This is a genomic window from Herbiconiux liukaitaii (genome assembly GCF_041927495.1).
Taxonomy (GTDB): Bacteria; Actinomycetota; Actinomycetes; order Actinomycetales; family Microbacteriaceae; genus Herbiconiux; species Herbiconiux liukaitaii.
In genome coordinates this window covers 280241-391805 of record NZ_JBHFHG010000008.1, presented here as the reverse complement: position 1 = coordinate 391805, position 111565 = coordinate 280241, and the positions used below count along the sequence as shown (strand labels likewise).

Below are 111565 nucleotides of genomic sequence, written 5' to 3'. Positions count from 1 at the left end.
AAGGACCTCGCACCGCGCGACATCGTCGCCCGCTGCATGGTGCAGGAGGTGGCCGAGGGCCGCGGCGCAGGCCCGCACAAGGACTACGTGCTGCTCGACTGCACCCACCTGGGTGCCGAGGTGCTCGAGACCAAGCTCCCCGACATCACCGAGTTCGCGCGCACCTACTTGGGTGTCGACCCGGTGGTCGAGCCCGTTCCCGTCATGCCGACCGCGCACTACGCGATGGGCGGCATCCCCACCAACATCAAGGCCGAGGTGCTCTCGGACAACGACACCGTGGTGCCCGGCCTCTACGCCGCCGGCGAGTGCGCGTGCGTCTCGGTGCACGGCTCCAACCGTCTCGGCACCAACTCGCTGCTCGACATCAACGTGTTCGGCAAGCGCAGCGGCAACTACGCCGCGGAGTACGTGCAGACCGTCGACTTCACTCCCCTGCCGCCCGACCCCGCGAAGGCGATCGTCGACCTCGTCGCGTCGCTCCGCTCCGGCACGGGCACCGAGCGGATCGCCCTGATCCGCAAGGAGCTGCAAGACGAGATGGACAAGAACGCTCAGGTGTTCCGCACCGACGAGTCGCTCGAGTCCGTGACCCACACCATCCACCGCCTCCGCGACCGGTACCGCAACATCCAGGTGCAGGACAAGGGCAAGCGGTTCAACACCGACCTGCTGGAGGCGATCGAGCTGGGCTTCCTGCTCGACCTCGCCGAGGTGGTCGTGTACTCGGCGCGCAACCGCCAGGAGAGCCGCGGCGGTCACATGCGTGACGACTACCCCAAGCGCGACGACGACCAGTACATGAAGCACACCATGGCGTATCTCTCGGGCGACCCCCTCTCGAGCGATGCCGACGATCACATCCGGCTCGACTGGAAGCCCGTGGTGATCACGCGCTACCAGCCGATGGAGAGGAAGTACTGATGACGCTAGTTGTCGACGAGGCGCCCGCGGGCGGCCCCGCACCCGAGGCACCCATCGAGGCGTTCACCGTGACGCTCATCATCCGTCGCTTCGACCCCGACGCCGACGACGAGCCGCGCTGGCAGGACTTCGACGTGCAGATGTTCGCGACCGACCGCATCCTCGATGCGCTGCACAAGATCAAGTGGGAGCAGGACGGGTCGCTGACCTTCCGTCGCTCCTGCGCGCACGGCATCTGCGGCTCGGATGCGATGCGCATCAACGGCCGCAACCGCCTGGCCTGCAAGACGCTCATCAAGGACCTCGACATCACGAAGCCCATCTACGTGGAGGCCATCAAGGGTCTTCCGCTGGAGAAGGACCTCATCGTCGACATGGAGCCGTTCTACGCCTCCTACCGCGACGTGCAGCCGTTCCTGCAGTCGTCGACGCCCCCGCCCAAGGACAAGGAGCGCATCCAGTCGGTCGCCGACCGCGCCCGCTTCGACGACACCACGAAGTGCATCCTGTGCGCCGCGTGCACCTCGTCGTGCCCCGTGTTCTGGACCGATGGGCAGTACTTCGGCCCCGCCGCCATCGTCAACGCGCACCGCTTCATCTTCGACTCGCGCGACGAGGCGGCGCAGACCCGCCTCGACATCCTCAACGACAAAGAGGGCGTGTGGCGCTGCCGCACCACCTTCAACTGCACGGATGCGTGCCCCCGCGGCATCCAGGTGACCCAGGCCATCGCCGAGGTCAAGCAGGCCATCATGCGCGGCAAGCCGTAACCTCTCCCGCACGGCGGTATCGACGGAGCCTCAGCCCTCACGAGGGCTGAGGCTCCGTCGTCTCCTCCGTGGTGCGGCACGGGGCGGGCGCGGGCGGGGTGTCCGTGTCAGGCTGGGGGGATGAGCGAGGTGCGCAAGGAGACCGGGGTTCCCAGGGGGAACAGCGCGGTGCAGGACGACAAGGCCACCACGAAGACATCGGCCGGTTCGCCGCCCGCCGTCGAGATCGAGACGAAGCACGACGGGCCGGAGAAGCCGCCCACGGGCATCGCCAAGCTCATCGCGTGGGTCATGGAGCTCAAGCCCGTGCGGGTGTTCCTGCGCTTCGGCGGCAGCGGCGGCGAGATCATGGCCTCCGGCATGTCGTTCCAGGCTGTGTTCGCCATCTTCGCGGGCATCTGGGTGGGCTTCTCGATCTTCGGGATCGTGCTGGCCGGCAACCCGGCGCTGCTCGACTCGATCGTGGCGCAGCTCGGCAGCGCCATCCCCGGCCTCATCGGCGAGGAGGGTGCCATCGATCCCTCGGCCCTCACCGAGGCGCGCATCTTCGGCTGGACCGGGGCGATCGCCCTCGTGGGATTGATCCTCACGGCCATCGGCTGGCTCGCGTCGACCCGCGACTCGATCCGCCGCCTGTTCGGGCTCCAGCCGCCTACCACGCTCTTCCTGCTGCTCAAGGTGAAGGATCTGGGGCTCGCGATCGCCTTCGGTCTGGCGATCGTGCTCTCCTCCACGGTGAGCCTGCTCAGCAACCAGGGCCTCTCGCTCGTGTTCACGCTCTTCGGCATCGACACCAGGTCGCCGTTCGCGCTGTTCGTGGCGTGGCTGCTCGGTGTGGCCGTGGTGTTCGTGTTCGACACGCTCGTGCTGGCCGGGGCCTTCCGGGTGCTCTCGGGAGTCAAGATCCCGCGGCGACGGCTCCTCGCCGGTGCCGCCATCGGCGGTGCGGCGCTCGGGGTGCTCAAGATCCTCGGCGCGCAGCTGCTCGGCGGGGCCACGAGCAACCCGCTGCTCGCCTCGTTCGCCGTGATCATCGGCATCATGATCTTCCTCAACCTGGTGTGCCGGGTCATCCTCATCGCGGCCACGTGGATCGCGGTGGGCATGGACGACGCGGGGATCGATCCGCGCTCGCTCAGCCCCGAGGAGATGGAGGCCGAGCGCGAGCGCCGGGTCGCCGAGGCGCGCGACGTGCTGGTCTCGGCCGAGCGCGAGCGCCTGGAGGAGCAGATGTCGGCCGCCCACGGGCTGGAGCGCCGCCGGTTGCGCAAGAAGCTGGAGAAGCTGGATGCGCTCGACGAGGCCAAGAAGGTCGAGCTCGCGAAGAAGCGCTGACCGGAGCGTGTCGGTGGCCCCCGGTAAGCTTCTCGACATGCCAGGCAAGCCCCTCAGAGTCGCATCCGTCAACGTCAACGGCGTGCGCGCCGCCTTCCGCAAGGGCATGGGCGAGTGGCTCGAGGGCCGCGACGTCGACATCCTCGCGATGCAGGAGGTGCGCGCCTCCACCGAAGACCTCGAGGGTCTGCTCGGCCCCGACTGGAACATCCTGCACGACCCGGCCACGGCCAAGGGCCGCGCGGGTGTGGCTATCGCGAGCCGCGACAAGGCGGCCATCCACCGCGTGGTGCTCGGCCCCGACGACTTCGACAGCGCCGGGCGCTGGCTCGAGGCCGACTACGAGTGGGAGGGCAAGGTGGTGACGGTCGTCTCCACCTACGTGCACTCCGGCGAGGTGGGCACTCCCAAGCAGGTCGAGAAGGTCAAGTTCCTCGACGCGATGCTCGAGCGCCTGCCCCTCCTGCACGAGCACACCCCGCTCGCGCTCGTGGTGGGCGACCTCAACGTGGGCCACCGCACGCTCGACATCAAGAACTGGCGCGGCAACCAGAAGAAGGCCGGGTTCCTGCCCGAGGAGCGCGCCTACTTCGACAGGTTCGTGGGTGCCGAGGGCGACGACGACTACAACGCAGGTGCCGGCCTCGGCTGGGTCGACGTGGGCCGCCGGTTCGCCGGCGAGGTCGAGGGCCCGTACACGTGGTGGTCGCAGCGCGGCAAGGCGTTCGACACCGACACCGGGTGGCGGATCGACTACCACCTCGCCACCTCCGAGCTCGCCGCCACGGCCACCTCGTACACCATCGACAAGGCCGATGCGTGGGACACGAGGTGGAGCGATCACGCCCCCGTCGTGGTCGACTACGCCCTCTGACGCCACCGGACCTCGGGCCCACGACTCCCCTCGAACTAGGACGCACCGCATCATGAACGAACAGAAGCCCCGCCTGCTCTCCGGCATGCAGCCCTCCGCCGACTCGCTGCACCTCGGCAACTACATCGGCGCCCTGCTGAGCTGGAAGGAGCTGCAGCAGACCCACGACGCGTTCTTCTTCCTGGCCGACCTGCACGCCATCACGGTGCCGCAGGAGCCGGGCGCCCTCCGCGCCAACACGCGCCGCACGGCCGCCCAGTACATCGCGGCGGGCATCGATCCCTCCGCCTCCACCCTGTTCGTGCAGTCGCACGTGCCCGCCCACGCCGAGCTGGCCTGGGTGCTCAACACCCTCACCGGTTTCGGCGAGGCGGCGCGCATGACCCAGTTCAAGGACAAGTCGGCCAAGCAGGGCCAGGACTCGGCGTCGGTGGGCCTCTTCACCTACCCCATCCTGCAGGCCGCCGACATCCTGCTCTACCAGCCGCACGAGGTGCCGGTGGGTGAGGACCAGCGGCAGCACATCGAGCTCACGCGCGACCTGGCTGGCCGCTTCAACTCGCGCTTCGGCGAGACCTTCCGGGTGCCGCGGCCGTACATCCTCAAGGAGACCGCCAAGATCTTCGACCTGCAGAACCCCACGGCCAAGATGTCGAAGTCGGCGGAGTCGACCGCGGGCATCGTCTGGCTGCTCGACGAGCCCGCGGTGAGCGCGAAGAAGATCATGCGCGCGGTCACGGATGCCGACGGCGAGGTGCGCTTCGACCGCGAGGCCAAGCCGGGGCTCGCCAACCTGCTCACGATCTTCGCGATGCTCGCCGGCCGCTCGGTCGACGACGTCGTGGCCGAGTTCACCGGCGGCGGCTACGGCACGCTCAAGAAGGCCCTCGCCGAGGTCGTGAGCGAGACGCTCGGGCCCATCCGCGCCCGCACGCTCGAGCTGCTCGACGACCCGGCCGAGCTCGACCGGCTGCTCGCCGTGAACGCCGATCGCGCCAACGAGGTGGCCGAGGCCACCCTCGCCTCGGTCTACGACCGCGTGGGCCTGCTCCCCCGCCGCCGCTGACGGCGAGGAGGTCAGTGCAGGTCGCCGCTGGCGCCCACGATCTCCTCGCGCACCCGGCGCAGATCCTCGAGCAGTGAACCGATGAGGATCCAGTGGGTGGGGTGCGGCAGGATGGCCCGGAGCGGCGCCGTGAGCACGGGCTCGTCCTCCCCGAGGTCGTCGGTCTCCTCGAGCGGCAGGTGCGAGTGCTGCATCACGAGCCGCAGGTCGTGCGCAGCCCGCCGCAGCTCCTCGCCGATCGCGCGGGCGGTGGGCTCGCGGTGCAGCGTGTCGTCGAAGCGGTCGTTGAGCGCCCTCGCCATGCCGAGCACACGCGTGACCACGATCGTGAGCATGGCGAGCAGCTGCGCATCCGCCGCGATCTGCTCGCGCTGGGCGTTGCGCCGCGGGTTGAAGCGCAGTCCGTCCTCCGCGGCGGTGATGGCCGCCTCCGCCTTCTTCTGCATGGGCCGCAGCAGTCGCGCCTCCACCAGGAGCCCGGTGCGGTACGCCTCGTCGGTCGGGGAGCTCAGGATGGCGGCGAGCCCGTCCATGGTCGCGGCGACCTCCCGCCCGAGTGCCCCCACCGCCTCGTTGGCCGGCTTGAGGGCGATCGGCGGCACGATGAGCCAGTTCACGAACACCCCGATGACCGCGCCGATGACGGTCTCGATGATCCGCTCCACGGCGTAGCCGGGGGTGGCCGCGCCGATGGCGAGCACGAGCATGGCGCTGATCGGGATCTGCACGGTCGAGGACTGGGGGAACCGCAGCGCCCACCCCACGAGCAGCGAGACCGCGATGGCCACGAGGATGACCCAGCTGGGGGTGCCGAACACGAGCGCGGCGAGGTAGGCGATGAGCACACCCACGATCACGCCGATCGAGCGCTCGATGCCGCGGCTGAGCGACTGGTTGACACTCGGCTGCACCACGATGATGGCCGCGATCGCACCGAAGATCGGCACCTGCTCCGGCGCCACGAACGAGCACACGATCCACGCGAGCACGGCGGCGGCGGCCGTCTTGAGCACCTGCAGCAGCGGCGTGCGGGAGCTGGTCTGGAAAGCCCTCGCCGGGGCCAGCGTGCGCCGGGCGAACGAGGTGAGGCGCGCCCGAGCGCCGGCCGGGGCCGGTGGCACGGGGGTGCTCGAGTTGTCGCTCACCCCTTCACCGTACGCCTGGACGCACGGCCGGACGGTCCGCCGGGCGGGCGTCCCTCCGTCGGCTCAGGTGACCGACGGCGCCTTGCCCGCGGTCTCGACCTCGACGGCGCCCTTGCTGTGCTGCCGGTGGTCGCCGAACACCCACACCCGGTACAGCACGAACCGGAAGGCCGCGCCGAGGGCGAGCCCCACCACGTTGCCGGAGATGTTGTCGGCCAGGAGCGAGGTGTAGCCCAGCACGTAGTGCGAGAACCACAGGCAGGCGAGCCCGATCCCCATGCCCACGATGCTCACGGCGAAGAACTCGAGGCTCTCGCGCAGCACGTCGTGCCGCCGCCGCTCGCGGAACGTCCAGAACCGGTTGCCGAGCCAGTTGACCACGATGGCGAGGCCCGTGGAGATGAGCTTCGCCACCACCGGGCCCTCGTGCATGACCTCGGGGCTCATCACCGTGAGCCGCAGCAGGTTGAAGACGCCCACGTCGACCACGAAGCCGACACCGCCGACCAGGCCGAACCGGATGAACTCGGAGAGGAGGATACGCCACCGCGACCGGGGAGCCGGGGCACTGCTCATGGAGGTTCTGCCGTTCTGGATGATGAGGAGGAAGCGAACATTGAGTATCTTCCAGGTCAATGCTGAGCGTATCGGGCAAGAATGAACGGAAAGCATCACTACGCTTTCGAGCGCAGACAGCAAGTCCTGATCGATTGAGGAACACGTGGCGAAGACCCTGGTCGTGATACCGACCTACAACGAGATCGACTCCGTGGGCGGCGTCATCGCTCGCGTGCTGGAGACGGTGCCCACCGCCCACGTGCTCGTGGTCGACGATGGCTCCCCCGACGGCACCGGGCCGCTGGCCGACGGGCTCGCCGCGGCCGATGCGCGCATCCACGTGATGCACCGCACCGAGAAGAACGGTCTGGGCGCCGCCTACGGTGCCGGCTTCCGCTGGGCCCTGCAGCGCGACTACGACTTCGTGGTGGAGATGGACGCCGACGGGTCGCACCAGCCCGAGGAGCTCCCCCGCCTCATCGCGCTGCTCGAGAGCGGCCACGACATGGCGATCGGCACGAGGTGGATCCCGGGCGGCGTGATCGTCAACTGGCCCGGCTACCGCAAGTTGATCTCGCGCACCGGCACCGCCTACGCACGGGTGCTGCTGCAGTCGCGCCTGCACGACCTCACGAGCGGCTACCGCGGCTTCCGCGCCGACTCCCTGCGCACCATCGACCTCGCCACGCTCAACTCGCAGGGCTACTGCTTCCAGATCGAGATGGCCTGGCTCTTCGAGCGCAGCGGCGCCCGCATCGGCGAGTTCCCCATCACGTTCATCGAGCGCGCAGAGGGCACCTCGAAGATGTCGACCGGCATCGTGGTGGAGGCCCTCGCGAAGGTCACCGGCTGGGGCCTCTCGGGCTTGATGGGCCGCGCTCCCGAGCGTCTCGCCCTGCCGGCCACCGGCACCGCCTCGCGCTGAGCCACGCGCCACCCGCCGCTCGTCACCGCTCGTCACCGGCCATCCGGGAATACCAGAGGCCCTCAGATGTTGAGGTGTACGATATTCGATACGTGCTCCGGGGTCAGTGAGATTCTGAACCGGCGGTGATAGTCCGCGAGCCAAGGTCGAGGGTTGCGTCGAGAGACGCAGCACGAGACCGCGGCTGACCTGGTGGAACTCCAGGACCGACGGTAATGGTGAGGCTCCGGCCTCCCTCAGTCCGGATGAGAGGCGCACGGGCGGTTCGGCGTTCAGTCGACCGTCGGCGCTTCCGCGCACCCCCGGGGCTCGTCCGACGACGAGGAACCCGGATGACGAGAGCTGTAGAGACCGAGGCCATGCGCCGGTCCCTGGCGCTCGCGGCGCGAGGCCCACGCCACGGCGTCAACCCGCAGGTCGGCTGCGTGCTGCTCTCGCCCACGGGCGAGGTCCTGGCCGAGGGCTGGCACCGCGGAGCCGGCACCCCGCACGCCGAAGTGGCCGCCCTCGCGGCGCTCGCGCATCCGGAGCTCGCCCACGGCGCCACCGCCGTGGTCTCCCTGGAACCGTGCAACCACCACGGCCGCACGGGCCCGTGCAGCGTCGCGCTCATCGAGGCGGGCATCTCCCGCGTGGTCTTCGCCGTTGCCGACCCCGGTGGTCGCTCCCGAGGCGGCGCCGCGCGGCTGCGCGAGGCCGGGCTCGACGTGGAGGAGGGCCTGCTGGCCGCTGAGGCGGAGGAGGCAATCCGTCCCTGGCTCACGGCCACCCGGCTCGGCCGGCCGTTCGTGACCGTCAAGTGGGCCTCGAGCCTCGACGGCCGCGCGGCTGCCGCCGACGGCTCGAGCCGCTGGATCACGGGCCCCGTGGCCCGCGCCGACGTGCACCGCCGACGGGCCGAGGCGGATGCCATCGTGGTGGGCACGGGCACCCTGCTGGCCGACGACCCCGCCCTCACCGCCCGCGACGAGAACGGCCTGCTGCCGCACCAGCCCGCCCCCGTGGTGGTGGGCCGCCGCGAGGTGCCGGCCACGGCGCGCGCCCACGCGCATCCGCTGCCCCTCACGGTGTTCGATCACCACGACCTGACCGCCGTGCTGCGCTCCCTCTACGACGACGAGGTGCGCGCGGTCTTCGTGGAGGGCGGGCCCACCCTCGCGAGCGCCTTCCTGGCCGAGGGCCTCGTCGACGAGGTGCTCGTCTACCTGGCCCCCACGCTGCTCGGCGGCCCCGTGACCGCGCTCGGCGACCTCGGAGTGACCACGATCGACGAGCAGCGCCGCCTGCGCATCACGGCGATCGAACGACTTGGCGACGACCTCCTGCTCGTCGCACGACCGGACGCCTCGGCGCCCACGAAGGAGTAGACGGTGTTCACCGGAATCATCGAAGAGCTCGGCGAGGTGCTGGCAGTCGAGCGCACCGCCGACGCGGCCATCATCACCGTGCGCGCCCCCCTGGCCGTGAGCGACGCCCACCACGGCGACTCGATCGCCGTCTCCGGCGTGTGCCTCACGGTCGTCGACCAGACCGCCGACACGTTCCGCGCCGACGTGATGGCCCAGACGCTCAGCATGTCGACCATCGGATCGCTCGCCGTGGGCGACCCCGTCAACCTCGAGCGCGCCGCCCGGGTGGGCGACCGGCTCGGCGGGCACATCGTGCAGGGGCACGTCGACGGCACCTCCACGGTGCTCGCGGTCACCCCCGGCGAGGCCTGGAGCGTGCTGAGGTTCACCCTCGACGACACCCTGGCACCCCTCGTGGTGGACAAGGGATCAATCTCGGTCTCGGGCGTCTCGCTCACGGTCTCCTCCGTGGGCCACGACGAGGGTGGGCCCCACGCAGGCGGGCACTGGTTCGAGGTCTCCCTCATCCCCGAGACGCTCACCGCCACCACCCTCGGCGCCCTTGCAGCCGGGGATCGGGTGAACATCGAGACCGATGTGCTGGCCCGCCACGTGGAGCGGCTCGTCTCGTTCAACCGCGGCGCCGGGAGCGCATCATGAAGCTCTCCCCCATGCCCGAGGTGCTCGAGGCGCTGCGGGCCGGAAAGCCCGTGCTCGTCTCCGATGCGGCCGACCGCGAGAACGAGGGCGACGCCATCATCTCGGCCGCCCTCGCCTCCACCGAGTGGATCGCCTGGATGGTGCGCTGGACCTCGGGGTACCTGTGCGCTCCCATGTCGGGCGAGCGGGCCGACGAGCTCGCGCTGCCGCCCATGGTGGTCAACAGCGAGGACACGAAGCACACGGCCTACACGATCACGGTCGACGCGGCCGAGGGCGTGACGACCGGCATCAGCGCGCACGACCGCGCCCTCACCCTGCGTGTGCTCGGCGACCCCGCCTCCACGCCGTCGAGCCTCATCCGCCCCGGCCACATCGTGCCGCTCCGGGCTGTGCCCGGGGGTGTGCGCGAGCGCGCCGGTCACACCGAGGCGGCCGTCGACCTGCTGAAGGCCGCAGGGCTCGAGCCCGTGGGGGCCATCGGCGAGATGATCTCGGACGACGGATCCGCCATGCTCATGGACGAGCTCGTCGCCACCGGCGAGCGCTTCGGCCTGCCGGTCACCACGATCGAGCTGCTCATCGCGTACCTGGACGAGCAGGACGGCGAGCCGAGCGCACACGAGTCGGCCGCGCTCGAGCCGGCCGGGCTCGAGCTCGCCGAGCCGGCCCGCGTCTCCGAAGCGCTGCCCGGCTCGGACTCCGGGCGCGTGCAGTTCGAGGTCGAGACCCTCGTGCCCACCGTGCACGGTCCGCTGCGCATGCGCGCCTACCGCGATCTCGAGACGGGTGCCGACCACGTGGCCATCGTCTCGGGCGAGCTCGGCCTGTCGGCCGACGGCGAGCTGCCGCTCGTGCGGGTGCACTCGGAGTGCCTCACGGGCGAGGCGTTCGGCTCGCTCAAGTGCGAGTGCGGGCCGCAGCTCGACACCGCACTCGACCTCATCGCCGAGCACGGCGGCGTGGTGGTCTACCTGCGCGGCCACGAGGGGCGGGGAATCGGCCTCGTCAACAAGCTCAGGGCCTACCGCCTGCAGGAGGACGGCCTCGACACGCTCGACGCCAACGTGGCGCTCGGGCTGCCGGCCGACGCCCGCGACTACGGGGCCGCGGTGGCGATCCTCGACGATCTGGGCGCTCAGCGCATCCGTCTGCTCACCAACAACCCCGAGAAGGTGAGCCAGCTCGAGGCCCGCGGCATCGAGGTGGTCGAACGCATGCCCCTCATCGTGGGCGAGACCGACGACAACCGCGGCTACCTCGACACCAAGCGCGACCGCATGGGGCACGTGCTGCCCGCCGCGCTCTGATCCCCCTCGATCACCCTCACCGACCCTCCCATCGAAAGGACCCTCCCATGAGTGGAGCAGGAGCCCCCCGCCTCGACGTCGTCGACGGCACCGGCCTGAACATCACGATCGTGGCCGGCACCTGGCACGACGTCATCACCGACGGCCTCATCGCGGGCGCGCAGGCCGCGCTCGACGAGGCGCACGTCACGAGCACGCTCGTGCGGGTCGCCGGGAGCTTCGAGCTGCCCGTGGTCTCGAAGGCCGCGCTCGAGGCGGGCGCCGACGCCGTGGTGGCGCTCGGCGTCATCATCCGCGGCGGCACCCCGCACTTCGAGTACGTCTCGGATGCGGCGACGTCGGGGCTCACGCAGGTGAGCATCCTCACCGGCAAGCCCGTGGGCTTCGGCGTGCTCACGCTCGACACCGAGCAGCAGGGCCTCGACCGGGCGGGACTGCCCGGCTCGAAGGAGGACAAGGGTCGCGAAGCGGCCGAGGCCGCGGTCGCCACCGCGATCACGCTGCGAGCGATCCGGGCCTGAGCCCGGACTCACGCCCGCCGGGTCAGGGCTGGGCGCCCTGCCACGAGACCGAGAGCGCGGCGGCCGTGGAGGCGGCCTGCATCGCATCGGCCTCTGTCGACCCCGCGGCGAGCGCCGCCGCGAGCGTGCCGCAGTAGCAGTCCCCGGCGCCGGTGGTGTCGACCACGGTGGAGACCGCTCCGGCCGGCACCTCGAGGTCGCCCCACCGCGAGCCCCGCGATCCGAGGGTCACGAGCACCGAGGGCGGCACCGCGCCCCCACCGTTGAGGCCTGCGAGCATGAGCTCGTTCTCGTGCTCGTTCACCACCACCGGACGCGCCAGCCCCAGCACCTCGGCCGGCAGCGCGGCGTACGGTGCGAGGTTGAGCACCACACGCGCACCCCGCCCGGCCGCGATGCGCACCGCCTCGGCCACCACGGCCGGCTCCACCTCGAGCGAGGCGAGCAGCACGTCGCCCTCGGCGAGCGAGTGCAGCGGCGCGAGGTCGCCCACCGTCACCCTGCCGTTGGCGCCGGGCGACACGATGATCGTGTTCTCGCCGTCGGCGGCCACCGCGATGGCCGCGTGACCCGTGGCGACGCCCGCGGTGCGCGCGATGTGGGTGGTGTCGATGCCGTACTGCGCGAGCCGTCGCAGGTAGGCGTCGCCGTCGGCGTCGTCGCCCACCCGGCCCACGAAACCGACCCTGGCCCCCGCTCGAGCCGCGGCGATGGCCTGGTTGGCCCCCTTGCCGCCGAAGTGCTTCACGAGGTCGCCCCCGAGCAGCGTCTCCCCGGGCGAGGGGTGCCGCTCCACCTCCACCACCGAATCGATGTTCAGCGAACCCAGCACCACGACCGTACCCACACGGACCTCCTCGAAACGTCTCCCAGCATCCTAAACGGCGGGTAAACTGAGATTTTTCTCCGAAAGCCGACCATGACCTCACCTGTGCTCGACGCGCCCGGATCCTCCGGCGCCTCGCCCGTCGCCCCCGCCAACACCCGCTCGCGTGTGATCGTCGCCAGCCTCATCGGCACCTCGATCGAGTTCTACGACTTCTACGTCTACGCCACCGCGGCGGTGCTGGTCTTCCCCACGCTCTTCTTCGCGAACAGCGACCCCACCATCTCGCTGCTGCAGTCGTTCGCGGCGTTCGGTGTGGCGTTCATCGCCCGCCCCATCGGCTCGATCGTGTTCGGCCACTTCGGAGACCGGATCGGGCGCAAGCGCACCCTCGTGGCGTCGCTGCTCACCATGGGTGTCGCCACGGTGCTCATCGGTGCCCTGCCCACGGGTCTCACCCCGGGCTGGGAGATCCTCGCCCCCGGGCTCCTCGTGCTGTTCCGCTTCTGCCAGGGCCTCGGCCTGGGCGGCGAATGGTCGGGTGCGGCGCTCCTCGCCACCGAGAACGCCCCCAAGGGCAAGCGCTCCATCTACGGCACCTTCCCGCAGCTCGGCGCCCCGATCGGCTTCATCATCGCCAACGTCGTGTTCCTCGTGCTGAGCACCACGCTCGACCCGGAGGCCTTCCTCGCCTGGGGCTGGCGCGTGCCCTTCCTCGCGAGCGCCGTGCTCGTGATCGTGGGCCTCTACGTGCGCTTCCGCCTCGTGGAGACCCCGGCCTTCACCAAGGTCGTCGAGAGCGGCGAGGTGGCCAAGCTGCCGGTCGCCCGCGTGTTCAAGACCAGCTGGCGCCCGCTCATCCTCGGCACCTTCATCATGCTGGCCACCTACGTGCTCTTCTACCTGATGACCACGTTCACCCTCACGTTCGGCACCACGGCCACGGATGCGCCGGTGGCGGGTCTCGGCTACCAGCGCAACGAGTTCCTCATCATGCTCGTGGTGGGCTGCGTGTTCTTCGGCATCTTCACGCTCGCCTCGGGCCCCCTCGCCGAGCGCTTCGGCCGTCGCAACATGCTCATCTGGACGACCGTGGCCATCAGCGCCTTCGGTCTCTTCTTCGTGCCGCTCTTCGGCGGCGGCTTCGTGGGCGTGATGAGCCTGCTCATCATCGGGTTCACCCTCATGGGTCTCACCTTCGGGCCGATGGCCTCCGAGCTGCCCGAGCTGTTCCCCGCCAACGTGCGCTACACCGGATCCGCGATCAGCTACAACGTCGCCTCCATCCTCGGTGCCGCCGTGGCACCCTTCATCGCGGTCGGGCTGTGGGCCGCAGCCGACGGCAGCCCCGCGCTCGTGGGCAACTACCTCTCGCTGATGGCGCTCATCACCCTCGGTGCGCTCATCATCAGCAAGGAGAACCGCGACATCGACTACGCCGACAACGTCAGCTGAGCCGGGGAACTCGGCGAGAATAGGGGAATGAGCACCACGCCCTCCTCGCCGAGTTCCGCCACACCCGCCCCACGGTCCCGCAGCCCCTTCGGGCGGGGGCGGGCGGCGGACGAGGGCCCCCGAGCCAAGTTCAGTCAGCTGCTGCCCTTCCTCTTCGAGCACAAGAAGGTGCTCGTGGTGGTCGTGGTGCTCAGCATCCTCGGCGCGGCCGCGAGCCTCGCCCAGCCGCTCCTCGTGAGCCAGGTCATCACGGTCGTGCAGGCGGGCGATCCGCTCGGCATGCTCGTCTGGGCGCTCGTGGTGCTCGTGGTCGTCTCCGGGGTCATCAGCGGCTACCAGCACTACCTGCTGCAGCGCACCGGAACCTCCGTGGTCTACTCGGCGAGGCGCCAGCTGGTGCGCCGCATCCTGCGTCTGCCCATCAGCCAGTTCGACCGCCGGCGCACGGGCGACCTCGTCTCGCGGGTCGGCTCGGACACGACGCTGCTCTACGCCGTCATCACGCAGGGGCTCGTGGATGCGGTGGGCGGCTCCCTGGTGTTCGTCGGCGCGCTCATCGCGATGCTCATCATCGACCCCGTGCTGCTCGGGCTCACGGTGCTCGTCATCGCCGTGGCGGTCGTGACCGTCGTGCTCATCTCGGGCCGGGTGCGCACCGCGAGCCGCAAGCAGCAGGAGAAGGTGGGCGACCTCGCGGCCGCGGTCGAGCGCTCCATCAGCGCCATCCGCACCGTGCGCGCCTCCAACGCCACCGAGCGCGAGACCGTGGCCATCGAGAAGGATGCGCAGGGCGCCTTCGAGATGGGTGTGAAGGTCGCGAAGATCTCGGCCCTCGTGGTGCCCATCGCCGGCATCGCGCTGCAGGTGTCGCTGCTCGTGGTGCTGGGTGTCGGCGGGTTCCGGGTGGCGTCCGGCGCCATCACGATCGCGAGCCTCGTGTCGTTCATCCTGTTCCTGTTCATGATGATCATGCCGCTCGGCCAGGCCTTCGGGGCCATCAACTCGGTCAACCAGGCGCTCGGCGCGTTGGGCCGCATCCAGGAGATCATCGACCTGCCCGAGGAGGGGCAGACGGATCGCGAGCTCGCCGCTCGCGCCTCGTCCGCCGGGGCCGCCGGTGTGGCGGGGGCGGATGCTCCGGCCATCGAGTTCGTCGACGTGCACTTCGCATACGACACACCTCCCCCGGCGGCGGTCGAGGGCACACCGGAGAGCGTGGTCGCGCTGGAGAAGGACGGCGCCGAGATCGCACCCAAGGGTGTGCTGCACGGCGTGAGCTTCACCGCCGGCCGCGGCAAGCGCACCGCGATCGTCGGCCCGTCCGGTGCGGGCAAGAGCACGATCCTCGCCCTCATCGAGCGCTTCTACGACCCCACCTCGGGCTCCGTGCGCTTCGGCGGAGTTGATGTGCGCGAGCTCGACCGCATCGACCTGCGCTCGCAGATCGGCTACGTGGAGCAGGATGCGCCCGTGCTCGCGGGCACGATCCGCCAGAACCTGCTGCTCGCGAGCCCCGATGCCACCGACGAGGAGTGCGTGCGCGTGCTGCACGCCGTGAACCTCGGCGAGGTGCTCGACCGCTCGCCCGAGGGGCTGAGTGCGGCCGTCGGCGAAGACGGCGTGATGCTCTCGGGCGGCGAGCGCCAGCGCCTCGCCATCGCGCGCGCCCTGCTCTCCGCTCCCCCGGTGCTGCTGCTCGACGAGTCGACCTCGTCGCTCGACGGCCTCAACGAGCAGATGCTGCGCGAGGCCATCGACGCCGTGGCCGAGAACCGCTCGCTCATCGTCATCGCCCACCGGCTGTCGACCGTGGTCGACTCCGACCAGATCGTGGTCGTCGACCACGGCCGCGTGGTGGGGGTGGGAACGCACTCGGAGCTGGTGCTCTCGACGCCGCTCTACCGCGACCTCGCCAAGCACCAGCTCCTGGTGTAGCGCGCTCCCCCGCTGGGGCTAGTTCTTCGGGGTGGCTCTGCGGAGGACCGCGTAGCCGAGAAGGGCCGCGAGGGCCGTGGGCACGAGCGACCAGGCGATGGCTCCCGTGGCCCCGTTCACCGCGAACCACTCGCCGAAGGCCGGCCAGTTCTCGCCGAACGTGAGCAGGGCGGCCGCGCCGAGCAACAGCACCGTGAGTGCTCCGAAGAACACGAGCATGCCGTTGACGCGCCAGCGCTGATAGATGGTGGCGATCGCTGCTCCCACGAAGAAGAAGAACAGGAACAGCGCCACGAAGAGCAGCCCGCGCACCCACCACGACACCTCGGTGCCGCCGAAGTACACGGCGGTGAACATGCGCCCGCCCATGCCCCAGCCGTTCGTCGCCTCCTCGAGGCCGGCGAGCAGCGTCATGCCGGCGCCGTAGACCACCGAGAGCAGCACGAAGTGCAGCGAGGTGCCGATCCAGAAGTCGCGGCGGGTGGTGCCGTAGCCGAGGGCGAACGGGAAGGTGAGCGCCACCGCCTGCACCCCGAGCACGAGCATGTACACGAAGATGTAGAACGTGGCCCCCGAGTACTGGAGGCCTGACTGCACCTCCTCGCGGTCGGCGTCGGCCCCCACGGAGCTCATCACGATCCACCAGATGGTGAGATTCACGAGGAAGATGAAGGCCAGGATGGCCCACGGCAGCGCGAACACGCTGAACCGGTTGACCAGGTGGAGCCGCATCACGGCGATGGAGCGGTTCATGACCTCACCTCTGCTTCCTTCATGGGGAGATTCGTCTTCTGCACGATGAGCTGCTGCAGCGAGACCGCCGAGAGCTCGAGGCCGAGTTCAGCGGCCTCCTGACGTTCCGCGGTGCTCAACCGGCCCACGGTCACCGACGCCAGCCCTCCGATGCTGTCGCGGTGGATCACCTCGCGGCCCGACACGAACGAGTCGACGCCCGCCCGGGTGCCCACCACCGTGGTGGCCGAGCCGCGCAGGGTCTCGGCGGGCTCGTCCACGATGATCCGGCCCTCGTCGATCACGAGCACGTGCTCGAGCAGGTTCGAGACCTCGTCGATGAGGTGGGTGGAGAGGATGACGGTGCGCGGATGCTCGCCGTAGTCCTCGAGGAGGCGGTCGTAGAAGATCTGCCTGGCCACCGCATCCAGCCCCAGGTAGGGCTCGTCGAAGAAGGTGAGCGGCGCCCGCGAGGCAAGGCCCACGATGACCCCGATGCTCGAGAGCTGGCCGCGCGAGAGCTTCTTGATGCGGCGCTTGAGCGGCACCCGGAAGTCGTCGATGAGCCGCCCGGCGAGATCCTCGTTCCAGTTCGGGAAGAACCAGGGTGCGCTCCGGAAGACGTGCTCGGGCTTGAAGTCGTCCGGGTACTTCTGGCTCTCCTTGATGAAGCTCGTGCGCTGCAGCACGGCGGCGTTCTCGACCGGCGATTCGCCGAACACCCGCACGTCGCCGCTCGTGGCGAACTCCTGCCCGGTGAGCAGCTGCATGAGCGTGGTCTTGCCGGCGCCGTTGCGGCCGAGCAGCCCGTAGATGGTGTTCTCCTCCACGGTGAAGCTCACCCCGTCGACCGCTGTGGTGCCCTTGAATCTCTTGGTGAGGCCGGTGGCCTCGACGACGGCGCTCATTCGCCGCCCTCCTCTCGGATCATGGCGACCAGCTGGCTGCGATCGATGCCGAGCTTGCCGGCCTCGGTCACGAGCGGTCGCACGTACTCGTTCTGGAACTTCTCCCGGCGTGTGGCGATCAACCGATCGCGCGCCCCCTCGGCCACGAACATCCCGATTCCCCGTCTCTTGTAGAGGATCCCCTGATCCACGAGCAGATTGACACCCTTGCCAGCCGTAGCCGGATTGATCCGGTGGAAGGCGGCGAACTCGTTGGTGGAGGGAACCTGCGTCTCCTCGGGCAGTGCGCCCGAGATGATGTCGTTCTCGATCAGCTCGGCGATCTGAACGAAGATCGGCCGTGACTCATCCACGACGCCGACCCTTGCTTGGTTCATTACTCATGTAACTAACCAACCAGGTCGGGATCGCTGTGTCAAGACCCGATGTGCGCGCCATGTCATCCCGAGGACGGATGTGCATGGTCCTCAGGTCGGACGCCCGGGGATGCGCCGCTCCGTAGCGTCGGAGCATGCAGAACAGCACCACCGACACAGACCTCGTCGCCAGGGTCGAGGGCCTCACGAAGACCTACGGCACGGGAGGCGCCACCGTCACCGCACTCGACGGCGTCACGCTCGGCATCCGCCGCGGCGAGTTCACGGCCATCATGGGGCCGAGCGGCTCGGGCAAGTCGACCCTCATGCACATCGCGGCGGGGCTCGACACGGCGAGCGCCGGGCGGGCTTGGATCGGCGACACCGAGATCACGGCCCTCGGCGACACCGAGCTGACGCTGCTCCGCCGTCGCCGGGTCGGCTTCGTGTTCCAGTCGTTCAACCTCGTGCCGACGCTCGATGTGGAGGGCAACATCCTGCTGCCGTTCGAGCTCGACGGCCGCCGGCCCACCGCAGAGGAGCGACTGCGGGTCGACGCCCTCATCGACTCGCTCGGACTCAGCCCGAGGCTGCGCCACCGCCCGCACGAGCTCTCCGGCGGCCAGCAGCAGCGCGTGGCCATCGTGCGCGCCCTCGGCACGCGGCCCGACCTCGTGTTCGCCGACGAGCCGACGGGCAACCTCGACTCCCGCACCGGCCGCGAAGTGCTCTCGCTGCTCTCCGACTCCACTCGCCTGCACGGGCAGAGCATCGCCATGGTCACGCATGATCCGGTCGCCGCGAGCTTCGCCGACCGCATCGTGGTGCTCGCCGACGGGCGGATCGTGGAGGATCTCGGCCGCTCGACCGCCGCCGAGATCAGCAGCCTCCTGCTCGGCATGGAGGGGGCGGCGTGACCGTGAGCCTCCGCGAGCACGCCCCGAGCGTTCTCGTCGCCACCCTCTCCGCCGCGTTCGGCGTCTCCCTCCTGCAGATCACGGATGCGCTGGCCACCATCGTGGCCGCCGACGAGGTCACCGGATCGAGCGGCCTGGTGCGCCTCGTGCTCGCCCTGCTCGGCGGCGTCTTCATCGCGATCGCCCTCTACGTGGGGGCCGTGGTCACGGCGAACACCTTCGCGACCATCATCGCCGGGCGCACGAGGACGATCGCCCTGCTCCGCCTCATCGGCGCGACCGCCCGCAGTCAGCGTCGGGCCGTCGCGCGCGAGGGTGTGGTGGTGGGTCTCGTCGGCAGCGCCCTCGGTGCCCTCGTGGGCACGGGTGTCTCGGCGGCGCTGCTGGGGGCGGCCGTGGCCGGCGGTCTCGCCCCTGCCCTCCCCTACCCGCTCGTCTCGCCCCTCGCGGCCCTGCCGCTGCTCGCGGTGGTGCTCACCACGTGGCTCGCCTCCTGGGTGGGGTCTCGGCGTGTGCTCGAGGTCTCGCCCGTGCAGGCCACGGGCGCCGCCGTCGAACGCAACCACGACGAGTCGGGGCACCGGCGCGGCCGCAACATCACCGCCGTCGTGCTGCTCGCCCTCGGTGCCGTGCTGCTCGTGGGCGGCATGGCGATCGGATCGGTGAGCCCCATCGGCATCCTGCCCGCCGTGATCGGCGGCATGCTCAGCTTCACCGGGTTCGTGCTCGGCGCGCAGCTCGTCATGCCTCCGGCGCTCCGCGCGGCGGGTCGGCTGTTCGGGGCGCGCGCGGGAGGGGCCCCTGCGCGGCTCGCGGCGGCCAATGCCCTCCGGTACCCCGAGCGCAGCACGCGCACGACCATCGGCCTCGTGATCGGCGTGGCACTCGTCACGATGTTCGCGGTCGCGGCCACCACCTACAGCGACGTGCTGGGCTCTGCCTTCGACACCGACCCCGAGGCCGACGCGCAGATCGGCGCCGTCATCCAGACCACCGTGGTCATCTTCTCGGCTCTGCTCGGTTTCAGTGCGCTCATCGCCGCGGTGGGCCTGGTGAACAACCTCTCGCTGAGCGTGCTGCAGCGCACCCGTGAACTGGGCCTGCTGCGCTCGCTCGGCTTCACCAGGGGCCAGGTGCGGCGCATGATCGCGCTCGAGAGCGCTCAGCTCACCCTCACCGCCGTCTCGGTGGGGCTCGTCATCGGCACCGTCTACGGGTGGGCCGGGGCGCAGTCGCTGCTCGCGTCATTGCCCGGCACTCCTGCGGTGATCGCCCCGAGCATCCCGCTCGGCTTCGTGGGGGGCGTGGCGGTGGTTGCCGCGCTGCTCACGGTCGCGGCCACCATCGCACCCAGCCGGCGCGCCACCCGTGTGTCGCCCGTGCTCGCCCTCGCCGAGTAGTTGACGGGCGCCTGCCGGCCGGCTGATCCCTAGCTGTTCGGGATGAGGGTGTACTTCGTGGAGAGGTACTCGTGGATGCCCTCTGAGCCGCCCTCGCGGCCGAGACCCGACTGCTTGACACCGCCGAAGGGAGCTGCGGCGTTGGAGATGACGCCCACGTTGAGGCCCATCATGCCGGTGTCGAGCTTCTGGATCATGCGCTGACCACGAGCCAGCGACTCGGTGAACACGTACGAGACGAGCCCGTACTCGGTGTCGTTCGCGAGCCGCACCGCCTCGTCCTCGTCGTCGAACTGCACGATCGAGACGACCGGCCCGAAGATCTCCTCGCGCAGGATCTCGCTGCCGAACGGCACGTTCGAGACGACGGTGGGCTCGTAGAAGCTGCCGGGGCCGTCGATGCGCTTGCCGCCGGCCACGAGGGTTGCGCCGCGGGTGACCGCGTCCTGCACGAGCTCGTCGGCCTTGTCGACGGCCTTGTCGTCGATGAGCGGGCCGATCCCCACGCCCTCCTCGGTGCCGCGCCCGATGCGCAGCGATGCGACCTTCGCGGCGATCCTGTCGGCGAACTCCGCCGCCACCGAGGAGTGCACGATGAAGCGGTTAGCGGCCGTGCAGGCCTGCCCGATGTTGCGGAACTTGGCCGCCATCGCGCCCTCCACCGCCTTGTCGAGATCGGCGTCGCCGAACACCACGAACGGAGCGTTGCCGCCGAGCTCCATGGAGGTGCGCAGCACGTTGTCGGCGGCCTGCTTCATGAGCGTGCGGCCCACGGGCGTCGAGCCCGTGAAGCTGAGCTTGCGCAGGCGCGGGTCGGCGATGATCGGCTCCGAGATGGCCCTCGACGAGGTGCTCGTGACGACGTTGACGACACCCTTGGGGAGGCCGGCCTCCTCGAGCAGACGCGCCACGAAGAGTGTGGTGAGCGGCGTGAGCGCGGCGGGCTTGACCACCACGGTGCAGCCGGCCGCGAGAGCGGGCGCGATCTTGCGGGTGGCCATGGCGAGGGGGAAGTTCCACGGCGTGATGAGGTAGCACGGGCCCACCGGGCGCTGCGAGACCACCATCTGGCCGGTGCCCTCGGGGTTCGAGCCGTAGCGGCCCGAGATGCGCACGGCCTCCTCGCCGAACCAGCGCAGGAACTCGCCGCCGTAGGTCACCTCGCCCTGGGCCTCGGCGAGCGGCTTGCCCATCTCGAGCGTCATGAGCAGCGCCATGTCGTCGCGACGCTGCTGCAGCAGGTCGAAGGCGCCGCGCAGGATCTCGCCGCGCTGGCGCGGGGCGGTCGCCGCCCACTCGTCGGCCACCGCTACGGCTGCGTCGAGGGCGCGCATGCCGTCCTCGGGCGTGGCATCGGCGATCGACTTGATCACGAGGCCCGTGGCCGGGTCGATCACGTCGAAGGTCTTGCCGGTGGAGCCTGACACCCAGGATCCGCCGATGAAGAGGCGGTCGGGAACTCCCGCGAGCAGGTCGGTCTCGGTCGATGCGGTCATGTCAGTCCTTCTCGTCTGGAGGGGTTTCGAGCTCAGGGGGATGCGAGCGGGGGCGGAGGGCGGATCAGGGGTAGAGACCGCGCAGGCGATGCGCCTCGGTGACCCGCTGCACGGCCAGAGTGGTGGCCGCGGCCCGCAGGGTCATGCCGCTGTCGCGAGCATACCTGGAGACGCCGTGCCAGGCCGCGATCATGCGCTCGGCGAGACGCTGCTCCACGTCACGCGCATCCCAGCGGTACGACTGGTTAGCCTGCACCCACTCGAAGTACGACACGATCACACCGCCGGCGTTGGCGAGGATGTCGGGCACCACCACGACCCCGCGCGAGCGGAGGATCTCGTCGGCCTCGCGCGTGGTGGGGCCGTTGGCGCCCTCCACCACGAGGCGGGCACGGATGCGGTCGGCGTTGCCGAGGTTGATGACGCCCTCCACGGCGGCCGGCACGAGCAGGTCGACCTCGAGGGTGAGCAGGTCGGCGGGGGGAAGGGGATCGCCGACGACGAAGCCCACGACCGAGCCGGTGGCGTCGACGTGCGCGGCGAGCGCCTCGATGTCGAGACCGCGGGCCGAACCGCCGCCAGACCCTGCGCCCGTGCTGTCGGCGTGGGCGTGCACGGCCCCGTACTGGTCGCTCACCGCCACCACGGCGGCGCCCTCCTGCGCGAGGAAGCGCGCGGCATCCCGACCCACCTTGCCGAAGCCCTGCACGGCCGCTGTCGCGCCGCGCGGGTCGATGCCCTCCGACTCGAGCGCGGCCTTCGCCACGTGCACGACCCCGCGCGACGTGGCGCTGGCGCGTCCCAGCGATCCGCCGAGGCTCAGCGGCTTGCCGGTCACGACGCCGGGCACGGTGTGCCCCTGGGTCACCGAGTAGGTGTCGAGGATCCACGCCATCGTCTGCTCGTCGGTGCCGATGTCGGGGGCAGGGATGTCCTGCTGCGGGCCGATGATCGGCAGGATCTCGCTCGTGAACCGGCGCGTCACCCGCTCGAGCTCGAGCATGCTGTAGCGGCGGGGGTCGATGGCGATGCCGCCCTTCGCGCCGCCGTAGGGCACGTCGAGGAGGGCGCACTTCCAGGTCATCCACATGGCGAGCGCCCGCACCTCGTCGAGGGTCACCGAGGGGGCGTAGCGCAGGCCGCCCTTGGCGGGGCCGCGCGAGATGTTGTGCTGCACGCGGTAGCCCGTGAGCACCTGGGTGCTGCCGTCGTCGCGGCGCAGCGGGATGCTCACGGCGAGCTCGCGGCGGGCGGCGGCGAGCATGGCGTAGGTGCCCTCGTCGTAGCCGAGCACGCCGACGGCATCGGCGAGCTGGGCGCGGGCATCGGCGAGAGCGGAGGCGCCCGCCTCGGTGGCGGCCACCGTGGCGATGGGCGCGGTGACGGGGTGGGCATCGATCCCGGCGGCGGAGTGCATGCGCGTGTCGGCTCCGGCGACGCTGCCGGTGGCCACGGGTGCGGTGGTCACGAGGCGATGAACGCGTCGCGGATGACGTCGAGCCCGTCGGTGATGAGCTCGTCCGAGATCGTCAGCGGGGGCAGGAAACGGATGACGTTGCCGTACGTGCCGCAGGTGAGCAGCACCACGCCGTTCCGGTGCGCGTAGGCGGCGATGCGGGCGGTGAGGGCGGCATCCGGCTCCCCCGTGGCGGGGTCGACGATCTCGATGGCCATCATGGCGCCGCGACCGCGCACGTCGCCGATCCGCGCATCCGCTGCCCTGAGGGCGTTGAGGCGACCACGGAAGAGCGTGCCGATGGCGCGGGCGCGTTCGACGAGGCCGTCCTCCTGGAAGCTGCGGATGGTGGCCACGGCCGCCGCGCACGCGATCGGGTTGCCGCCGTAGGTGCCGCCGAGGCCGCCGGCGTGGGCGGAGTCCATGATCTCGGCGCGACCGGTGACGGCCGAGAGCGGGAGGCCGCCCGCGATGCCCTTGGCGGTCACCATGAGGTCGGGCTCGAGGCCCTCGTGCTCGGAGGCGAAGAGCTGGCCGGTGCGGGCGAAACCGGTCTGCACCTCGTCGGCGATGAAGACGACGCCGTTCTCCTTCGCCCAGGCGGCGAGCGCGGGCAGGAAGCCCTCGGCCGGCTCGATGAAGCCGCCCTCGCCCTGGATGGGCTCGATGATGATGGCGGCGAGGTTGTCGGCGCCGATCTGCTTCTCCATCTGGGTGATCGCACGGCGGGCCGCCTCGGGCCCCGTGAGGCCGTTGTCGCGGAACGGGTACGACATGGGCGCGCGGTAGACCTCGGGGGCGAACGGTCCGAAGCCGCTCTTGTACGGCATCGACTTGGCGGTGAGGGCCATGGTGAGGTTGGTGCGGCCGTGGTAGCCGTGGTCGAAGGCCACGACGGCCTGGCGCTTGGTGAAGTGGCGGGCGATCTTGATGGCGTTCTCCACCGCCTCGGCGCCGGAGTTGAAGAGGGCGCTGCGCTTGTCGAAGCGGCCGGGGGTGAGCTCGTTGAGGGCCTCGGCGACCTCGATGTAGCCCTCGTAGCCGGTGATCGTGAAGCACGTGTGCGTGAACTGCGCCACCTGGGCGGTGACCGCAGCCACGACGGCGGGGGCGGCGTTGCCCACACCCGTCACGGCGATGCCGGAGCCGAAGTCGATGAGGGTGTTGCCGTCGACGTCGACGATCACCCCTCCGCCGGCGGCCTGCACGTAGACGGGGAGCATGACGCCCACGCCGCTCGCGACGGCCGCGTTCTTGCGGGCGTGCAGCTCGGAGGAACGGGGGCCGGGGATGGCGGTCACGAGCGAGCGGCGCTGCTCGAGCGCGGGGCCGCCGACGGTGCTGTCGAGAGTCAGAGTCATGCGCCCCACTGTAGGTGCGGCGGCGGGTTCTGGCTCGTGCCGGATCGGCAGTCTTTGTGCATTTCTGTGCCGGGTCGTCAGGTGCGCACGTAGGCTGTCCTCATGCCGCTCGCTCTCGACCAGATCCGCTCGCAACCGGCCTTCGCCATGGATCTGCTCACGGCGCCCGACGACTACGAGCACCCCGTCGACTGGGCGCACAGCTCCGACCTGGACGACCCGACGCCCTTCCTCGGCGCCGGCCAGCTGCTGCTCACCACGGGGCGCCAGTTCGCCGGTTACGAGGCCGCCGACTATCTTGCGTACGTGCGACGACTGGCGGGGGTGGGCGTCGTGGCGATCGGCTTCGGCACCGAGGTGGTGCGGGAGGGCACTCCCCCCGAGCTCGTGGCGGCCTGCGAGGAGGCGGGGATCCCGCTCGTCGAGATCCCGTACGACACTCCCTTCATCGCGATCTCGCGGTTCATCGCCGAGCACGAGGCGCAAGCGGCGCGGGCGCGGGTGGAGTGGGCGCTGGCGGCGCAGAACGAGATCGCGCAGGCCGCGGTGGGCGGCGGAGGGCTCGGCGGCGCGGTGCGGGCAGCGGCGACGGCTCTGGGGGCCGCGATCTGGGTGTTCGACGCCGATGCGCAGGTGATCGAGCACGCCGGCGGCGGCGCAGGTGGCGCACCGGCCCTGCGCGAGCACGTCGAGCGGCTGCTGGCGCGGACTCCGACGAACGTGGCGGCCTCCGAGCCGCATGCGGAGCCGGAGACCGCCACGTTCGTCGAAGTCCGCGTCGGTGGCGGGGGCGGGGCGCGGTCGCGGGCCGGGTTCGAGGCGGGCGGGCGGGTGTTCACGGCGCAGACGCTCGGGGCGCCCGGGCGCATCCACGGGGTGATCGCGTGGGCGCGGGCCGAGCCGTTCGACGCCGGTGACGAGGCCGTGGCCACGGTGCTCACGGCTCTCGCCGACGTCTCGCTCGAGCACGCGGAGGATCTGCGGGTGAGCCACCGCACCATCATGGAGCAGCTGTTCCAGCTGCTCCGCGACGGCGGGGTCGAGACGGTGCGCCGCGCGGGCGACGCCATCCGCATCGTGCTGCCGGCCGAGCCGCTGCAGGTGATCGCGATCCCGCTGCGGGAGGTCGCCCCCGCTCTGCACGACACCCTCGAGCGCCGGGCCGGGCGGCCCCGCACCGGGTTCTTCACGGTGACGATGGGTGAGCACCTCGTGCTGCTCGTCGACCGGGCGAGGGTGGCGGGCGAGCGGTCGTTCCTGGCCTCGCGCGGCACCACGGCGGGGGTCTCGGAGCCTGCCGCGTGGGACGAGCTGAACGTGGCCCTCACGCAGGCGGTGCGTGCCGCCGAGGGGGCACCAGCAGGGCGCATCGCCGACTTCTCGCAGCTCGTGAGCCAGAGCTTCTTCGGGCTGCTGGCCACGGGATCGGTGGCCGACGTGGCCCGCGCGCGACTCGCGCCGCTGCAGCGCACCGAGTCCGGTCGGGAGTCGCTGCGGCTCGCCGAGGTGTGGCTGCGGCACAACGGGCACTGGGAGCCGGCCGCGCGCGAGGTCGGACTGCACCGCCACAGCCTCCGGCTGCGCATCGACGCCCTGGCCGACGAGCTCGGCCTCTCCCTCGAGACGTTCCAGGGGCGCGCCGAGCTCTGGGCCCTCCTCGCCGCCCTGGAGCTCGCCCGCCCTGCCTAGCGGTCGACGAGGGAGGAGGTCACGAGGTCGGCGCCTGCGCGCGCGAGCTCGGCGATGGCCTCGCGCGAGGCATCCGGAGACACCCCCGCCACGAGGTCGGTGATGATGCGCACCCGGCGACCGTGCTCGATCGCATCGAGGGCCGAGGCGCGCACGCAGTGGTCGGTGGCCAGGCCCGCGATGTCGATGTCGATGATGCCGTTCGCGTCGAGCAGCTCGCGCACGGTGCCGCCCTCCTCCGTGGTGCCCTCGTAGATGGAGTAGGCGGGCTCGCCCTGGCCCTTCCGCACGTGGTGGTCGATGGCGCGGGTCGTGAGCTCGTCGTGGTACTCGGCCCCGTGGGTGCCCGCCACGCAGTGCACGGGCCAGGTGCTCACGAAGTCGGGATCCTCGTCGAGGGCGAAGTGACCGCCGTTGTCGCTCTCGGGGTCGTGCCAGTCGCGGGAGGCGATCACGAACTCGTAGGTATCGGGATGCTCGGCAAGCAGCCGTGAGATCCCCTCCGCCACGGCCGTGCCGCCGGTCACGCCGAGCGCACCGCCCTCGATGAAGTCGTTCTGGACGTCGATGATGAACAGGGCCTTCGCCATGACCCCAGTCTAGGGATGCGCGGAGGCGTCAGAGGTTCGAGAGGTTGTTGCCGCACTCCCACACGCCCGTCGTGAGCTCGTCGAGCGCCGCGCGTGCGCTGTCGTTCACGTCGTCGAGCGCGAAGAAGGCGAAGGTGAGCACGCTGCCGTCCGAGGCGTTGACGATGCCGGAGAGCGTGTAGCCGGTGTCGATCCAGCCGGTCTTGGCGATCACGTTGCCTGCCGCGGGCGATCCGCCGAAGCGGCCCGCGAGGGTGCCGCTCTGGCCCGCGACGGGGAGCCCCGCCGCGATGATCCCGAGGTTGCCTTCGTGCGCGTTGATCTTGATGAACAGGCGGCTGAGGAAGTCGGTGGGCACACCGTTGTCGTCGCTCAACCCGGATCCGTCGGCGATCACGAGGCCGCTCGTGTCGAGGCCGTAGCCCGCGAGCGCCTGGGGAATGGCGGTCTGCAGGGCGGCGAAGTCGTTGCCCACACCGAGCTGCACCGCCACGAGGCGGGCGAGCATCTCGGCCTCGGTGTTGTCGGAGCGCAGCAGCGCCTCCTGCACCATGGTGGAGACGGGAGCCGAGAGCACCTGGCCCAGCTGGGGGGCGCCCGCGGTGGCGAGCCCCTCGGCGAGGGCCGCATCCGGGGTGCCGAGGGCCAGCGCGAAGGCCTGGCCGGCGCGCAGCACGGCGTTGTCGCTGCGGCTCGAGACGTTGGCACCGGGCTCGGCACGGTCGCCGTCGACCTGCAGGCCCGTGACCTCGGAGGAGTAGCCGTCGACCTGCTCCTTGCGTTCCCACGACGGCTGCCAGCGGTCGCCCGAGAACACGCTCGCGTCGAGCACGATCGAGGTGATCGGGGTGCCGGCGGTGCTCGGATCGGCGTTCCACGCGGCGTTGACCTGGGCGGCGAGATCCTGCACGCTCGCAGACCCCTCGTAGACGTTGGAACCGTTGCTCGCGAGGGTGATGTCGCCGCCGCCCACGAGCACGACCTGGCCGGGCTCCGCGCCCTTGACCACGGTGGTGGGCACGCGGTGGTCGGGGCCGAGCACGGCGAGGGCTGCGGCGCTCGAGAGCACCTTCATGACGCTCGCGGTGCGGGCGGGGGTGGATCCGCTGCGGTCGAAGAGCAGCTCGCCGGTGGCGGCGTTGCGCACGCTGCCGTGGAACGTGCCGAGGCGGCCGTCGGCGGCGAGGCCGGCGACCGAGCAGGTGCGCACGGGGGACGCGGCGGCGGCCTGCGGCACCGCGCGGGCTGCGGGGGTGGGGGTCGGTGTGGGAGTGGGGGTGGGCGTCTGGGTGGGGGTGGAGGTGGTGGCGATCGCCGCTGGCGCGCTGCCGGGGTCGCTCGCGCCCACGGCGGTTCCGGCGGCGAACGCGCCGCCGCCGAGCAGCACCACCACGGTGGCGGCCGCCGCAATGGCCCACGCGCGGGGGTTGCGCCGCACCCGCGCCCGAAACCCCCCGCCCCCAGCCCCGGAACCGGAACCGGCCCCATTGCCAGCACCAGCGCCGGGGGTGGGCGCGGCAGCGGTGGCCGGGCTCACGGTGGTGGTCTCAGGAGCCGAGGCGACCGATGAGACGTCGACAGGCGCGGCGGATGCGGCGAGCTGGTCGGTGGCAGTGGCAGGCGGGGTGGCCGTGGCCGCGGCCGGCGCGGCGAGCTGGTCGGTGGTGGCGGCAGGCGGGGTGGGGGCGGCCGCTGGCGGGATGGGGGCGGCGGGGGGCGTGCGGACGACCTGTGAGGGGGCGGTGTCGGCGGTGGCCGAGTCGGAGAAGGGGGCGTCCGAGGGGGCTCCGGCGGTGGGCGGGGCGCTCGCGGCTTCGCGGGCTTGCGCCTCGCGGAGCTCGCGTCGCGTACGAGGAGTCTCAGGATCCGACATCGTGCCCATGGTACCCGCCGCAGCACGACACGCCGTGGCTGGACGCCACCCCGAGGCCACTCGGAGGATCCGCTCCGGGGCGGTCCGGCCCCGCGGCTGCCCGGTCACTCGCCCGGGCACTGGGGGCGGCGCGGTCCCGCGGCTGCGTGGCTACTCGTTCGGGTAGCGGAGGGCGATCTGGGTGCGGACCTCGTCGAGCACTCGCATGATCGCGATCGTCTCGAGGTGCGGCAGCAGGGGGCTCTCGCGCTCGCCCGCGCGGATGACGCGCTCGAGCTCGAACGCCTCGTAGCGCATGCCCTGCTCGCCCGCCGTGGGCGTGAAGGTCTCGAGCACCTCGCCCTCGGGGTCGATCACTCTGAACGTCGACGGCGCGTACCACGTCCGCTCGAGCTCGATGCGGGCCTTCGTGCCCACGACCGCCGCTCGCACGGGCCCGGCCGTGTCGAGTGCGCTGTGCGACACGGACTGCCGACCGCCCTCGTGCTCCAGGATGATCGCCGTCTGCCGGTCGACGCCCGTGGCCGTCATGGTCGCGTGGGCGAGCACACGGGTCGGGATGCCGAGCACGTCGACACCGAACGACACCGGATAGATCGCGAGATCGAGCAGCGCTCCCCCGCCGAGCTCCGGCGCGTTGAGGCGGTGATCGGGATCGGAGGGCAGCAGCTGCTCGTGGTCGGCGAGCACGGTGCGCACGTCGCCGAGGGTACCGGCAGCCACGATCTCGCGCAGTCGCACCATCTGCGGCAGGAACCGCGACCACATGGCCTCCATGAGCGCCACACCCGCATCCGCTGCCGCCGCCACCACACGCTCAGCCTCCGCCGCGTTGAGCGTGAACGGCTTCTCTACCAGCACGTGCTTGCCGTGCGAGATCGCGAGCAGCGCGTTCTCGGCGTGGAAGGGGTGCGGCGTGGCGATGTAGATGACGTCGACCTCGGGGTCGGCCGCGAGCTCCTCGTAGCTGCCGTGGGCCGCCGGGATGCCGAACCGGGCGGCGAACGCCTCGGCGGTCTCGGCCCTGCGGGAGCCGACCGCGGAGACGGTGAGCCCTGCGGCCTGGATGTCGGTCACGAACGATGCGGCGATGCCGCCGGTGCCGAGGATTCCCCAGCGGATTGTCTCAGTCACGGGGCCGCCTCCGGGAATCGAACCCGGGACCTATTCATTACGAGTGAATCGCTCTGCCGACTGAGCTAAGGCGGCCTGGCCGTTCGCTTTCGCGGGCGGCACAGCAACAAAGCATAGCCGATCCCGAGGGTGCCGGCGCACACCCCTGGTGGGGCCGCATGCGCATGGTCGGCACCTGCTCGGTCAGCGGAGCGGCGGTGCTCCCGTGACCTCGCGCAGCCGGGCGTAGGAGCGCAGGAGGAGGTCGCGGAGCGACGTGGTGCCGGGGTGCTCGAGCCACGACGTCCAGGCCGCCCTGGCGACCGTGAGCACGAGCAGGCTCATGAGCCGGGCACGCTCGGCCAGCTCGGCCTCGTCGAGCTCGCCTGCGCCGTCGAGGAGGCCGTCACCGACGCCGACGCCGTCGAGTGGGCCGCTGCCACCGGTGCCGCCGTCGCCGCGAGCGCCCGCGTCTCGGCGCGCCAGCGCATCCGCGGCCAGCCGTCGCTCCACGGAGGCACCGAGGAGCGCCTCGAAGGCGCGCACCCGATCCATCTTCAGGGCCACGATCTGCGGGTACTCGGCCACGAGTCGCCGCCTCAGCTGGTGCAGCTCGGGGTCGACGGCCGCGAAGTCGTCGGCCTGCTCGGCCATGATCGCGATGAGCTCGCCGAGCGGATCGCCGTCCGGCCGCGGGGCCTCGAAGGCCGCGGCGGTCTCGGCGTCGAAGACCATGGGCAGGTCGCCCGCGAGGGAGGCCTCCTTGGTGGGGAAGTAGTTGAAGAAGGTGCGCGGCGAGACGCCGGCGTCGCGGCTGATGTCGTCGACGGTCACCTGGTCGAGACCGTGCTCGGCGGTGAGGCGCAGCACAGCCAGCTGGATGCTGCGGCGCGTGGCACGCCGCTTGAGCTCCCGCAGGCCGGGCTCACCCGAACCCGAACCGAGCTTCAGTTCGTGCACTGGGGATCGGCCGCCGGAACGGTGCCGTTGAGGAAGTACTCGTCGACCACGTCGGAGACGCACGACGATGTGTTGTACGCCGTGTGCCCCTCGCCCACATACGTCACGAGCTGCCCGTTCTCGAGCTGGCCCGCGAGCGCCTCCGCCCATTTGTACGGGGTGGCCGGATCGCCCGTGGTGCCGACGACGAGGATGGGAGCCGACCCCGCCGCGGTCACCGCATCCGGCACCCTGGTCGACGGGTAGGCCCACTGCGAGCACGCGATGTCGCCGTACGTCCAGTACGGGCCGACCGTGGGGGACGCCTCGATGAGCCGCTCGTTCTGGTCGGCGATGACCGCGGGGTCGGTGGTCGCCGGGTAGTCGGCGCAGGAGATGGCGTTGAACGACTCGATCAGGTTGTCGGCGTAGGTGCCGTCTTCGTTGCGACTGTTGTAGGCATCCGCCAGCTGCAGCGCGAAGTCGGCCTGGCCCTGGTCGACGGCGAGGAACATCGTGTCGAGGTACGACCAGTTGGCCTCGTTGTAGAGCGGGTAGAAGATGGCCGTGAGGAGGGTCGACGAGCCGAGCTCACGACCGTCGGTGCCGCGAAGAGGGCTCTCGTCTACCTCGGCCAGCAGATCCTGGATCTTGGCGAGGGCCTCTTCTGTGGTGCCGTCGAACCAGCAGCTCGAACCGCTCGTGCACGAGTCGAGGTAGCTCGTGAGCGCGTTCTCGAAGCCCTCGGCCTGGGAGATCGTGATGTCGAATCCGCTCGAGGCCGGGTCTTCTGCCCCGTCGAGCACCAAGCGGCCGACCTTGTCGGGGAAGGCGTCGGCGTACTCGGCGCCGAGGAGGGTGCCGTAGGAGTAGCCGAGGTAGTTGAGGGCGGGATCGCCCACGAGCGCGCGCAGCATGTCGAGGTCGCGGATGGTGCTCTCGGTGCCGATGTACTCGAGCAGGTCGCCGGTGTTCTGGGCGCACTTGTCGGCGAAGTCCTTGGCCGTGGCCGTGTAGGCCGTGAGCCACTCGTCCGAGCCGCGCTCGCCCGGCACGATGTCGTAGAGCCAGGCGTCGCGCTCGGCGTCGGTGAGGCACGAGACGGCGTCGGAGTGCCCGGTTCCGCGGGGGTCGTAGCCGATGAGGTCGTAGCTGGCCTGCAGCGTGGGCCTGGCGGCGTAGTCGGCCGACTGCTGCACGAAGTCGAAGGCGGAGCCGCCGGGGCCGCCCGGGTTGACGAAGAGGCTGCCCAGGCGGTCGCCGCCGGACGCGGGCTTCTTGATGAGTGCGAGTTCGACGGTGCGGCCGTCCTGCGGGTTGGCCCAGTCGAGCGGTGCAACGGCGGTGCTGCAGAGGAACGTGCTGCCGCACGACTCCCAGGCGAGGGTCTGCGTGTAGAAGGACTGGAGCTCGGGGGCCACGTCTTCACCGGTGGGGGCGGTGGTGCTGGGGGCCGCGGGGGTCTGTGCCGACTGCGGGGGTGCGTAGCTGCCGGTGAACCAGGTCACGCAGCCCGTGAGCAGGAGCGTCGACGCCGTGACGACGGCGAGGGCGGCGGCGAGGCGTCGCGCGCGGCGGGGGCTGCGGGAGTCGGACACGGAGGGCCTTTCGTGGGTGGGGCGGTGCTGGTGGGCGGTGCGGTGGTGCTGGTGGGCGGTGCAGACGGGATCGGCGGTCCGGGCGGGGCGTCGGGTCAGGGGGCGCGCTGGGTGGTGCGGCGGCCCGCCTCGGCGACGGTGATGAGCATGGCCTCGAGCGAGAGCGCCGGAGCCACGTTCGCCGCAATCCTCCGCCTGGCGTCGGCGATCGCATCCATCGCCGCGAGGGTCGATGACGAATCGTTACCCTCGGCGACAGTGAGGATGCGCGATCGGATGGCCTCGTTGACGAGCTCGAGATCCACCACGCGGGCGATCCCCTCCCCCGCATCCCCCTCAGCAGCAACGCCGCCCGGAGTGCGGGGGGCACCGGCGGCGCCGAGCTGCACGAGCAGCACGTCGCGGAAGAGCGACAGCAGGTCGGTGAGGATGCGGTCGATGCCGTCGCGCAGGCTCCGGGTGGCCCGCCGCTTCTGATCCTCCTCGAGCGCCTTGATCTGGCCGCGGAGCGCGAGCGGCACGGCCTGACCGGGCTCGACGCCGAGGGAGCGCAGCGCGGAGGCGCGCTCCTGCGCATCCTTCTCCTCGGTGATGGCCTGGGCGTCGGCCCCCGCGATCTCGAGCAGCCGGGCCGCGCCGCGCACGGCGTCGCCGACCGAGCGCACCCCCAACGCCAGGTCGAGGGTCTCGGCCCGGCGCGCCCGCGCATCGTCGTTGGTGGCCAGCCGGTGAGCCATGCCGATGTGGCTCTGCGACTCGCGGGCGGCGCGCTCCGCCACGGTGGGCTCGACGCCGTCGCGCTTCACGAGCAGCGCGGCCACATCCTCCGTGCTCGGCACCCTCAGGCGCACGGAGCGCACGCGGGATCGGATGGTGGGGAGCAGGTCGGCCTCGCTGGGGGCGCACAGGATCCACACCGTGCGCTCGGGTGGCTCCTCGAGGGCCTTCAGCAGCACGTTGGAGGTGCGCTCCTGCATGCGATCGGCGTCTTCGATCACCACCACGCGGTACCGGGCCACCGACGGGGAGAACTGCGACGAGGAGACGAGGCGCCGCACCTCGTCGATCGAGATGATGACGCGTTCGGTGGCGAGCACGGCGAGGTCGGGATGCGACCGGGCGGCGACCTGGCGGCAGTCTGCGCACACTCCGCACCCGCCGTTGCGGCACAGCAGCGCAGACGCGAAGGCGTACGCGAGGTTCGACCGGCCCGAGCCGGGGGGCCCGGTGATGAGCCAGGAGTGCGTCATCGAGTCGGGCCTGCCTGCCGCAGCAGCGGCCGCGGCCTCGGTCGTCTCCGCGGTGGCCGACCCGCGGGTGGAGCTCTCCGCGGCCGCACGGAACACCTCGATGGCGGCCGACTGGCCGGTGAGGTCATCCCATACGCTCATGCACCCAATCTATCGCCAGCCCCTGACAGGGCCCGCCGCGGCGACCCGATCCCCAGGCGGGAGGCCACCCTAGGGTTGGCAGGGCGATCCGCCCGGTGCATCGGCGGGAGGCCGGCCCGGGGCTGGCCGGCGAGCGGCGCGATGCTCGGGCTTTAGGGTCGGTTGGGGCCTCAGGCGAGGAGGGGCTCGACTCGGGCGCGGATGCGGGCGGCGAGCTCCTCCGGGGGCAGGGCGGCGTCGAGCACGAGGAAGCGCTCCGGCTCGTCGGCCGCGAGACCGAGGAAGGCGGCCCGCACGCGCGCATGGAACTCGCTCTTCTCGGCCTCGAGCCGGTCGAAGCGCTTGTTCGCGTCGTCGAGCCGGGTGCGGGCGACCGTCTCGTCGAGGTCGAGGAGGATCGTGAGGTCGGGCAGCAGCCCCTCGACGGCCCACAGGCTCAGCGAGCGGATCTCGGCCGCGTCGAGCACGCGACCGGCCCCCTGGTAGGCGACCGAGGAGTCGAGGTAGCGATCCTGCACCACGACCTCGCCGCGCTCGAGAGCAGGGCGCACCTTGGTGGCGATGTGCTGCGCCCGGTCGGCGGCGTAGAGCAGCGCTTCGGCCCGCGGGGTGATGTGCCCGCGGCTGTGCAGCACGATCTCGCGCACCTCGAGCCCGAAGTCGGTGCCTCCGGGCTCGCGAGTGCGCACGACGGTGCGACCGGCATCCGTGAGCCAGGCCTCGAGCAGGCTCGCCTGCGTGGTCTTGCCGGAGCCGTCACCACCCTCGAGCGTGATGAAGACCCCGCTCACTGCTGGGGTTCTGCCTTGGCTGCGGGGGCAGTGGTCTTGGCCGCGGTCGTCTTGGCCGCAGTCGTCTTAGCAGCCGTGGACCTGGTCGTCGGGGCCTTGGCGGCGGTGATCTTCGCCGTCGTGGCCTTGGCAGCCGTCGACTTGGCAGCTGTGGTCTTGGCCGCCGTCGACTTCGCTGCGGTGGTCTTCGTCGCCGTCGACTTGGCCGCCGTCGACTTCGCCGCAGGCTTGCGCGCCGCAGGCTTCTTGGCCGGAGCCTTCGCCTTGGGCTTCGCCGGGCCCTTCGCGCGCTTGTCGGCGAGCAGCTGCACCGCCCGCTCGAAGTCGACCTCCTCGACGGTCTCGCCGCGCGGGATCGTGGCGTTGGTCACGCCATCGGTCACGTACGGTCCGAACCGGCCGTCCTTCACCCGGATCGGCTTGCCGCTCTCGGGGTCGGCGTCGAACTCCTTGAGGGCCGACGATGCCTGGCGCCCCCCGTACTTGGGCTGCGCGAACAGCTCGAGGGCGCCGGGGAGGTCGATCTCGAAGATGAGATCCTCGCTCGTGAGGGAGCGGGTGTCGGTGCCCTTCTTGAGGTACGGTCCGAACTTGCCGCCCTGGGCCGTGATCGGCTCGCCCGACTCGGGATCGTCGCCGACCACGCGTGGCAGGTCGAGTAGGCGGAGGGCTGTGTCGAGATCGATGGTCGCGAGATCCATCGACTTGAACAGCGACGCTGTGCGAGGCTTGACGGCCGCGGCCTTCTTGGCGGCAGGCTTCTTGGCGGGAGCCTTCTTGGCACCGGTCGCGGCGGAATCCGCCGGGGCCGCAGCAGCCGCTGCGGGCACCGCCTCAGGAACGACGGGCTCGAGCTCGGTGACGTAGGGGCCGAACCGGCCGTCCTTCGCCACGATCTCCTTGCCGTTCTCGGGGTTCACGCCGATCACGCGGTCGGTCACGACCGGGGCGTCGATGAGCTCGCGCGCCTTCTCGGGGGTGAGCTCGTCGGGAGCGAGCTCCTGCGGCAGGTTGACGCGGCGAGGGGTGGCCTCGAGGTCGCCCGAGGGGTCGAGCACCTCGAGGTAGGGGCCGTACTTGCCGATCCGGAGCGTGATGTCGTCGGCGATCGCCACCGAGTTCACGGCACGGGCATCGATCTCGCCCATGTTGTCGATCACGCTGCGGAGGCCCGGGTGGCCCTCGCTGCCGAAGTAGAAGCCGTTGAGCCAGTCGACGCGGTCCTCTTCGCCATCCGCGATCTTGTCGAGGTCGGCCTCGAGGGCGGCTGTGAAGTCGTAGTCGACGAGCTCGGAGAAGAAGTCCTCGAGCAGGCGGACGACCGAGAAGGCGGTCCAGCTCGGCACGAGCGCTTGGCCGCGGGGCGTGACGTAGCCGCGGTCGATGATGGTCGAGATGATCGACGCGTAGGTGGAGGGGCGGCCGATGCCGAGCTCGTCGAGCGCCTTCACGAGGCTCGCCTCGGTGTAGCGCGGCGGCGGCGTGGTGTCGTGCCCGGCGGCCTCGATGGAGGTGGCCGCAAGGGACTGGCCCTCCTTGAGCGGCGGGAGCTTGGCCTCGGTGGGCTCGGTGCTCGCGTTGCGCTCCTCGTCACGGCCCTCTTCATAGGCGTGCAGGAAGCCGCGGAACGTGATGACCGTTCCGGAGGCCGAGAACTCGGCCGTGGTGGGCCCGCCCAGCTCGGCGACGGCCACGGGGCCGGCCGTGATGGTGACGGATGCGGTGGAGCCCTTCGCGTCGGCCATCTGCGAGGCGACGGTGCGCTTCCAGATCAGGTCGTAGAGCTTGAAGTCGTTGCCGCGGAGCGTCGACGACACCTCGGACGGGGTCTTGAAGACCTCACCGGAGGGGCGGATGGCCTCGTGGGCCTCCTGCGCGTTCTTGCCCTTGCCGCTGTAGAGACGCGGCTTGTCGGGGATGCTGTCGGCGCCGTAGAGCTTGGTGGCCTGGTTGCGCGCCGCCGTGATCGCCTGCTGCGAGAGCGAGGGCGAGTCGGTGCGCATGTAGGTGATGTAGCCGTTCTCGTAGAGCGACTGGGCCACGCTCATGGTCTGGCGCGCCGAGAAACGGAGCTTGCGCGCGGCCTCCTGCTGCAGCGTGGAGGTGGTGAACGGGGCGGCCGGGCGGCGGGTGTACGGCTTCGACTCCACGGCGGAGACGGTGATGTCGACGCCGTCAGCCTCCAGGGCGGTGCGCAGAGCGATGGCGGCGGTCTCGCCGAGGGGGATGGCCTTGCCCTTGAGCTTGCCCTGCTCGTCGTAGTCGCGGCCGCTGGCGACCCGTTCGCCGTTGAGGCGCACGAGGCGGGCTGCGAAGGAGTCCTTCTCGGGAGTGGTCTTGGCGGTCTCGCTCGGGGCGAGGATGGCCGACAGGTCCCAGTAGTTGGCGCTCGTGAAGGCGAGTCGCTCGCGCTCGCGGTCGACCACGAGGCGGGTGGCGGCGCTCTGCACGCGGCCGGCGGAGAGCCCGGGGCCGACCTTGCGCCACAGCACGGGGCTCACTTCGTAGCCGTAGAGGCGGTCGAGGATGCGGCGGGTCTCCTGCGCGTCGACGAGGGCGTCGTCGATCTGGCGGGTGTTGTCGCGCGCGGCCTCGATGGCCTCCTTGGTGATCTCGTGGAAGACCATGCGGCGCACGGGCACCTTGGGCTTGAGCACCTGCAGGAGGTGCCAGGCGATGGCCTCGCCTTCGCGGTCCTCATCAGTGGCGAGGTAGAGCTCGTCGGCACCGGCGAGTGCCCTCTTGAGATCGGCGACGGTCTTCTTCTTCGCGTCGGAGACGACGTAGTAGGGCTCGAAGCGGTTCTCGACGTCGACGGAGAACTTGCCGAGCGAGCCCTTCTTGAGCTCGGCGGGGAGGTTCTTGGGCTCGACGAGGTCTCGGATGTGACCGACCGATGCCATCACGTCGAAGCCCTCGCCCAGGTACTGGGCGATCGACTTCACCTTCGTCGGTGACTCGACGATGACGAGCTTTCTCGGGCTGGCCAACTGTTCTCCTCTTATATAGATGGGACCGCGTGTTCCATCAGGCACACCATACACATACGTTGCCGGGAGCCGCCTAATTCCCAACCGGCCCACCATTGCGGTCCACTGCGGGGGGAGGACAATGGTGGTGACCATCACCGGTTCACACTCAACGAGGAGGAGCTGATCCCTATGGCAGCGATCACCAGCGGTTCGTACACGGCCAAACTCACCGACGGTCCCATGGAGGGCAAGACCATCCGCACCGACTTCACGGATGCGGGTGAACCGCAGGCGCGGATCACCATTCCGGCGGCGTCGAGCACCAAGCACTACCTCTACCGGCGTGCGTCGGGTCTCGAGTTCGCGGACTCGGAGCGCCCGAGTGCGGTGGACTACCGCTACGTGCAGTCCATCGTCGACTGAGCCGCTCACCACCCCTGCGGCCCGCCGCGCGACGACCGGCCCACGCCGCCGGCCGGCCATTGCGCCGACGTGGCCGTGACCGTGGCTTGGCCGTGGCATGTCCGTGGGATGGCCTCGGCCGAGGCCTGGCCGAGCCGTCGAAGGCGAAGTCGCGGTGGAGGTCGAGGTCGAGGTCGAGGTCGAGGTCGAGGTTCACTGTGGTGGGGGTCCGGCTCGCGCCGCGGCGTCGATCGGGATTCCGAGGATCGGTCGCGTGAGCACGACCTCCACCACCCCGGCCTCTGCTGCAGTGCACCGGCTCACTGCGGCGTCGAGCCGCTGAGCGACGGCGGCGACCAGTTCGCACGGCACCCCGGCGATGCGACCCGACGCGGCATCTGCTGCGGCGAGCGCGCCCGCGTCGGCGGCCCCCCGAAGCTGCTCGAGTTCGGCGACGGCGCCTCCGATCACAGCCACCCCGCACAGCAGCACGCTCGCGAACGCCACCACGGCGACCCCGGCCACACTCCCGCTCCCCTCCTCGTCCCCGATCCCGCTCACGGCGCACCCGAGGTGATGCCATCGACTGCGGAACCCCCGACGGTGGTGTCGTCCACGGCGCAGCCCGTGGCTGAGAGCTCGATCGCTACGGCGAGCCCTCCGCCGAGCGACGGGGAGGCGGATGCGGTGACGCACACGAGAGGTCCCTCACGGTCCACCGACATCGACGCTCCGGGATGGGCTGTGGCCACCCGCGCCTCGGCACCACCAGCCTCGCCCCGCCCGATCATGCGGGCGGCGTCGGCGGCAGCGTCGGCCAACCGTACCTGAACGACTCCGCCCTGAGCAGCGACCACACCCACCCCCAGCACGAGCGCCAGCGCAGGCAGCACCATCGCGAACTCCGCCGACACCGACCCCTCCTCGGACCGCACCCCAGCCCGCACGCGCCTGCCCCCGACCCGGGCCCCGACGGCCCCCACACCCCCTCGAATACGCCGCCGCCGCAAAGCCCGAACACCAACCAGTTCCCGACCTAGAACACGAACATGCGCATCCACACGAACACGATGCTGAACACACTCCAAGGCAGGAGCATCCACACCAGCTGAAAGCGCGAACGGCGATGCAGCACGTGGGACGCGTTCGGATGACACGGCGGGTCCTCCTTGGTACAACGGCACGGGCACGGCAACAGGGCTGGGCGTGTGCACGGGCACGGGCACGGGCACGGGCACAGGCATTTTGGCCATTGGCGCGAGCGCGGGGATTGCAATCGTCGCCGCGAGCGCGGACATGTCGGTCATCGGCACAGTCACGGGCACTGTGGTCGTCGGCACGAGCGCGGGCATTTCGGCCATCGGGATGGGGACGGTTCCGGGTTCGGCGGGGTCGGGTTCGGCGGGGTCGGGTTCGGCGGGGGTCGGGTCAGGTCGCGGTGAGTGCACGGCTGACCAGGTCGGTGAGCATGGCGCGCACCTCGTCGCTCCGGAGGATCGCGATGAGGAGCCCGGCCAGGCCCACCGCGCCGAGTGCGACCATCGCGTACTCCGCGGTCGCCGCTCCCGAGTCGTCGCGTAGCACCTCCCCCAGCCTGCGCAGCCCTCGGGGTGGGCGACCGGTGGAAGGTGGACGTTCTCGAGTGGACACGATGATTCCTTTCAGGGGGGGGTGGGAGAGGGAGAGCCGACCGAGAGGGGCCCGATGCGAGGACCAAGAAGAGGAGGGCTCACAGGGGCAGGCCCGCGCGAGGACCGTCGGGAGGATGATCATCGGAGCCGGAGGAAAGAAGGGGCCGGGGGTCGTGGGAGGAAGGGTCATGGGAGGAGCGGTCATGGAAGGAGACCCGGGGTGAGGACGCTGAGGAGGACGGGGGCGACCGCGAGGAGGATGAACGCGGGGAGGGCGCAGAGGCCCAGCGGAAGCATGAGCCAGACGCCGAGGGCCGAGGCCCGTTCTCGGGCGGCACCCACCGCGTCCCGGCGGAGGCGGGCCGCCTCGCTGCGGAGGAGGAGAGCCGGCGGTGCACCCGATCTGGCCGAGAGCGTGAGGACCGCTGTGATCGCGAGGTCGTCTGGGTCTGGCGCCGACCGCGGTCGAAGGTCGAAGCGCTCTGTGGTCGTAAGCACCAGGGCGCGCGCGGCCGCGAGGGAACCCCCACCACCGATGGCCACCGCTATGAGGTCGAGCGAGAGACCGGGCGCCGCTGCGGAGCCGCGCGCTCGGCGGAGCAAGCGCGTGGTCCAGAGCCGACCGAGCAGCATGAGGAGCAGCCCGGCGCCGAGACACAGCAGCCCTGCCGGGGTGCCGAGCAAAGCTCCGAGCGTGTCGAGGCCCATCAGACTCCCGCTCAGCATCGAGACGATCGGGAGCACCATCACGAGACGAGCCGTCGCCGCGGGACCGGCGAGCGCCGCTGCGGTCTCCCGCTCGACTCCCCCCATCGCGTGCAGCGACCCCGCGATGTCGATGAGGCAGCGGCGCATCGGAGCCCCTGCCTCGGTGGCCACGGACCACACAGCCGCGAGCGACCTCCAAGCCGCATCAGCGTCGACGTCGCGCTTCGCTCGCACGGCCCCCGTGCGCCGCTTCCGACCGGAGGAATCAGCCGACTCAGCCGCGATCTGATGCCCACCCGGGCTCGCCCCGAGCGAACGGAGGATGGCATCGGCCACCGGCACACCCCTGATCGCCTCCGCCGCGACCTGCTGCACCAGCTCGTCGTCGCTGACCTCGGCCACGTACCCCCATGCCTGCCCGGGCGCGACTCCCGCCGACACGAGCACTCCGAGCTGCTCCACCACCGCCGCCACACCCTCCACCGCGGGCCGCCCACCCCGGCGCCGGCCACTCCCTCCGCGCCGGAGCGGATGCAGATGCCCTACGGTCGCATGAGTGGGGAGTTCCCCGGCAGACCGCCGCGACCCGAGTCGAGGGGCATCATGCACCGTCACCACACCCCCTCGAAGCGGCATTGGCATCAGCGGGGGCGATGCGGGGGGACGGCGGCGGGGCGGTGGGGGTGAGTTCGCGGACTGCTAGGCGGTCTCGGGCGTTGAGGGTGAGGGTGCCGAAGGATTCGATGGATCGGACGGGGCCCGTGCGGCGTAGGTGGCAGACGAGGCCGATCGCGCTGACCGCCTGACGGGCTAGTGCGACCGCATCGAGCCCCGCCAGGGCGCCTAAGGCCTCGAGGCGGGCGGGGACGTCGTCGAGGGCGTTGGCGTGGAGGGTTCCAGCGCCGCCGTCGTGGCCCGTGTTGAGGGCCAGGAGGAGCTCGCGGATCTCCGCGCCCCGGCACTCCCCCACCACGAGCCGATCGGGGCGCATCCGCAGGGCCTGCCGCACGAGCTCGGCCGCGCCGATGCCACCTGCACCTTCCAGATTGGGCTGCCGGGCCTCGAGGGCCACGACGTGCGGATGCGCGATCCGCAGCTCGGTGACGTCTTCGATGACGATGAGCCTCTCCCGCGGGTCGGCCGCAGCGAGGCACGCCGCGAGGAGCGTGGTCTTGCCGCAGCCGCCGGCGCCCGTGATGAGCAGGTTGGTGCGCGACCGCACCGCACCCTCGAGCACTCGCCGCCTGCGCTCGCCCGGCTCCCCCGTTCCGAACAGCCCGCTGCGGTCGAGCTCGTCTAGGTCGGGGTGCCGTGACCGCGCGACCCGCACCGAGATGCAGGTGCCGCCGACCGCGAGCGGAGGCAGCACCACGTGCACCCGAGCACCCCCGACCCGCACGTCGACCGCCGGCGACGACTCATCGATGTGCCGGCCGCCGCGCGCCACGAGACGCACCGCGAAGTCGCGGAGGTGCTGCTCGCTCGGGCAGCTCCACCCTGCGACCGCCTCGAGACCACCGCCACGATCGATCCACAGCGCATCCGGGCCGTTGACGAAGACATCCGTGACCCGCGGATCGTCGAGGTAGCGGGCGAGCGGGCCGAAGTCGTCGCCCCCGAGCAGCGGGGTCGAGACGGCAGGTGGTGAAGGCATGCGAGCACGCTACGGACCGAGCAGCGCACGCTGCACACGATCGCGTCGAATGTGGAGACGAACCCACCGCACACAGAATGTGGAGGAGACGAACCCACCGCACACAGAATGTGGAGGAGACGAACACACGGCCGGAAACAAAACGACCCAGCACGACGCATCCGCTCACAAGAGCACTCGCGCACATGAGCACGACACGAACGGACGGGAAACGACCGGGGCCCGAGCAACTCTGCTCAACCAAGACCCGCACCGCTTAAAGAAGAAGGGGCGGCACCCAATGGGGGGAAGGGTGCCGCCGCAGCAACGCTGGATTGGGGGGAATCACTAGCGCGTTGCATCCGAACACGAATGCTCGGTAGTGATGAGTTTACCCGCTCGAAACATCCGGTCAAACCAGCCCAGCACATTCTCAGCCCCCGCACGGGGGGTACGCAATGCGATGCAACCGGAGGGCCGGGATCGGGTTCACGGCGTGCTGTATCGTCGAGGAATTCCGAGGGTGTGTCTCGCAAGGGAGCGACAGAACATGACGTCAGACAACATCGACAACCTGATGCACGAATCCCGGCGGTTCCCGCCGAGCGAGGCGTTCGCGGCGCAGGCTGTGGCCACGCAGGACGTCTACACCCAGGCCGGCACCACCCCCGAAGAGCGGCAGGAGTTCTGGGCCACCCAGGCCAGGCAGCTGCACTGGCACAAGCCCTTCACTCGCACCCTCGACTGGTCGAACCCGCCCTTCGCGACCTGGTTCGATGACGGCGAGCTCAACGTGGCCTACAACTGCCTCGACCGCCACGTCGCAGCCGGCCACGGCGACCGCATCGCCCTCAACTGGGAGGGCGAGCCCGGCGACTCGAAGACCTTCACCTACGCCGAGCTCACCGCCGAGGTCAAGAAGGCCGCCAACCTCCTCACCGCGCTCGGCGTGAAGCAGGGCGACCGCGTCGCCATCTACCTCCCCCTCATTCCCGAGGCCGTCATCTCGATGCTCGCCGTGGCCCGCATCGGAGCGGTGCACACAGTGATCTTCGGCGGGTTCAGTGCCGAGAGCATCCGCGACCGCGTGAACGACGCGCAGGCGAAGCTCGTGATCACCGCCGACGGCGGTTACCGCAAGGGCAAGGCGTTCCCCCTCAAGCCCACGGTCGACAAGGCCCTCGAGGCGAATGAGGCCGGGGAGACCACGACCGTCACGAAGGTGCTCGTCGTGCAGCGCACGAAGGACGAGGTCGAGTGGCAGCACGGCCGCGACCTGTGGTGGCACGACGAGATCGCCCAGGTGGATGCCGAGCACACCGCGAAGGCGTTCCCCGCCGAGAATCCGCTGTTCATCCTCTACACCTCCGGCACAACCGGCAAGCCGAAGGGGATTCTCCACACATCCGGCGGCTACCTCACCCAGGTCGCGTTCACGCACAAGAGTGTGTTCGACCTGAAACCGGAGGAGGACGTCTATTGGTCGACAGCAGATGTGGGGTGGATCACCGGCCACTCCTACGTGGTCTACGGGCCTCTCGCCAACGGCGCCACCCAGGTGATCTACGAGGGCACCCCCGACACCCCGCACCCCGGCCGCTGGTGGGAGATCATCCAGAAGCACAAGGTCTCGATCCTCTACGCCGCCCCCACCGCCATCCGCACGTTCATGAAGCTCGGGCGCCAGATCCCCGCCGAGTTCGACCTGAGCAGCCTGCGCCTGCTCGGGAGCGTGGGCGAACCGATCAACCCCGAGGCCTGGGTCTGGTACCGGGATGTCATCGGCGGCGGCACCACCCCGGTCGTCGACACCTGGTGGCAGACTGAGACCGGCGCCATCATGATCTCGGCCCTCCCCGGTGTCACGACCCTCAAGCCCGGCAGCGCCCAGGTGCCGATCCCCGGGGTGGCGATCGACATCGTCGACGAACGGCTGCACTCCACGGGCGCCGACCAGGGCGGCCTGCTCGTGGTCACCGAGCCCTGGCCCAGCATGCTCCGGGGCATCTGGGGCGACCCCGACCGCTACGTCGAGACGTACTGGTCGAAGTTCGGCCCCACCACCTACTTCGCCGGGGATGGCGCACGCCGCGACAAGGACGGCGAGATCTGGCTGCTCGGCCGTGTCGACGACGTCATGAACGTCTCAGGGCACCGCCTCTCGACCGCCGAGATCGAATCGAGCCTCGTCTCGCACCCCATGGTGGCCGAGGCCGCCGTGGTCGGCGCCGCCGACGAGACCACGGGCCAGGCCGTCGTCGCCTTTGTCTGCATCAAGAATTCTCACAAGGTGGAGCCGGATGAACTTGCACCGTCGATCGTCGAGTTGCGCGCATGGGTCACGCAGCAGATCGGTGCGATCGCCCGTCCTCGCGACATCCACATCGTGTCTGAACTGCCGAAAACACGATCCGGGAAGATCATGCGTCGCCTCCTTCGCGATGTTGCGGAGGGGCGCGAGGTCGGCGACACGACGACGTTGGCAGACACGATGGTCATGAGCACGATCAAGGGTCAGGTGCAAAGCACGTAGTCGCGGCGCCGTGCGACATGCCGCGACTCTCGGACCTCCTGCATGCAGCTGGCCAACTTGACGACGATCGAAGGGATTCGCGTGCTCGAGACGGTGAGGGTCGAGATCGAGGAGGCGTTCGGTGACGCGACCGTCCATGCCACCGTGCGCGAGGACTTCGCCGACGACTTGCGCTCTCTCCGCGAAGCGGCGCCACGACGCGTCGACGGTGAAGGTGCTCGACTCCTCTCTGTTCGTTCCTGCCGGCTTCACACGCCCTTCCGGATACCTCGCCGGGGGACACCTGCAGAATTGGCTGGACCTGCCTGCCGAGAAGGCCGAGGAGGCCGGCGCATCACCCGCTTCGTACCACGCGGGAATGATCGCCGACGATATTCCGACCCTCGCCTCGATCTCAGTCTGCGGCGGCTCGTCCACATGGACTCCCGAGCGGATCGACGCACAGGTCGACAGAATCATCGCGGGTCTCTTCGCCGTCCGCGGATATGCTCCCCCTGCACCCTGAGTCATCTCCGTCCGATCGATCTCTGAAGGAGAAACCATGCCTCTCACCGTGGATCCCACCATCGACAACGCCGGTGGCGCATACGTTCCGCCGAACTTCCCGTCCGCCCTCGCGGATGCCGGATACTGCGGTCGGTCGTTCAACCAGGGGCTCATCCGCTTTCACGACGGGTCGAGCGGCCCCGAGTTCACCGAGATGGTCCGCGAGGCGTTCCCGGAGATCGTCGACCCCGACGCCGGCGTCGTGGCGTTCGACTGGATGGGACGCCAGCTGGTGAGCCTCCGGACCCGCGCCGAGGACGGCACCTGGGGAGAGGTGCTCATCCACATCGCCGATCTCGGCACCGGAACCCTGTACGAGGCGGCAACCCCAGCCGAGTTCGGCGGCGCACTCCAGAACCGAGCGATCGAGGAGGCACTCGATGCGCAGACCTTCACCGACTGGCGCGCAGCGAACGGGGTCCCCACCGCCACGCTGGGGTTCGACGAGTGCATCGAATACGACGTCCCCCTGTTCCTGGGCGGCAACGACACCGTCCAGAACATGGGCGTCACCGACACGAGCGTGCTCTGGACCGTCGTCGGCCAAGTGCGCGCGCAGTCTTTGGAACTCCCCGAAGGCTCCGCCGTCGCGGTCACGCCTCCCTCGGAGGGGTAGGCCGGACGGTGACGCCGCTGCCCTTCGAGGCCCGTCTCACCGAATCCTCACTGCCGAAGACCCGCTCGGCAAGATCATGCACCGACTGCTGCGCCAGTCGTGGGCCGCGCTACTCGAATTCGACGATGAGCTCCACTTCAACGGGCGAGTCGAGCGGCAGCACGGCCACGCCCACGGCCGAGCGCGCGTGCACGCCCTGCTCGCCGAAGACCTCGCCGAGCAGTTCCGACGCCCCGTTGATGACGCCGGGCTGCCCGGTGAACGACGGATCCGACGCCACGAAGCCCACGACCTTCACGACGCGGGTCACGCGGTCGAGCGACCCGAGCACGCTCTCCACCGCGGCGAGGGCGTTGATCGCGGCGAGTCGGGCGTAGCCCTTCGCCTCCTCGGGCGAGACGAAGCCAGAACCAGACCCCGTCCCCACCTTCCCGGTCGCCGGCAGCGCACCGTCGACGAACGGCAGCTGCCCCGCCGTGAACACGAGGCTGCCCGAGCTGATGGCCGGAATGTACGCACCGGCCGGAGCCGACACCTCCGGAATCACGATGCCGAGCGAGGCGAGACGATCCGAGACGCGCGACACGCGGCTCACACCCCCGCAGACGGCGCGACGGGCCGCTTGAGGTAGGCCACGAGCCCGCCCTCCGGCCCGGTCACGATCTGCACGAGCTCCCAGCCCTCGGAGCCCCAGGTGTTGAGGATGCCCGTGGTGTTGTGGATCATCAACGGCGTCGTCACGTATTCCCAGGCGGGCGCGGAATTCGGCACAGGCACTCCTTCTCAGCATTTCATAGCTTTGTCACTTACCCTTGATCCTATGTCTGCCCCGAAAGCCTCAGCTAGCGGTGTGGTCGGAGCCATTCTGGGCATCGTCGGTATGAGCGCAATAGCGGGCATCCTCGTCACAGCCATGGTTACGCCCGCACTTGCCGTGACCGGCATTGCCGCCAACAACTCGATCGGCATGTTCGAGAACCTCCCGAGCTACATCAAGCCGGACGCCCTCGCCCAGAAGACCAACATCTACGCCACCAACAGCGACGGCACTCCTCGCCTGCTGGCGTCGGTCTTCGAGCAGGACCGCGAAGAGGTCGGCTGGGACCAGATCTCCCCCTACGTCAAAGACGCGGTGATCGCCACGGAGGATCCCCGCTTCTACACCCACGGTGGCGTCGACATCGCGTCGACCCTGCGTGCCGCCGCGGGCAACGCCCTCGAGACCTCGGGCAGTGGTGCCTCGACGATCTCGATGCAGTACGTGCGCAACATCCAGGTGCAGAAGGCCGAATCCATCCAGGACGAGGCCGAGCGCGACGCGGCCTATGAAGAGGCCACGAAGACCACGATCGACCGCAAGCTCAAGGAGATCAAGCTCGCGATCGGGCTCGAGAAGGAGTACTCGAAAGACGACATCCTGCTCGGCTACCTGAACATCGCCCCCTTCGGCGGTCGGGTCTACGGCATCCAGTCGGCGGCGAAGTACTACTTCGGCGTCAACGCGAGCGACCTCACGGTGGCCCAGGCCGCCAGCCTCGTCGCGATCGTCAACGCGCCGAACGACCTGCGCATCGACATCCCGGCCGAAGAGGGCACGAACATCGCCGACAACCAGGCCCGTCGTGACCTCGACGTACTGCCGGCGATGCTCAAGGAGCACAAGATCACCCAGCAGCAGTACGACGAGGCCATCGCCACCCCGGTGACCCCGAACATCGTGCCGCCCTCGACCGGCTGCCAGACCGCCAACGACATCGCGGCCGGCTTCTTCTGCGACTACGTGACCGCGATCGTGAAGAACGACCCCGCGTTCGGCGACAGCGAAGACGCGCGGTGGACGAACTTCAAGACCGGTGGCTACCAGATCTTCACCACCCTCGACATCGACCTGCAGATCGCGGCGATGGACTCGATGAACGCGAACGTGCCGAAGTCCTACAGCTTCGACATCGGATCGTCGCTCGTCACCGTGCAGCCGGGCACCGGCAAGGTGCTCGCGATGGTGCAGAACAAGGACTACTCGGCCGATCCCGAGGTGACCGCCACCAACCCCGGCGCCAGCGCGGTGAACTACAGCACCGACTTCGCGTACGGCGGATCGACCGGATTCCAGGTGGGATCGACGTACAAGATCTTCACGCTCGCCGACTGGCTGAAGACCGGGCACTCGCTCGGTGACATCATCAACGGCAACGCGGGCACCCTGAACCTCGCCCAGTTCCGCAACAGCTGCACGGGCGGCAACGGCGGCTCGTACGCTGTGAAGAACGACGGCGGATCGAACCCCGGCAACGTCACCGTGCGCCAGGCCACCGCCTCCTCGGTCAACCTCGCCTATCTGCGCATGGCGCAGAAGCTCGACCAGTGCGAGATCAAGCAGACCGCCGAGGCCTTCGGCGTGCACCGCGCCGACGGAACGCCGCTGCAGGACAACCCCGCCGACGTGCTGGGAACCAACGAGATCGCCCCGCTCACCATGGCCGGCGCGTTCGCCGCCGTGGCCAACGAGGGCGTCTACTGCACCCCCGTGGCCATCGAACGGATCCTCGACGCCCAGGGCAACGAACTCCAGGTGCCGCCGACCACCTGCTCGCAGGCTGTCGAACCCAACGTCGCCGCCGCCATGGTCGATGCCCTGAAGGGCGTCGTCAGCGGCGGAGGAACCGGTACCGCCTCCAACCCCGGCGACGGCATCCCCCTCTTCGGCAAGACGGGAACAACCGACTCCGAGAAGGACACCTGGTTCGTGGGAGCCACCACCGAGCTCGCCACCGCCGTGTGGGTGGGCAACGTGGTGGGCACGGTCTCGCTGCGCAACACGTCGGTGAACGGCGAGGGCGGTGGCAATCTCCGGCACAACATCTGGAGCACGTACATGGGCAACGCCAACACCAAGTACGGCGGAAACCAGTTCCCGACGGCGACGAGCGATCTCATCAACGGTGTGCAGGTGAGCATCCCCAACGTGGCCGGCATGTCGATCGACGCCGCACGCGCCGCTCTCACGAGCGCCGGCTTCGACTTCCAGGACGGCGGGGTCATCGACTCCGCTCAGCCCGCCGGCCAGGTCGACAGCAGCTCGCCCTCCGGCTCCGCCACGAAGGGGTCGACGATCACCGTCTTCACCTCAAATGGCCAGTTGCGCACGATTCCGAACGTGACCGGGATGTCGCCCAGCCAGGCGGTCTCCGCCATCACGGCGGCCGGCATCCAGCAGAGCCAGATCGTGTTCGACGGCCCGTCGGGTGGCGCCAACGTCAAGGTGACCGCCACCAGCCCTGGTGCCGGTCAGCCGATCCGCGCAGGCACCGACAAGCTCAGGGTCACCACGAAGGCGGGTTGACCGTGAGTGCACGTGCCGCCGCGACAGCCCTCGGGCTCGTCGCGGCGGCAGGCTCCGCCGCGGTCGCCTACGGCACCTTCGTGGAGCGCAAGCAGTACACGCTCCGGCTCGCCACCGCTCCCGTGCTTCCGCGCGGCGCCTCGCCCATCAGGGTCCTGCACCTCAGCGACCTGCACATGGCGCCGTGGCAGACCGACAAGCAGCGCTGGGTGCGGGATCTCGCGCGCTTGGAGCCGCAGCTCATCGTCGACACCGGCGACAACCTCGGCCACCGCGACGGCCTCGAGGGCATCAAGGCCGCGTTCGACGTGTTCGACGGGATCCCCGGCGTCTACGTGAACGGCTCGAACGACTACTTCGGACCGTCGCTCAAGAACCCCCTGCGCTACTTCCTGGGCCCGTCGAAGCACAACCACAAGGTCGAGCACCTCGACACCGCGGCGCTCACCGGCTACCTCGACTCCCTCGGCTGGAAGGATCTCAACAACCGGGCCGCCACCACCGAGGTGCAGGGCACCCTGATCGACTTCTTCGGCGTCGACGACCCGCACCGGCACTACGACCGGCTCGACCGCATCCCGGGCGCGATCGACGAGCTGCTGGAGGACGACGACCGCGGCCCCCGGGTGCGCATCGGTGTGGCGCACGCCCCCTACCAGTACGTGCTCAACTCGTTCGTGACCCACGGCGCCGAGGTCGTCTTCGCCGGGCACACGCACGGCGGTCAGGTCTGTGTGCCGGGCTACGGCGCGCTCGTGACCAACTGCGACATCCCGCGCAAGCAGGTCAAGGGGCTCAGTCTGTGGCGCCACGGCTTCCACTCGGCGTACCTCAACGTCTCCGCGGGGCTCGGCACCTCCATCTACGCGCCGTTCCGCTTCGCCTGCCGCCCCGAGGCCACGCTGCTCACTCTCACCGCCCAGCCCTGAGACGGGCCGGGGGCGGCAGGCGCACGGTCTCGCCCCCTCGATTTATCGGCTATCCTTAACGAGGCCTTGCCGCGGAGACGTGGTGATCCATTTCGGGGTGTGGCGCAGCTTGGTAGCGCGCCTCGTTCGGGACGAGGAGGTCGTGGGTTCGAATCCCGCTACCCCGACGAAGAGAAGCCGGTCAGATCGCATCTGACCGGCTTCTCAGGTTAAGTCCCGGTGTCGCTCACACGGGATGATCGAGGTCGAAGCGCTCGTACTCCCCCAGCGAGACGGCACCGGCGCGAGGCATGTCGAGGGCGCGCGTGCGCTGGTCGAGGTACTCCACCACCGAGGCGCCATCCGGGTCGTCGTAGACCGACTCGACGTGGCGGGAGATGAACTGGCTGGCCGGCCCCACCACGATCTGCACGGAGTTGGCGACGCCGCCCTCCTCGACGATGGGGATGTCGACCGTCTCGGCCTTCTCGTTCTGACCCAGGGCGGCCGCGAGGCGCAGAAGGGCGTCGGCGACATCATCGGCCGTGTCGAACTCGAGACCTGCGTAGGAGACACTCTTCATATCCTCACCCTGGCGCGGGCGGGCCTCCCCGGCAACCCCGGGTCAGGCGGGGCGGAGCGTGACCGAGAGAGTGAAGGCGACGGTGCCGTCGGTGCGGCCGTCTCGGAGCATGACCTCGGTCACGCCCTCCGCGCGCGGTGCGAGACCGGGGTTGAACCTCGCCGATCCGTCGTCGCGGCCGGCCACGAACTCCGCCACCGAGGCATCGGCGATCTCGGCCGACCAGGCGGTGACGGAGGCGTCGTCGGCCGTCGCGAGGACGAGCAGGGTGCCGAGCGGCACGGTGACCATGGTGCCCTCGACCTCGGAGATCGGCACGATGACGGGTGGGCGCATGCCGACCTCAGACCCTGCCCAGCACGCCGTGCGACTCGTCGAGGTAGCACACGCCGCACAGGGATTCGTAGGTGACGTCTTCACCGTCGATGGCCACCTGCTCGCCGTCGAACACGTAGCGGTCGCCGATGCGCCTGGCGTTGAAGATGGCCTTGCGGCCGCACCGGCAGATGGTCTTGAGCTCCTCGAGCGAGTGCGCGACCTCGAGCAGACGGATGCTGCCCGGGAAGCCCGCGGTCTGGAAATCGCTGCGGATGCCGTAGGCGAGAACGGGCACACCATCGAGGATCGCGATCCGCAGCGCGTCGTCGACCTGGGAGGGGGAGAGGAACTGCGCCTCGTCGATGAGCAGGCAGCTCACGTCGGAGCCGGTGCGGGCCACGACCGCCTTGCGGCGCTGTGCGAACTCGGCACGCACGTCGGTGTCGGGCGCGATGAGGAAGTCGGCGCTGCGGGTGACACCGAGGCGCGAGACGATCTGCATGTCGCCCTTCGTGTCGACGGCGGGCTTGGCGATGAGCACCTGCTGGTCGCGCTCCTCGTAGTTGAAAGCGGCCTGGAGCATCGCCGTGCTCTTGCCGCTGTTCATCGCTCCGAATCGGAAGTACAGTTTCGCCACTCGACCACCCTAATCCCGCCCCACCGCTCGGCGAATTGCCAGCGGAAATGCAGTCCGTTCCGCTTTTCGCGGCGCACTATGTTCTCAATCGGTTCCACGGAACCATATCGATCGCAGACTCCCCATCCGAGATCGAGGAGAGCGACCGGCGGCCTGGTTCCCCATCCCCGCAGCCGGTCGCTTTCTCTTTGCCCGATCACCGCATCGATCCGCCCAAGGCCGAGCCGATCAGAACAGCATCGGCTGCGAATCCCCCACCGGCCCGAAGCTCGGCAACACCCGAGCGAAGTCGTCGGCCCCCGCGCCCACGTTCGACGCCCAGGCCCGACCGGGGCCCCGCAGGCCCCCGCCGAGACCGTTGCCCACCACCTCGCCACCCGGGCCGCCCGTGCCGCCCGCCGGGCGCGCCCGATCGAGCCCGTGCTTGCGCAGCAGCGGGCGCATGCGCTCGGCGAGCCAGCGCCGGTACTCCTCCGGGGCGTAGGCGCCCTTCGCGTAGATGCGTGCATACGGCGCCACGAGCTCGGGATGCTCGCGCTGCAGCCAGGCGAGGAACCACTGCTTGACCCCCGGCTTGAGATGCAGGGCCGAGTACACCACGCTCGAGGCGCCGGAGGCCGCCACCGAGGCCAGGGCGTGATCGAGGTGCTCCTTCGTGTCGGTGAGCAGCGGCAGCACCGGCATGAGGAACACCTGGCACTCGAGCCCGCGCTCGCGCGCAGCCCGCACCGTGGCGAGCCGCGCCTTGGTGCTCGGGGTGCCCGGCTCGATCGACTGCTGCAGCTCGTCGTCGTAGATCGCGATGGAGAGGGCGATCGACACCGGCACCACCTCGGCGGCCGACGCGACCATGTCGAGGTCTCGGCGCAGCAGCGATCCCTTGGTGAGGATGGAGAACGGGGTGCCCGAGCCCGCCAGCGCCTCGATGATGCCGGGCATGAGCGCGTAACGCCCCTCGGCACGCTGGTACGGATCGGTGTTGGTGCCGAGCGCCACCGCGGGCCGCTGCCAGCCCTTCTTCGCGAGCTCGCGGGTGAGCACCTCGGCGACGTTGACCTTGACGATGATCTGCTGGTCGAAGTCGGCCCCCTCGTCGAGTTCGAGGTAGCGGTGGGTGGGCCGGGCGAAGCAGTAGACGCACGCGTGCGAGCAGCCCCGGTAGGGGTTGATGGTCCAGGCGAAGGGCATGACCGTGCTGGCACCCGGTACGTGGTTGAGCGCGCTCTTCGCGAGCACCTCGTGGAAGGTGATGCCCGCGAACTCCGGGGTCTGCACGCTCCGCACGAGGTTGCTCAGGCGGGCGAGACCCGGGAGGGCCGCGGTCGACTCCTGGTCGAGGGACTGCTGATTCCAACGCATGCCACATTCGAACATATCTTCGAAGGTTGCGCAAGCGGGTGCCGGGTCACGCCTCGTAGAGCTCCAGGGGCAGGTCGTCCGGGTCGAAGAAGAAGACCATCCGCTTGCCCGTGTGCGGATCGGTGCGCGGCTCTTCGCAGCGCACCCCCGCGCTCACCAGCTCGACGCGGGCCTCCTCCACCGAGTCGACCTCGAAGGCGAGGTGCCTGAGCCCCGTCGCCTCGGGCCACGAGGCTCGCGGCGGAGGCGCGGGGAAGGAGAACAGCTCGATGAGGTAGCTGCCGTTCAGCGCGAGATCGGCCATCCAGGAGTCCCGATCCTCCCGGTGCACCTCGCTGAGGAGGGTGCAGCCGAGCACGTCGAGGTAGAAGGCCTTCGAGCGCTCGTAGTCGCTCGCGATGATGGCGATATGATGCACCCGGTTGAGCTTCACGACAGTGCCCCCACGTTAAAAAGTTTAGCGGGATGAGAGGACCCGATACTCTCATCCCGCAGGGAGACGTCGACCCGTCTGCCATGTTGTGCCGTTACCCTTACGGCCATGGAACAGACGCGTCGCTGACGTCGCCGTTGGCTTCACATTACACGGTCGGGAAGACCCCGCACCGGGCATGACCCCCGGTGTCGAGATCCGGTCCGACAGATGTCGAGAATCTTATTGTTCCCGTAACACACCGGCCACCCGCGGCCCGGTATCGTCGGCCCCGTGAACGAAATCGTGATCATCCGCACGTCGGCCACCGTCGCGCTCCTCTGCCGAGCGGAGGACGACCCCGAAACGGCCGCCCCGCTCGCGACCATCTACCTCATGAAGGACGGCTGGCACATGAAGCTCGCCCACCGTCACGACCGCTTCGCCTGGGTGGGCCCCTTCGACTCCCCCGAGGCCGCTATCGATCGCTACACCCCCGCCGACGTCACCGGCCCGATCCCCCGCCTCACCGCCTGACCCTCCCCCGCACCCTCAGGGCCGCAGATAGAGCCGTGCCCGGTGCAGGATGCCCGCGAGGAGCATCCAGAACAGCAGCAGAGCACAGGTCCAGGTGAGCTGCACCTGGCCTCCGACGGCGAGCGCCTCGGCGAGCTCGCGGGCGAGCGTGGTGGGCACCACCACGTCAGCGCCCTCTTCGCCGACGCCGGCGCCGGGCACGGTGACCTCGAGGGGGCGCGAGAGCACGCTCATCACGACGTGAGAGCCGAAGTAGACGAGCAGGCTGTTGCGACCCAACGCGATGAGGGGCGACGCGGCGGCATCGACGACCCGCCCCACACGGAGCCCCGCGGGGCTCTCGCGGCGGCCGTCGAGCAGCAGGTGCCCGATCAGCAGCGCCACGGCGACGGGCGCGGCCACCCTCAGCGCGAAGGGAGGCGTCCACAGCCGCTTCATGACGAGGACGTCGGCCGCACCGTCGATCCACGCCGGCACCTGGATGCAGGCCTGCGCGAGCAGCAGCGCAGCGACCACGCAGGCGAGCAGCGGCAGCGCTGCCCGCACCGGCCCGCCGCCGCGCTCGCGCACCGCGAGCATCACGTGCCCCATCGTCGCGCCGGCCGAGGCGCTCACGAGCGCTCCCCACCCGGCCATGAGCCCCACCGGATCGTGCCCGTAGATGCCCTGGTGGTAGATGTGGGCGGCTCCGAAGACGGCCGGGTCGACCGCGCCGGACGGATTGCACGTGCGCGTGAGCCCCAGGTCACCGCAGCCCACCGCCCAGACCGCGAGCACGACGGTGTAGCCGGCGGCGAGCACCACCGTGATGACAGCCCAGCCCAGCCACGAGCGCGTGATGAGGTGCAGCACCCCGAGCACCGCCACCACGAAGGCGTAGAGCTGCAGCACGCCGGTGAGCGTCCACGTCGACGGCTCCCACGAGTTCGACGTGATCGCCCCGTAGAGCTGGCCCACCACGAGCAGCACGACCACTCTCCGCACGAGCGGCCACACCGCGACCCGCCGATGCATAGCGAAGGCCAACCCGCATCCGGAGAGCGTCACGAACACGGGGAAGATGAGGTCGAGCAGGTGCACACCGTCCCACACCGTGTGGTCGAACCAGCGCGGGATGACGAGGAGCGAGTTGGCGGCCACGCTCGCGATCAGCATCCAGCCGCGCACCCAGTCGAGACTCGCGATGCGCGATGCGCGCGTCCCATCGCCGGATCCCGTCATCACACGAGTATTCCTCAGCTCTCGCCATGACGCAACCGAGGACGAGGGGATCAGTGGGGGGCGCGGCGGGCTATGTCGGCGTGGGTGTAGGCGGCTCGGGGGTTGCGGCCGAAGCGGTCGGCGGCCGCCGCGCGGAGCACGTGCCGCCAGTGTGTGAGGGTGGAGGCGCGCAGCACGCGCGCTCTGAGCGAGTACGCATCGAGGTAGGCGACCCGCGGGGCCCAGATGGGCCGGCGGCGGCGGTTGACGATGCCCGCGGCGTCCGTGAGGTGCAGGAACGCCTGGGTGGTGCCGAGCGCGCTCGCCAGGTCGACGCCGGGAGAGATCGACGGGAGCGATGGACGGGTGCCGTCCGGCCCGTCCGTGGTCATGGCCATGAGCCCGCGCAGGTCGCTGTACGGCGGCACGTACGGCAGGAAGCGGGAGAAGTCGACCTTCAGTGCGGCGATCTCCTCGAGTGACGCCCCGCCCGGCAGCCCCATGAAGCGCTCGAAGGTGAAGGCGCTCCGAGGGTGGAACGCGGTGACCGTGGCCGAGAAGCCCACGTTCACCACGAGCAGGTTCGGGATGCCGAGCGCTCGCGCCTCCCTGGCGATCGTGGTGCCGATCTCCGGATGCGTCGTCTCCGACTCATCGAACACGAGGGTGGCGCCGTGCAGGAACTCGGCCGCGTTCTCGAGCGTCACGCCGTCGCGGTAGACGTGCACCGTCGCATCCGGATTGATGGCCAGCACCTCGTCGCGGAACACCTCGGCCTTCGAGCGGCCGTAGGTGAGACTCGTGGCCCCCGGCACGCGGTTGGCGTTCTGCGGCTCGAACTCCTCGGGATCGGCGATCGAGAAGCTCGAGACCCCCATGCGGGCGAGCTTCGACCCCACCTGGAACCCCACGCCGCCGACGCCCGCGATGGCCACGCGCGAGGAGAGCAGCGCCTGCTGCTCGGCCTCGTTCCAGAAGCCGTAGTTGCGCGCGAACTCGAGGGCGTCGGTGGATCTCATGCGTGGCGCCTCGTGCCGGGCGTGCTCAGACGCCGTCGACGACGGGTTCGGGCTCGGCAACGGGCGCCGCATCCGCATCCGCATCCGCTTCGGCCACGAGCGCCGCCTCGCGCTGAGCCCGCGAGATGCGCCCGAAGTACTCCAGCGCCCCGTCGGCAGCGGACAGCTGCCCGAGGATGGAGGCGTTGCGCTCGGTGATGCGCTCCTCGGCCCCCGGCAGGTCGAACTCCACCGGCAGGTTGTAGTCGAGGTAGTGCTCGATGTAGCGCGGCTCACCGATGCGCGAGATCGAGAGCATGCCCGAGAGGTGGCGCTCGAGCCACGGCTCGATGACCGCGAACGTGCGGCCCACGTCGTGCGACGAGAAGTAGGCCGACATGAGTGCGAAGAGGTGCCACTGCACGAGCTCCTGCATGGCCACGCGCTCGTGCCTCGCGATCACGCGCGAGACCTCCACGCTGCCGAGCGCGAGCGGATCCTCCGCGAACAGCTCGGGGCAGAACGCCTCCACCGGCAGCGGCCTGCTCTCGCCGTCGGCACCCTTGATGATGGTGCGCGCCACCCCCACGATGCGCACGCCGTTGGGGGCGTTCTCGAGCACGGCGAAGGTGACGGAGCGGGCGTCGTCCTCATCCCGATCCGTGCCATCATCTGAGAGGTCGGAGGGATCGAGCTGACCCGTCTGGTCGACGTAGACGCGTCGACGCAGCTCGAAGTGCTGGCGGTAGGCGTCTTCGAAGCCCTCACGCGGCACCCCGTTGACGGCGATGATGCCGGTGGCCAATCGCGCCTCGGGCTCTACGACGAATGCGGGTGAGCCTGCGACCACCGGGATGACCGCGGCGTTGCTGACCGAGCGATCAATCCTTGACACCGGACGTCTTTCCCTGTGCAGGCCTGGTTCGAGCCATGGTCCGAAGCACGTCGGATCCTCCGTCTTCACAAGGTGGGGGTGGGCCGGCCACCCGAACGGGGTGTGCGGCCGATGACCTGAGCTTAGAAGCGCACGCAGCCCGTTTGCAACTTGGGACGACATGTCCCAAGATGTATTCGAGAGGGGCGACCATGGCGGAGAACAGCTGGACCAAGTCCGGAACCGGCCGAGCACGCGTACCCAAAGACGAGGTGCGTACCAAGCTGCTCGACACGGCACTCGACCTCGTGCAGGCGAACGGTCTGACAGTCGGTTTCGAGCACATGCTCATGGACGACCTCATCAAGGAGGCCGGCGTTCCGCGCAGCTCCGTCTACCGCATCTGGGAGTCGAAGGAGGCGTTCTTCGAGGAGCTCCTCGGCGAGATCGCCAACCAGGTCTCCCCCGGCCGGGCCGATGAGGAATCGCTCGTGGCCACGTGGGAGTACCTCGGCTTCCGGGCCGACGAGCTGCGCACCGCCGAGGGCCGCCGCCGCATCCTCGTCGACGTCACGGGCCTCGCCGCCGAGCAGAACTTCGAGTCGGTCACCTCGTCGGTGCAGTGGCGCACCTACGTGGCTCTCTCCAGCACCGCACTCTCGTACCCCGACACACGAGTGCGCGAGCGCATCATCGAGGCCCTGCGCAACTCCGAGCTCGCCTTCCTCGACCAGATGGAGGTGTTCTACCGCAACATCGTGCCCGCGGTCGGCTACCGTCTGCGCCCCGACCTCAACGACGACTGGCGCCCCCTCGTGGTGGCCGCAGCAGCCATCATCGAGGGCCTCGGCATCGCCCGCACGACCATCCCGGATCTCGTGGAGGCACGCTACAACGTCGACAACGAGGGCCGGCCCGCCGAGATCTCGCTCGCCGCCATCTCGTACCACGCCATCCTCTCGGCCTTCGTGGTGCCCGACCCGGACTACGACGCCGAGGCCGCCATCGCGCGCCTCTCCGGCGGCATCGACGAGATGCCCCTCGTGCAGCCGCGCAGCCGCGCTCTCGGCTCGGACGACTAGACCGCCGGACGACTGGACCGCCCGACGACTCGGCGGCCCGACAGCTGGTCCGGACGGCCCTCAGGCGCCGTCGTCGACGAACAGCATGCGCAGCCTGCCGTCGGCGTACCCCACGCTCGAGCGCGCGAACGCCGCGTTCATGACCGTGATGAACGTGCCGAAGCGGCTGCGCAGCGCCACCTCGCCCCCCGTGAACGTCGCCGCCACGAGCACGCTGCAGTGGCTGCCCGACCGCGAGAGACGCACCGTCACGAGCGCAGGGGCCTCGCTCCCCGCCTGACCCTCCCGCTCCTCCTCCACGGCCGCCACGAGGGCGCCCAGCAGCACGCGCAGCGCCACCTGCTGCTCGCGCGAGAGCCCTTCGGCGAGCCCGTCGACGTCGATCACCTCGAGTGCCGACGGGTGCTCCCGCTGCAGCCGTTCGAGCCACGGCAGGGCGGTCTGGGTGATGATGACGGATCGGAGCTCGGCCGAGATCTGCCTGGCGCGCTCCACATCGGCCGCCGTGACCTCGCCGCGCTGCACGACGCCCTCGAGGAAGGGCACGAGCTCCACCGAGAGCGCATCGCGCCCCGAGTCGCGCAGGAGCTCGCGCAGCCGCGCCCGCACTCGCCGGGAGAGCCGGCTCTGCTCACGGGCCACCTGCTCGAGCGACCGTGAGAGCGACAGGCTCATGCGGTAGGAGAACACCGAGGCAGCGCTGCCGAACAGCAGCACGGGCGTGGCGGAGATGATGGCCGAGGTGAACGGCGAGGCGAGGGACGGCATGGCCGAGGTCTCCAGCGCGCTCGTGACCCCCACCGCGATGGCGGACACGACGGTCGCGGCCGCGATGTCCCGACCCGGGCGGAACTCGGCGCAGCACAGCAGCGTCACACCCACGACGAGCGGGCCCCAGTTGTCCCAGACCACATTGCTCGACCCCCATGCGCTGAGGCTCGAGGCGGTCGACGCCAGCACGACGGTGCCCACGGCCGCAGCGAAGCCCCTGAACCCGATGGGGCTCCGCACCGGATCCGTGCCGATCATCACGATGAGGGCCGAGCTCGTGACCAGCAGGATCGCGGCCGCCGAGAACAGCGGTCGGGTGATCTCCTCGCTCGAGGCGAGGGTGCGGATGACGGCGTAGACGAGCGCGACGGACACGGCGAAGCCGATGAGCGGATAGAGACTGCGCGCGGTGATCGGATCGAAGCGCTGAGGGGTGCCGCGCCAGTGCAGGAAGCCCCTCATGACGGAGCCTCCCCGGCCTCGGCCGCCTGCACGGGGAGGCCCGCCTGCACGGGCAGCGTGAACATGTACGCCGTGCCGTTGCCCGGCGAGGTGAAGAGCTGGGCGTCGCCACCGGCATCCCGGATGCGCCCCAGGATCGACTGCGAGACCCCCAGCCGGTCGGCGGGCACCTCCTGCGGATCGAAGCCCACGCCGGGGTCGGCGACCGTGACGACGACCGCATCCGGGGCGCCGTCGACCACGATCTCGGCCCGATCCGACCCGGAGTGCCGCGCCACGTTCACGAACGCCTGGCGCAGCGCGAGCGCGAGCGCGGCGGAGGAGGCCGCATCGAGGCGGTTCAGCGACGCGAGATCGCCGAGGGCGTCGACCTGCACACCCAGGCCCTGCGCCTCCGCGACGGCCTCGTCGAGGACTGCGGGGAGCGGCTCGGGGCCCCTGCCGTGGGCGCGGGAGTCCACATCCCCCGACCACCAGGCCCCCTCCGCGATCATCGACAGGTCGCGGTCGATCGACGCCCGCTGGGAGGGCTTCAACGGGCCCGGCTGCTGGGTGCCGAGCACCGTGAGCTCGCTCAGCACGGTGTCGTGGAAGAGCGCCACCACCTGGGCCTCGAGCTCGCGCTGGTAGGCCGCCGCATCCGCTTCGCGCCCCGCGCGCTCCACCACGCGGCGATCGTGGATGGCCCGGCGCCGCAGCGCGAGGTTCGCGACACCCACCACGAGGATGGCGAAGGCGGCCGCCGCGGTCTGGAAGTCGAACGTGGGGAACCGCTCCACCGTGCAGGCGGCGAGCAGCACGGAGGCCTGGCCGAAGAGGTAGGCGAGCGCGATGAAGACCACCGACCGCACGCCCAGCACGCTCGGCGCGATCGTGTAGACGAACGCCATCTGCGGCAGCGACAGGATGAACGGGGACTCCGCGATGCCGGCAGGCGCGTTCTCCAGCACGATGAGCGAGTACAGCCCGATGCAGGCCGGACCGACCAGCAGATGGATCACCATGATCCACGGCCGGCGCCAGTGGTGGCTCACGAGCATGATCACGGCGAGTGGCACGAGCAGCAGCAGGGCGGGCCAGGCGTTGTGGCCCGGCGAGTTGACGTTGCGGAGCACCACGAGCACCGCGGCGATCACGAGCGCCGTGCTGCCGAAGGCGAGAGTGGCACTCGACAGCGCCTCCGCGGCGCTCCGACCCGTGTCGGCCCGTCCTGTCGCCCCTGTCATCGCACCCCCGCGGTCCTCGTCCGATGATGCCATACACGAGACGATCGGGGCCGCCGTCTAGAATCGAGATCCCCCGGCCGAGACGGAGACCACCTGAAGACCGAGCAGAGGCACGAGCTGCAGCGCAGGCACGCCGACACCGGTTGGCGCGCGACCGCCGCCGTGCTGCTCGTCGTCTACTCGGTGGCGGTGCTCGTGGTCGTGGCGTGGCCGACACCCGTGGATCGCGGGGCGAGCCGGGCGATCGTGCGGGTGCTGCAGGCCCTGCACGATCGTGACGTGCTCATGTTCATCGGGTACCGGCAGGTGGAGTTTCTGTCGAACGTGGGGATGTTCGTGCCGCTCGGTCTGCTCATCGGCATCGTGCTCGGGCGGCGGTTCTGGGGGTTCGCGGTGCTCATCGGGTTCGGGCTGTCGGTCGGCATCGAGGTGTGCCAGGCGGTGTTCCTGCCGGAGCGGTTCGCGACCGTCGACGACGTGATCGCGAACACCTCCGGGGCGCTCGTGGGGGCGCTGGTCGCCGGTGTCTTCTTCCTGCGGCGGGCCGTGGTGTCGGTGACGTTGCCTGCGGCCGGTCGGGATCCGCGGATCTAGGGCCGCGGGCTCACTGCGGCTCAGCGGGCGGCGAGCTCGGGGATGCGCACCGGCTGGGGCGACGTGCCCGCATCCGCAACGGTGGCCGTCGGGCGGCCGCGTCCGCGCATCCGCTCTGCCGCCCCGTGGGCCGTGCGCCTGGCGACGACGCCGAGCCGCTGCCAGGATCCGTCTCGGATGAGCAGCAGATCGACCGCGATCATGGCGAGTGAGAACGGCCACAGGCCGAGCAGCACCGCGATGCCGAGGTGCGTGAACGTGATGAGGGCCACGAAGAGGTAGCGGCTCGGCTTCCAGAGCAGGGCGAGCGGGAAGAGCAGCTGCACGGTCAGCGCCATCCAGGTGCCGATGTTGACGACCCAGGCCCACTGGTAGGTGAACTCGCTGAGGGTCGGCAGCACCTGGAACTCGTTGAGCACGAGGGCGTAGTAGAGGGCGGTGCCGTCGATCCACTCCTCGCCCTGCAGCTTGAGGATGGAGGAGACGAGGTAGACGAGCAGGATCTGGTAGCAGCAGAGGATGAGCGCGGTGTTGTGCAGCCACGTGCCGAACCACTCCGGCACCCAGCGCGGGCGGAGCGAGCGCCGGACCTTGCCGCGTGCGGCGGCCCGGCGGGCGAGCCAGGCGTCGACGGAGAAGTGCTCGCTGAGGCTCGCGAAGATGGCGAAGAAGAGCACGATGCGCATGAGCACGTCGCCACCGTTGGTGAGCAGGGTGCTGTTGGTCGAGAGACCCACCCAGAACAGCAGCAGCACGGGGGTGACCCAGCGGGTCTTGAGGCCCACGATGAAGAGCGCGACGAGCAGCAGGAGGGCCGCGAAGGCCAGGTCGAACAGCACGGGGTCGGTCTTGCTGAACACTCCGCGGAGGATCTCCGCCCAGCCGCGGCGACGGGCCTCCGGCTCGATCCACGAAGATCCGGCGCCCCACAGGTAGTGGCGGTCGGCGAAGCTCGGGAGGAGCGTGATGAGCATCGCGAGGCCGAAGATGATGCGGAGGAGGGAGAAGCCGATCGTGGCGTGCTTCTGGCCCGAGAGCCAGCCGGTGAGGCCGTTCCAGGCCTGCTGCGGGAGGTGCTTGGGGTCGATCCGCTTGGAGGTCCGCTTGGTGACCCGTTCGGGCTCGATCTGCTCGGGGGCTGCGATGGTCATCGTGCGTACCTCTCGATCACGTCGTCGAAGATGGCCACCGTCTCGGGGTCCGGCTGCTCGGCGGGCTGGCGCCAGCCGAACTCGAGCTCGTTGATCGGGGTCTGGCGTTCGGTGTCGTTGCGGTGCTCGAAGTCGTTCGGGCGGTCGAACTGCACGCGCCAGCGCACGCGCTCGACGTCGCGGTCGAAGTAGGCCTCGCCGTAGGCGGTCGCGTAGCGGATGAGCATGTAGTCGTAGCGGAGCAGGGGCACGGTGTTGGTGTCGTCCTCGCCGTCGCCGAGGTTCTTGATCTCGTCGACGAGCTCGTCATCCGGGATCGGCTGGAAACCGCCGTCGTCGGTGCGCTCGATGAAGGTGTCCTGCACGCGGGTCTTCTGCTCGTCGGTGAGCTCGTCGAAGCGGGTGATGTAGGCCACGGCCGCGTTGGCGGTGCTCTTGGCGATGCGGGAGGGCATGGGGGTGTTCTCGATGGCGTTGAGCTCTGTGCCCGTGACGTCGACCCACTCGCTGTGCACGAGGTCGCCGGCGTCGTCGCGCCACTGCACCTGGATCTGGAGGGCGCTGTTGACCTTGAGCAGGTTGGGGGCGAAGACGTCCCAGCGCTGGGAGAAGTAGGGGGCGAACGCTTCGTTCACGGCGGCGTTGGCCGGGGAGCTGGGGAAGGTGAAGGAGGTGCTGACGATCGTGTAGCCGGCTACCACGGCGAGCGTGAGGGCGGTCGCGACGGCCGCGAGGCGCGTGCGCTTGGGGGCGGAGGCCTTGCTGCCGGTGGCCCCGGCGCCGGCGCCGGTCTTGGTGCCAGCGCTGGACTTGGTGCCAGCGGCCGCGATTGAACCAGCAGGGGACGTAGTATCGACGGCGGACTTGGCGCCGGCAGCGCCGTTGGTACCAGCGTCAGACTTGGCGCCAGAGGCCGCGTTGGTACTGGCGGCGGCCTTGGTGGAGGCGGCCATCTTAATGTCGGCGTTCGCGCCGGGGGCCTTGGCGGCATTGTCCGCGGTGGCGGTAGTGGCGCTTCGGTCAGCCGAGCGGTTGGGCCCGGCGGTGGGGCCGTTGCGCTTCGTGTTGGGGCCTGAGGCGGCGGGATCGGTGCGATTCGCCGCGGATCCGCTGGCTCCGGCCCTCGGCGTGGTGGGCTTGCCGGTGCTGGCGGCGGGCTTGCCTGTGCTGGCGGCGGGCTTGCCGGCGCTGGCGGCGGGCTTGGTGCCGGGGGCCCGCTTGGCCTTGCGCGAGGCCTTCGGCTTCTTGCGCTGCATGGTGGTGCCTCCTCGGCGCCTCGGGTTCGGTTCAGAGCGGGGGTGGGATCCGGGCCTGGTCCGGATGGAGGGCGGGGGCGCCGTTGCGACGCCCCCGCCCGGGTTCATCAGGTGGTGCTGCGGCGACGGGCGATGACGAAGGTCGTCGCGCCGAGCCCGAGCAGCAGGAGGGCCAGGGCGCTGATGGTCAGCGCACCCGAGGCCTCATTGCCGGTGGAGGCAAGCACGCCGGAGTCGTACGACCCGCTGGAGCTCACGTTCGAGCCGCTGGAGTAGCTCGAGTCGGTGGAGTCGGATGCGTCGGTCGAATCCGTGGAGTCGGTCGAATCCGTGGAGTCCTTCGAGTCGGTCGCATCGACGGCGTCGACGTTCGAGACGTCCTTCGCGTCGGTGGAGTCAGTCGAATCGGTGGAGTCCGTGGAATCGGCCGAGTCCTTGGAATCCGTGGAGTCTACGGAGTCCGTCGAATCCTTCGAGTCGGTCGAGTCCGTGGAATCGGTCGAATCAACCGAGTCAGTCGAATCCTTGGAGTCAGTCGAGTCCTTGGAGTCGGTGTGGTCCGTGGAGTCAGTCGAGTCCGTCGAGTCCGTCGAATCGGTGGAGTCCTTCGAATCCGTCGAATCTACCGAGTCTGTCGAATCCTTGGAATCCGTGTGGTCCGTCGAATCCTTCGAATCGGTGGAGTCCTTGGAATCGGTCGAATCTACGGAGTCGGTCGAGTCCTTGGAGTCCGTCGAATCCTTCGAGTCAGTTGAGTCCTTGGAGTCGGTGTGGTCCGTCGAGTCCGTCGAATCTACCGAGTCAGTCGAGTCCTTGGAGTCGGTGTGGTCGGTGGAGTCGGTCGAGTCCTTGGAATCGGTCGAGTCCTTCGAGTCGGTGTGGTCCGTCGAGTCCTTCGAATCGGTGGAGTCCTTGGAATCGGTGGAGTCCTTCGAATCGGTGGAGTCCTTCGAATCGGTGGAGTCCTTCGAATCGGTGGAGTCCTTGGAATCGGTGGAGTCCTTGGAATCGGTGGAGTCCTTGGAATCGGTGGAGTCCTTGGAATCGGTGGAGTCCTTGGAATCGGTGGAGTCCTTGGAGTCCGTCGAATCCTTCGAGTCAGTTGAGTCCTTGGAGTCGGTGTGGTCCGTCGAGTCCGTCGAATCGGTGTGATCCGTCGAGTCCGTCGAATCGGTGTGATCCGTCGAGTCCGTCGAATCGGTGTGATCCGTCGAGTCCTTGGAGTCGGTCGAGTCCTTGGAGTCGGTGTGGTCCGTCGAGTCCTTCGAATCGGTGGAGTCCTTGGAATCGGTCGAATCTACGGAGTCGGTCGAGTCCTTGGAGTCCGTCGAGTCCTTGGAGTCCGTCGAGTCCTTGGAGTCCGTCGAGTCCTTCGAATCGGTGTGGTCCGTGGAATCCTTCGAATCGGTGGAGTCCTTCGAGTCGGTGTGATCCGTGGAATCAACGGAGTCAGTCGAGTCCTTGGAATCGGTGTGGTCCGTCGAGTCCTTGGAATCGGTGGAGTCCTTCGAGTCCGTGTGATCCGTCGAATCTACAGAGTCAGTCGAGTCCGTCGAGTCGGTGTGATCCGTGGAATCCTTCGAGTCCGTGTGATCCGTCGAGTCCTTGGAATCGGTCGAGTCCTTCGAATCGGTCATGTCCTTCGAATCGGTGTGATCCGTCGAGTCCTTGGAATCGGTCGAGTCCTTCGAATCCGTGTGATCCGTCGAGTCCGTGGAGTCCTTCGAGTCCGTGTGATCGGTGGAGTCGGTCGAGTCCTTCGAGTCCGTGTGATCCGTGGAGTCTTTCGAGTCCGTGTGATCGGTGGAGTCCTTCGAATCCGACATGTCCTTGGAGTCCGTGTGGTCCGTGGAGTCGGTCGAGTCCTTCGAATCCGTGTGATCCGTCGAGTCCTTGGAATCGGTGGAGTCCGTGTGATCGGTGGAGTCGGTGGAGTCCTTCGAATCCGTCATGTCCTTGGAGTCAGTGTGATCCGTGGAGTCGGTCGAGTCCTTCGAATCCGTGTGATCCGTCGAGTCCGTGTGATCGGTGGAGTCGGTGGAGTCCTTCGAATCCGTCATGTCCTTGGAGTCAGTGTGATCCGTGGAGTCGGTGGCGTCCTTGGAGTCCGTGGCGTCCTTGGAGTCCGTGGCGTCCTTGGAGTCCGTGTGGCCCGTAGAGTCCGTGGCGTCCTTGGAGTCCGTGTGGCCCGTAGAGTCCGTGGCGTCCTTGGAGTCCGTGTGGCCCGTGGAGTCCGTGGCGTCCTTGGAGTCGGTGTGGCCGGTGGAGTCGGTCGCGTCTTTCGAGTCGGTGGTGCCCGTGTAGGGGGCTGCCGGGGCCGACTGGCGGGACTGGGGGGCCGGAGCTGCTGCCTGCGGGGCTGCGGAGGCTGCTGCCTGTGCGGCGGCGGCATCGGGGGCTGCGGGATGAGCGGAGGCGGGTGCCTCTGCGGCCGGAGCCGGAGCCGCTGCCGTGGCGGCGGGTGCCTTCGGGGCCTGGGTCGCGGCGGAGGCGGGTGCCTCTACGGCTGGGGACGCTGCAGGCTCGGCTGCCGCGGGTGCCTCTTGGGCCGGCGCCTCGGCCGCTGCGGAGGCGGGTGCCTCCGGGGTCGGGGCTGCTGCCGCGTCGGGGGTCGGGGCCGACTCGGGGGTCGGGGTCGGGGCCGACTCGGGGGTGGGGGCGGGGGCGGGAGACGTGGCCGCCGCGGTGTCGAGGGAGGGGGTGTCGCTGGCGTAGGCCGCTGCGGCAGGGCCGCCGGCTACGGCGAGGGCGCAGGCAGCGACGATCGCCCCCCATCTCAGGGCGCGCAGGCGGGGCTGCGTCCCTCGTTCGATACGTCGTGTCATAGGTCGTGTCCTTCATCGTCGGTTCGATCACCGATAGCCCGCAGTGATGACCCGCGTGGGCGCGGGAGCATGCCGAGGTGAGGCCCGTCGTTGGGCGTATGACGCAGCGACAGCGGGATGGATGGAGCCCTCCGCAGGCCGGGTGTGCCCGCGACGGCCCGCCAAGGCCGGACATCGGTTCTGGTCCTCGCTTGTGGGCCGGGGTCGGGTCGAAGCCGGCGTCGGGGACTTCTACCGAACCTGGCCGGACGACACGATCTCGGCACCGCCCATTACGGGTGAATCCAGGGGTCAATGTGGCGGGTGAGTGCTTTCCACCTGATAATGAGTCGGGGTAGGAAAAGGGGTCGCCAAGGTGTCATTTGATGCGCTGTTGCGATCCCTGCGCGACCTCACCCACCAGGGGGTCGTGAAACGCCAGGCGGGTGACCTCACGGGTGCTGCGCAGACGGTGCTCGAGTGTCACACCATGCTGGCCGAGCTCGACGACGACGCCGTCTCCGAACTCGGCCCCGAGCTGGTGCCGCTGCGGGCCGAATGGGCTCTCACCTCCACCCTCCTCGGCGACGAGGAGCTGGCCCTCCGCGGCTGGGAGCGCACCTGGGACCAGGCCGAGAGGTTCGACCTCCCCGCAGAGGCGCACCAGGCCGCCGCGGCAGTGGCCGTGGTGCACGCCCTCAACGGCGACAGGCGCTACGCGACGATGTGGCTCGAGCGCGTCAATCCCTCACCCGACGACCCCGCAGCGCCCCTCGCCTCCGTGGCCCGCGCTTCGCTCGCCCTCGACGAGCTCGACTACGCGCAGGCCGAGCACGAGCTCGCCCTCGCCGAACCGCTCAGCACCACCGAGCGTTGGGCGACCCTGGCGTTCGTGGATGCGCGCCTGGCCGCCATGCAGGGCAAGGACACCTCCGGCATGACCCGCCTGCGCGCCACGTGCCTCGCCCACTACCCGAAGCAGTGGTCGGGCGGCGCGAACTGGCAGCTGATCGACTCGGCCACCCTCATCCTCGACCGCATCGAGAGCCGGAGCACCCGCAAGGACAGCCGCGGATCCGCCGTGACCGAGTACGCCGACCTGCTGATCGGTCTGCGCGCGGTGGAGAAGGACTCCCCCAGCACAGCCAGGACGATCGCCGAGGACAACCTCGGCCGCTCCCCCGTGTCGCTCCGCACCACGGCCGGCATGCAGCTGCTGCTCGCGATGACGACCCCGGATGAGGACGAAGCGGCCGCGCTCATCGACGCCGCTCTCGAGACGATCCGCTCCGAGCGCATCTTCTACCTGCTGTCGAAGTTCACCGACGACCGCATCCAGAGCCGGGCCACCGACCACGAGGAGCTCATCCCGTACCTGGCCGACGACTACGATCCGAGAACCAGGCAGGCCGCGCTCACCAAGCGCGAGCGCGAGATCCTCTGGTACATCGCGCAGGGCTACCGCTTCGAGCAGATCGCCGCCGCGGAGTACATCTCGGTCAACACGGTCAAGAGCCACGCGAAGAAGCTGTATCGACGGATCGACGTGAACAGCCGCTCGTCGGCCGCCAGGTACGCGGCCGCGAACCCGGGCGATCCGCTGCCGCCGGCCGACGCGGCGACGGGCACCACCACCGGCACGAGCACCGGCACCAACTAACGCTCCGAGCAGCACGATGCCGGCCCGGCCACTGAGGCTCCGGACCGGCATGGCTGAGGATCGGCTACGCCGCGAGCACGAACGCGGCGGCCCGGCCCGAGGGGTTCTCGACGGGGGTGCCGTCGGGCTCGGTGCCCTCGATAGGGTCGACCTCGTCGGGCGTGGGGGTGTTGTCGGGGCGCGGGTCACTCATCCTGGGCTCCTCCGCCCGATGCGGTGTCTTCGCCTTCGGTGGACTCGGTGCCGTCGGAACTCGATCCGTCGGGGATCTCCTCCGCGTCGGGGCGCTTGTCGAATGTCTCGTGTGTCATGCCCTCGACGCTACGCCCCCTCCCCCGGAACGGCCCAGGGGCTTGACGCGAGGCCTTCGCCCACCCTCACCCGCACCCGCCGAAGTCAGTTGGTGGTGAAGTCGCCTGCCACGATGGCGTCGGCGTACTTGCGCACGTCCGGGCCCGGCTCGTAGTCGATGAAGCGGTCCTTGAGCAGGCGGTTGAGCTCGGCGTAGGCCTCGTCGGAGGTGGCGTCGCCGTGCGAGGCGGCGACCGTCTCGACGGCCTCCTGCAGCACCCGGTCGGAGTCGGTGAGGATCTTGGCGCGGGCTTCGTCGTTCCAGTGGATCTGTGAGTCGGTCATGCGGCCCACGCTAGGCCGTTCCGCCCGCACGGCAAGCCCCCCCCTACGCGACGATCGGGCTGCTGTCGAGTTCGGCGAGCAGCTCGGCGACGTCGTCGTAGACGGCCGCTGCGCCCGCCTCGAGGAGCTCCTGCCGCCCCGATCCGCCGCTCAGCACGCCGATGCACGGCACCCCGGCACGGAGCGACGCCTTCACGTCCCACACCGAGTCCCCCACCATCACGGCGTCACTGGCCGCGGCGTCGACCTTCGAGAGGGCCACCTCGATGATGTCCGGCTCGGGTTTGGCGCTCTCGACGTCGTCGGAGGAGGTGGTGGCAGCGATGGCATCGTCGACGTCGAGCACCTCGAGCAGCACCTCGAGCTCCTTCTCGGGCGATGACGTGGCGAGCACCACCTGGTGCCCGCGCGCCGCCAGTTCGCGTAGGATCTCCTGCGCCCCGCCGATGGGCCGGAGCCGATCCGCCATGGCGAGGTAGTTCTCGCTGTGGCCCTCCTTGATCGCGTCTCCCACGGTCTCGGCGTCGTCGCCGAGGAGCGTCTCGAGCAGCGTGCTCGAGTCCATGCCGATCGACCGATGGATGCGCCAGGTGTCGACGGGGTGACCGGCAGCCACGAAGGCCCTGTCGAAGGCCTCGACGTGGAGGTAGTTGCTGTCCATGAGGGTGCCGTCGATGTCGAAGAGCACGGCCTTCAGGCTTCGGTCGTCGTGATTCTGCATGCCTCCACCGAACTCCCCGGCATGAGCACCCACCACCCCCTCGCCGATCGCGGCCGGGTGTGCCTAGGTGAGGCGCCGCTCAGAACGGCAGCACGTTGGCGAGCACGATGGCCACGAACACCGCTGCGGTCGGGATGGCCCAGATGAGGGTGGCCCGCAGCGACGAGAGGCGCAGCCTCTGCCCGGGAGCCGCGACCACGGGCTGCCCGGCGGTCATCGCCCCACCGCCCTGCACCACCGGAGCCTCCCGGTCGTCCCTCCAGCGCTCCCAGCGCCCCACCTTGTCGCGCAGCGCCCCCACGGCGTCGGCCACACCGAGCCAGCGCTCGGGGTCGAGCGTCACCAGGTCGCGGTGGTCGACGAGGAACAGCCAGTCGTCGATGATCTCCACATCGAACCCGCGCACCCTGTCCACGAGCCGCGCCATCACGTCGGGCGTGAACAGGTAGAGCGCATCGCGCTCGTACCCCTCGGGGCAGAAGAGGGTGAAGTGCTGGTCGAAGTCGCCCTCGAGCGAGAGCTGCTGCGCCCGTGCGGGCAGGGCGGCCGAGGTGATGACGGGGGTGCGGTTGTGCCGGGACTGCAGCACGATGTGCGGCAGCGCCGAGCGCAGCCGCAGGGCGCAGTAGCCGCCGAACTGCGTGTTGCGGTTGCGGGCGGTGCCGTGGATGAGCTCGTAGTTGGCGAACTCGATCGAGCGGTCGGCGAGCGGATGCATCACCCGGGTGAGCACGAGGAGACCGCGATCCTTCCACGGCGTGACGTGCGTTCCCTTGTAGGGGCCCGGCAGATAGGTCAGGCCGTTCTGGGCCGCGAAGTGGGCGAGCCGGTAGTGCCGCACCGGCGTGCCCCGACGGGCCCTCGTGCGGGCGTACCACCAGATGAGCACCCCACCGCCCACGACCATGAGGGCGAGGATCGCCCCCATGCCGAACAGCTGGCTCACCATGTCGGGCGCCGCCTCGTCGATCTCCTGAGAGACGCCCGTGGCCATGGCGAGCATGCCTATCGCGAAGGTCGCGATCCCGATGCCGACGACGATCCGCCGGGCGGGGGTGAACGGGTTCCTCGCCGAGGGGTTCCGAGCCGCGAACGCACGGAAGAACGTCTTGACGTCGCGACGCTTGACCGGTGCGGTGAGCGCCGAGGTCTGCAGTGCGCCCGTGCGCGCAGACCCCGTCTGCCGGGAGGCTATCTCAGCCCCGCGTGAGCTCGAGAGCCGCGGCGGTCTGCTTCATCGACTTCTCGGCGGCGGCCTTCTTCTCGTTGAGCTTGGTGCCGAACGAGGGGATCATGCGCGCGAGCTTCTTCTCCCACACCGGGTACTCCTCGGGGAAGCAGCGCTGCACGAGGTCGATCATGATGGGCACCGCGGTGGAGGCACCCGGCGAGGCGCCGAGCAGACCCGAGATGGAGCCGTCGGCGGACGTGATGACCTCGGTGCCGAACTGCAGCACCCCGCCCTTCTTCGCATCCTTCTTCATGACCTGCACACGCTGACCCGCGGTGATGAGGTACCAGTCCTCGTCTTCGGCCGTGGGCATGAACTCGCGGAGCGCCTCGAGCTTCTTCGAGCGCGATGCGAGCAGCTCGCCCACGAGGTACTTCATGAGGTCGAAGTTGTCGCGGGCCACGGCGAGCATGGGCCCGATGTTGTGCGGCCGCACCGAGAGCGGCAGGTCGAGCCACGAGCCCTTCTTGAGGAACTTGGGGCTGAACCCGGCATACGGGCCGAACAGCAAGGACGACTGCCCGTCGACCACTCTCGTGTCGAGGTGCGGCACCGACATGGGAGGCGCCCCCACGGCGGCCTTGCCGTAGACCTTCGCCTGGTGCTTGGCCACGACGGCCGGGTTGTCGGTGCGGAAGAACTGGCCGCTGATGGGGAAGCCGCCGAAGCCCTTGATCTCGGGGATGCCCGACTTCTGCAGCAGCGGCAGCGCGTGGCCGCCGGCGCCCACGAACACGAAGCGCGCGTTGACGGTGAACGGAGTGGTGCCCACGAGCTCGCGGCCCATGATCTTCCACGTGCCGTCTTTCTGCTTCTCGAGCTTCTTGACGAGGGTGTTGAGGCGCAGAGAGGCGCCCTCGGCCTCGAGGTAGTCGAAGAGCTGCTTGGTGAGCGCGCCGAAGTCGACGTCGGTGCCCGACTCGATCCAGGTGGCCGCGATCTTCTCGTCTTTGAGGCGATCCTTCATGAGCAGCGGCGCCCACTCGTAGATCTTGTGCGGGTCGTCGGAGAACTGGATGCCCTCGAAGAGCGGCTCGTTGCGCAGCAGCTCCCAGCGGCGGCGCAGGTACTCCACGTTGGCCTCGCCGCGCACGAAGGTCATGTGCGGGGTGGGGTTGATGAACGACGTGGGGTCGGGAAGCACGCCGTCTTGCACGAGGGCCGACCAGAACTGGCGGCTCACCTGGAACTGCTCGTTGATGCCCACCGCACGGGAGCTCTCGAGCGTGCCGTCGGGCGCCTCGGGCATGTAGTTGAGCTCGGCGAGCGCCGCGTGGCCGGTGCCGGCGTTGTTCCACGGGTTCGAGCTCTCGAGCCCGACTTCGCTGAGCTTCTCGAAGATCACGATCGACCAATCGGGCTGCAGCTGCTTGAGCATGGTTCCCAGGGTGGCACTCATGATGCCACCGCCGATCAGGGCGACGTCGACGATCTTTTGGCTCACGTGCACCATCCTACGTCCGTTGTATACAAGCAGGCACCATACCGGAGAACCCGGTCTACGCTCGACACGATGGACGACAAGGTGTGCGCCTCGTGCGGGCGACGGATGCAGTGGCGGGCGAAGTGGGCGCGCACCTGGGACGAGGTGAAGTACTGCTCGGATGCGTGCCGCAAGCGCGGCGTGACGGCGGCGGATGCGGAGCTCGAGGCGGCCCTGCGCCAGCAGCTCGTCGGGGGCCCGCGCGGCGCGGTCGTGGAGGTGCCGGAGGGGGAACCGGCGCGTCGGGCCGCCCGCCGTCTCGTGGCGGCCGGGGTCGCCGACATCGTGCAGAAGGGCAGGGTGGTCGACCCCTCGACCGCCAGGGGTCCGATCGGGATCAGGCGCCGCTGACGCGTAGGCTCGCCCGCATGACTGCCGAATGGACCGAGCACGTGATGTGGTGGCACGTGTACCCGCTGGGCTTCGTGGGCGCGCCCATCCGCCCCGAACGCCCCGAGCACCCCGAGGCACCGGCGCCGGACCTCCCGGTGCACAGACTGCCGGCGATCGAGGGATGGCTCGACCACGTGATCGAGCTGGGTCTCAACGGCCTGCTGCTCGGCCCGGTCTTCGCGAGCACGACGCACGGCTACGACACGATCGACCACGACCGCATCGACGACCGGCTCGGCGACGACGCCGACTTCGACCACCTCGTGGCGACCGCCCGCGAGAAGGGCATCCGGGTGCTCCTCGACGGCGTCTTCAACCACGTGGGCCGCGAGCACGCCCTGTTCCGGCACGTGGAGGAGAACGGACCCGACTCGCCGCACGCCGCGCTCTTCCGCATCGATCGGACCGGCTGGCAGCCGGGGCAGCCGGTGGCGGCCGAGGTCTTCGAGGGCCACGACGCCCTCGTCGCGCTGAACCACGATGCGCCCGAGGTCGTGGACCTCGTGGTCGGGATCCTCTCGCACTGGCTCGACCGCGGCATCGACGGCTGGCGGCTCGACGCGGCCTACGCCGTTCCCGCCGCCTTCTGGCGCGAGGTGCTCCCGCGCGTGCGCGAGCGGCATCCGGAGGCCTGGTTCACGGGAGAGGTCATCCACGGCGCCGATGCCGAGCTCGCCGAGCGGTCGACCATCGACTCCTTCACCCAGTACGAACTGTGGCAGGCCACCTGGCACGGCATCGTGGACCGCAACCTGTTCGAGCTCGCGCACGCCCTCGACCGGCACGACGCCCTGCTCGAGAGCTACGTGCCCTCGACCTTCGTGGGCAACCACGACGTCACCCGCATCGCCTCGGCCGTGGGCGAGCAGTACGTGGGGCACACGCTCGCGGTGCTCTTCACCGTGGCGGGGGTGCCCTCGATCTACGCCGGAGACGAGTACGGGTGGACGGGCGTGAAGGAGGAGCGGATCGGCGGAGACGACGCCGTGCGGCCCGCCTTTCCTCCCGCTCCCCCGGCGGAGAGCGAGCTGCCGCCTCCCGGTGCCCGCATCCTGGGGCAGCACCGGCAGCTCATCGCGCTGCGGCGCCGGCACGCCTGGCTGCACCACGCGCGCACCACGGCCGTGGGGATCGCGAACGAAACCCTCACCTTCCGCACCGTCGCCGCGGACTCCTCCGAGGCGCTCCTCACAGCGCTCAACCTCTCCGACGTTCCGCTGCGGGTGGAGGCGCCGGGCAGCGCGAGCGTGGCGGCCGGCACGGCGACCCGCGAGGGCGGCGCGTTCGTGGTGCCCGCCCGCGAGTGGGCTGTCATCGAGGTGTCGTGAGCGCGAGGGCACAACTGGCCGCGGTCGCGGCGGAGCGCGGGCTGCGACCGATCGTCGACCTCCCGGCGCTCACCGACCCGCGCCCCGCCGCCGTGCTCATGCTCTTCGGGGTGCTCGACGACGTCCCGAGCCGACGCGAGGCTCGCGAGGAGGCCGTGTCGCGCGACCTCGACGTGCTGCTGCTCGCCCGCGCCACCACGCTGCGGTCGCATCCGGGGCAGGTGGCGTTCCCCGGCGGTCGGGTCGACCCCGGTGACGCGGATGCCACGGCCGCCGCCCTGCGCGAGGCCGAGGAGGAGACGGGGCTCGATCCGACAGGCGTCGACGTGCTCGGAGCGCTGCCACCCATCCCCCTCGAGTACTCGCGGCACCTGGTGACCCCGGTGCTCGGCTGGTGGCGGCACCCCTCGCCCGTGCGCGTGGTGGACGAGGGCGAGTGCTCGGCCGTGTTCCGCCTGCCGGTCGCCGACCTGCTCGACACTGCCAACCGGGGTGTCACGGTCGTTCGACGCCCCGATGACCGTGGCGGTCGTGAGTGGCGTGGTCCCGCTTTCCAGGTGCGGCACGCCACGGGAGACCACCTCGTGTGGGGCTTCACCGCGATGCTGCTCGACGGGCTCTTCACGCACCTCGGCTGGACCGAGCCCTGGGACTCGAACCGCGAGATCCCCCTCGCACCCTGAGAGCGGGGTGGGGCGGGCCGCTCTAGGCGCGGGAGGACGCCGAGTCGATGACCTCCTGGGCCACGATCGAGAGCCGTCGTCCGGTGCTCCTGGCCCGGCTGCGCAGCATCGTGAAGGCATCGTGCATGTCGACGCGCTCGGTGTGCGACAGCACACCCTTGGCCTGCTCGATGAGCACCCGGCTGTCGAGCGCGTGCTGCAGCTGCTCACGCGCCATGTCGGACTCGCGGAGGGCCCGCTCCTGGAGGATGCCGATGGTCGCCACATCCGCCAGCGCCCTGGCGATCGAGGTGTCCTTCGGATCCATCGCTCCCGTGCGGTCGCTGAACAGGTTGAGCGACCCGATCGTCTCGTCGCGCAGCCGCATGGGGATGGCGTACATCGACTGGTAGCCGAGGCTCGAGGCGCTCGTGGCGAAGGTGGGATAGCGCGCGTAGGTGGAGGCGATGTCGGTGACCGCCACGATCTCGCCGGTCACGAAGGCATCGACGCAGGGACCCTCGGACGCACCGAGCTGCAGGAGGCCGATGAGGTGGCTGCGCTCGTTCGTGGAGGCCACGACCTCGAGCTCCCCTTCGCCGTTCGGGAGGAGGATGCCAGCGTCCGCACCGTCGAGCAGATGCACTGTGCGCTCCACGAGCACGTGCAGGAGATCCACGATGTCGTAGTCGGCCACGAGCGTGTCGGCCAGGCTCACGAACGTGTCGGCGAGCTCTGCTTCGCGTGTCTTGGCCGTCATGCGCCCAACCTACCGCTCCCGGCCTGCCAAAGCATCAGGATGCCGTGCGCTGGGACTTCACATAGCGGCCGCACAGGATCGGCGGATGTGCGCCGCGGCCTGGCTTTGCGGGCCCAGCCGGGGTAGCCTCACCACTAGGTAGCCCCAGTCCCGGTCGCCAGATGACGCGGATCGAGACTCTCTGTGAGCAGCCCTCCCCTCTTGGTCTCCAGCACCCGTGCCGCGAGGAAGACCACACCGCGCGGTGATCGCGCGCATCCCACGTCCGCGTACTCCGGGCTGCTGCGCCAGGTGCGCGACGAAGGCCTGCTCGGGCGCCGCCGGGGCTTCTACGTGCTCGCGTTCTCGCTCATCACCCTGGCGCTCGGTGGAGCGGTCGCGGCCTTCGTGCTGCTCGGCGACTCCTGGTACCAGCTGATCGTCGCGGCAGTGCTCGGCGTCATCCTCACCCAGTACGCCTTCCTCGCCCACGAGGCCTCCCACCGCCAGATCTTCACCTCGGGCAGGGCCAATGACATCGCCGGCCGCACCCTGGCGAACTCGTTCGTGGGCATCAGCTACTCGTGGTGGATGACGAAGCACAGCAGGCACCACGCCAACCCGAACGTGTTCGGCAAGGATCCCGACATCGAGCGGGGGGTCTTCTCGTTCACCGGGCCGGACGCGTCGCAGACGCCTGCGGCCTTCGTGTGGTTCGGGCGACGCCAGGGCTACCTGTTCTTCCCCATGCTGCTGCTCGAGGGGTTGAACCTGCACGTGCATGGGCTCAGGACCGTGTTCGGCTCCGGCAAGGTCGACAAGCGACGCATCGAGATCGCGATGATCGTGAGTCGGCTCGCCCTCTACGTGGCCGTGGTGTTCGTGGTGCTCTCCCCCGGGATCGCCGTCGCGTTCATCGGTGTGCAGCTGGGGGTGTTCGGCCTCTACATGGGGGCGTCGTTCGCGCCCAACCACAAGGGCATGCCCGTGCTGCCGCACGACAGCAAGGTCGACTTCCTGCGCCGCCAGGTGCTCACGAGCCGCAACATCGGCGGGGGGCCCGTGATGCAGACCTTCATGGGCGGCCTCAACCACCAGATCGAGCACCACCTCTTCCCCAACATGCCCCGCCCGAACCTTCGGCGCGCTCAGGCGATCGTCAAGGAGTACTGCCGGGTGCACGGGATCGACTACACCGAGACCACGCTCGTGCGCTCCTACGCGATCGTGGTCGAGTACCTCAACACCGTGGGTCTCGCCGCCGGCGGCGACCCGTTCGACTGCCCTGCGCGCACCGCGCTGGGCCGCTGACCGAAGGGATACATCATGGGCCGACTCACATACGACTCGTCTTTGATCGTCGAATTCGACGACCGCACTCTCGCCCATCTGCAGCTCGTGATCGGAGCGAAGATCCGTCGGGGGGAGTCGTTCTACTTCTGCTGGCGCGACGAGCCGCACGCCGGAGGGGGGCGCACCGCCATCTGGGTGTACGCGACCGTGCCGATGGAGTTCCGCTACTACGGCGGGCGCTCCCCCAGCATCAACCGGCACTGGATCGACGTGCTCATGCTGAGCGCCAACTCCCCGCAGGGCCTTCAGCTCACCCCCGAGCCCAACGAGGCGACCGTACCGAGCGAGATGGCGAGCGTATGACCACGGCAGCAGAGGGCAGGGTCACCACGGGTGGCACGTTCATCGAGGACGTGCGCCGCAAGGCGATGCAGATCGTGGTGGACGGCGAGACGTACCGGGTGCAGCCCAGCGAGGTGGCCTACGACCTCGAGATCATCGCCGAGCCCGAGGACACGGTTCTCGGCTACATCGCTCGGCTGAACGCCGAGAGCGACGGATTCGTCGCTGTGGGGGACGTGGATCGGGCGGTGCCGGAAGGGCACGCGGTGCTGGAGGACGGGATCCGGTCGCTCATCCGGTAGCACCTCCCTCCCGCGCCTGCGGGTGCACGTGCGCGAGGCCCGCTCCGGGGATACGGAACGGGCCTCGCGGATGGTGCTGAGTGCGGTCTGGCTCAGTGCTTGAACGCGTCCTTGACGTTCTCGCCGGCCTTCTTCACATCGGCCTTCGACTGGTCGGCCTGGCCCTCGGCCACCTTCGACTCGTCGCCGGTCGCCTTGCCGAAGGCCTCCTTGGCCTTGCCGCCCAGGTCTTCCGCTGCGTTCTTGATCTTGTCGTCTGCACCCATGAGTCAACCTCTTCCGTTCAGGCCACGTGATGCGGCATTCCCACTCAACTCCTCGGGCCGCCCATTGCCACCGGTCTCCCACCAACATCTCGGAAACCGCCCATCCGTCGGTCAGTCGCCGCCCCCACCACCGCCACCGCCGCCGTCTCCGCCACCGCCACCGCCGCCGTCGGATCCGCCGCTGTCGGATCCACCGCCGTCGGAGCCCCACCCGCCGCCGTCACCGTCGTGGCGAGTGTCGTGCGCTCCCCCGGAATCACCCGCCACGAAGACGGAGGATCCCCCATCGTCGCCCCGCCGCTGAGTGCCGCCGGCCTTCGACTGCCGCGACACCCTGTACGCCACCACGGCCACGATGACGACGATCACCGCACCCACGAGGATCGCTATCCCGGTACTGTCCATGCCCCGACTCTAGGGTGTCGACCCCCGCGCGCAAATGGGGCGGCAGGCGTAGCGTTCGCGCCATGTCGAAGAACGCAGCGGAAACGCCCGAGCAGCACAAGCACGGCAAGCACGAGAAGCACGCCAAGCACGGCAAGCGCATCCCCAAGGATCTCTACGAGGCCGAGCTGGAGCGACTGCAGGTCGAGCTCGTGACCATGCAGCGCTGGGTCATCGAGACCGGTGCCCGCGTGGTCGTGGTCTTCGAGGGCCGTGACGCCGCAGGCAAGGGCGGAGCCATCAAGCGCATCGTGCAGTACCTCAACCCGCGCTCCACGCGCGTGGTGGCCCTCCCCACCCCGAGCGAGCAGGAGAAGGGCCAGTGGTACTTCCAGCGCTACATCGAGCACCTGCCCACCAAGGGCGAGATCGTGCTCATGGACCGCTCCTGGTACAACCGTGCCGGCGTGGAACGGGTGATGGACTACTGCACCCCCGAGCAGTACCGGCTGTTCCTGCGCCAGACCCCCGTGTTCGAGCGGATGCTCGTGGAGGACGGCATCATCCTCATCAAGTACTGGTACTCGGTGTCGGACGACGTGCAGGAGGATCGCTTCCGCTCGCGCCTCGAAGACCCCATGCGCCGCTGGAAGCTCTCCGAGACCGACGTGCTCTCCATCACCCGCTGGGAGGACTACTCCCGCGCGAAGGACGAGATGTTCGAGGCCACCGACCACGCCGACGCTCCGTGGTGGACGATCGAGAGCGACGACAAGCGCGCCTCCCGCCTCAACACCATCAAGCACCTGCTCGAGCAGATCCCCTACGAGCACCGCGATCCGGAGCCCATCGACATCCCCGCGAGGCCGGCCTCGGACAGCTACGCCCGTCCCGCGCGCGAGCTCTACAAGTACGTGCCCGACCACGCCGGGGAGCTCGCGAGCAGCTGAGACCGCTCGCGTCAGGTGGCGCGCAGGATGAGGTGCCGCGCAGCCTCGACCGCGAGCCCGCGATCGTGGCTGAGCGAGAAGTCGTACACGCCCTCGGCGTGCCGTGACGCATCGGTCTCCCTGGCCACGAGCACCGCGGCGAAATCGGCGGTGAGCACCACGATGTCCCACTCCGTGAGCAGCGGATCGTCGCTCGGGATCCTCGAGACCTGCACCGCGCTCCCGTCGAACATGGGTGTGGGGCCGTCGACGTGCACCATCACGAGTGCGCAGTGCTCGGCGAGGTCGAGGTACCGCCTGGTGGCGCCCGGGGTCACGTTCGAGGCGTGCTGGAAGGTCGAGAGCACCACGGCGGAGTCGCCGCTGGCCCTCGCCCTGGCCTCGAGGAAGATGCTCATCTGCACGAGCAGGGCCCGATCCGACGACTTCGGCGGGATGTGCTGCGCGACGACCTCGAACGGGGTCGTCGCCGAGGAGGGCGTGACCCTGCGGCGCGGGCGCACGGTGATGCCCGGCAGGTCGCGCCCGTCGGAGACCTCGGCGATCGGTGCACTGAAGTGCCAGCCCTGACCGTGGGTGGCGCCGTGCGCCTGCGCCGTCACGAGGTGCTTCGCGGTCTCCACGCCCTCCGCGACCACCACCACATCGGCGTTCGAGGTGTGGGTGTTGAGGGCGCTCATGATGCGGGCGATGTCGGCATCCGGCCTGTCCTGGATGAGCCGCAGGTCGAGCTTCACGACATCCGGATCGATGAGCGGCACGAGGGCGAGCGACGCCGGGTTCGCCCCGAGGTCGTCGATCGCGATGGCGTGCCCGGCCGCCCTGGCCTGCTGCACCATGGTGAGCAGCTCCCCCGGCGCCGAGAGGAGGGCGCGCTCGGTGAGCTCGATCACCACGGGGCGGGCGGGCGGCACCTCCTCGAGCAGCCCGGCCTGGAACGACTCGGGCTCCACGTTGATGAGCAGGCTGTGCGGCTGATGGAGGTCGTTGACCTCGGCGGACTGCAACGAGGTGATCCAGAAGTCGCGATCGACCTCGACGATGCGCCCCTCGCGCCGCGCCGCCTCGAGGAAGGGCTGCGGCGAGCCGTCGCCGGTCTCGGCGGAGACCCGGGTGAGCGCTTCGTAGGCGACCCTCGAGCCCGTGCCGAAGTCGACGAGCGGCTGGAAGACCGTGGAGAGGTGGCTGGGGCCCTTGGGGTGTGCACGCCGAAGTCGGCGGTGCACCGGATCGTAGGTGCGCTGATCCGCCATCGCACGGCGTCGGCGGAGTTCGGAGTCGATGAGGGGGCCGAGCCATTCGAAGCGGATCGACCGCGCCCCGTCCGGGTCGTGATCCTCATTCGCCCAGAGGAAGTCGACGAGCACGGAGAGATCGCGCAGACTCTGCTCGGGAAGGCGCTGGAGGCGCAGCTCGTCGGCTCTCGCCTCGGTGGCCATTCTGATCAGCTCGCGCACGCCCACCCCGCTCGTCCTTTAAAAGAGGACTCGGGTCCGGGAGTCATGCCGACACTAACAGGCAGACAGACGATCTGACCCTGACGGGTCGAATTTCACTGGCGGTGGGCCTGGCCGGTCACGGTGCGAGCGAGATGCGCCTCGTGGTGATGTCGGCCGCGGTCTCGCGCACCGATCGGCCCGAGGCGAACGCGTGGGCGCGGATGAGCAGGAGCGCGTCTTCGGGACTGATCCTCATCTGGGCGACCACCATGCCCGTGGCCTGGTGCACCTCGCGGCGGGAGAAGGGGCCCTCGTCGGGAAGCTCCTCGTCGAGGTGGTCGAGGGCGCGGTGCAGCACGGCCGAGGAGGCGGCGCTCGCCAGACCTACTGCTCCGGCCACCGAATCGTCGGAGAGCATCTCCGAGGTGTCGGAGTAGAGGTCGACGGCCCCGATCTTGAGGGATCCCACCGCGAGCGGGAACGAGAAGACGGCTTGCACACCCTGATCGGCCAGCGCGTGCAGCACGATGGGCCAGCGCAGGGGCATGAGGGCGTGCACGTCGGGCTCGAGCACCGGCACGCCGGTGGCGTAAGCGTCCCACCCAGGGCCCTCCCCCGCGTCGAGCTGCACTTCGCTCAGACCGCCGGCGATCGCATCGCTCGCACCGACCGTCTCGACGTCGAACGGGGGGCCGAGGGTGCAGATGGCCGCGCGCTGCACGGGGAGCACGGCGACGAAGGCGGCGGCGAAATCGGGACGACGAGGACTGCGGGGAGTAGAGATGGTGCTCCTGACCTGACCGGACCGGGGATCTGCCGATCGGTGCGAGTGGCCTGGGTGCAGGACTACCTAGTGCTCACAGTAGCGTGCGGGCTCGCGTGGTGGGCGGTTGGCGCATGGAACTGCATGACAGAGAGAGGCAGGGACAGCGACCTGGGCGGAGGCAGCGGGGGTGGGACCGGCGTGGGGCCTCGCCCTCCCCCGCTTCATGCATCGGCGCGAAGGCACGGAGCATGCTCCTGGGTCGGTTGGCACGCGGGGCGTCACCATTTGACGTCGACAGGCTATCGGTGCCTGGGCGTTGCCGGAACCCCGCGTTCGAGCCTTCGGGCGCAGCTCGCCGAGATGCCCGCGGGGTCGACGCCCTCGGCCGAGGGTCCGATAGCGTGAGGAGGCGCAGTGCGCGCGGCTCGAGAGAGGTGTCGACGTGGACAGGAACAGCAGCACGGGCGGGGATGTCGACAGCGTCGACGTGGTCGTGGTGGGGGCCGGGATCGCCGGACTGACTGCGGGGCGACTGCTCGCTCGGGCGGGCAAGCGGGTGGTGGTGCTCGAGGCACGGGACCGGGTGGGCGGGCGCGTGTGGACCGATCGCACCGAGGGCGAGCCGACCGATCTGGGCGCCTCGTGGATCCACGGCATCGTCGACAGCCCCGTGGCCGCCGCGGCAGAGGCCTTCGGCCTGCGCACGGTCGAGTTCACGGTGGGCGGCTACCAGCCCGACTCCCGCCCCATCGCCTACTACGGCCCCGACGGCCGCCGCCTCGACGCCGCCGAGGCGCAGCGCTTCGCCGACGACATCCACACCGTCGATGCCACCCTCGCCGAGGTGGTGGCGGTCTCGGCACCCGAGGCCTCCTACCGCGACGTGACCGACGAGGCCCTCGCCCGCCAGGGCTGGGACGACGAGCGCACCCTGCGTGTGCGCGAGTACCTGCAGCACCGCAGCGAGGAGCAGTACGGCGCCTGGATCGAGGATCTCGCCGCGCACGGCCTCGACGACGACTCCATCGACGGCGACGAGGTCGTGTTCCCCGACGGCTACGACCGCCTCGCCGAGCACCTCGCCGACGGCCTCGACGTGCGCCTCGAGCACATCGTCTCCCGCGTGGAGTGGTCGGATGGCGGTGAGATGAGCAGAGCCGGCGTCACCGTCACGACCGACCGCGGCACCTTCGCCGCCGCCGCCGCCGTGGTGACCGTGCCCGTGGGCGTGCTGCAGTCCGACGCCTTCGCCATCGAGCCCGCCCTCCCCGAGCCGATCATCGACGCCCTCGGGCGACTCACCATGAACGCCTTCGAGAAGGTGTTCATGCGCTTCGACACGAAGTTCTGGGACGACGACGTGTACGCCATCCGCCAGCAGGGCCCCGAGGGCACGTGGTGGCACTCCTGGTACGACCTCACGGCACTGCACGGCACACCGACGCTGCTCACGTTCGCGGCGGGCCCCGCGGCCATCGAGATCCGCGACTGGAGCGAGCAGCGGGTCGTCGACTCCGTGCTCGAGCAGCTGCGCCGCCTCTTCGGCGACCGCGTGACGCCACCCACCGGCGTGCACATCACGACCTGGCAGGACGACCCGTTCGCGCACGGCTCGTACGCCTACATGCAGCTCGGCTCCACGACCGACGACCACGACGCCCTCGCGACCCCCGTGGGCGGCGTGCTGCACCTCGCGGGCGAGGCCACCTGGACCGACGACCCGGCCACCGTGACCGCCGCCCTCTGCTCGGGCCACCGCGCGGCCGAGAACATCCTGCAGCGCGCCGTGCCCCTCGAGACCCTCTGGGCGGATCGCTGAGCCCGCTGGATCTCAGCCGCTAGATCTCCTCGCGCAGCACCGTGCGCGTCAGCGTGGGCTGCCCCGCGACGATCGGGTTGAGCACCGCAGCACCCTCGGGCGTCAGGCGCCAGGCGCGGTAGGCGTCGTCATGCTCGAGCGACTCCCACTTCTCCACGAACAGGAAGTGGGTGGGGTCGTCGACGTCGACGGTCACGTCGACCCCGAGGCAGCCGGGCCGGGCACGGGTGCCGGCGAGGGTCTCGTGGATGAGGGCGGGCGCCTGCTCGAGCGCATCGGCAGCGACTCGGAGGTCGAGGATGGAGAGAACGGTCATACCCCGATCATCCCAGGTGCGGCTCGCGGCGTCAGGCCTCGGCCCTGGTGTCGTACCGCTCCCACGACGATGTGACCTGGCCGAAGTGCTCGATGGACCACTGCTCGAGCGCCTTGAGCGGCTCCTGCAGGGTGCGCCCGGCGTCGGTGAGCTCGTACTCCACCCGCGGCGGCACCTCGGCGTAGACCGTGCGCGTCACGAGCCCATCCCGCTCGAGGCCGCGGAGCGTCTGCGTGAGCATCTTCTGCGAGACCCCGTCGACGGCACGGCGGATCTCGGAGAAGCGGCGCGGCCCCTCCCCGAGCACACCCACCACGAGCACCGTCCAGCGATCCCCGATGCGATCGAGCAGTCGCCTGCTCGGGCACCCGGCCGCATACGGATCGGGCCCACGGAGAACGGATGCGACCTGCTTGGTTACCACAAAGTGCCTACTTCCCAAAAGTGACCATTGGATTTAGCGTAGCAAGAGTCCGCACAACGGACCAGGAGACAAGACGAATGAAGGAGTAGGACATGACCCGCATCACCGTCGTAGGAGGAACCGGCTACGCCGGCAGCGCCGTCGTCAAGGAGGCCGCCGCCCGCGGCTTCGACGTGGTCTCGTACAGCCGCAACGCACCCGAGGGCGCGGCCCGCGTGGAGGGCGTGACCTACGAGACCGGATCCCTGCTCGACCCCGAGGTGCGCGCCAGTGCGTTCGCCGGGGCCGACGCCGTGGTCTCCACGCTCTCGCCGCGCGGTGAGCTCGACGGCCGCATCGTGGAGGTCGACAGCGCGCTCGCCACGCTCGCCGCCGAGCACGGCGTGCGCCTCGCCGTGGTGGGCGGCTTCAGCTCGCTGCGCCCCCAGGAGGGCGCGCCGCGCTTCGCCGAGGGCGACGACCTCCCGCCGCAGTTCGCCGGCGAGGCCAAGCAGATGAACGAGGTGCTCAACGTGCTGCAGGCCTCCCCCGCCGAGCTCGACTGGGTGTTCTTCTCGCCCGCTCAGCAGTTCGGCGCGTACGCCCCCGGCGAGGCGCTCGGCCGCTACCGCGTGGGCGGCGACGTGGCGTTCTTCGACGCCGAGGGCGTCTCGGCCGTGAGCGGCCCCGACTTCGCGCTCGCGATCGTGGACGAGCTCGAGCGCCCGGCCCACCGCCGCGAGCACATCAGCATCGCGTACTGAGCCGGATCGCGGCAGGCGGTCGTCCCTCCCGGTCAGAGCCGGCGCCGGATGACCACCTGCCGCACCACCCGCAGCAGCCCGAGGAACCCGAACACCCCCACGAACGCCCCGAACAGGTCGAACAGCCGCAGCCCGCCCGAGAGCACGGGGCCCGCATCCGTGACGATGAGCACCACGGCGATCACCACCGCCGCGATCGAGATGAGCGCGCCCACCACCTCCGCCGCGATCAGCTGCACGAAGTCCCGCGACGAGTCGTCCGAGAACGCTCGCAGCCGCACTCCCACAGTGCCCTTCTCGAGCCCCGTGAGCAGCGAGTCGAGGCGCCCCGGCAGGCTCCGCACCCGCGCCGCCGTCACGCTCGCCTGCGCCTGCAGCCCCGTGGCCGTGCGGTGCAACGACTGCGAGTGCCGCAGCAGCTCGGGCACCATCGGCAGCGCCTGCTCGAACATGTCGAAGTGCGGGTCGAGCACCTTGAGGCAGCCCTCGAGGGTCGCGAAGCTGCGGAACGCCGAGGCGAGGTCGCCGGGCAGCGCGATGTGGTGCTGACGGATGACGTCGAGCAGCCGGGTGAAGATCGATCCGTCGCCGCTCGGCCGGTGCCGCTCGGTGGTGATGACGATGCCCACGTCGTGCCGCAGCGCGTCGAGATCGGCGTCGTCCGGCACGTCGACGATGAGCAGCAGGGCATCGGTGCAGGCGATGTCGTCCTCGCTCACCGCCGCGAGCATGAGCGCCGTGAGGTACTGCCGCTGGCTGCGCTCGATCACGCCGATGGCGCCGAAGTCGATGAGGCCGAGCGTGGCGTCGTCGCGCAGGATGACGTTGCCGGGGTGCAGATCGGCGTGGAAGACGCCGTGCACGAGGATCTGCTCGAGCACCGCCGACATGAGGCCCGTGGCGAGCTCCTCGCGCTTCTCCCGCGGCAGCTCCGCGAGCCGGTCGCCCGCGCGGCTGAGGGGCTCGCCGTCCACGAGGTCCATGGTGAGCACGCGCGGGCCCGACGCGGCCCGGTACACGTGCGGCACCGAGATGAGCGCCTCGGAGCGCGCGAGCGTGCTGCGGATCATCTCGACGTTCCGCGCCTCGATGCGGTAGTCGAGCTCATCGAGGAGGGTCGCGGTGAAGCCGCGCGCGACCGACTCGATCCTGAGGTCGTGCCCCACCCTGGTGCGGCTCTCGGCGCGGTTGGCGAGGCGCACGATGATGTCGGCGTCGGCCTCCACCTGGGCGCGGGCGGCCGGTCGCTGCACCTTCACCACCACGGGCGTGCCGTCGAGCAGCCGGGCGGTGTGCACCTGGGCGACGGATGCGGCGGCGAGCGGTTCGGGTTCGATCGAGGCGAAGACCGTCTCGAGGGGCGCGCCGATGCTCTCCTCGATGGCCGGCTGGATCTCCTCCCACGGCAGCGTCGTGGCTCCCGACTGCAGGGAGGCGAGCGCGCTGAGGTAGGGCTCTGGCACGATGTCGCGGCGGGTGGAGAGCACCTGCCCGAGCTTGACGAAGGTCACGCCCGACTCGTTGATGGTCGAGACGATGGCCTGCGCCCGCTGCTCGCTCGTGGTGAGCTCCTGCTGCACCCGCGAGCGGCCGTGCACGAGCCAGCCCGCCCCGTGGCGCGAGGCGATCGCCACGATCTGGAGGTAGCGGCGGGTGCGCTTGCGCTGCCGGATGGCGGCACGGATGGCGTCGATCGGATTGGGCAGGGGGCGCGTGGGGAAGATGGCCTCGAGGGCCACGAGCACCCCGATCCCGAGCGCGAAGACCCACGCCACGGCCAGCAGCACCACGGCGAGCGCTGCGAACGCGGCCCGGCCGTCGCGGGCTTCTCCGTCGACGAGCAGGCCGGTCTGGTCGACGAGCCAGGTGGCGAAGGGCAGCCCGGTCGCGAACACGAGGAGGCCCACCACGATGCTGCGCGGCCAGCCGACGGGTGTGGCCAGGATGCGCCGGGCCACGAACCCCACGAGCAGCGCCGAGAGCACCGCCAGCACCACGGTCACCAGGTCGTTGATCACACCATCCCCCCACCCCGCGAGCCCGATCCTCGGCCCCGCCTGCGCCCACAGTAGCGGCCCGCAGCATCGGCCCGCAGCCGCCCGGCGCGTGCTCAGGCGATGAGGTGAGGGGTGGCGGCCACGGCCCGGTGGGCGCCGTCGCGGTCGGCCACGCCGAGCTTGCGGTAGACCGCCTTGACCTGCGTCTTCACCGTGTTCGGCGAGACGTGCTCGGCCGTGGCGATCTCGGGCACGCTGTGCCCCTGCACGAGGTGGCGGAGCACCACGCGCTCCCGCTCGCTCAGCTGCACGGAGGAGGGAGCGGTGCCCACGTCGAGCAGGCCGGCGAGCTCCCGCACGACCCTGGGCGGCAGCTGCTCCTCGTAGCGGGGCAGCAGCGCGGCGCGCTCCGGGGCGGTGAGGCGCAGCAGCACGATCGGGAGGCCCTCCGAGACCAGCAGGTCCAGGCACGCCGCGAAGTGCCTGTCGGCCTCCTCCGGCTGGTCGAGCCGCAGGTTGGCGGCGGCCACCACCGCCAGCAGCTCGACGGTGATCCTCGGGCTCGTGGAGGGCTGCGAGAGACCGGGCGCCGCGAGCACGAGGGCCTCGCGCGCATCCCCCTGCCGGAGCGCCGCCCACGCGCGGAGCACACGTACCGGGTCGGCGACCGCGGGCAGGTCGATGGCGCGCAGCCGGGCGATCGAGCGCACGGCCGACGCCACGTCGCCGAGCGAGAGCTGCAGCTCGGCGGTGGCCATGGCGGTGAGCCAGCCGTTGAGGCCGTTGCTGCGGAGCTTCTCGGGCTGGGTGGCCTGCGTCGATCCCACGCGCGCGAGCTGCTGCCTGGCCTGGCCGGAGGCACGGGCGAGCACCGATTCCACGAACAGGCGCTGGGCCCAGGTCTCGGGGGCGACCATCACCGAGGGGGCAGCCTCGAGCGCGGCCCGCGCGTCGTCGAAGCGCAGGTCGTTGACGGCGAGCAGGGCGCGGGCGAGCTCCCCCGCGGTCTGCACGGTGTCCGGCGCCTCGACGTGCAGCTCCGGGCGGCGCGCGAGCCACTGCTCGGCGGCCCCGCGGTTGCCGGCGAGGGCGTAGTTGAGGGCGATCGTGCCCGCGGCCTCGACCGCGATCCGCGGGTTCTTGAACGTCACGGCCTCGTCGAAGCTGCGCTCGTAGGCGCGCGTGGCGTCGATGAGCTCGCCGCCGAGCTCGAGCGAGATGGCCCACTGCAGGCGGATGTCGGGCAGCACGGGGCGGATGGCGGCGAGCGCCTCGTCCGAGACCTCGGCGATGGTGGTGTGCGCCTCGCGCACGATGGCCACCGACTCCGCCGTGTTGCCCTGGAAGCGCGCGCTCACGCTGCGGCTCGTGAGGTCGGCGAGCACGTCGAGCAGGCCGGTGGGTGGCGCCGTGACGGTGTGCTGGTAGCGGATGGGCCTGCCGTCGCTGTTGGCGGGCAGGTAGTTGATGTAGTCCTTCGCCGCCGAGAGCCGCGGATAGCCGGCCAGCACCTCGGCCGGGAGCGCGTTGATCGCCTCCACGAGCAGGTCCTGCCGGTGCTGCATGAGCTCGCCCCAGTGCTGCTCCACGACTCCGATCACGTCATCCCACACCTGCGCTTCGATGGCGGTGCGGAGGTCCTCTTCGACTGGTGCTGAACTCACAACGTCAGATTCAAGCAGAAATACCCTCGGACGCGTAGCCTGCTAGTGCCCCGACGGAGAGAGAGTCCATGACGTTCATGCGGCTCGGCAGCAAGCGCCGCCAGCCCGCCGATCCGCTGCGCATCGCAATCGCCACGAGCCGCCTGGCCAAGATCTCGCCCGCCGTGCTCGCCCTCGCGATCTTCCTGCTCGTCGCGCTGCTCTTCACGGGCCTGCTCATGCTGCCGTTCGCCACCGCCGACGGCCGGCCCACTCCGGTGCACGACGCCATGTTCACCGCGTTCTCGGCGGTGACCGTCACGGGGCTCGTGTCGGTCGACACGGCGGAGCACTGGTCGTTCTTCGGCGAGGCCGTCATCCTGCTCGGCATCCAGATCGGTGGTCTCGGTATCGTGACCATCGCCCTGCTGCTCTCGCGCGCGGTGACCCGCAGCTTCGGCGTGCAGGTGCGCATCTTCGCGCAGCAGGGCATCGGCGCGAGCAAGCTCGGCGAGGTGCAGTCGCTGCTCCGCATCGTGGTGCTCACCACGCTCGTGCTCGAACTCGCGCTCGCCGTGGTGCTCGTGCCGCGGTTCATCATGGTGGAGGAGTCGTTCGGTCGAGGGCTCTGGCACGGGGTGTTCTACGCCATCTCGTCGTTCAACAACGCCGGCTTCGCACCCAACCCGGGCGGCATCGCCGCCTACGACGGCGACCTCTGGATCCTCATCCCCGTCATGATCGGGGTCTTCGTGGGCAGCTTCGGCTTTCCCGTCTACCTCGTGCTCATGCTCTCGCGGCAGCACTGGCGGCGCTGGTCGCTGCACACCAAGCTCACGCTCACCACCACCGTGTTCTTCCTGCTGGTCGGGGCTCTCGCGTGGGGGGCCTTCGAGTGGTCGAACCAGGCCACGATCGGCGACATGACCGTGGCCGACAAGATCTTCCACTCCCTCTTCGCGTCCACCATGATGCGCTCGGGCGGGTTCTCGCTCACCGACTACGGGGCCTCGGAGCCGGTGACCCTGCTCGTGACGGATGCGCTCATGTTCGTGGGCGGCGGCTCGGCCTCGACGGCCGGCGGCATCAAGGTCACGACCATCGCGGTGCTGTTCCTCGCGATCGTGGCCGAGGCGAAGGGCGACAAGGATGCGATGGTGTTCGGGCGCACCATCCCCCAGGGCATCCTGCGAGTCGCCATCAGTGTGACGTTCCTCGGGGCCACGCTCGTGCTCGTGGCCACGGGGCTGCTCATGCTCGTGACGGACACGCCCCTGGATCGCATCCTCTTCGAGGTGATCTCGGCGTTCGCCACGTGCGGGCTCAGCGTGGGGTTGAGTGAGGAGCTGCCGCCCTTCGGCCTCTACGTGCTCACGGCCCTCATGTTCGCCGGCCGCATCGGGCCGATCGGTCTCGCGTCGGCCCTCGCCATCCGCCGCCGCAACCTGCTCTTCCGCTACCCGGAGGAGCGCCCCGTGCTCGGTTAGGCCCTAGGGTCGGAGCATGTTCGCGCGAGGTCTCGTGCGCGCCCCTGAGCGATGCGCTCGGCGGATCGCTCTACGACCGGGTGAGCGACGACCAGGAGCCCCTCGGCTCGTACTCCGATGAGAGCGAGGCGACCGACGCGGCCTGCACGGTGCTGCGGAGCGCCCAGGGGTCGCTCATGGGGCTGCTCGCGGTGCCCGCGATCATCCTCGGCACGTTCGCCCTGGTCGGCACGACCCTCCGGCCCGACGACCCGAGCTAGTCGATGCGGGTGTCGATGACCGCGAGGTCGCCGCGGTAGCGAGAGAATCCGTACTCCACGGGTGTGCCATCGGGCAGGCAGGTCAGCCGCTCGACGTGGATGATCGCCATTCCGGGCGAGATGTCGAGCAGATCGGCGACCCACTGATCGGCGTTGACGGCGCTCAGCAGGAGCCGCCTCGCTTCTGTGCGCACGCCGACCGCCCTGGAGACCAGATCGGGCACGAACTCCGAGAGCGGCCGGTCGAGCATCCCTGGCAGGCGTTCCTCGTCCACCCAGCTGGTGCGCAACCGGCTGGGCGCACCGTCGAACAACACCAGGGTCTCGACGAAGTAGGCGCGTGATCCGTGCATCTGGAGGTTGCGGCGCACCGTGTCGGGGGCATCGACGAGAAGCGCACTGAGATGCACCAGGCTCAGGTGCGGCGAGTCGAACTGCCGCCCGCCCGGGCTGTCGCCGTAGACCGTGACCTCCTTGGCGGTGCGCGCGAGGCTGATCGAGGCCACCGGCCTCACCCCGAATGTGCCCGAGCGCGGCGCCCGGGTGAGCACACGCTGCCCCTGCAGCAGTGACAGCGCCGAGCGCAGCACGTTGCGGGTGGTGCCGTACAGCGCCAGGAGCTCCCACTCGTAGGGCAGCGGGCCGGTGAACCTGCCCGCGATGATGTCGGCGCGGATGAGATCGGAGACCTGGCGGGCGGCATCCGAACGGCGCGAGAACCCCACCTGATGGTGTGTGGCGTCGGGCACCACGGGGTCCGTCCAGTTCGGGATCGCCGAGGGCGGATCGGTCATGCCGTCGAGCCTAGCGACGCGGCGCCCCTGCCCTTCGCCACCCCAGGCCCCGGCGTGCCGATGCACGGAATCAGCGCCACAGTGCGGTCACCCGCGCCATCGGCCAGACCTCACCGATCTTCGCGGCGATGTCGAAGAGGTTGGCCTCGTGCACACTCGGCAGCCGGTCGCCAACGGCCTCGCGAACGACGATCGGCACGAAGCCGTGCTGCATCGCATCCGTCGCCGACGCCCGGATGCAGCCGCTCGTGCTGAGCCCGGCCATGATCACCGTGTCGACCCCTCTGGCGTGCAGGCCGGCGGCGAGCGAGGTGCCGAAGAAGGCGCTCGGATACTGCTTGGGCACGAGGGTGTCCTCGGGCTCGGGAGCGAGCCCGTCGATGAAGTCACCGGCCGGGCTGCCCGGCAGATACGCCTTGAGCGCCGGCACCTTGCGGTAGAACACCCCGGCGTTGGAGCCGTCGGCCGAGAGCGCCATGGTGGTGATGGCCACGTGCACCCCGGCGGCTCTGGCCGCGGCGAGCAGCTCCCGCATGCGCTCCACTGGCTCCTCCACCCCCGCGTAGAGCGGGCACTCCGGATCGATGTAGGCCTTGACCGGATCGACGATCAGAAGAGCGGTGCTCCCGCCCGGTTCGAGGTGCCCGGCGAGGCCCGCCGCGGCGTAGTCGGTGGCATCTGTCGTGTCGGTCGTCATTCTCGGTTCTCCGTTCGAAGGGGATCGGGTGGGATGGGCCTCGGGTGAAGTGGCCTCAGGTGGAGCGGGGCTCGGGCACAGTGAGCGTGGGCCCGCCGAGGGGACCGAGCCCGATCACCGCCGCACCGGCGAAGGCGAGGCCCGCGAAGGTGAGCGAGGCCGCGCGCACTCCATCGACGAAGGCCTGCACGTCGGCGGCGGAGAGCGCGAGCAGGGATCCGTCGTAGGCGGCGGCCTGCTGCGCGATGGTGAGGCCGCTGGTGGCGATGGCGAGACCGATCGCGGTGCTGAACAGGTAGCCGGCGTTCTGCAGCGCCGACCGGATTGCGTTCGCGATCCCGCGCCTGCGTTCCGGCACACGCGACATCAGTGCCGCGGTCGAGGGTGTCATGAAGATGCCGGTGCCTGCCCCCATCGCACTGAGGCCGGCGGCCGAGGCGGGGTAGGCCTCTGCGCTGCCGAGGCTGAACGCGAGCAGGATCGCGCCGCAGCCGATCAGCGCCATGCCGATCGTCGACAGCGTGCGGGCCCGGATCCGCCGAGCGAGCAGTCCGGCCGCCGACGCCGCGATGGTCGTACCGAGCGGGGCGGGCAGGATGGCGACCGCCGCCTCGAGCGCACTCATCCCTTCCACGGCCTGGAACGAGAGCGAGGCGAGCAGCACGAGCGCGTAGCTGCTGAGCGCGCAGAGCGCCGCCGAGGTGTAGAGCGTGATCGTGGCGCGATCCCGGAAGATGTCGGGGTCGACCAGCGGATGCGCGACCACCCGCTGGCTCCAGACGAAGAGCACACTCAGCACGATCGCGCCGGCCCCCGCGCCGATGACGGCGGGAGAGCCCCAGCCGAGCGAACCGCCGAACGAGACCGCCGCCACCATCGCACCGATCGCACCGATCGACAGCACGCCGCCGAGCACGTCGAGCCGCTCCCTGCTCCGCGGGCGCTCGCGGCGCGGGATCAGCCGCAGCGACCAGAGCAGCCCGGCGAGGCTGATCGGGATGCCGGCCAGGAAGATCCAGCGCCAGCCCAGTGTCTCGGTGACCACACCTCCCACCAGGGGGCCCACCACCTGGCCCACCGCGGCGACGGTCGCGTTGAGGCCGAGGCCGAGGCTCAGGGTGCGCTCGGGGAACGCGTCGGTGAGCAGCGCTGTCGTGTTGGTGATGATCGCCGCGGCGCCAACGCCCTGCACCAGCCGCGCCACGATGAGCAGTCCTGCGGTGGGCGCCAGTCCGCAGGCGAGGGAGGCGACCAGGAACACCGCTATGCCCAGGATGTAGAGCCGCCGCCGGCCCACGATGTCGGCGATCCGGCCGAAGATCAGGATGAGGGTCGTCGTGCTCAGCATGTAGGCCAGCAGCACCCAGCTCGATTGGGCGCCGGTGGCGCCGAGGTCGCGGCTGAGCTGCGGCAGTGCGATCAGCAGCGCACTGGAGTTGATGAAGACGAGGATGACGCTGAGGCTCGACGTGAAGAGGATCTTCCACGCGCGCCGCTGGGCATCGGCCCCGCCGGGTGTGGAGCTAGTGATGCGATGAGCCTTCCTGTGCGATCTCGCGCGAGGACACCGCAGGTGCCCGGGTGTGGAACGTCGTCGCATCCTGGAACGCGACGGCGGCCGAGAGGCAGGATGCGTCCTGCCACGGCCGGGCGATCAGCTGCACCCCCACCGGGAGGCCGTCGGGCGCGAAACCGGCCGGCATCATGAGCGCGGGGAAGCCCAGGTAGTCGAAGATCCTGGTGTTCCTCGGGATGACCTCGTGCAGGTTGAACGGGGTGCCGTCGACCTGCATTGTGAGGTCGTCCCAGCGCGGGGCCGTGGCGCCCACCCCCGGGGTGATGAGCAGCTCCACACCGTGCTCGTCCATCCGCTCGACCACCGCGGCCTGAGCGAGCGGGCGGCGGCGGAGGGCGCGCAGGTAATCGGCGGCGGAGGGGATGGCGCTCACCTCGACGCGAGCGCGCATGCCCGCGTCGAAGAGCTCGGCGGTGGCCGCGTTCGCCTCCTGGTTCGACGCGAGCTCGCCGTAGAAGACCGTCCAGCACTCGCTGTCGATCTCGGCGATGCTGCCCGCGTGCCCGAGGGCGTCGAAGTCGAGCTCCACGATCTCGGCGCCGAGAGCACGGAAGGTCGAGAGGGCCTCCTCGAACGCGGCGAGCACGGCGGTGTCCGAGCGTTCGGTGAACCAGGCCCGCGGCACACCGATGCGCATCCCTCGCACCCGTCTGGGGTCGGCTTCGAGCGAGGGCACCACCTCGTGGGTGGCGGGGTCGACGCCGTCGGCACCCGCCATCACGGCGAGCGCGCCGACGAGGTCGCGGGCGCTCCGGGCCATCGGGCCGACGTGGTCCATCGTCCACGAGAGGCTCGCGACACCGGTGCGGGGCACCAGTCCGTAAGTGGGCTTGATGCCGGTGGTGCCGCAGAGTGCGGCGGGCACCCTGATGGAGCCTCCGGTGTCGGTGCCGAGCGCGAGGGGCACGATCCGCCCGGCCAGGGCCGAACCCGAGCCTGTGGAGGAGCCGCCGGTCCAGCGCTCGGGGTCCCACGGATTGCGCACGAAGCCATAGCGGGCGTTGACCGGGCCCCCGCAGGCGAACTCGGTGGTCGCCGCCATGAAGACCGGGATGGCGCCGGCCGCGCGCAGTCGCGCGACCACGGTGGCGTCGGTGGGCGCGATGCGGTCGCCGGTCTGCAGCGAGCCGCTGGTGACCATCGTGCCCTCGACATCGATGATGTCCTTCACCGCGAACGGGATGCCCTCGAGCGGGCGGGCGGTCCCGGCGGCCCAGCGTGCGGTGCTCTCGGCCGCGGCGGTGGCGATGCCGTCGATCACGCGGAGCACCGCGTCCGAGTGCCGAGGAGCACTCCACAGCGGCTCGAGCTCGGCGATCACGGCGGTGGGGGTGAGATCACGGGCGCCGTAGGCGCCGAGCAGCTCGTCGACCCCGAGCATGCGCACGGCGGTGGCGCTGTGGGACGCGGTGGCGCTGCCGGACGCGACGGGGCGCGTGGAGGGCAGCGGCTCCGCACCGAGCCGAGCAGCCGAAGCCTCTGCAGCGACGGTCTCCGCGAGCATCCGCGCGAACAGGTGCGCACTATGCAGAGGCTCCGCCTGCAGAGCGCTGGGGGCCGCGGGCAGGGGCCGCGCCCGGCTCGCCACGAGCGCGTCGTCGAGTTGCGACGCGATCGTGGCGAGCACGGTGGACGGTTCGTGACTCACGCCACGGACCCACTGAGGGCGTGCGCCTCCGCCAGGTAGCGGAACACACCGGGCGTGCGGTCCGAGCCGAGCGGGAAGGACTCGCGGGCGATCGCCACCTCGCCGATGTCGATCGACGCTGTGATCGAGTCGCCCGCGGTGTGCGGTGCGGCCGTGTCGATCAGCGCTCCGTCGGGCGCGACGATGCAGGAGCGGCCGAAGTAGCTCACCGTCTTGCCGTCGAGCGTCTCGACCCCGCCACGGTTCGGCGCGATCACCCAGGTCTGCGTCTCGAGGGCGCGCACCTGCAGCTCCTGCGTGAAGAGCGTCTCGCGGAAGCCCAGGGAGGAGACCAGCACGATCATCACCTCGGCACCGGCCGCGCGCGACGCCAGCCAGTACTCCGGGAACGAACGGTCGTAGCAGATGAGCATGCCGAAACGGGTGCCGAAGGCGTCGAACATCACGGGCCCCGTGCCGGGCGAGAAGAAGTGCTTCTCGTCGACGTCGACCAGCTCGTTCTTGGGAATGGAGGTCTTGCGATAGCTCCACCGCTCCTCGCCGTCGATCCCGGTGCCCTGCACCAGCCGCCCGTCGGCATCGATCATGACGGCGGAGTTGTAGAGCTCCTCGCCCGCGTCTTCGTAGAGCCCGAAGACCACACCCGTGCCGAGCCGCTTCGCCACCGCCGCGAAGCGATCGGTGTCGGGGCCGGGGATCGTCTGCGCCCATGCCTTGTAGGCGTCGTTCGTGCCGCCGCAGAAGTACGGCGTGGTGCACAGCTCGGGGAACACCACGAGGTCGACGTCCGGCCCTGCGGCCTGCTCGAACACTGCGAGCAGGCCATCGATCGCCTCGGTGCGGTCGACGGGGATCGATCCCGCCTGCACCACGGCGACAGTGAGCACCGGGGCCGTCATGCCGCGACGACGACGTTGCGCGAGGCCAGCAGCGGCATGATGCGGGTGCCGAACGCCTCGACACCCTCGACGAAGTCGTCGAAGACCAGCAGCACGCCCTTGGTGCCCTCGACCTCGCCGGCCTCGTCGAGCATCCGCGCCACGTTCTCGTACGAGCCCACGAGGGTGCCCATGTTCATGTTCACGGCGCCCTCGGGGAGCGAGATCCGCGAGGCGGTGTTGCCCTCTTCAGCGTTGACGTCGGTCTTCGCCTGGCCCGTCATCCAGCCGATCGCCTCGTGGTCGACACCGTCGTTGTAGAGCTTCCACTTGGCCTCCGCGGCCTCGTCGGTCTCATCGGCGATGATCATGAACAGCACGTAGCTGCCGACATCGCGGCCGGTCTTCTCGGCCGCCGCGATCAAGGCCTGGTTCTGCGGCGCGTAGGCGGTCGGCGTGTTCACGCCGACACCCATCGAGAAGTTGTAGTCGGAGTACTGCGCCGCGAACGCCATGCCTTCGCTGGATTGCCCGGCCGACACGATCGGGATGTGCGAGGAGGGCTGCGGCTTCATCTGGCAGTCCTTCATGGTGAAGTACTCGCCGTCGAAGTTCGACTCGCCGTTCTCCCACAGCTCCTTCATCACCTGCATGTACTCGGTCTGGTAGCGGTAGCGGCGCTCGAAGTGCACCTCGTCGCCCGGCCAGAGTCCCATCTGGTCGTACTCGGCCTTCTGCCAGCCCGCCACGAGGTTGAGGCCGAAGCGTCCGTGCGAGATGGAGTCGATGGTGGCGGCCATGCGCGCGGCGATGGCCGGCGGGATGGTGAGCACCGCGGTGGTGGCGAACAGTTTGATGCGCTCGGTCTGCGCCGCGAGCCCCGCCATGAGTGTGAACGACTCGAGGTTGTAGTCCCAGAACTCACTCGGGCCGCCGTAGCCGTGCAGCTTGATCATCGAGAGAGCGAAGTCGAAGCCGTGCTTCTCGGCCGCCTGCACGATCTCGAGGTTGAGGTCGTAGGAGGGCTTGTACTGCGGAGACGTGGTGGAGATGAGCCAGCCGTTGCTGCCGATCGGGATGAAGACGCCGATATCCATGGGGATGTCCTTTCGAGGGGGATGGAGGGAGGGTGGTCAGGTGGTCGGGAGACGGGTGGTCAGGTCACGGGCCTGGACGCCGCGGCGTTCGCGGCCGACTTGACGGCGTGCCGCCGGATGGTCTGCGAGACTGCGACCGCCACGATCAGCGCTCCGCCGTAGAACAGCTGCTGCACGTAGTTCTGCGCGCCGAGCATCTGCAGGCCGACGACCCCGGAGAACAGGAAGTACACGGCGATGAAGGTGCCGATCGCGTTGAACCGGCCGGGCACGATCGCGGTGGCCCCGAGGTAGCAGGCCGCGAACGCCGGCAGCAGGAACGACTGACCCGAGGAGGGATCGGCCCCGCCGAGCGTGCCCGCGTAGACGGCCCCCGCCACTGCGGCGGTCAGACCCGACGCGACGAAGGCACCCACGCGCAGCCGCCGCACGTTGAGCCCGCTGAGTTCGGCCACCGCGCGCCCGGTGCCCACGAAGAGCAGCCGCCGGCCGACCGGAGTGGTGGTGAGGATGATCAGCACGATCACGGTGGCCACCAGCCCGTAGACGAAGGCGAGCGGCAGTCCGAGGAACCCGCGCCAGCCCACGGTGGCCTGCACCAGCGCCGGATCGATGCCGGTCACCGAGGAGGCGTTGCTCATCCACTGGATCAGGCCGATCATCAACGTGGACGTGCCCAGGGTGACGATGAACGAGTCGATCCGGAAGCCCACCGTGAGCAGTCCGTTGACGACTCCCACCAGCACTCCCACACCGAGACCAGCGAGGATCGCGGGAATGAGAGGCACGTCGAGCTGGGCGTTGAGCACGGCGATCGTCATCGCCGACAGCGACATGGTCGATGCGCCCGAGAGGTCGAACTCGCCGGCGGTGAGCGGGAAGAGAAGCCCGAGCGCGAGGATCAGCAGCACCGACTGCGAGCCGAAGATGTTCTGCAGGTTGCCCAGGGTGAAGTAGCTCTGCGGCAGCAGGATGCTGAACACGACCACGATGACGACCCAGGCGCCCAGCAGTGCGAAGCGCTCGGTGTGGCCCCAGGAGACGCGGGGCAGTCCTCGACGCGGCGTGTGTGGAGGGGTGGAGGCCGCGGATTCCCGATCGGTGGTGGATTCGAGTGTGGACATCAGTCGATCTCCTCGGCAGTGGCGGATGGACGGTGAGTGGGGGAACCAGGTGCGGGAGCGACGAGACTCGAGACGACCGTCGACGCGATCACGTCGCGGTCGATACGGTCGCCCTCCAGCACGTCGTGCACACGGCCGTGGGCGAGCACGATCACCCGGTCGCAGACCGAGGCGAGCTGGTCGTAGTCGGTGGAGGCGCAGACGATCGAGACCCCCTGGGCCGCGGTGCGCCGGAGCATCGCGAAGATGCCCGCGCGAGCGCCGACGTCGATGCCCTGGGTCGGCTCCTGCAGCAGCACCAGCCGGGGCGAGTCCTGCATCCACTTCGCCAGCACCGCCTTCTGCTGGTTGCCGCCGCTCAAGGTGCCGAACAGGGCGGCGGGATCGGCGGGGCGCACGTCGTAGTCGGCGGCCAACCGGGTGGCGCGCTCCCGCTCGCGCGCGGGCGAGATGCCGAGCATCCCGCGAAGCGCCTGCAGCACCGGCAGGGTCACGTTCTGCTCCACACTCAGCGTGGCGACGCCGCCGCTGACCTTGCGGTCGGCGGGCACGTAGACGATCCGGCCGGCGATCGACGAGCGCGGGCTCGCGGTGGCGAGCGCCGTGACGTCGCCGTGCACCGTCAGGGTGCCGCGCGCGGCCACGGCTCCGTAGAGTCCGGGAAGCACGTCTTCGACACCCGAGCCCGCGAGCCCGGTCACCCCCACGATCTCGCCGTCGGCGACGTCGAACGACAGTCCGTCCACGGCGCGGGCGCACAGGTCGCGCACCGAGACGACGGGATCGCCGAGCCGTGCGCGGGTGTCACGCGGAGCGTCGGCCGAGAGCGAACGCCCCACGATCAGCGAGACCAGTTCGTCGGCCGTGGTCCCCTCCGTGTCGAGGTGCGCCTGCACCCTGCCGGCGCGGAGCACGGTCACCCGGTCGGCGTGCTCGAGCACCTCCGACATGTCGTGCGAGACGAGCAGGGCCGACATGCCGCCGTCGCGGACGAGGTCCTTCACCACCCGGAAGAGCAGGTCGGCGTCTTCCTTCGAGAGGAACACCGTCGGCTCGTCGAGCACCAGCAGGGCACGGCTCTCGCCGAGTTCGGCGACGGCGCGCAGGATGGCGACGAGCGCCTTCTGCGCGTCGGTGAGCGAGTCGACGGTGGCGGCCGGGTCGATGGCGATCCCGTACTCCTCGAACACCGACGCCGCGGCCCGGCGCTCCCGGCCCCAGCGGATGAAGGGCCCGCGGCCGGCGACGACGGTCGCCAACCGCAGGTTCTCGGTCACACTGAGCTCGGGCACCAGGGCGAGGTCCTGGTGCACGAAGCTGATGCCGAGGCGGCGGAAGTACCCGGGAGGAACCGGCACCGGCACCGACCGGCCGCGCACCTGGATCGTCGCCCCCGGCTCCGGCGCGTAGGTGCCGGAGAGGATCTTGATCAGGGTCGACTTGCCCGAGCCGTTCTCGCCCAGCAGCGCGTGCACCTGGCCGGGCCGGATCTCGAGGTCCACGCCGTCGAGGGCGGTGAGGCCTCCGAAGCGCTTGGTGAGATCACGGATGCTCAGCAGCGGTGCCGCGCCTGGCGAGGTGCCCGTCATCGCGAGCGCAGCGGAAGCGAGCGACGATGCCTCCCGGGTGGCACTCATTCTGCGGGGCCCCAGAGTGCCTCGTAGCCTGCGACGTAGGCGTCGCCGTAGCCCTGGCCGGCCACCGGTGGCACTCCGGCCTCGTCGACGTTCTCGTCGGTGAAGACCTTCAGCGGGGTCTCCTCGTTGCCGTCCTCGATGATCGGGGTACCGGTGAGCACCCGCCCCACCTGGTCGAGGGTGGCCCAGGCGAGCCACTGCACGTTCTCGCCGATGTCCATGGTGAGCACGTCGCCCTCCTGCATGATCTGCATCACCTCGGGGGTGCCGTTGAACGAGGAGGTGAAGACCGATCCCACCTTGCCCGCGGCCGTGACACCGGCCTCCACGTAGAGGGTCATCGAGTCGTAGACGGGCAGCACGTAGTCGAGCTCGGGGTTCACCTGGATCTCGGACTGCACGGTGGAGGCGATCTTGGTGGCCCAGTCGGCGACCGGCACGTTGACGACCTTCACGGTGCAGCCGGAGCAGTGCTCGTCGAACTCGCTCTGCATGGCCTCGACGATGCCGTCGGAGGGCGGCACCTCGGCCGAGGTGATGATCAGGATGTCGCCCTGGCCCTCGGTCTCCTGGATGGCCCAGTCGGCGTTGAGGGCACCGGACTCGTTGAACGGTGCGGTGATCTGAGCCGTGATGAGGTCGCTCAGCGCATCCGGGATCGGGTCGCCGTTCTGGTAGGTATGGCTGATCACCACCGGGATCCCCGCGGCCTTCGCACGCTCCAGAGCCGGGATGATCAGCTCGCCGTTGATGCCCTGCGAGAGCACGATGACGTCAGCTCCCTGGCTGATCGCCTGGTCGATCCCCGCCGTGTGCTCGTTGGGAGTGCCCTGGTTGGTGTACTCGACCCACGTCGCGCCGTACTTCTCGGCGATCGCCGCGCCCTCGGCGTCGACCGCGGTGATGTAGGCGACGGCGGAGGAGTTGGGGATGTTGAAGATGGTCTTTCCGGCGATGCCGGACATCTCGAAGGGGTCGGCCTCGAAGGTGAACTCGGGGTCGACGCTGGCGGCCTCGATCTGGGCGGTGGCGTGGGCGATGCCGGCGGCGTCGCCCGACGAGGAGGAGGCCGCTCCGGCGTCGGTCGCGCAACCAGCGAGGAGGGCAGTGCCGGCGAGGGCGAGGGCGAGGGCGAGGACACCCGATCGGCGGAGGGACGTGAGAGATGGCATGGATGCTCCTTGGCGCAAGGGATCACGGAAGTCGGCCCACGGCGGGTCGCCGGGGCGCGAGAATGGCGCTGTGCGGGGGTGAGCAGGTCGGCGGCCTCCGAGAGATCGAGGCCGGCTCCTCTGCTCTGAAGCGAATGTAGCCGCTGCCCACCGGCCGAATCCCACTCCGTGGTAAACGTCGTGAAACGCTTCTATTTCGCTGGGATTAAGCCACCCTCAGCGGGCTTCCGCCACCCGATTCCGGGGCCGAGCGCGCCTCTGGAGCTGCCAGGAAGGCGTGCGGAACCTCGAGATCACGGGGATCACCCATCGTGCAGCCCCCGAAAGCGAGGGCGGCTGGATGTGGCGAAACACGCACGACTCAGGCCGATGCACTTTCCTGAAACATGAATCGCCCTGCGGTGCGCCGTTCAGGGGTGCAACAGCCTCACCGACTCCTCGGCCGTCAGCGGCACTGGGCGGCTGTGGCCACCTGCTCGTCGGTGGGGCGGCCGTAGGCCTCGATGCCCGAGCCGGGGATGTCGAAGCCGAGGCCGATGGAGAACGCCGTCGCCCACGTCTCGTGATCCGAGTTGAACACGGGCCCCGTGAAGAGCGGCTCGCACACCTCGCGGATGAACTGGGTGTGCCCCACCTCGTGCGCCACGATGGCCCTCGCGTTGTCGTCGCCGGCCTCCCAGGCCTCCTCCACGGTGTAGTTGAGGGTGATGATCGACCACCCGCCGTCGCCGCTGTAGGTCTCGGCCGTGCCCGAGAGCCAGCCGTCGCCGAGCCCGCTCACCTCCGGCGCCCACACGAAGTCGAGCACCACGCCGGCGCTCAGCGACCGCGCGTAGGCCTCGATCTCGCGCCTGGTCTCGAGCGCGGGGTCGGCGAGCTCGGCCGCCTCGAGCGCCTGCGATTCCCGGACACCCTGCCTGGCGGCCTCGAGCGTGTCGATGAACGCGCTCGTCCACGATCCCGACTGGGAGGGATCCGCCGCCTGATCGAGCAGCAGGCCCAGGTCGACCCTGCTCTTCTTGGTCGCGAGCGTGCTGGCCTCCGCCTCGGCCCGTGCCCGCGTCGAGAGGGAGGCGAAGTAGGCGACCTCCGCCTCGCTGAGCGACTGCTCGGAGCTCGAGGTGTCGACGGCCGCGGCCAGCAGCTCGTTGGCGGTGAGGTTGGCGCGGTCTGCGGCGGCCTCCACCTCCTCGGCTTCGGCCATCTGCTCCCAGGGCACCACGAGGGGCGGCTTCTCGACGGCCTGGGCTCCGCCGTCCTCATCGCCGTCGGGCCACGCGGAGGTGGCGGCGTCCGCCTGCGTGCGCGCGGCGGTGAGCGTGAGGTCGAGGCTGCCGAGGGCCGAGCGGAGGGCTTCGGCCGAGGCATCCGTGTCACCCGCGAAGGGAGCCGACGACACCACCGTGCGCACACGATCCGCTTGTCTCTGCGTGGTGCCCCACTGCTCGACGAGAGCGCCCTGCGCCTCGCGCAGCGACCCCATGCGGGCATCGAGCACCGAGTAGGCGGAGTCGGTGCGCTGCTCGGCCACGAAGCCCCACCCCCAGTACGCGACGACCAGCGCCACGAGGAGCCCCACCACCGCGGCCGCTGTGCCGAGCGCGCGCTTCACAGACCTCCGCCGCCCGCCCTCCGAGCCACCCACCGACACCATCCCCCCTTCCACCGTCTCAGCGGTGACGCAGGAGGTCGACGAACTCGTCGGCCATGTCGAGCTGCCGCTGCAGCTTCTCGCGCTGAGACACGGCGCGCTCGATGAAGTCGTCGAGCTGCGCGCGGAGGGCCGGATCGTCGCCCTGCTCGAGGGTGTCGATGATGCGCAGCAGCTCGCTCATCTCCTCGAGCGGGAACCCGAGCGGCTTCATGCGACGGATGAGCATGAGCCGCGAGAAGTCACCCTCGGTGTAGAGCCGGAAGCCGCCCTCGGTGCGGCCGGAGGGCTTGAGCAGGCCGATCTCGTCGTAGTGGCGGATGGTGCGCAGGGAGAGCTCGGTGCGCTCGGCCAGCTCGCCGATGTGCATCATCGTGGCGGTGGTCTCGGGCTCCATGGCACCCCTCCTGTCGAATCAACCCTTACGTCAGGGTAGGGTTGCATCTGCCGCTGAGCGTCCAGTGAGAGCACATCCCCTCCCCATTCTCCAGGAGACAGCCATGCCCATCGTCCAGAAGACGGACTCCCCCGACCGCTACCGGCCGAATCCCTCCGTGCTCACCGCGCTCAGGAACCCGCGCATCCTCACCCGCGAGGTGCTCGCCGGCCTCGTCGTGGCGCTCGCGCTCATCCCCGAGGCCATCTCGTTCTCGATCATCGCGGGCGTCGACCCGCAGGTCGGCCTCTTCTCGTCGTTCGTGATGGCGGTCACCATCGCCTTCCTCGGCGGTCGGCCCGCCATGATCACGGCCGCCACCGGCGCCGTCGCCCTCGTCATCGCCCCCGTGGCGCGCGACTACGGCATGGACTACTTCATCGCCACCGTCATCCTCGCCGGCGTCTTCCAGGTGCTGTTCGCGGTGCTGGGAGTCGCCAAGCTCATGCGGTTCATCCCGCGCAGCGTGATGGTCGGGTTCGTGAACTCGCTCGCCATCCTCATCTTCATCGCCCAGCTGCCGCAGCTGCTCGGGGTCTCGTGGCTCGTCTATCCGCTCGTGGCGGTGGGCATCCTCATCCTCGTGCTCATGCCGAGGATCACGAAGGTGGTGCCCGCGCCGCTCGTGGCGATCGTGCTGCTCACCACCGCGTGCGTGGTGTTCGCCTTCGCCGTGCCCACCGTGGGCGACCAGGGCGAGCTGCCGCGCAGCCTGCCGTCGCTGTTCCTCCCGGATGTGCCGTTCACGTGGGAGACCTTCACGATCATCGCGCCGTTCGCCGCCGCGATGGCCGTGGTCGGCATCCTCGAATCGCTCATGACCGCCAAGCTCGTCGACGAGATCACCGACACGCACTCCCGCAAGACGCGTGAGACGTGGGGGCAGGGCGTAGCCAACGTGCTCTCGGGCTTCTTCGGGGGCATGGGCGGATGCGCGATGATCGGGCAGACCATGATCAACGTCAAGGCCTCGGGCGCCCGCACCCGCATCTCGACGTTCCTCGCCGGCGTGTTCCTGCTCATCCTCGTGGTGGGGCTCGGCGACATCGTGTCGATCATCCCGATGGCCGCGCTCGTGGCCGTGATGATCATGGTGTCGGTCGGCACCTTCGACTGGCACTCCATCAGGCCGTCGACGCTCAGGTCGATGCCGATCGGCGAGACCGCCGTGATGGTCGTGACGGTGGTCGTGGTGGTGCTCACCCACAACCTCGCGATCGGCGTGATCGTGGGAGTGATCGTGGCGATGGTGATCTTCGCGCGTCGCGTGGCGCACTTCGCCACCGTCACGCGCGAGGTGCGGCTCGACGAGCCCGTGCCCACCGCCTACTACACGGTCGACGGGGAGCTGTTCTTCGCCTCGTCGAACGACCTCACCACCCAGTTCGAGTACGCCGAGGATCCGGATCGTGTGGTCATCGACATGTCGACGAGCCACATCTGGGACGCCTCCACGGTGGCCGCCCTCGACGCGATCTCGACGAAGTACGAGAGCCACGGCAAGCACGTGGTCTTCGAGGGCCTCAACGAGGCGAGCACGAAGTTCCGCGGCCGCCTCGCCGGCAGGCTCGGCGCGGGGCACTGACACCTGCCGGGGTATCGTCGAGGCCATGAAGAGCATCACCGTCCAGGAGCTGGCCGCACTGCCCTCGCCCGTCGTCATCGACGTGCGCGAGCCCGACGAGTTCGCGTCGGGGCACGCGCCGTCGGCCGTCAACATCCCCCTCTCGCAGCTCGCTCAGCGTCTCGACGAGGTGCCGACGTCGGGCCCCGTGCACGTCATCTGCCAGCTGGGCGGCCGCAGCGCCCAGGCCACCGAGGCGCTCGCCTCTCGAGGCATCGACGCGGTGAACGTGACGGGCGGCACCTCGGCCTGGGTCTCGGCCGCCCTCCCCGTCGACCGCTGACCCCCTCCCCATCATGAAGGTCGCAGAGTCGCTCCACCGCATCGGCAACGACATCGTGGCCGCCTACCTCGTCATCACCCCGGAGGGCGTGACGGTCATCGACGCGGGCCTCCCCGGCCACTGGCGCGACCTCGTGGCCGAGCTCGACGCGGCTGGTCGCTCCCTCGCCGACATCCGCGGCGTCATCCTCACCCACGGCGACAGCGACCACGTGGGCTTCGCGGAGCGACTCCGCCGCGAGCACGGCGTGCCCGTGCAGATCCATGCCGCCGATACGGCTCGCGCGAAAGGCGGCCCCAAGCCGGCCAACGCGAAGCAGCCCATGAAGCCGGGGGCTGTGCTGGGCTTCACCGCCTACGCGCTGCGCAAGGGCGGCATGCGCACCCAGTGGCTGACCGAGGTGGTGGAGGTGCACGACGGCCAGACCCTCGACCTGCCGGGCGCCCCGCAGATCATCGGCCTCCCCGGCCACTCGCCGGGCAGCATCGCGGTGTTCGTGCCACTCGTCGACGCGGTCTTCGTGGGCGACGGTCTCACCACCCGCCACGTGCTCACGGGCGCCACGGGCCCGGCCCCCGCCCCCTTCACCGACGAGCCCGCCGAGGCCCTCGCCTCCCTCGACGCCCTCCTCCCCACGAACGCCACCTGGGTGCTCCCGGGCCATGGAGCCCCCTACCCCGGCGGCATCGCCTCCGCAGTAGCAGCAACCCGCGCCGCCGCCTGACCTCACGGCACCTCGAGGCCTAGGTCCACGCCTTGCGGGGATCCTCCCTGGCCAGCCGTCGCAGAGCGCTTCGAGCCATCACGATCGCGGGGTAGCTCGCGTCGATCTTCGAGAGGACGGACAAGATCGCCTCGAGACGGTTGGACACGGCGACCGTCAGAAGATTGTCATGGTGGGCCACCCGGTTGCGCAGATACCGCAGGGTGTCGAGTTGACTCCCCACGGCGATGCGCCCGGATTCACCGGAGTCCGAACCGGGGAACGCCAGGTGTAGCCCCTCCCGCCAGAGGCTCTGCTGCCTCACTGACGACTCCGCGTTCGACATCGGCCGCAGCAGCTTCACCCAGCTTCCGAACATCAGCTGCGCCACCAGATCATCATGGTTCACCGGGTGGCCCTGCCGAGGGTGATGACGGGCTCGGATCGCAGACTCCCGCTCTGCCCTCCGTCTCGCCTCCCTGATGTCCCGCCCCAGAAGATGGTAGAGCTCACCCTCGGCCGCTCCCGGGTCCGTCCACTCGCGCCGACCACCTCGGTTCGCGTTCCAGGCACCGAGCTGCGGGTCGAGGGCGTTACGCACCGCCAGCTCCACGAACGAGATCTGCGCGTGAAATGCACCCGCCAGCTCCGTGGCCCACAAGTACAGATCCGCGGCCCGGTCGCTTCGCCCACCGGCGGCAGCTCGATACGCAGCCATTCGCGCCGGGCTGAGCAGCGTCTCCAGCGCGTCTTGCTCCACCATGGCAGGAAGCGTATCGTTGAGTCACGAGCGCTGGGCTTGGACCGGCGTGATTCTCTCGAATTCCCCTCACTTTCCGTGGGGGGAATTCTGTTTCCGGCGATGGATCGCTTTCACGCCGGTTACCAGGGCTCGGGGTGGCGGGTTCAGGGGTGGCGGGCTCTGTGGCGGCGGACTGCTGCTCGGTTGGCGCAGCGCACCGAGCAGTAGCGCTGGGTGCCGTTGCGGGAGACGTCGACCACCACGTGCGTGCACGGGTCTGCGGCGCAGCGGTGCAGGCGGTGCATGCCGCGCGTGGTGAGGTGCAGGGCCGTGCCCACGCTGATCACCGCGGCCAGCACGTGCGGCAGCCCCTGCTCGGGGTCGCGGTAGTGCAGGTGCCAGCCCTCGCCGTCGTGGTCGGTGAGTCGCGGATGCGCCGCCACCGCCGCCATCTGCGCGTTCAGCAGCACGGCGCGTTGCGCGTCGTCGGGGGCATCCACCACACGCAGCCACTCATCCAGCACCGACCGCACACCCGCGTGGTCGGCCGCGTCGACCGGGAACGCCATCGTCATCCCGAACTCCCTGGTGCGCTCCACGATCCCCGCCCGGTCGGCCGGCCAGTCGTCGACGAGCGACGCGGCCATGAGGACCGCGTACTCTCCGTAAGGGTTGAGTTGCATAAGGCCATTACAGCACGCTGAGATCATGAACGCAGCAGCAGCCACCGGCATGGCCGTCACCGCCCTGGGCATGGTGCTCACCCCCGGCCCGAACATGATCTACCTCGTCTCGCGCAGCCTCAGCCAGGGCCGCGCGGCCGGCCTGATCTCGCTCGCCGGCACGGGCGTGGGCTTCGTGGTCTACCTGACCATGGCCAACCTCGGCCTCGCCGTGGTGTTCGTGGCGGTCCCGTGGCTCTTCACCGCCCTCAAGGCGGCGGGCGTGGCCTACCTCGCGTGGCTCGCCTGGCAGACCCTGCGACCAGGAGGCCGAGGCGTCTTCGAGAGCCGCCCGATCCGCCACGACTCACGCGGCCGGCTGTTCCGGATGGGCCTCGTCACCAACCTCCTCAACCCCAAGACGGCCCTGCTCTACCTCGCGCTCATCCCCCAGTTCATCGACCCCGCGGAGGGCGATCCGACCGCGCAGGGCTTCGCTCTCGGCGCCATCCAGATCGCGGTGAGCCTCACGGTGAACGCCGCCTTCGTGCTCACCGCCGCCGCGTTCTCCGGGGCTCTCGCCGCCCGGCCCGCCTGGACCATCTGGCAGCGCCGAGCCTCGGGCACCCTCCTCGCGGGGGCCGCCGTCGTCCTGGCGCTCGACCTCGCCACGCCCGCCCGCCCCTGACGGAGCGCTAGGCCGACTGGGGCTGCTCGGTGGCGAGGGCGCGGCCCAGGCGGATGCGGGGTCGGCCGGGGCTGAGGCGGAAGGCCGGAATGGTGAAGAGGTCGGGCCGCGGGGAGTCCTGCTCGAGGGGGCGGAGGATCGTCATCATCGGGCCCAGCGAGGGCGCGATCGGCGCCCAGGTCTGGAGCGGCCTCCGGCGACGAGCGCCCTGCTTGCCGTCGGTCGAGGCAGAAGCGGCACCCAGGTGGAGGAGTCGGCCGCGCACGGGGGCCGTGCAGAGCTCCGCACCGCCGGTCACGACGGTGCGCAGCAGCAGCCCCAGCTCCTCGGCGGGCAGGATGGCGAGCCCGCCCACGGTCCGCCGGTTGCCCAGGCACTCGATGGCCGCGACATCGCCGAACTCCACGCACGAGATCTCGTCGCGCCCGCCGGTGATCGCGAGCGACATGGCGGCCGGCTCGATCGGCCTGATCCTCACGGTGCCCTTCCCCGTGGGCCCGGCGTCGACCGTCACGACGGCATGCTCGTGAAGATCCGCCTGCAGATACGTCGCAAGGCGCTGCATGCTGTCCATGAGGCTCCGGGAGGGGGGATCGGGTTGCTTTCGACCCTAGAAGGGTCGCCGTGACCGCCCCACCTGAATCACCCCCGAATCACCCGCGGGTGAGCAGGCGACCCTCCTCGAGCCGGAGCATCCGGTCGGCGCCCAGGAGCACGGCCGCGTCGTGCGACACGCACACGACGCCGGCACCTCGTTCGGCCTCCTCCCGCATGACCTCGAGGATGACGCCGGCGCTCTCGTCGTCCAACCCGGTCGTGGGCTCGTCGAGCAGCAGCAGATCCGCCCGTCGCACGAGCCCCTGCGCGAGGAGCGCGCGCTGCCGCTGACCGCCCGACAGCTCGTGGAACGGCCGGGTCGCCAGCGCGGAGATCCCCAGTCGCTCGAGGCTCGCCGCGATCGAGGCACGCGCCTGGGCAGAGAGGCGGCGCCAGGGCCCGATCCCTCCCCAGGCCCCCACCGTCACGACATCCCGCACGGTGACGGGCAGCCTGTCGGAGACCGCGGCGCGTTGCGGCACGAACGCCCGTGATCCGCGCGCAGACCACGAGCCCGACGTGGGGGCTCGGGAACCCGCGATGACCTCGAGCAGGGTGGACTTGCCGGCGCCGTTCGGCCCTCGGATGACGGTCACGACCCCCGGTTCGATGTCGACGTCGAGAGGGTGCAGAACCGTCAGGCCTGCGAAGTCGACGCGGACGGAGCGGAGTCGCGCCAGCCAGGGGCCCGGGTTCGAGGAGGAGGTCACGCCGCCACGCTACCGCATTTGATAATGGTTCTCATTATCGGCTACGGTCGTGCCTCGTGACCCTTCTCACCGACCTCCTCGAGCCCTTCACGCTCGACTTCCTGCAGCGCGCGCTCGTGGGCGGCGCCCTCGTCGCCGTGCTGTGCGGAGTGGTGGGCACGTGGGTGGTCATCCGCGGCATGGCCTTCCTCGGCGAAGCCCTCGCGCACGGGATGCTGCCGGGCGTCGCCCTCGCCACCCTCCTCGGCGCACCGGCCCTGGCGGGCGGAGCGGTGAGCGCGATCGCGATGAGCCTGGGCATCGGGGCCCTGCAGCGGCGCGGGCGGCTCTCGTACGACACGAGCATCGGTCTGCTCTTCGTCTCGATGCTGGCCCTCGGGGTCATCATCATCTCCCACTCGGGCAGCTTCGCCACCGACGCCACCTCGATCCTCTTCGGCGACATCCTCGCCATCACCGACCTCGACCTCGTGCTGCTCGGGATCGCCACGACGGCCGGCGCGGTCGTGGCCGCGCTCACCCACCGCTCGCTCGTGGCGCTCGCCCTCGATCCACGCATCGCCACGGTGCTCGGGCTCCGCCCGCGGCTCGCGCAGGCCGTGCTCGTGGGCCTCGTCACGCTCGCCGTCGTCGCCTCCTACCAGGCGGTCGGATCGCTGCTCGTCGTCGGACTGCTGCTCGCGCCCGCCGTCGCCGCCGCGCAGTGGACCACCCGCATCCCGACCCGCATGCTGCTCGCCGCGCTCCTCGGCGTGGTCGCCGTGGTGGTGGGCCTGCTCGTCTCCTGGCACGCGGCGACAGCCGCGGGAGCCTCGGTCGCCATGGCGGCCATCAGCCTCGCCGGTCTCTCGTGGGCCGTTCGAGCACTCACCCACCGCGCCCGCGCCCGCGCCGCGCGCATCCGCACCACCCACTGACACACCATTTAGGACTCCACGAAACCATGCGACACCCCCTCTCCGCCTCTCCGCTGGCCGGAGCGCTCCTCCTCTGCCTCGCCGCGTGCTCCGCGGGCCCGGCCGACACGGCGCCTGGCGGTTCCGCCATTTCCGGTGACAGCGCATCCGGTGACGGGCACGGGTCGGTGGTAGGTGCCGCCGAGGTCGCCGAACCGCAGCTGGGTCTCACGACGATCGATCCGTCCGGCACTGTCACCCACCTCGACCTGCTCGACGAGACCGTCACCGAGATCGGCCGGATCGGTGCACCGACATCGATGGCGACCGACGGGCGCTACCTGTTCGCCGAGACCGCCGACGGGCTGCAGGTCGTCGACAGCGGGGTCTGGACCTGGGATCACGTCGACCACTTCCACTACTACCGCACCGAGCCCCGCCTCCTCGGCACCGTCGATGCCGGAGGCGCCAGCGGTGGCGACAGCGGGGGCGACAGCGACAGCGGCGCAGGTGGCGTGGCCATCGCGACGACCACCCTCTCCACCACCGGCGGCACGGGCCTCTTCTTCGCCGACTCCGGCGACGCCGTGCTGCTCGACACCGAAGCGCTCTCGAAGGGCGAGATCACCGAGAGGTTCCGGATCGCGACCGATCCGCACGCCGGGATGGTGGTGCCCGTCGGCTCGTTCGCCCTCGTCACGCACGCGCAGGGCGGCACCGCGGCATCCGTCGTGGGCTACACAGCCGAGGGAGACCGCACGGGCATCGAGGAGCCGTGCCCGAACGCGGCCGGCACCATCACCACGCGCGTCGGCGCGGTCATCGGATGCAGCGACGGCGCGCTCCTCGCCTCGGTCGAGAGCGGCGAGCTGACCGTCGAACGCATCCCCTACCCCGACGGCACCACGGCCCCTGCCGCCACGAGCTTCGACAACCGCGAAGGCCGACCCACCGTCGCAGCCCTCGCGGGCACCGAGGGCATCTGGCTGCTCGACACCCGGGAGCGCTCGTGGACCCTCCTGCCCTCCCCCGCACCGCTCGCCCAGGTGGCCGCGGTCGACGACGACGCCGAGAACGTGCTGGCCCTCACCCAGGACGGGCGGATGCTCGTGCTCGGCGGCGAGGACGGCTCCCTGCGCGCACAGACGGAACCGCTCGTGCAGGCGTCGCTCGCCGCGGGCGGATTCCCTCGGCTCATGGCCGATCAGCAGCGCGCCTACCTGAGCGCTCCCGTGGAGCACCGGTTGTTCGAGATCGACTTCGCCGACGGCGCCCGGATCGCGCGCACCTTCGACACCCCCACCGAACCCGCCTTCACCGCCGAGACAGGACGCTGACCATGCGCCGCACGATGCCCCTCCGCGCCCACCGCGCGACCGCACCCACGGCCCGGCCCGGCGCCAGGTTCGCGACCGCGCCCACGGTCCGGCCCTCCGCCAGGTTCGCGATCGCGTCCGCCCTCGCCCTCGCCTCCGTCGCGCTCCTGGCCGGCTGCGCACCCCAGGCCGACGACAGGCCGCTCATCGTGGTCTCGACGAACATCCTCGGCGACGTGGTGGGCGAGCTCGTGGGCGACGAGGCCGAGGTGCTCACGCTCATGAAGCCCGACGCCGATCCGCACTCCTTCGAGATCTCCGCCCAGGAGGCAGCCCGGCTGCGGTCGGCCGACCTCGTGGTCTCGAACGGCCTGGGTCTGGAGGAGGGGCTGCAGCAGCACCTCGACGCGGCGGCTGCGAGCGGTGTGCAGACCTTCGTGGCCGGCGACGCGATCGACGTGCTCGAGTACCGGGAGGGCGACGCCGCCGGCCTCCCCGACTCGCACTTCTGGACCGACCCGGGCCGCATGCTCGACGTCGTCGATGCCCTCGAACCGGTGCTGGCAGGTATCGACGGTGTCGACGCGGCCGCGATCGCCGAGCACACCGACACCTACCGAGCAGCACTGCAGGAGCTCGACGCGGAGATGACCGAGGCCTTCGGGGCCCTGCCCGCCGAGCGGCGCGCGCTCGTGACCAACCACCACGTGTTCGGCTACCTCGCCGATCGCTTCGACTTCACCGTGGTGGGCGCCGTCATCCCGGGCGGCACCACGCTCGCCGCGCCCTCCGCCTCCGACCTCGCCGACCTCGTGCGGGCCGTCGACGAGACCGGGGTGCCCACGATCTTCGCCGAGTCGTCGTCTCCCGACCGCCTCGTGCAGGCCCTCGCGAGCGAGGCCGACGTGCACGTCGACGTCGTGGAGCTCTACACCGAGTCGCTCACCGCCCCGGGCGGCGGCGCCCCCGACTACCTGACCATGATGCGCGTCAACACCGACCGCATCGCCACCGGGCTCTCCCCGTGAGCGCCCACCACTCGAAGAAAGCAGCATCCATGATCACCTCCCCACGACGCCGCATCGGCCGCATCGGTCTCACCGCCCTCGCCGCCGGAGCGGTCGCCGCCCTCGCGGCCTGCTCCGCCCCCGCCACCGGGACGAGCTCCGCAACCGGTTCCGGATCCGGATCCGATTCGACGCCCTCCGCCGAGGCCGGCACCCGAGTCGCCCTCTCGTACGAGGGCGGCATCCTCGTGCTCGACGGCACCACCCTCGACACCCTCGCCGATGTCGAGTCGGAGGAGTTCACCCGCTTGAACCCCGCCGGCGACGGCCGCCACGTCATGGTGACGATGAGCGAGGCATTCCAGGTGCTCGACACCGCGGCAGGCACCACCGAGGAGCCCACGCTCACCGATGCCGTCTTCGCCGCCGACACCCCCGGCCACGTCGTGCGCCACGCCGGCAAGACCGTGCTCTACGCCGACGGCACGAGCGACACCACGATCTTCGACACCGCCGACCTCGCT

At 70.1% G+C, this 111565-nt stretch carries 111 protein-coding genes, 2 tRNA genes and 1 riboswitch (2 of these 114 cut by a window edge); of the genes, 45 read left to right on the top strand and 68 right to left on the bottom strand.

Translation table 11 applies throughout. The features are described from left to right. From sdhA to trpS, 5 genes are all read left to right on the top strand, one after another. A protein-coding gene (gene sdhA / locus ACEXQC_RS18430) for a succinate dehydrogenase flavoprotein subunit (RefSeq protein ID WP_374825676.1) crosses the window boundary here: on the top strand, positions 1-924 show its 3' portion. 876 nt of this gene lie to the left of the window's left edge; only the last 924 of its 1800 coding nucleotides appear in the window; its start codon lies beyond the left edge, outside the window; the stop codon is at positions 922-924. Continuing rightward, on the top strand, positions 924-1694 hold the full coding sequence (locus ACEXQC_RS18425) for a succinate dehydrogenase iron-sulfur subunit (RefSeq protein ID WP_374825674.1): 771 nt from the start codon (positions 924-926) through the stop codon (positions 1692-1694). Before sdhA ends, ACEXQC_RS18425 begins: the two co-directional genes overlap by 1 nt. Positions 1695-1814: 120 nt before the next feature. Further along, positions 1815-3029: a YihY/virulence factor BrkB family protein gene (locus ACEXQC_RS18420; RefSeq protein WP_374825672.1), complete on the top strand. Its 1215-nt coding sequence runs from the start codon at positions 1815-1817 to the stop codon at positions 3027-3029. A gap of 37 nt (positions 3030-3066) precedes the next feature. Then, complete coding sequence (locus ACEXQC_RS18415) at positions 3067-3903, top strand: exodeoxyribonuclease III (protein WP_374825670.1); 837 nt, start codon at positions 3067-3069, stop codon at positions 3901-3903. Positions 3904-3955: 52 nt separating this feature from the next. Next, complete coding sequence (gene trpS / locus ACEXQC_RS18410; protein ID WP_374825668.1) at positions 3956-4969, top strand: tryptophan--tRNA ligase; 1014 nt, start codon at positions 3956-3958, stop codon at positions 4967-4969. A gap of 11 nt (positions 4970-4980) precedes the next feature. On the opposite strand, the gene ACEXQC_RS18405 is transcribed toward trpS, so the two are convergent. Both ACEXQC_RS18405 and ACEXQC_RS18400 read right to left on the bottom strand, forming a co-directional pair. Further along, complete coding sequence (locus ACEXQC_RS18405) at positions 4981-6114, bottom strand: FUSC family protein (protein WP_374825666.1); 1134 nt, start codon at positions 6112-6114, stop codon at positions 4981-4983. Between the two features lie 63 nt (positions 6115-6177). Then, positions 6178-6690 carry a GtrA family protein gene (locus tag ACEXQC_RS18400; RefSeq protein WP_374825664.1) on the bottom strand — a complete coding sequence of 171 codons (513 nt, stop codon included), beginning with the start codon at positions 6688-6690 and terminating at the stop codon, positions 6178-6180. A gap of 145 nt (positions 6691-6835) precedes the next feature. Between ACEXQC_RS18400 and ACEXQC_RS18395 the strand changes: the two genes are divergently transcribed. The 5 genes from ACEXQC_RS18395 to ribH all read left to right on the top strand — a co-directional run bounded on the left by ACEXQC_RS18395 (position 6836) and on the right by ribH (position 11437). After that, on the top strand, positions 6836-7597 hold the full coding sequence (locus ACEXQC_RS18395; RefSeq protein WP_374825662.1) for a polyprenol monophosphomannose synthase: 762 nt from the start codon (positions 6836-6838) through the stop codon (positions 7595-7597). A gap of 89 nt (positions 7598-7686) precedes the next feature. Continuing rightward, positions 7687-7858, top strand: a riboswitch (FMN riboswitch). Positions 7859-7929: 71 nt separating this feature from the next. Further along, complete coding sequence (gene ribD, locus ACEXQC_RS18390) at positions 7930-8964, top strand: bifunctional diaminohydroxyphosphoribosylaminopyrimidine deaminase/5-amino-6-(5-phosphoribosylamino)uracil reductase RibD (protein ID WP_374825660.1); 1035 nt, start codon at positions 7930-7932, stop codon at positions 8962-8964. Between the two features lie 3 nt (positions 8965-8967). Continuing rightward, positions 8968-9606 carry a riboflavin synthase gene (locus tag ACEXQC_RS18385; protein ID WP_374825658.1) on the top strand — a complete coding sequence of 213 codons (639 nt, stop codon included), beginning with the start codon at positions 8968-8970 and terminating at the stop codon, positions 9604-9606. Continuing rightward, positions 9603-10916 (top strand): GTP cyclohydrolase II, encoded by a 1314-nt coding sequence (ribA, locus tag ACEXQC_RS18380; RefSeq protein ID WP_374825656.1) that lies wholly within the window; start codon positions 9603-9605, stop codon positions 10914-10916. Before ACEXQC_RS18385 ends, ribA begins: the two co-directional genes overlap by 4 nt. Positions 10917-10963: 47 nt before the next feature. After that, the gene (gene ribH / locus ACEXQC_RS18375; protein WP_374825654.1) at positions 10964-11437 is read left to right on the top strand and encodes a 6,7-dimethyl-8-ribityllumazine synthase; all 474 of its coding nucleotides are present in this window, start codon (positions 10964-10966) and stop codon (positions 11435-11437) included. Between the two features lie 22 nt (positions 11438-11459). Here ribH and ACEXQC_RS18370 read toward each other — a convergent pair whose 3' ends face one another. Further along, positions 11460-12284: a ribokinase gene (locus tag ACEXQC_RS18370; protein WP_374825652.1), complete on the bottom strand. Its 825-nt coding sequence runs from the start codon at positions 12282-12284 to the stop codon at positions 11460-11462. Positions 12285-12356: 72 nt separating this feature from the next. Here ACEXQC_RS18370 and ACEXQC_RS18365 point away from each other — a divergent pair, with 72 nt between their 5' ends. Further along, positions 12357-13718, top strand: coding sequence for an MFS transporter (locus ACEXQC_RS18365; protein WP_374825650.1), 1362 nt, complete (start codon positions 12357-12359; stop codon positions 13716-13718). A 27-nt stretch (positions 13719-13745) separates the two neighbouring features. Beyond that, complete coding sequence (locus ACEXQC_RS18360; RefSeq protein ID WP_374825648.1) at positions 13746-15653, top strand: ABC transporter ATP-binding protein; 1908 nt, start codon at positions 13746-13748, stop codon at positions 15651-15653. An 18-nt stretch (positions 15654-15671) separates the two neighbouring features. On the opposite strand, the gene ACEXQC_RS18355 is transcribed toward ACEXQC_RS18360, so the two are convergent. From ACEXQC_RS18355 to ACEXQC_RS18345, 3 genes are read right to left on the bottom strand one after another with little or no spacing between them, the layout of a single operon-like run. Beyond that, positions 15672-16406, bottom strand: a complete 735-nt coding sequence (locus ACEXQC_RS18355; protein WP_374825646.1) for a hypothetical protein — start codon at positions 16404-16406, stop codon at positions 15672-15674. Next, positions 16403-17293 carry an ABC transporter ATP-binding protein gene (locus ACEXQC_RS18350; protein WP_374825644.1) on the bottom strand — a complete coding sequence of 297 codons (891 nt, stop codon included), beginning with the start codon at positions 17291-17293 and terminating at the stop codon, positions 16403-16405. Before ACEXQC_RS18350 ends, ACEXQC_RS18355 begins: the two co-directional genes overlap by 4 nt. After that, on the bottom strand, positions 17290-17670 hold the full coding sequence (locus ACEXQC_RS18345; protein WP_374825642.1) for a GntR family transcriptional regulator: 381 nt from the start codon (positions 17668-17670) through the stop codon (positions 17290-17292). The genes ACEXQC_RS18350 and ACEXQC_RS18345 overlap by 4 nt, the downstream gene beginning before the upstream one ends. A 134-nt stretch (positions 17671-17804) precedes the next feature. Here ACEXQC_RS18345 and ACEXQC_RS18340 point away from each other — a divergent pair, with 134 nt between their 5' ends. Further along, positions 17805-18566, top strand: coding sequence for an ABC transporter ATP-binding protein (locus tag ACEXQC_RS18340; RefSeq protein ID WP_374825640.1), 762 nt, complete (start codon positions 17805-17807; stop codon positions 18564-18566). Then, positions 18563-19966: an ABC transporter permease gene (locus ACEXQC_RS18335; protein WP_374825638.1), complete on the top strand. Its 1404-nt coding sequence runs from the start codon at positions 18563-18565 to the stop codon at positions 19964-19966. The genes ACEXQC_RS18340 and ACEXQC_RS18335 overlap by 4 nt, the downstream gene beginning before the upstream one ends. Positions 19967-19995: 29 nt before the next feature. On the opposite strand, the gene ACEXQC_RS18330 is transcribed toward ACEXQC_RS18335, so the two are convergent. The 3 genes from ACEXQC_RS18330 to gabT form a co-directional block, all read right to left on the bottom strand. Further along, the gene (locus ACEXQC_RS18330; RefSeq protein WP_374825636.1) at positions 19996-21462 is read right to left on the bottom strand and encodes an NAD-dependent succinate-semialdehyde dehydrogenase; all 1467 of its coding nucleotides are present in this window, start codon (positions 21460-21462) and stop codon (positions 19996-19998) included. A 64-nt stretch (positions 21463-21526) separates the two neighbouring features. Beyond that, entirely contained in the window at positions 21527-22879 is a 1353-nt protein-coding gene (locus ACEXQC_RS18325; RefSeq protein ID WP_374825731.1) for a Glu/Leu/Phe/Val family dehydrogenase, read from the bottom strand. 47 nt (positions 22880-22926) lie between these two features. Then, complete coding sequence (gene gabT, locus ACEXQC_RS18320; RefSeq protein ID WP_374825634.1) at positions 22927-24279, bottom strand: 4-aminobutyrate--2-oxoglutarate transaminase; 1353 nt, start codon at positions 24277-24279, stop codon at positions 22927-22929. Between the two features lie 102 nt (positions 24280-24381). Here gabT and ACEXQC_RS18315 point away from each other — a divergent pair, with 102 nt between their 5' ends. Next, positions 24382-25968, top strand: coding sequence for a PucR family transcriptional regulator (locus ACEXQC_RS18315; RefSeq protein ID WP_374825632.1), 1587 nt, complete (start codon positions 24382-24384; stop codon positions 25966-25968). Here the strand turns inward: ACEXQC_RS18315 and ACEXQC_RS18310 are convergent. From ACEXQC_RS18310 to topA, 9 genes are all read right to left on the bottom strand, one after another. Continuing rightward, the gene (locus ACEXQC_RS18310; RefSeq protein WP_374825630.1) at positions 25965-26558 is read right to left on the bottom strand and encodes an isochorismatase family protein; all 594 of its coding nucleotides are present in this window, start codon (positions 26556-26558) and stop codon (positions 25965-25967) included. The genes ACEXQC_RS18315 and ACEXQC_RS18310 overlap by 4 nt on opposite strands. Before the next feature lie 28 nt (positions 26559-26586). Continuing rightward, positions 26587-28431, bottom strand: coding sequence for a D-alanyl-D-alanine carboxypeptidase/D-alanyl-D-alanine-endopeptidase (locus ACEXQC_RS18305; RefSeq protein ID WP_374825628.1), 1845 nt, complete (start codon positions 28429-28431; stop codon positions 26587-26589). 150 nt (positions 28432-28581) lie between these two features. Continuing rightward, a complete protein-coding gene (locus tag ACEXQC_RS18300) occupies positions 28582-29565 on the bottom strand; it encodes a Gfo/Idh/MocA family protein (protein ID WP_374825626.1) in 984 nt (327 codons plus the stop codon). 2 nt (positions 29566-29567) lie between these two features. Continuing rightward, positions 29568-29640: transfer RNA gene (locus ACEXQC_RS18295), tRNA-Thr, on the bottom strand. Between the two features lie 108 nt (positions 29641-29748). After that, entirely contained in the window at positions 29749-30504 is a 756-nt protein-coding gene (locus ACEXQC_RS18290; RefSeq protein ID WP_374825624.1) for a TetR family transcriptional regulator, read from the bottom strand. Beyond that, complete coding sequence (locus ACEXQC_RS18285; protein WP_374825622.1) at positions 30492-32081, bottom strand: alpha/beta hydrolase; 1590 nt, start codon at positions 32079-32081, stop codon at positions 30492-30494. The genes ACEXQC_RS18290 and ACEXQC_RS18285 overlap by 13 nt, the downstream gene beginning before the upstream one ends. Before the next feature lie 95 nt (positions 32082-32176). Beyond that, the gene (locus ACEXQC_RS18280) at positions 32177-33472 is read right to left on the bottom strand and encodes a DNA polymerase III subunit delta' (protein WP_374825620.1); all 1296 of its coding nucleotides are present in this window, start codon (positions 33470-33472) and stop codon (positions 32177-32179) included. Between the two features lie 170 nt (positions 33473-33642). Beyond that, positions 33643-34263: a dTMP kinase gene (gene tmk / locus ACEXQC_RS18275; RefSeq protein WP_374825618.1), complete on the bottom strand. Its 621-nt coding sequence runs from the start codon at positions 34261-34263 to the stop codon at positions 33643-33645. Then, positions 34260-37253, bottom strand: a complete 2994-nt coding sequence (gene topA / locus ACEXQC_RS18270; protein WP_374825616.1) for a type I DNA topoisomerase — start codon at positions 37251-37253, stop codon at positions 34260-34262. Before topA ends, tmk begins: the two co-directional genes overlap by 4 nt. 171 nt (positions 37254-37424) lie before the next feature. Here topA and ACEXQC_RS18265 point away from each other — a divergent pair, with 171 nt between their 5' ends. Next, positions 37425-37658, top strand: coding sequence for a hypothetical protein (locus ACEXQC_RS18265; protein WP_374825614.1), 234 nt, complete (start codon positions 37425-37427; stop codon positions 37656-37658). A gap of 192 nt (positions 37659-37850) precedes the next feature. Here the strand turns inward: ACEXQC_RS18265 and ACEXQC_RS18260 are convergent, their stop codons facing one another. From ACEXQC_RS18260 to ACEXQC_RS18240, 5 genes are all read right to left on the bottom strand, one after another. After that, the gene (locus ACEXQC_RS18260) at positions 37851-38198 is read right to left on the bottom strand and encodes an Rv3654c family TadE-like protein (RefSeq protein WP_374825612.1); all 348 of its coding nucleotides are present in this window, start codon (positions 38196-38198) and stop codon (positions 37851-37853) included. Continuing rightward, positions 38195-38551, bottom strand: a complete 357-nt coding sequence (locus tag ACEXQC_RS18255; protein ID WP_374825610.1) for a TadE family type IV pilus minor pilin — start codon at positions 38549-38551, stop codon at positions 38195-38197. Before ACEXQC_RS18255 ends, ACEXQC_RS18260 begins: the two co-directional genes overlap by 4 nt. A 514-nt stretch (positions 38552-39065) precedes the next feature. Then, on the bottom strand, positions 39066-39221 hold the full coding sequence (locus ACEXQC_RS18250) for a DUF4244 domain-containing protein (protein WP_374825608.1): 156 nt from the start codon (positions 39219-39221) through the stop codon (positions 39066-39068). Between the two features lie 248 nt (positions 39222-39469). Continuing rightward, entirely contained in the window at positions 39470-40459 is a 990-nt protein-coding gene (locus ACEXQC_RS18245) for a type II secretion system F family protein (protein ID WP_374825606.1), read from the bottom strand. A gap of 118 nt (positions 40460-40577) precedes the next feature. Continuing rightward, the gene (locus ACEXQC_RS18240) at positions 40578-41630 is read right to left on the bottom strand and encodes a TadA family conjugal transfer-associated ATPase (RefSeq protein WP_374825604.1); all 1053 of its coding nucleotides are present in this window, start codon (positions 41628-41630) and stop codon (positions 40578-40580) included. Positions 41631-42159: 529 nt separating this feature from the next. Here ACEXQC_RS18240 and acs point away from each other — a divergent pair. The 3 genes from acs (at position 42160) to ACEXQC_RS18225 (ending at position 45304) form a co-directional block, all read left to right on the top strand. Continuing rightward, the gene (acs, locus tag ACEXQC_RS18235; protein ID WP_374825602.1) at positions 42160-44142 is read left to right on the top strand and encodes an acetate--CoA ligase; all 1983 of its coding nucleotides are present in this window, start codon (positions 42160-42162) and stop codon (positions 44140-44142) included. Between the two features lie 208 nt (positions 44143-44350). Then, positions 44351-44647 carry a hypothetical protein gene (locus ACEXQC_RS18230; protein WP_374825600.1) on the top strand — a complete coding sequence of 99 codons (297 nt, stop codon included), beginning with the start codon at positions 44351-44353 and terminating at the stop codon, positions 44645-44647. Between the two features lie 36 nt (positions 44648-44683). Beyond that, positions 44684-45304, top strand: a complete 621-nt coding sequence (locus ACEXQC_RS18225) for a hypothetical protein (RefSeq protein ID WP_374825598.1) — start codon at positions 44684-44686, stop codon at positions 45302-45304. A 109-nt stretch (positions 45305-45413) separates the two neighbouring features. Here the strand turns inward: ACEXQC_RS18225 and ACEXQC_RS18220 are convergent, their stop codons facing one another. Next, positions 45414-45890, bottom strand: coding sequence for a RidA family protein (locus ACEXQC_RS18220; RefSeq protein WP_374825596.1), 477 nt, complete (start codon positions 45888-45890; stop codon positions 45414-45416). Positions 45891-45895: 5 nt separating this feature from the next. Further along, positions 45896-46075 carry a Sp36 family protein gene (gene sp36 / locus ACEXQC_RS18215; RefSeq protein ID WP_374825733.1) on the bottom strand — a complete coding sequence of 60 codons (180 nt, stop codon included), beginning with the start codon at positions 46073-46075 and terminating at the stop codon, positions 45896-45898. A gap of 109 nt (positions 46076-46184) precedes the next feature. Between sp36 and ACEXQC_RS18210 the strand changes: the two genes are divergently transcribed. From ACEXQC_RS18210 to ACEXQC_RS18200, 3 genes are all read left to right on the top strand, one after another. After that, a complete protein-coding gene (locus tag ACEXQC_RS18210) occupies positions 46185-48647 on the top strand; it encodes a transglycosylase domain-containing protein (protein WP_374825594.1) in 2463 nt (820 codons plus the stop codon). Positions 48648-48649: 2 nt separating this feature from the next. After that, on the top strand, positions 48650-49576 hold the full coding sequence (locus ACEXQC_RS18205) for a metallophosphoesterase (protein ID WP_374825592.1): 927 nt from the start codon (positions 48650-48652) through the stop codon (positions 49574-49576). Between the two features lie 93 nt (positions 49577-49669). Beyond that, positions 49670-49743 (top strand) — tRNA-Pro (locus tag ACEXQC_RS18200). A gap of 59 nt (positions 49744-49802) precedes the next feature. On the opposite strand, the gene ACEXQC_RS18195 is transcribed toward ACEXQC_RS18200, so the two are convergent. The 5 genes from ACEXQC_RS18195 to ACEXQC_RS18175 all read right to left on the bottom strand — a co-directional run bounded on the left by ACEXQC_RS18195 (position 49803) and on the right by ACEXQC_RS18175 (position 52885). After that, the gene (locus ACEXQC_RS18195) at positions 49803-50138 is read right to left on the bottom strand and encodes a hypothetical protein (protein ID WP_374825590.1); all 336 of its coding nucleotides are present in this window, start codon (positions 50136-50138) and stop codon (positions 49803-49805) included. Between the two features lie 42 nt (positions 50139-50180). Then, positions 50181-50474, bottom strand: a complete 294-nt coding sequence (locus ACEXQC_RS18190; RefSeq protein WP_374825588.1) for a hypothetical protein — start codon at positions 50472-50474, stop codon at positions 50181-50183. Positions 50475-50481: 7 nt separating this feature from the next. Further along, positions 50482-51093: a thymidine kinase gene (locus ACEXQC_RS18185; RefSeq protein ID WP_374825586.1), complete on the bottom strand. Its 612-nt coding sequence runs from the start codon at positions 51091-51093 to the stop codon at positions 50482-50484. A gap of 228 nt (positions 51094-51321) precedes the next feature. Beyond that, positions 51322-52452 carry an Rv2578c family radical SAM protein gene (locus ACEXQC_RS18180; RefSeq protein WP_374825584.1) on the bottom strand — a complete coding sequence of 377 codons (1131 nt, stop codon included), beginning with the start codon at positions 52450-52452 and terminating at the stop codon, positions 51322-51324. A 46-nt stretch (positions 52453-52498) separates the two neighbouring features. Then, positions 52499-52885, bottom strand: a complete 387-nt coding sequence (locus ACEXQC_RS18175) for a VOC family protein (RefSeq protein ID WP_374825582.1) — start codon at positions 52883-52885, stop codon at positions 52499-52501. Between the two features lie 273 nt (positions 52886-53158). On the opposite strand from ACEXQC_RS18175, the gene ACEXQC_RS18170 reads away from it, so the two are divergent. Continuing rightward, positions 53159-53401 (top strand): hypothetical protein, encoded by a 243-nt coding sequence (locus ACEXQC_RS18170; RefSeq protein WP_374825580.1) that lies wholly within the window; start codon positions 53159-53161, stop codon positions 53399-53401. Between the two features lie 15 nt (positions 53402-53416). Here the strand turns inward: ACEXQC_RS18170 and ACEXQC_RS18165 are convergent, their stop codons facing one another. From ACEXQC_RS18165 to ACEXQC_RS18155, 3 genes are read right to left on the bottom strand one after another with little or no spacing between them, the layout of a single operon-like run. After that, positions 53417-54622 (bottom strand): hypothetical protein, encoded by a 1206-nt coding sequence (locus ACEXQC_RS18165; RefSeq protein ID WP_374825578.1) that lies wholly within the window; start codon positions 54620-54622, stop codon positions 53417-53419. A gap of 50 nt (positions 54623-54672) precedes the next feature. Next, on the bottom strand, positions 54673-55620 hold the full coding sequence (locus ACEXQC_RS18160; protein ID WP_374825576.1) for a ThiF family adenylyltransferase: 948 nt from the start codon (positions 55618-55620) through the stop codon (positions 54673-54675). Between the two features lie 25 nt (positions 55621-55645). Further along, a complete protein-coding gene (locus ACEXQC_RS18155; RefSeq protein ID WP_374825574.1) occupies positions 55646-56494 on the bottom strand; it encodes a hypothetical protein in 849 nt (282 codons plus the stop codon). 191 nt (positions 56495-56685) lie between these two features. Between ACEXQC_RS18155 and ACEXQC_RS18150 the strand changes: the two genes are divergently transcribed. Continuing rightward, a complete protein-coding gene (locus ACEXQC_RS18150; protein ID WP_374825572.1) occupies positions 56686-57555 on the top strand; it encodes a TetR/AcrR family transcriptional regulator in 870 nt (289 codons plus the stop codon). A gap of 60 nt (positions 57556-57615) precedes the next feature. Here ACEXQC_RS18150 and ACEXQC_RS18145 read toward each other — a convergent pair whose 3' ends face one another. Together ACEXQC_RS18145 and ACEXQC_RS18140 are read right to left on the bottom strand one after the other, a co-directional pair. Continuing rightward, positions 57616-58788, bottom strand: a complete 1173-nt coding sequence (locus tag ACEXQC_RS18145; RefSeq protein ID WP_374825570.1) for a hypothetical protein — start codon at positions 58786-58788, stop codon at positions 57616-57618. Continuing rightward, entirely contained in the window at positions 58785-60047 is a 1263-nt protein-coding gene (locus ACEXQC_RS18140) for a sensor histidine kinase (RefSeq protein WP_374825568.1), read from the bottom strand. The genes ACEXQC_RS18145 and ACEXQC_RS18140 overlap by 4 nt, the downstream gene beginning before the upstream one ends. Positions 60048-60176: 129 nt before the next feature. Here ACEXQC_RS18140 and ACEXQC_RS18135 point away from each other — a divergent pair, with 129 nt between their 5' ends. Next, complete coding sequence (locus tag ACEXQC_RS18135; RefSeq protein ID WP_374825566.1) at positions 60177-60608, top strand: VanZ family protein; 432 nt, start codon at positions 60177-60179, stop codon at positions 60606-60608. A 20-nt stretch (positions 60609-60628) separates the two neighbouring features. Here the strand turns inward: ACEXQC_RS18135 and ACEXQC_RS18130 are convergent, their stop codons facing one another. The 3 genes from ACEXQC_RS18130 to ACEXQC_RS18120 form a co-directional block, all read right to left on the bottom strand. Beyond that, the gene (locus tag ACEXQC_RS18130; protein WP_374825564.1) at positions 60629-61759 is read right to left on the bottom strand and encodes an HTTM domain-containing protein; all 1131 of its coding nucleotides are present in this window, start codon (positions 61757-61759) and stop codon (positions 60629-60631) included. Beyond that, the gene (locus ACEXQC_RS18125) at positions 61756-63015 is read right to left on the bottom strand and encodes a DUF5819 family protein (RefSeq protein WP_374825562.1); all 1260 of its coding nucleotides are present in this window, start codon (positions 63013-63015) and stop codon (positions 61756-61758) included. Before ACEXQC_RS18125 ends, ACEXQC_RS18130 begins: the two co-directional genes overlap by 4 nt. Positions 63016-63122: 107 nt before the next feature. Continuing rightward, complete coding sequence (locus ACEXQC_RS18120) at positions 63123-65840, bottom strand: hypothetical protein (RefSeq protein WP_374825560.1); 2718 nt, start codon at positions 65838-65840, stop codon at positions 63123-63125. A gap of 355 nt (positions 65841-66195) precedes the next feature. Between ACEXQC_RS18120 and ACEXQC_RS18115 the strand changes: the two genes are divergently transcribed. Beyond that, positions 66196-67479 carry a helix-turn-helix transcriptional regulator gene (locus tag ACEXQC_RS18115; protein WP_374825558.1) on the top strand — a complete coding sequence of 428 codons (1284 nt, stop codon included), beginning with the start codon at positions 66196-66198 and terminating at the stop codon, positions 67477-67479. A 64-nt stretch (positions 67480-67543) separates the two neighbouring features. Here the strand turns inward: ACEXQC_RS18115 and ACEXQC_RS18110 are convergent, their stop codons facing one another. The 6 genes from ACEXQC_RS18110 to ACEXQC_RS18085 form a co-directional block, all read right to left on the bottom strand. After that, entirely contained in the window at positions 67544-67672 is a 129-nt protein-coding gene (locus ACEXQC_RS18110; protein WP_374825556.1) for a hypothetical protein, read from the bottom strand. Then, on the bottom strand, positions 67665-67790 hold the full coding sequence (locus tag ACEXQC_RS18105; protein WP_374825554.1) for a hypothetical protein: 126 nt from the start codon (positions 67788-67790) through the stop codon (positions 67665-67667). The genes ACEXQC_RS18110 and ACEXQC_RS18105 overlap by 8 nt, the downstream gene beginning before the upstream one ends. A gap of 85 nt (positions 67791-67875) precedes the next feature. Next, complete coding sequence (locus tag ACEXQC_RS18100) at positions 67876-68115, bottom strand: hypothetical protein (RefSeq protein ID WP_374825552.1); 240 nt, start codon at positions 68113-68115, stop codon at positions 67876-67878. 43 nt (positions 68116-68158) lie between these two features. Continuing rightward, the gene (locus ACEXQC_RS18095) at positions 68159-68836 is read right to left on the bottom strand and encodes an HAD family hydrolase (protein WP_374825550.1); all 678 of its coding nucleotides are present in this window, start codon (positions 68834-68836) and stop codon (positions 68159-68161) included. Between the two features lie 79 nt (positions 68837-68915). Further along, positions 68916-69830 (bottom strand): hypothetical protein, encoded by a 915-nt coding sequence (locus tag ACEXQC_RS18090; protein ID WP_374825548.1) that lies wholly within the window; start codon positions 69828-69830, stop codon positions 68916-68918. Between the two features lie 202 nt (positions 69831-70032). Beyond that, the gene (locus ACEXQC_RS18085; RefSeq protein ID WP_374825546.1) at positions 70033-71520 is read right to left on the bottom strand and encodes a malate:quinone oxidoreductase; all 1488 of its coding nucleotides are present in this window, start codon (positions 71518-71520) and stop codon (positions 70033-70035) included. A gap of 60 nt (positions 71521-71580) precedes the next feature. Here ACEXQC_RS18085 and ACEXQC_RS18080 point away from each other — a divergent pair, with 60 nt between their 5' ends. The 3 genes from ACEXQC_RS18080 to ACEXQC_RS18070 are packed head-to-tail and all read left to right on the top strand — an operon-like array spanning position 71581 to position 73954. Beyond that, a complete protein-coding gene (locus ACEXQC_RS18080) occupies positions 71581-71901 on the top strand; it encodes a DUF2256 domain-containing protein (RefSeq protein WP_374825544.1) in 321 nt (106 codons plus the stop codon). A gap of 17 nt (positions 71902-71918) precedes the next feature. Further along, positions 71919-73271, top strand: coding sequence for an alpha-amylase family glycosyl hydrolase (locus tag ACEXQC_RS18075; protein ID WP_374825542.1), 1353 nt, complete (start codon positions 71919-71921; stop codon positions 73269-73271). A gap of 14 nt (positions 73272-73285) precedes the next feature. Continuing rightward, positions 73286-73954, top strand: coding sequence for an NUDIX hydrolase (locus tag ACEXQC_RS18070; protein ID WP_374825729.1), 669 nt, complete (start codon positions 73286-73288; stop codon positions 73952-73954). 22 nt (positions 73955-73976) lie between these two features. Here ACEXQC_RS18070 and ACEXQC_RS18065 read toward each other — a convergent pair whose 3' ends face one another. Then, entirely contained in the window at positions 73977-74693 is a 717-nt protein-coding gene (locus ACEXQC_RS18065; protein ID WP_374825539.1) for an ANTAR domain-containing protein, read from the bottom strand. Positions 74694-74876: 183 nt separating this feature from the next. Here ACEXQC_RS18065 and ACEXQC_RS18060 point away from each other — a divergent pair, with 183 nt between their 5' ends. The 3 genes from ACEXQC_RS18060 to ACEXQC_RS18050 are packed head-to-tail and all read left to right on the top strand — an operon-like array spanning position 74877 to position 76609. After that, the gene (locus tag ACEXQC_RS18060) at positions 74877-75983 is read left to right on the top strand and encodes a fatty acid desaturase family protein (RefSeq protein WP_374825537.1); all 1107 of its coding nucleotides are present in this window, start codon (positions 74877-74879) and stop codon (positions 75981-75983) included. 15 nt (positions 75984-75998) lie between these two features. Next, positions 75999-76328: a DUF7882 family protein gene (locus ACEXQC_RS18055; RefSeq protein ID WP_374825535.1), complete on the top strand. Its 330-nt coding sequence runs from the start codon at positions 75999-76001 to the stop codon at positions 76326-76328. Beyond that, positions 76325-76609 carry a hypothetical protein gene (locus tag ACEXQC_RS18050; protein WP_374825533.1) on the top strand — a complete coding sequence of 95 codons (285 nt, stop codon included), beginning with the start codon at positions 76325-76327 and terminating at the stop codon, positions 76607-76609. Before ACEXQC_RS18055 ends, ACEXQC_RS18050 begins: the two co-directional genes overlap by 4 nt. Positions 76610-76701: 92 nt before the next feature. Here the strand turns inward: ACEXQC_RS18050 and ACEXQC_RS18045 are convergent, their stop codons facing one another. Together ACEXQC_RS18045 and ACEXQC_RS18040 are read right to left on the bottom strand one after the other, a co-directional pair. Continuing rightward, positions 76702-76875: a CsbD family protein gene (locus ACEXQC_RS18045; RefSeq protein WP_374825531.1), complete on the bottom strand. Its 174-nt coding sequence runs from the start codon at positions 76873-76875 to the stop codon at positions 76702-76704. A 111-nt stretch (positions 76876-76986) separates the two neighbouring features. Further along, complete coding sequence (locus ACEXQC_RS18040) at positions 76987-77280, bottom strand: hypothetical protein (RefSeq protein WP_374825529.1); 294 nt, start codon at positions 77278-77280, stop codon at positions 76987-76989. A 62-nt stretch (positions 77281-77342) separates the two neighbouring features. Here ACEXQC_RS18040 and ppk2 point away from each other — a divergent pair, with 62 nt between their 5' ends. Next, positions 77343-78209 carry a polyphosphate kinase 2 gene (ppk2, locus tag ACEXQC_RS18035; protein ID WP_374825527.1) on the top strand — a complete coding sequence of 289 codons (867 nt, stop codon included), beginning with the start codon at positions 77343-77345 and terminating at the stop codon, positions 78207-78209. An 11-nt stretch (positions 78210-78220) separates the two neighbouring features. Here the strand turns inward: ppk2 and ACEXQC_RS18030 are convergent, their stop codons facing one another. Next, a complete protein-coding gene (locus ACEXQC_RS18030; RefSeq protein WP_374825525.1) occupies positions 78221-79666 on the bottom strand; it encodes a sensor domain-containing phosphodiesterase in 1446 nt (481 codons plus the stop codon). 118 nt (positions 79667-79784) lie between these two features. Continuing rightward, positions 79785-80378 carry a GAF and ANTAR domain-containing protein gene (locus ACEXQC_RS18025; RefSeq protein ID WP_374825523.1) on the bottom strand — a complete coding sequence of 198 codons (594 nt, stop codon included), beginning with the start codon at positions 80376-80378 and terminating at the stop codon, positions 79785-79787. 478 nt (positions 80379-80856) lie between these two features. Between ACEXQC_RS18025 and ACEXQC_RS18020 the strand changes: the two genes are divergently transcribed. Further along, positions 80857-82233 carry a flavin monoamine oxidase family protein gene (locus tag ACEXQC_RS18020; RefSeq protein ID WP_374825521.1) on the top strand — a complete coding sequence of 459 codons (1377 nt, stop codon included), beginning with the start codon at positions 80857-80859 and terminating at the stop codon, positions 82231-82233. Positions 82234-82252: 19 nt separating this feature from the next. Here the strand turns inward: ACEXQC_RS18020 and ACEXQC_RS18015 are convergent, their stop codons facing one another. Then, on the bottom strand, positions 82253-82549 hold the full coding sequence (locus tag ACEXQC_RS18015) for a putative quinol monooxygenase (RefSeq protein WP_374825519.1): 297 nt from the start codon (positions 82547-82549) through the stop codon (positions 82253-82255). A 31-nt stretch (positions 82550-82580) separates the two neighbouring features. Next, positions 82581-82973, bottom strand: coding sequence for a winged helix-turn-helix transcriptional regulator (locus ACEXQC_RS18010; protein ID WP_374825518.1), 393 nt, complete (start codon positions 82971-82973; stop codon positions 82581-82583). A gap of 92 nt (positions 82974-83065) precedes the next feature. Between ACEXQC_RS18010 and ACEXQC_RS18005 the strand changes: the two genes are divergently transcribed. After that, complete coding sequence (locus tag ACEXQC_RS18005; protein WP_374825516.1) at positions 83066-83716, top strand: NAD(P)-dependent oxidoreductase; 651 nt, start codon at positions 83066-83068, stop codon at positions 83714-83716. A 32-nt stretch (positions 83717-83748) separates the two neighbouring features. On the opposite strand, the gene ACEXQC_RS18000 is transcribed toward ACEXQC_RS18005, so the two are convergent. Beyond that, positions 83749-85734: an ABC1 kinase family protein gene (locus tag ACEXQC_RS18000; RefSeq protein ID WP_374825514.1), complete on the bottom strand. Its 1986-nt coding sequence runs from the start codon at positions 85732-85734 to the stop codon at positions 83749-83751. Positions 85735-85826: 92 nt separating this feature from the next. Next, complete coding sequence (locus ACEXQC_RS17995) at positions 85827-87377, bottom strand: helix-turn-helix transcriptional regulator (RefSeq protein ID WP_374825512.1); 1551 nt, start codon at positions 87375-87377, stop codon at positions 85827-85829. A 68-nt stretch (positions 87378-87445) separates the two neighbouring features. On the opposite strand from ACEXQC_RS17995, the gene ACEXQC_RS17990 reads away from it, so the two are divergent. Together ACEXQC_RS17990 and ACEXQC_RS17985 are read left to right on the top strand one after the other, a co-directional pair. Then, a complete protein-coding gene (locus ACEXQC_RS17990; protein WP_374825510.1) occupies positions 87446-88843 on the top strand; it encodes a TrkH family potassium uptake protein in 1398 nt (465 codons plus the stop codon). An 80-nt stretch (positions 88844-88923) separates the two neighbouring features. Further along, the gene (locus ACEXQC_RS17985; protein ID WP_374825508.1) at positions 88924-89103 is read left to right on the top strand and encodes a hypothetical protein; all 180 of its coding nucleotides are present in this window, start codon (positions 88924-88926) and stop codon (positions 89101-89103) included. Here the strand turns inward: ACEXQC_RS17985 and ACEXQC_RS17980 are convergent. The 11 genes from ACEXQC_RS17980 to ACEXQC_RS17930 form a co-directional block, all read right to left on the bottom strand. Next, a complete protein-coding gene (locus tag ACEXQC_RS17980) occupies positions 89100-89897 on the bottom strand; it encodes a GntR family transcriptional regulator (RefSeq protein ID WP_374825506.1) in 798 nt (265 codons plus the stop codon). The two genes, ACEXQC_RS17985 and ACEXQC_RS17980, sit on opposite strands and share 4 nt — an antisense overlap. A gap of 70 nt (positions 89898-89967) precedes the next feature. Further along, positions 89968-90594 carry an isochorismatase family protein gene (locus tag ACEXQC_RS17975; protein WP_374825504.1) on the bottom strand — a complete coding sequence of 209 codons (627 nt, stop codon included), beginning with the start codon at positions 90592-90594 and terminating at the stop codon, positions 89968-89970. A gap of 55 nt (positions 90595-90649) precedes the next feature. Further along, complete coding sequence (locus ACEXQC_RS17970; RefSeq protein ID WP_374825502.1) at positions 90650-92194, bottom strand: MFS transporter; 1545 nt, start codon at positions 92192-92194, stop codon at positions 90650-90652. Then, positions 92118-93818: an amidase gene (locus ACEXQC_RS17965; protein ID WP_374825500.1), complete on the bottom strand. Its 1701-nt coding sequence runs from the start codon at positions 93816-93818 to the stop codon at positions 92118-92120. Before ACEXQC_RS17965 ends, ACEXQC_RS17970 begins: the two co-directional genes overlap by 77 nt. After that, positions 93815-94717, bottom strand: a complete 903-nt coding sequence (locus ACEXQC_RS17960; RefSeq protein WP_374825498.1) for a carbon-nitrogen hydrolase family protein — start codon at positions 94715-94717, stop codon at positions 93815-93817. The genes ACEXQC_RS17965 and ACEXQC_RS17960 overlap by 4 nt, the downstream gene beginning before the upstream one ends. Continuing rightward, positions 94714-95793 (bottom strand): pyrimidine utilization protein A, encoded by a 1080-nt coding sequence (gene rutA / locus ACEXQC_RS17955; protein WP_374825496.1) that lies wholly within the window; start codon positions 95791-95793, stop codon positions 94714-94716. The genes ACEXQC_RS17960 and rutA overlap by 4 nt, the downstream gene beginning before the upstream one ends. A 59-nt stretch (positions 95794-95852) precedes the next feature. After that, complete coding sequence (locus ACEXQC_RS17950) at positions 95853-96917, bottom strand: ABC transporter permease (protein ID WP_374825494.1); 1065 nt, start codon at positions 96915-96917, stop codon at positions 95853-95855. Beyond that, the gene (locus tag ACEXQC_RS17945) at positions 96917-98554 is read right to left on the bottom strand and encodes a sugar ABC transporter ATP-binding protein (protein WP_374825492.1); all 1638 of its coding nucleotides are present in this window, start codon (positions 98552-98554) and stop codon (positions 96917-96919) included. Before ACEXQC_RS17945 ends, ACEXQC_RS17950 begins: the two co-directional genes overlap by 1 nt. Then, positions 98551-99726, bottom strand: a complete 1176-nt coding sequence (locus ACEXQC_RS17940; protein ID WP_374825490.1) for a sugar ABC transporter substrate-binding protein — start codon at positions 99724-99726, stop codon at positions 98551-98553. Before ACEXQC_RS17940 ends, ACEXQC_RS17945 begins: the two co-directional genes overlap by 4 nt. Positions 99727-100171: 445 nt before the next feature. Next, positions 100172-101338 carry a hypothetical protein gene (locus ACEXQC_RS17935; protein WP_374825488.1) on the bottom strand — a complete coding sequence of 389 codons (1167 nt, stop codon included), beginning with the start codon at positions 101336-101338 and terminating at the stop codon, positions 100172-100174. A gap of 58 nt (positions 101339-101396) precedes the next feature. Beyond that, entirely contained in the window at positions 101397-101774 is a 378-nt protein-coding gene (locus tag ACEXQC_RS17930) for a helix-turn-helix domain-containing protein (RefSeq protein WP_374825486.1), read from the bottom strand. Positions 101775-101877: 103 nt separating this feature from the next. Between ACEXQC_RS17930 and ACEXQC_RS17925 the strand changes: the two genes are divergently transcribed. From ACEXQC_RS17925 to ACEXQC_RS17915, 3 genes are read left to right on the top strand one after another with little or no spacing between them, the layout of a single operon-like run. Next, positions 101878-103398, top strand: coding sequence for a SulP family inorganic anion transporter (locus ACEXQC_RS17925; protein ID WP_374825484.1), 1521 nt, complete (start codon positions 101878-101880; stop codon positions 103396-103398). Between the two features lie 25 nt (positions 103399-103423). Beyond that, positions 103424-103720 carry a rhodanese-like domain-containing protein gene (locus ACEXQC_RS17920; protein ID WP_374825482.1) on the top strand — a complete coding sequence of 99 codons (297 nt, stop codon included), beginning with the start codon at positions 103424-103426 and terminating at the stop codon, positions 103718-103720. Between the two features lie 13 nt (positions 103721-103733). Then, positions 103734-104444, top strand: a complete 711-nt coding sequence (locus tag ACEXQC_RS17915) for an MBL fold metallo-hydrolase (RefSeq protein ID WP_374825480.1) — start codon at positions 103734-103736, stop codon at positions 104442-104444. A gap of 19 nt (positions 104445-104463) precedes the next feature. Here ACEXQC_RS17915 and ACEXQC_RS17910 read toward each other — a convergent pair whose 3' ends face one another. Both ACEXQC_RS17910 and ACEXQC_RS17905 read right to left on the bottom strand, forming a co-directional pair. Then, positions 104464-105186 carry an Abi family protein gene (locus tag ACEXQC_RS17910; protein ID WP_374825478.1) on the bottom strand — a complete coding sequence of 241 codons (723 nt, stop codon included), beginning with the start codon at positions 105184-105186 and terminating at the stop codon, positions 104464-104466. A 143-nt stretch (positions 105187-105329) separates the two neighbouring features. After that, on the bottom strand, positions 105330-105848 hold the full coding sequence (locus tag ACEXQC_RS17905; RefSeq protein WP_374825476.1) for a CGNR zinc finger domain-containing protein: 519 nt from the start codon (positions 105846-105848) through the stop codon (positions 105330-105332). Positions 105849-105873: 25 nt separating this feature from the next. Here ACEXQC_RS17905 and ACEXQC_RS17900 point away from each other — a divergent pair, with 25 nt between their 5' ends. Then, complete coding sequence (locus ACEXQC_RS17900; RefSeq protein ID WP_374825474.1) at positions 105874-106515, top strand: LysE family translocator; 642 nt, start codon at positions 105874-105876, stop codon at positions 106513-106515. A gap of 7 nt (positions 106516-106522) precedes the next feature. Here the strand turns inward: ACEXQC_RS17900 and ACEXQC_RS17895 are convergent, their stop codons facing one another. Further along, positions 106523-107029: a hypothetical protein gene (locus tag ACEXQC_RS17895; RefSeq protein ID WP_374825472.1), complete on the bottom strand. Its 507-nt coding sequence runs from the start codon at positions 107027-107029 to the stop codon at positions 106523-106525. A 139-nt stretch (positions 107030-107168) separates the two neighbouring features. Then, on the bottom strand, positions 107169-107822 hold the full coding sequence (gene aztA / locus ACEXQC_RS17890) for a zinc ABC transporter ATP-binding protein AztA (protein ID WP_374825470.1): 654 nt from the start codon (positions 107820-107822) through the stop codon (positions 107169-107171). Between the two features lie 56 nt (positions 107823-107878). Here aztA and aztB point away from each other — a divergent pair, with 56 nt between their 5' ends. The 4 genes in view from aztB to aztD are tightly spaced (at most 29 nt apart) and all read left to right on the top strand, a layout consistent with a single transcriptional unit that may run on beyond the window. Continuing rightward, positions 107879-108739, top strand: a complete 861-nt coding sequence (aztB, locus tag ACEXQC_RS17885; RefSeq protein WP_374825468.1) for a zinc ABC transporter permease AztB — start codon at positions 107879-107881, stop codon at positions 108737-108739. A 26-nt stretch (positions 108740-108765) separates the two neighbouring features. Further along, positions 108766-110055 carry an ABC transporter gene (locus tag ACEXQC_RS17880; RefSeq protein ID WP_374825466.1) on the top strand — a complete coding sequence of 430 codons (1290 nt, stop codon included), beginning with the start codon at positions 108766-108768 and terminating at the stop codon, positions 110053-110055. A 2-nt stretch (positions 110056-110057) separates the two neighbouring features. Next, positions 110058-111062 (top strand): zinc ABC transporter substrate-binding protein AztC, encoded by a 1005-nt coding sequence (gene aztC, locus ACEXQC_RS17875; protein ID WP_374825464.1) that lies wholly within the window; start codon positions 110058-110060, stop codon positions 111060-111062. 29 nt (positions 111063-111091) lie between these two features. Beyond that, positions 111092-111565, top strand: the 5' end (the start) of a protein-coding gene (gene aztD, locus ACEXQC_RS17870) for a zinc metallochaperone AztD (RefSeq protein ID WP_374825462.1). 774 nt of this gene lie beyond the right edge of the window; the window shows 474 of its 1248 coding nt (coding positions 1-474); its start codon is at positions 111092-111094; its stop codon lies beyond the right edge, outside the window.

Coding starts and splice junctions, on each gene's coding strand:
- ACEXQC_RS18095 (WP_374825550.1), bottom strand. CDS start 68,836: ATGCAGAATCACGACGACCGAAGCCTGAAGGCCGTGCTCTTCGACATC.
- ACEXQC_RS17915 (WP_374825480.1), top strand. CDS start 103,734: ATGAAGGTCGCAGAGTCGCTCCACCGCATCGGCAACGACATCGTGGCC.
- ACEXQC_RS18085 (WP_374825546.1), bottom strand. CDS start 71,520: ATGGTGCACGTGAGCCAAAAGATCGTCGACGTCGCCCTGATCGGCGGT.
- ACEXQC_RS18225 (WP_374825598.1), top strand. CDS start 44,684: ATGCCTCTCACCGTGGATCCCACCATCGACAACGCCGGTGGCGCATAC.
- ACEXQC_RS18420 (WP_374825672.1), top strand. CDS start 1,815: ATGAGCGAGGTGCGCAAGGAGACCGGGGTTCCCAGGGGGAACAGCGCG.
- ACEXQC_RS18180 (WP_374825584.1), bottom strand. CDS start 52,452: ATGCGTTGGAATCAGCAGTCCCTCGACCAGGAGTCGACCGCGGCCCTC.
- ribH (WP_374825654.1), top strand. CDS start 10,964: ATGAGTGGAGCAGGAGCCCCCCGCCTCGACGTCGTCGACGGCACCGGC.
- ACEXQC_RS18160 (WP_374825576.1), bottom strand. CDS start 55,620: ATGAGATCCACCGACGCCCTCGAGTTCGCGCGCAACTACGGCTTCTGG.
- ACEXQC_RS18345 (WP_374825642.1), bottom strand. CDS start 17,670: ATGAACCAAGCAAGGGTCGGCGTCGTGGATGAGTCACGGCCGATCTTC.
- ACEXQC_RS18165 (WP_374825578.1), bottom strand. CDS start 54,622: ATGACGGGATCCGGCGATGGGACGCGCGCATCGCGCATCGCGAGTCTC.
- ACEXQC_RS18315 (WP_374825632.1), top strand. CDS start 24,382: ATGCCGCTCGCTCTCGACCAGATCCGCTCGCAACCGGCCTTCGCCATG.
- ACEXQC_RS18125 (WP_374825562.1), bottom strand. CDS start 63,015: ATGCAGCGCAAGAAGCCGAAGGCCTCGCGCAAGGCCAAGCGGGCCCCC.
- ACEXQC_RS17900 (WP_374825474.1), top strand. CDS start 105,874: ATGAACGCAGCAGCAGCCACCGGCATGGCCGTCACCGCCCTGGGCATG.
- ACEXQC_RS17945 (WP_374825492.1), bottom strand. CDS start 98,554: ATGAGTGCCACCCGGGAGGCATCGTCGCTCGCTTCCGCTGCGCTCGCG.
- ACEXQC_RS18090 (WP_374825548.1), bottom strand. CDS start 69,830: ATGGCCACGGGCGTCTCTCAGGAGATCGACGAGGCGGCGCCCGACATG.
- aztC (WP_374825464.1), top strand. CDS start 110,058: ATGCGCCGCACGATGCCCCTCCGCGCCCACCGCGCGACCGCACCCACG.
- ACEXQC_RS18195 (WP_374825590.1), bottom strand. CDS start 50,138: ATGAAGAGTGTCTCCTACGCAGGTCTCGAGTTCGACACGGCCGATGAT.
- ACEXQC_RS18080 (WP_374825544.1), top strand. CDS start 71,581: ATGGACGACAAGGTGTGCGCCTCGTGCGGGCGACGGATGCAGTGGCGG.
- ACEXQC_RS18145 (WP_374825570.1), bottom strand. CDS start 58,788: ATGAGGGGCTTCCTGCACTGGCGCGGCACCCCTCAGCGCTTCGATCCG.
- ppk2 (WP_374825527.1), top strand. CDS start 77,343: ATGTCGAAGAACGCAGCGGAAACGCCCGAGCAGCACAAGCACGGCAAG.
- ACEXQC_RS17905 (WP_374825476.1), bottom strand. CDS start 105,848: ATGCAACTCAACCCTTACGGAGAGTACGCGGTCCTCATGGCCGCGTCG.
- ACEXQC_RS18365 (WP_374825650.1), top strand. CDS start 12,357: ATGACCTCACCTGTGCTCGACGCGCCCGGATCCTCCGGCGCCTCGCCC.
- ACEXQC_RS18140 (WP_374825568.1), bottom strand. CDS start 60,047: ATGGCATCATCGGACGAGGACCGCGGGGGTGCGATGACAGGGGCGACA.
- ACEXQC_RS17950 (WP_374825494.1), bottom strand. CDS start 96,917: ATGTCCACACTCGAATCCACCACCGATCGGGAATCCGCGGCCTCCACC.
- ACEXQC_RS18280 (WP_374825620.1), bottom strand. CDS start 33,472: ATGAGCGTATGGGATGACCTCACCGGCCAGTCGGCCGCCATCGAGGTG.
- ACEXQC_RS18240 (WP_374825604.1), bottom strand. CDS start 41,630: ATGCCTTCACCACCTGCCGTCTCGACCCCGCTGCTCGGGGGCGACGAC.
- ACEXQC_RS18015 (WP_374825519.1), bottom strand. CDS start 82,549: ATGACCGTTCTCTCCATCCTCGACCTCCGAGTCGCTGCCGATGCGCTC.
- ACEXQC_RS18415 (WP_374825670.1), top strand. CDS start 3,067: ATGCCAGGCAAGCCCCTCAGAGTCGCATCCGTCAACGTCAACGGCGTG.
- ACEXQC_RS17940 (WP_374825490.1), bottom strand. CDS start 99,726: ATGCCATCTCTCACGTCCCTCCGCCGATCGGGTGTCCTCGCCCTCGCC.
- ACEXQC_RS18400 (WP_374825664.1), bottom strand. CDS start 6,690: ATGAGCAGTGCCCCGGCTCCCCGGTCGCGGTGGCGTATCCTCCTCTCC.
- ACEXQC_RS18150 (WP_374825572.1), top strand. CDS start 56,686: ATGGCGGAGAACAGCTGGACCAAGTCCGGAACCGGCCGAGCACGCGTA.
- gabT (WP_374825634.1), bottom strand. CDS start 24,279: ATGACTCTGACTCTCGACAGCACCGTCGGCGGCCCCGCGCTCGAGCAG.
- ACEXQC_RS18305 (WP_374825628.1), bottom strand. CDS start 28,431: ATGTCGGATCCTGAGACTCCTCGTACGCGACGCGAGCTCCGCGAGGCG.
- ACEXQC_RS18050 (WP_374825533.1), top strand. CDS start 76,325: ATGACCACGGCAGCAGAGGGCAGGGTCACCACGGGTGGCACGTTCATC.
- ribA (WP_374825656.1), top strand. CDS start 9,603: ATGAAGCTCTCCCCCATGCCCGAGGTGCTCGAGGCGCTGCGGGCCGGA.
- ACEXQC_RS18330 (WP_374825636.1), bottom strand. CDS start 21,462: ATGACCGCATCGACCGAGACCGACCTGCTCGCGGGAGTTCCCGACCGC.
- ACEXQC_RS18105 (WP_374825554.1), bottom strand. CDS start 67,790: ATGACACACGAGACATTCGACAAGCGCCCCGACGCGGAGGAGATCCCC.
- ACEXQC_RS18325 (WP_374825731.1), bottom strand. CDS start 22,879: ATGCACTCCGCCGCCGGGATCGATGCCCACCCCGTCACCGCGCCCATC.
- ACEXQC_RS18190 (WP_374825588.1), bottom strand. CDS start 50,474: ATGCGCCCACCCGTCATCGTGCCGATCTCCGAGGTCGAGGGCACCATG.
- ACEXQC_RS17970 (WP_374825502.1), bottom strand. CDS start 92,194: ATGCGACGACGTTCCACACCCGGGCACCTGCGGTGTCCTCGCGCGAGA.
- acs (WP_374825602.1), top strand. CDS start 42,160: ATGACGTCAGACAACATCGACAACCTGATGCACGAATCCCGGCGGTTC.
- ACEXQC_RS18265 (WP_374825614.1), top strand. CDS start 37,425: ATGGCAGCGATCACCAGCGGTTCGTACACGGCCAAACTCACCGACGGT.
- ACEXQC_RS18005 (WP_374825516.1), top strand. CDS start 83,066: ATGACCCGCATCACCGTCGTAGGAGGAACCGGCTACGCCGGCAGCGCC.
- ribD (WP_374825660.1), top strand. CDS start 7,930: ATGACGAGAGCTGTAGAGACCGAGGCCATGCGCCGGTCCCTGGCGCTC.
- ACEXQC_RS17980 (WP_374825506.1), bottom strand. CDS start 89,897: ATGACCGATCCGCCCTCGGCGATCCCGAACTGGACGGACCCCGTGGTG.
- ACEXQC_RS18340 (WP_374825640.1), top strand. CDS start 17,805: ATGCAGAACAGCACCACCGACACAGACCTCGTCGCCAGGGTCGAGGGC.
- ACEXQC_RS18055 (WP_374825535.1), top strand. CDS start 75,999: ATGGGCCGACTCACATACGACTCGTCTTTGATCGTCGAATTCGACGAC.
- ACEXQC_RS18210 (WP_374825594.1), top strand. CDS start 46,185: ATGAGCGCAATAGCGGGCATCCTCGTCACAGCCATGGTTACGCCCGCA.
- ACEXQC_RS17920 (WP_374825482.1), top strand. CDS start 103,424: ATGAAGAGCATCACCGTCCAGGAGCTGGCCGCACTGCCCTCGCCCGTC.
- ACEXQC_RS17880 (WP_374825466.1), top strand. CDS start 108,766: ATGCGACACCCCCTCTCCGCCTCTCCGCTGGCCGGAGCGCTCCTCCTC.
- trpS (WP_374825668.1), top strand. CDS start 3,956: ATGAACGAACAGAAGCCCCGCCTGCTCTCCGGCATGCAGCCCTCCGCC.
- ACEXQC_RS18350 (WP_374825644.1), bottom strand. CDS start 17,293: ATGAGCGCCGTCGTCGAGGCCACCGGCCTCACCAAGAGATTCAAGGGC.
- ACEXQC_RS17930 (WP_374825486.1), bottom strand. CDS start 101,774: ATGGAGCCCGAGACCACCGCCACGATGATGCACATCGGCGAGCTGGCC.
- ACEXQC_RS17960 (WP_374825498.1), bottom strand. CDS start 94,717: ATGACGGCCCCGGTGCTCACTGTCGCCGTGGTGCAGGCGGGATCGATC.
- ACEXQC_RS17910 (WP_374825478.1), bottom strand. CDS start 105,186: ATGGTGGAGCAAGACGCGCTGGAGACGCTGCTCAGCCCGGCGCGAATG.
- rutA (WP_374825496.1), bottom strand. CDS start 95,793: ATGGATATCGGCGTCTTCATCCCGATCGGCAGCAACGGCTGGCTCATC.
- ACEXQC_RS18310 (WP_374825630.1), bottom strand. CDS start 26,558: ATGGCGAAGGCCCTGTTCATCATCGACGTCCAGAACGACTTCATCGAG.
- ACEXQC_RS18120 (WP_374825560.1), bottom strand. CDS start 65,840: ATGACACGACGTATCGAACGAGGGACGCAGCCCCGCCTGCGCGCCCTG.
- ACEXQC_RS18355 (WP_374825646.1), bottom strand. CDS start 16,406: ATGAACCGCTCCATCGCCGTGATGCGGCTCCACCTGGTCAACCGGTTC.
- ACEXQC_RS18045 (WP_374825531.1), bottom strand. CDS start 76,875: ATGGGTGCAGACGACAAGATCAAGAACGCAGCGGAAGACCTGGGCGGC.
- ACEXQC_RS17925 (WP_374825484.1), top strand. CDS start 101,878: ATGCCCATCGTCCAGAAGACGGACTCCCCCGACCGCTACCGGCCGAAT.
- ACEXQC_RS18425 (WP_374825674.1), top strand. CDS start 924: ATGACGCTAGTTGTCGACGAGGCGCCCGCGGGCGGCCCCGCACCCGAG.
- ACEXQC_RS18130 (WP_374825564.1), bottom strand. CDS start 61,759: ATGACCATCGCAGCCCCCGAGCAGATCGAGCCCGAACGGGTCACCAAG.
- ACEXQC_RS18100 (WP_374825552.1), bottom strand. CDS start 68,115: ATGACCGACTCACAGATCCACTGGAACGACGAAGCCCGCGCCAAGATC.
- ACEXQC_RS18360 (WP_374825648.1), top strand. CDS start 13,746: ATGAGCACCACGCCCTCCTCGCCGAGTTCCGCCACACCCGCCCCACGG.
- ACEXQC_RS18075 (WP_374825542.1), top strand. CDS start 71,919: ATGACTGCCGAATGGACCGAGCACGTGATGTGGTGGCACGTGTACCCG.
- ACEXQC_RS18040 (WP_374825529.1), bottom strand. CDS start 77,280: ATGGACAGTACCGGGATAGCGATCCTCGTGGGTGCGGTGATCGTCGTC.
- ACEXQC_RS18110 (WP_374825556.1), bottom strand. CDS start 67,672: ATGAGTGACCCGCGCCCCGACAACACCCCCACGCCCGACGAGGTCGAC.
- ACEXQC_RS17975 (WP_374825504.1), bottom strand. CDS start 90,594: ATGACGACCGACACGACAGATGCCACCGACTACGCCGCGGCGGGCCTC.
- ACEXQC_RS18065 (WP_374825539.1), bottom strand. CDS start 74,693: ATGACGGCCAAGACACGCGAAGCAGAGCTCGCCGACACGTTCGTGAGC.
- ACEXQC_RS17990 (WP_374825510.1), top strand. CDS start 87,446: ATGACGTTCATGCGGCTCGGCAGCAAGCGCCGCCAGCCCGCCGATCCG.